Source organism: Planococcus sp. MSAK28401 (assembly GCF_018283455.1).
Taxonomy (GTDB): Bacteria; Bacillota; Bacilli; order Bacillales_A; family Planococcaceae; genus Planococcus; species Planococcus alpniumensis.
In genome coordinates, this window is sequence record NZ_JAAMTH010000001.1 from 845,858 (window position 1) to 959,501 (window position 113,644).

Below are 113,644 nucleotides of genomic sequence, written 5' to 3' on the forward strand. Positions count from 1 at the left end.
CTGATGTGGCTCGATTTGCCGAACGAACCGGCGTATTTCGAAGAACGCATGAGCGGCGGGAAAAGCTTGTACAATCAGTCGGAACTTGCGGAAATCAGCCGTCTGCTGGTGGAACTTAACGACGCGACGGCCGAAGCGAAAGCGGCCGGGCGGATTCCAGCGGACGAGCTGAAAACCGTCGGCGTCATTTCGTTCTACGGCGAACAAGTAAAGCGGCTACAGCGCATGATCGACCAGGAAATGCGCTTGCCGCATTTATTGCTCCGCACCGGCACGGTCGACCGATTCCAGGGCAGTGAAATGGAGATTATCCTCCTGAGCATGGTGCGCAATAACCACAATGACCGCGGCGATATCGGCTTCGCGAAAGATTACCGCCGATTGAACGTCGCGTTGTCGCGCGCCAAGCAATTACTCGTGATGGTCGGCAGTTCCGCGATGTTCACAAAACGTGCGAAAAAAGAACAGACAAAACAGATGTATCAGCATGTGCTCGACGTGGCCGAACAAAAACACGGCGTAAAAGTGCTGCAGAAGGGGTGAGCAAATGGACAAATTGAACAATAAGCTGCGCGCAGAAGTGGCGTCGAACAAGGACGTGACGATCGTAAAAGAACTTTCGTGGCATGTGCCGCTGGTTTCCTATGAAGTGTCGTTTGCCCGCGTCAAGCGGCTCAAAATGGACATTTTGATGAAGATGCTGCTGCTGGCATTTCAAGAAGCAGACATCCGCCGCCCTGCAGCGCTCGCTGAGATGCTATTTGTCGAAGAGCTGTTCATCCGCGATTTAATCGATAAAATGCACAGCACGCAGTTGATCCGCCTGGATGCAAAAGGCTACCGGCTGACCGATAAAGGTTACGGCCATTTGGAAAAAGGCATTTTCGAAGAAGCGATGGAAGACGATGAGGCCATCGTGTCTTTCAGTGCCGTGCACGATAGTTATGGGCTGTCAGAAGATGTGCTTGAAGAAGGTAGGCAAAACTTATCCTCCTATCGCTATGCAATTAGCCAGAATACTGATACCGAGCGCATCCATGAGCTGTTAACGGCAGAAAAAAACAGTGCAGAAGATGGCTATCAAGTGATCGTCGCGGACATTTCATCGTGCGAAGAACTTGGCACTGAATACATTCCGTGCATCGAGTTTCAATTATATGACCAAAAACAGGACCTCTTCTACGCGCGTGTCTGGAACACCCGGCTCGGCGCGTGGGATGAGGTGCTCGAAAAGCAAATTGAAGAAAAGGAACTTGTCGAATGGCGCGAAGCGATGAAAAATGCGGAACCGTCTTAACTAGCCGCTTTAAACTTTGAATTTCCGGAAAATGGGAGTACAATAGAGTTTGTTTCTTTAAAGCAGGCACACAAGCTTGCCTTCAGATAATCGATGATGAAAAGGTGTAATGCAAAATGAAAAATAAAATGATAATGAATAACTACATGCCCTTATTTCTCTTGGCAGTTGTCATGTTGTGGGCGAAGACCTATATCTCGCAAAAAACCCAATTTACGCTGGAAGTGGAAGGGGCGCTGCAGGAATTCCTGTTGGCAATCAACCCTTTAGGTTCAGCACTGCTATTGTTGAGTTTCTCGCTATTCTTCAAAGGAACGCGGAAATACTGGGCGCTGCTTTCGATTTACCTCGGCATGTCGATCTTGCTGTATGCAAATGTCGTCTATTACCGCTTCTTCAGTGATTTCATCACGTTGCCGACTTTGTTCCAAACACAGAACTTCGGCGATTTGGGCGGCAGCGTCCTGACTCTGATCCAACCGATGGATTTCCTGTACTTCGTGGATGTATTGCTTCTCGGTGCATGGGTAATCTCTAAGCGGACAGAAAAAGATATGCGCATCATCAAAAAGAGAATGGCCTTGCCGTTAATTGCGGCGGCTTTGTTGATTTCCCTCTTTAATTTGTCGCTCGCAGAATCAGACCGTCCCGACCTGTTGACACGCGGCTTTGACCGTGCGTATATCGTCAAGTATTTGGGAATGTATAATTACGCCCTATACGACACGGCGGAGACCTTGAAAGCTTCTTCCCAGCGGGTCATGGCGGACAGCGACGACAATACGGAAGTATTGAACTACACGAAATCCAATTACGCGAGTCCGAATGAAGAATATTTCGGTGCAGCGGAAGGCATGAACGTTGTCTATTTGCATCTCGAATCGTTCCAGACTTTCCTGATGGATTATGAACTGAATGGCGAAGAAGTCACGCCGTTCTTGAATTCGATGATGGATGACCCGAATACGATGTACTTCGATAATTTCTTCCATCAGACAGCGCAAGGCAAAACTTCAGATGCGGAATTCATGCTGGAAAACTCCTTATTCGGCTTGCCGAAAGGATCTGCATTCATTACAAAAGGCCAGAACACGTATCAATCGGCTCCAGCCATCTTGAAAGATGAAGGCTATACGTCGGCTGTATTCCATGGCAATAATGGGACGTTCTGGAACCGCTCTGAAATCTACAAGTCTTTCGGCTACGATTATTTCTTCGATATCGAATCGTATCCGAATACGACATCCGCTGATATGGCAGAATACGGCTTGATGGATAAACCATTCTTCGAGCAGTCGGCACCGCTTTTGGAATCGCTGCCGGAGCCGTTCTATTCGAAATTTATCACCGTTTCGCATCATTTCCCTTATAAAATGGACCAGCAACTGGCGACCATCGAAAAAGGAACGACAGGCGATGCGAGCGTCGATAATTATTTCCAGACGGCTCGTTATGCAGACGAAGCAATCAAGCAATTTTTCGAACAGCTTGAAGCGTCGGGACTTGCGGACAATACGATGATCGTCATGTACGGCGACCATTACGGCATTTCCGACAACCACAACGAGGCGATGTCTGAGGTATTGTCAAAAGACATCACGCCGGTAGAGAACGCCAAGCTTCAGCGCGTGCCGTTGTTCATCCACGTACCGGGCATGGAAGGCGGCATCAACGACACATACGGCGGCCAGATTGACCTATTGCCGACCGTGATGCATCTGCTCGGTGTGGAAACGCAGAATTACGTGCATTTCGGAACCGATCTATTGTCGGAAGAACATGAAGAACTCGTCATGTTCCGCAACGGCGATTACGTCAGCCCTGAAGTCTATTCCATCGGCGAAGCGTTCTACGATTCGGAAACCGGCTTGCCACTCGAAGATGAACAACAGCTCGAGCAAGCCGAGACCCTTAAGCAGCACGGAAGATATGAATTGCAGCTATCGGATGAAGTCGTCAACGGCGACTTGTTGAGATTTTACACGCCGAACGGCTTTACGCCGGTCGACCCGGCGGATTATTATTACCAGCAATCCACAGATTCAACTGAATGATTCAAAGAGATGCCCCGAACCATTTTCTGGTTCGGGGCATTTATTTGAATTTAAATGGAATTTTTCCGAGTGATTGGCCAACTTCATTGGCAAAAGCTTTCAAAAGAGAGATAATGGCGATAATCAAACATCATCGTCGTCGAACAGGAGATAACTGCTGCAAAACCTGAAAAGGAGCTGATCGGCATGGCACAGAAACTGACGATTTTCGGAGCAATCGCTGTGTTTTTCTACGTTTTCCACGTCGTGCTGGGAGGATGGCTGTGGGAAGGCTATCGCCATTTGCATCAGCCAATCAGCGATTTGACGGCTCAAGGCGCGCCGGACCGCAGGGTATTGACCGTTATTACGCTGTTGTACGGCATCTGTTCGATTGTATTTGCGGCGAGTGCTTATATCGCATTCAAACGCTTTGCGCCGAAAATTTCACGCATAGGCATGCTGGTTTTTCTGGTAATGCATCTCGTGTCGATTACCTACGGCTTGTTTCCGCAAGACGCCCCGGGAGCCCCGTTGAGCTTTACCGGCATGATGCATTTGACGGTCACGGTCTTGATCGTTCCGCTGACGATCCTGGCGCCGTTTTTGGTCGGGATCGGGGTGAGAAAAGATCGCGATTTCAAAGTATACGGACAGTATTCCATCGCAACAGGCGTGTTCATCTTGATTGCCGGCGGAACGACCGCGATCTTTTTCGCGCAGGGCTGGCCGTATTTCGGTCTTGTCGAACGGCTCAATATCGGTGCGCTGCAACTATGGATGCTCATTAGTTCACTTATGCTTTTTACTATGAAACAATAAATGAACCTTGAATCTAAGATTAAAGGAGCGACAGGATATGTTCTCGTTTTTTAAGAAGAAATGCGCGGTGTGCAAACAAAAAGCACGGCAGCCGCGGAAATATTATAACGACCGCGATGAAGCGGTCGTCGTCTGTGCGCAATGCGCCATATACGCCGAAAGACGCGCGTTCCGGAAACGCAGTGCATAAAACAGAAGGGGCTGTCCCAAAAGGTCATGAAAAGTGACTTTTAGGGGCAGTCCATTTTCGTCTTCTAAAGAAAAGGCTGATGTCCATTTCGACGGACGCTTTCCGCGGGCACGGCCTTAGCCTCTTCCCTCGCTTCGCTCAGTCCAGGGTCTTCGGCTCGCGCTGTTCCCGCTGGAGTCGCCGTCTCCATTCCCATCAGCCGGTTTAAAAAGAAAAAAGGATACAAAAAAATCGTCCATTTCTGTAAAATGGGAGTTACCACACCACCATTAGAGAAAGGACGATTTTTATGTGCAATCCGAAGATTACTTCCTCAAATTATAACACTGAACAAGCCGCATTTCCACTCGCTCTGGGAGAAGGAACTGGCGTTCCGCTATCCAAAAAAGCGAGTCCTACGTTCATTCCCTATAACAACCAACAAGGCTTTGCCATCTTTGATATACAAGATCTTGTGCCAGCCAACCATGTCGCCCGGGTCATCGACGAAATGGTGGAATTGATTGATGATGAGCTGTTTTTCGCGCACTATAAAGGCGGCGGAAGAAGCTCTTTCCATCCAAAGATGATGACCAAAGTTATCCTTTACGCTTATTCGAAGAAAATCTATTCTTCTCGAGGTATTGAAGAAACACTTACTGAACACATTCCGTCCATGTGGCTCGCAGCTGGCCAACAACCAGATCACCGAACGATTAACCGGTTCCGTTCGGACCACTTAAAAGCGATGATGGACTCCCTTTTTGAACAGATGATTCACCAGCTGATCGAACAGAACTACATCACTATGGAGCATTATTTTTTGGATGGCACCAAAATTGAAGCTGATGCCAATAAGTATTCATTCGTCTGGAAAAAAGCGACACAGAATTTCGAAGGCAAGTTGAAGGTAAAGATTGCCGAAACGATTCAGCATATCCATGAACTGGCCGCAGCTGAAGCGATTCCACTCAACGAACAGGTAGAAGAAGCAACGCCTGAACAGCTGGAAGAAATGGCGGAAGCCATGGAAGAACAGATTGACGCATTCACGGAAGCCCTTGATCTGGAAGACGATACCGAAAAACGAAAGCAACTCCGGTCCAAGCGCAGTGAGTGGAAAAAGCCGGTCAAAGCGATTCGCGAAGATTTCCTTCCGCGTCTGGAGAAATATAGTCAGTACCACGAGATCTTCGGTGATCGAAACAGCTTTTCGAAAACAGACCCGGATGCGACCTTTATGCGAATGAAAGATGATCACATGAAAAATGGTCAATTGAAAGCAGCTTATAATGTACAAATGGCCACAGAAAATCAGTTCATTCTTTATTATTCGATACATCAGCGACCAACGGACACGCGCTGTTTTCTTCCGCATCTGGAGAAACTAGCGGCTTCCAGCCTGCCCATGCCGAAGACGGTCATTGCCGATGCAGGCTATGGCAGTGAAGAGAATTACCTGTATGCGTTGGGCGATGAAAAAGAGCCGCATTTCGACTTTCTCATTCCATATGGAATGTATCTGAAGGAAAAATCAGCGAGTTACAAGAAGAATATCAAACACGCGAAAAATTGGACATACCTAGAGGAGGAAGATTGTTTCATCTGTCCGAATGGTCGGCGTGTCGCATTTAAAAAATACCTGAATAAAAAGAATGCCTCCGGTTACGAACAAAACTTAAAAATCTATGAATGCGAAGACTGTTCGGATTGTCCGTTAAAAGCCCTCTGCACGAAAGCAAAAGGCAACCGACAAGTCCAATGGAATCCCATTTATGAAGAAATGAAAGCGAAGGCCAAAGCAGCTCTTGAAGATGAAACGAAGACACAAATCTACGCCCAACGCAAAATTGACGTAGAAAGTGTGTTCGGTCATATCAAGGGCAATCGGTCGTTCCGCCGATTTCTCCTCCGGGGCTTAGAGAAAGTGCATACAGAGTTCGGGATTGTGGCATTGGCCCACAACCTCCTGAAAGTAGCCGGCATGCGCCGGCTACTTTCAGTGACCTCACCAATAAATGAAAAACAGACGGAGAAAAAGAAATTCTTTTTCTCCGTCTGCTTTATTTTAGGGGCTTATGGGACAGCCCCTTTTCATGTTAAAGGAAGTTTCGTTTTCCGCTATAATTAAAGAAACCATAGTTATGGAAGGGGAAGCGCATGAATCACCACATCGAACTCAAGTCCGAAAATCTCCATTCTTCATTTAATAAAGAATACAGACCCATTTTAACAGTCCAATCGGGTGATACGATCGAAACGAGGACACCGGATATCCAATGGGGCTACTCAGCGCATAAGGGTGAAGAACAGGTCATCTACAACTCGCGCGAAAACGAAGAACGACTTGGCCATCCGCTCATCGGGCCGATTGCCATTGAAGGCGCAAAGCCTGGAATGGTGCTCGAAGTGCGTATTAACCAAAACGTCCCTGGCTGGTACGGGCGCAATTGGGCGGGCGGCACGCCGGCTTGGCAAAATGAGAAACTCGGCATCGCGGACAGCGAACGCCTTCAAGTGGACTGGACGTTGAACCGTGAGCAGATGACCGGCAAATGCACCTTGTCCGGCAAGGAATTCAGCGTCGCTTTATCGCCGTTTCTCGGGCTCATCGGCCTGGCGCTTGGGGAAGCTGGAACGCACCCCACTTCGCCGCCGTACCGGACGGGCGGCAATATCGATTGCAAGGAACTGGTCGAAGGCAGTTCGCTGTTTTTGCCGATCGAAGTGGAAGGTGCGCTGTTGTCGTTCGGTGATGGCCACGCCGTACAAGGCGATGGCGAGAATTCTGGAACAGCGATTGAATGCCCGATGGATCTCGTCAATTTGACGGTTGTGCTTCATGAAGAGATGGAACTCCATATGCCAAAAGCCAAAACGCCAGCCGGCTGGGTAACATTCGGCTTCGATGAAGATTTGAACGAAGCCGCAGCGGCGGCGCTCGATGAAATGGTCGGCTTGCTCCAGCAGTTTCATTCATTATCAAAAACGGAAGCGACCGCGCTCGCAAGCGTCGCTGTCGACTTGCACGTCACACAGATCGTCAATGGGGTTAAAGGGGTACACGCCATTTTGCCGCACGGGGCGATTCGTTAATAAGCCATAGCAAAAAGCTGTTCCACAGATGCTAATTATCTGCGGAACAGCTTTTTTTAATGAGCCTTCCTTTTACATCTTGATAGGGACACGCTTCGTCAAAATCTTCATGGCCAGGAATAGCACGAGAATCATGGCGGCCGAGCCGAGTGCTGTCAGCCAGAAATCCGCTTCGAGCGGCTCATACGGCAACCAGTCCAGTGTGTAATTTCTAGGTTTCCACAAATAATCGTTGAGGCCAAAGACGATGAACGTTAAGGCAATAAAGCCGAATCCGGCAATCCAGCGGAAGCGGTAATAGCCAATGCTGATGAGCCAGCCGGCTAAATAATAAGTTAGCACATTCAGGAACAGCGCAATAGCGGCAGCGGCCATGCCAGCTGTCGTCTCGAAAGCGATAGCGGTATCCAGTGCAACTGGTAATGAAATGACTTCTGCCAGCAAATGTTGAATGCCGTTGATGACAAGCGGCACCACTGTCAGGAACAAGGAGAGTCCAATCGCGGCAAGGGAGATACCGAAAAAGGAATCCCGGCGGCTGATCCCCTGCTGGATATGCCGGCCCATAAACGTATAGGCCGACATGATGCCAAGCACCAACATAAAGATATTCGTCGAGTACTGGGAGAAGGTGAAGAACCCTTCAATTGGGCTTGGTCCTCCATTTAGCCAAAAAATTCGGATTAAATGAATCACCAACAGAATGGAGAAAAACCATAGACTCCATCGGATCATTTCGGAAAAAACAGCAGTTGCTACTTTCAGATAGCGGCGTGATGTCATATTAGTTCGCCTCCTCGGTTAAGTAGATAAACAGATCTTGCAGCGAGACGGGACCTATTTCCAGCCCTAAAGCTTGAGCTTCCCGGCGTTTCGATTCGTCCAGCTCTCCGTAGACCATGACAGATTTCGTGCCGCCGAGCTGCTGTTCGTTCAAGTGCTTCATATCTACCGTGAACGCCTCGACATCAGAGGCTGCGCCGGTCACTGATGCGCCCCGTGCTTCGAGTGTTTCATATGGTTCATTCAATACAAGCTGGCCTTGGTCGATGATGACGACATGGTCGAACAAATAATCCATCTCCGACACTAAATGGGTCGATAGGATAAACGTTCGCGGATGTTCTTCCTGGTCTTTCAAGATTTCTTTATAGAAGATCTCGCGTGCCGGCGCATCCATACCAAGATAGGCTTCGTCGAAAATCGTCAACGGTGCGCGGCTGGCGAGCCCCATTACGACATTCATCGCAGATTGCATGCCTTTCGATAATTTATTGACGGGTTTGTTGACCGGCAGTTTGAAACGCTTAATCAATTGTTCTGCATAGTCCATGTCAAAATGAGGACGGTAATGGGAGGCAAGTGCGATTAACTTCTTCGCTTTCTCGGTTTCTTCCTTATAGTCCTTATCGTAGACGAACGCCACTTGCTCCATGTTCTCCGGATTCTCGAACACCGGAGAGCCGTCGACAAAGATGCCGCCGGATGTCGGTTCACGGAAAGCGGCAATCAGCGATAACAAAGAGGTCTTGCCGGCTCCGTTTCGGCCGATAAGGCCATGGATTTTGCCCGCTTCCAATGTCAGCGATACATCTTTCAAGGCTTCAAACTTTTTGAATTTCAATGTTACGTCATTGAGTTGGACTGAAGCTGCCATCATGCATCACGCCCTTTCGTGGATTTGATTAATTCGATGATTTCTTGTTCGGTGATACCTAGTTTTTCTGCTTCCTGTACTAGCCCAGTGACGTAATTATCGACAAATGCCTTTTTCCGCTGCTGGACCAAAGTTTTTTTTGCGCCTTCTGCTACAAACATGCCAATCCCTCGCTTCTTAAAAAGTATGCCTTCGTCGACAAGCTGGGTGATGCCTTTAGAGACGGTTGCGTGATTGATTTTGTAGAAATTGACCAATTGATTTGTTGATGGGGCTTGGTCGCCTTCTTTTAATTGATCATTGACGATCTGGTCTTCGATCAATTCGCGGATCTGCAAAAACAGGGGCTTCGTTGAATCGGATGGGTTGACCATAAAAACACCTCCTTGGGTGAACTGGTAATATGGTTATATACTTATGTGTATAACCATATATCTTTAATGTTTATTTGTCAACAAAGTTGTCAGAAAAATTTCAGGCATAAAAAAAGAGCCGCACAAGTGGCGGCTTTTATGAATGGGGAACGAATTCAGACAGTGACTGTTCGACTAGCTGGATAAACTGGTCAATCTCGTCGTTGCTGGTTTCTTTACGGAATGAAATCCGGACAAATTTTTTCGCGGCATCGCTTTCCGTTCCCATCGCAAGCATTGCAGACATCGCTTCACCATAGCCGATCTTGCAGGCGGTGCCGGTGGAGATGGCGATCTGCGCGCGGTTGCAGGCGAGCATCATCCATTGCCCTTCAACATGCGGCAAAACAAGTCCATGAATGAACGGAGATTTCGACTGTATGTCACCGGTCGCGATGACGCCTTCCGGCAAGTGTTCAATCAAATAGTCCTGGAGCTTGCGAGCGTGCTCATAGCTCTCAGGCTGTTCCATGATAGCGTGTTTCGCGGCGATCGTCGCAGAGACGATTCCCGGAACATCGATTGTTCCGGCGCGGAAACCACCTTGATGCGTCGTTCCCTCATAGACAGATTCCCAGTGGATGGACGGGTCAAGATAGGCAATGCCGACACCTTTAGGGCCGCCGATTTTATGCGCTGAACAAACAGCAGAAGCGACGCCCCACAAGCTGATGTCGACCGGCAGTTTCCCGAAGCCCTGGACGATATCCGAGTGAAGCGGCACGCCGAAGTGGTTGGCGATCTTCGCACATTGTTCGAGCGGCTGGATAGCTCCCATTTCCGAATTGACGAGCTGCATGACGACGAGCGCCGTTTGCTCGTTGATGGATTGTTCGTAAGCATCCAAATCGATGTGCCCGAACCCATCGACCGGAACATAGGTGATGTCATAGCCTTCTTGCTCGAGTTCATGAAGCACCGATAGCACGGAAGCATGTTCGAGTTGTGTCGACACGATTGAGCGGCAATTCCCGGGGCGTCCTTTTAATACCGAGCGAATGGCGAGCTGGTTCGCCTCTGAAGCGTTGCCAGTGAAATAAATGCCGTCTTGCCGCACGTTGAGGAACTGTCCCCAAAGTCTCTTGCACGATGCGAGATAGTCTGCTGCAAGAGATCCTGCATCATGCAAACTTTGCGTATTGCCGAATGCGTTTTTAGCCGTTTCCACGTAGGCGTCAATCGCTTCTTTTCTCATCGGGGCGGTCGCCGCCGAATCCAAGTAAATCATCATTTCCCATCAACTTCTTTCCTTAGCCGAGTTTCTTCTTGTAATCACTGTATCTTTATGTCATTAATAGTGTCAAGACACTTGTAAAGAAGGTGTAAAGTTTGTTCGATGTTTGCATCATCGGGGGAGGCGTCGCCGGGCTCATGCTTGCGCGTTCGCTCCCTGATCATTATTCCATCGCAGTCGTCACGAAAGAACATGACGGGACGGGAAATACAAGCCTTGCGCAAGGTGGAATTGCCGCAAGCCTGAGTTTTGATGATCGTCCCGAATCTCATGCCACGGATACTTTGCTCGCCTCGGCAGATCACGCCGATGCTGGGCGCGTAGAAATTTTGGTCAATGAAGGATCGGAGCTCATGAAGAATTTGCTGAAGCACGGACTGCCATTCGATGGCGACGAACTCGGGAGGCCAGCGCTCGGCATGGAAGGCGCACACAGCCAGCGCCGAATCGTCCATGCAGGAGGCGACCAGACCGGCAAGATGCTCATGCACTATCTAATGGAAGAAACGTCCGGAAAAATCACGCGTTTTGCTTTTCATCAAGCTTTGGAATTAAGGATGGAGAGCGGACGCTGCACCGGCGTGCTCGTTTCGGATCGGTCCGGAAAACGTTCGGTCGTTCAAGCACGCCACGTTGTCCTGGCGACAGGCGGCATCGGGCAATTGTACAGCGAAACATCCAATTCATCCGTTTCGACAGGCGACGGATTATCATTGGCGTATCACGCAGGCGCTGTACTGGAAGATCTCGAATTTGTGCAATTCCATCCGACCGTCCTGACACTTGAATGCAAGTCGTGCGGGCTTATCTCGGAAGCAGTGCGCGGTGAAGGCGCTGTATTGGTTGCCGAAGATGGCAAGCGTGTCATGGACGGCATCCATCCGCTCAAGGAGCTCGCGCCGCGCGATGTTGTTGCCAGGGCAATCGAACGGCATTGGCAAACAGAAGGGCCGGTCTTTCTCGACGCCAGGGAGTTGGCTGATTTCCAACAGCGCTTTCCTTCGATTTACGACAATTGCCGGAATCATGGAATCGATCCAACGAAAGAGTTACTGCCGGTCCGTCCGGGCGCCCATTTTCATATGGGGGGCGTGAAGACGGATAGTTACGGCCAGACGTCCATCCCAGGGCTTTATGCCGTCGGAGAAGTCGCGTCGACCGGCGTTCACGGCGCCAACCGCCTGGCGAGCAATTCATTGCTGGAAGGCTTGGTATTCGCTAGGCGACTTGCCGAGCGGATCAAGGAAGAGCCGCAATCATCCGAAAAGATAAGTTCAGCGCAAGCAGATCATGTGCCATGTACATATTTTCAAGGCATTGATGAAAGCCAGCTTAAACGCAACATGACGGAAATGGCGGGAATCTTGAGAGAACCGTATGCGCTGCAGAACTTTTTACAAGGCCACCCTTTAAAAGCGTATGCGCTCGAGGATTATAAGGATGAAGCCATCGCGCAGATCCACCGCCAAACCTCTTGCAGCCTTATTGCGACTGCTGCTTTATTGCGGGAAGAAAGCAGGGGTGGCCATTACCGGATCGATATGCCTGAACCGAAAACCGAATGGGCCGGAAAAGTCATCGGCATTTCAAAAAGCGGCGTCCATTTAACGACACGACAAACGAAGATCAAGGAGACCATATAATGAATCGCTTAAAAGCAGAACAAGCATTAACACAATTTCTACTTGAAGATATCGGAGACCGCGATGTCTCCTCTGTATTGTTCGATCGTACGGATACAGGCGAAGCACTTGTGCGCATGAAACAAAGCGGCGTCGTGGCAGGTCTCGATTGCTATGAATGGGGCTATCACCTGCTCGATCAGTCAGTCGAAGTGGAATTATTGAAACAAGACGGCGACCGTGTAGAAACGGGAGAGGCGATCGTGAAAATTACTGGGCCTATCGCTTCGCTTCTAGCGGGGGAACGGACCTTATTGAATCTGATCCAGCGCATGAGCGGGGTTGCGACATTGACGGCGAAATGCGTAGAGGCATTGAACTCGGACCACACGCGCATCGTCGATACCCGCAAAACAACACCGGGACTGCGGATGTTCGAAAAATACGCGGTCCGCGCAGGCGGTGGTTTCAACCACCGAAACGGCTTGTACGATGCGGTCATGCTCAAAGACAATCACATCGCAGCGGCCGGATCGATTACCGAAGCGGTAAAAAAAGTGCGCGACTCGCTGGGCCATATGACGATGATCGAAGTGGAAGTCGAAACGCAGCAGCAATTGATGGAAGCGATCGACGCGCGTCCTGACACGATCATGTTTGACAACCAGAAACCGGAAACGATCAGGCGCTGGGTGCAGCTTGTTCCGGAGACGATCCGTACGGAAGCGTCCGGCGGCATCGATCTCGAAAAGCTTTCCGAATACCGTAATACCGGCGTCGACGTCATTTCTATCGGCGCTTTGACGCATAGCGTATCGAATCTCGACATCAGCATGAATCTTTCCATATCCCCGAAGGAGGCAGTAATTTCATGACTTCATTGCTTGAAGAACTTCAAATGGCAGATGCCATGCCAAAAAGCTATTTAACAGCATCCGCGGAGGAATTGCATGAACGCGCGAAACGTGCACGTGCAGCTCTCGGAGAACGCTTGTACATCCTCGGTCATCATTACCAGAAAGACGAAGTGATCCACTATGCCGATGTAACCGGCGACTCGCTGCAATTGTCGCAAATCGCAGGGAGACAGACAGCGGATTATATCCTGTTTTGCGGCGTCCATTTTATGGCGGAGACCGCAGATATCCTGACCGAACCGCATCAAGCGGTCATTTTGCCGGATACGCGGGCAGGCTGTTCGATGGCGGATATGGCCAATATCGACCAAACCGAGCGTGCTTGGCAAGAGCTTCAGAAATTGTACGGCGACACGATCGTCCCGCTTACTTACGTCAATTCGACAGCGGCTATCAAAGCGTTTGTCGGCCGCAACGGAGGCGCGACGGTGACTTCCTCGAATGCTGAAGAAATGGTCGAGTGGGCTTTGTCCCAAAAGCAGCGCATGCTGTTCTTGCCCGATCAGCATTTAGGACGCAATACTGCCGTGAAGCTTGGCATTCCGCTCGAGCACATGGCGGTGTGGGACCCGATCAAGCAAAAACTCGAACTCGACTGTGCGGTAGAAGACGTGCAAGTGATTCTCTGGAAAGGGCATTGCTCGGTACATATGAACTTCTTGCCGAAACACGTCGACAACCTGCGCGTCAAAGAACCGGACCGCAACATCCTCGTGCATCCGGAATGCACGTACGAAGTCGTCAGCGCATCCGATTTTGCCGGTTCGACCAAATACATCATCGACATGATCGAAGCGTCCGAACCCGGATCGAAATGGGCAATCGGCACGGAGATGAACCTCGTCAACCGGCTCATCAAAGATTACCCAGACCGCGACATCGTGTCCTTGAATCCGTTTATGTGCCCGTGTTTGACAATGAACCGTATCGACTTGCCGCATTTCACATGGATCTTGGAAGAATTAGTAGATGGCCGCGTCCTCAACCGCATCCAAGTGGACGGGAAAACGGCGAGTGAAGCGAAACTGGCTTTAGCGAAAATGTTATAGGAAGAAACCCGCTGTCCTGGAGAGGGGCAGTGGGTTTTGTGTTTCTTCAATAAATTGAATTTTACGAAATTTAAATTTACAATTAAGGGGCGAGAAGATAAACGATGGAAGATTTCTATTTGGTGGGCTTGAGTCTATAATTTTTATATTGAGCAAGGCAGAAGTGGAGTGGATGATTTGTCGAGTAAACTTACATTCATGCCAATCAGCTATACCGGCTGGGGCGCATTGGAGCAATTAACGAGCGAAGCGGAACGCTTGAACGCCAGCAATATTCTCATTGTCACCGACCCGTTTCTTGAAGAATTGGGGATGACGAAAAAAATCGTCGAACCGCTCGAAGCAAAAGGATGGAAAACGAGCATCTATACAGAAGTCGTGCCGGAACCGCCGCTCGAAGTCGGGGAAAAACTGGTCGCTTATACGAAGGAAAACAAATTTGATTTAGTCATCGGCCTTGGCGGCGGCAGTGCCTTAGACCTTGCGAAATTAGCAGGCGTCCTGGCGACGCATGAAGGAAAAGTGGCCGACTACTTGAATTTGACGGGTGAACGAGCGCTAGTCGATAAAGGCATCCCAAAAATATTGATCCCGACTACGTCCGGAACCGGTTCCGAAGTGACGAATATTGCCGTGTTGTCATTGGAATCCTCGAAAGACGTGGTCACTCATGATTATTTGTTGCCGGACGTGGCGATTGTCGACCCGGAATTGACTATTTCCTTGCCGCCGAAAGTGACAGCTGCAACAGGCATCGACGCGTTGACACATGCAGTGGAGGCGTATGTTTCGAAAAATGCCAACCCGGTAACAGACGGCCTGGCTTTGCAGGCGATCCGCTTGATCAGTGGGTCGATCCGCACGGCAGTAGAAGACGGGGAAAACAAAGAAGCGCGCACGAATATGAGCTACGGCAGTTATTTAGCAGGATTGGCCTTTTTCAATGCCGGCGTTGCCGGTGTGCACGCCTTGGCGTATCCGCTTGGCGGCCAGTTCCATATCTCGCACGGTGAATCCAATGCGGTCTTGCTTCCGTATGTCATGGGCTACATCCGCCCAAGCTGTGAGAAGAGAATGAAGGACATCGTGGAGGCGATGGGCGTCAACGTCACGCAATTGGCTGAACAAGAAGCTTCCTATACATGCGTCGAGGAGTTGAAAAAACTCGTCGCCGACGTGAATATTCCCGTGTCGCTGAAAGGCTTCGATATCGGGGAAGACGCCTTGGACAGCTTGGCGGACGACGGCATCAAGCAAACAAGAATCTTGGCGAGAAGTCCGATGCCGCTTGAAAGAGAAGATATTTACGCAATCTACCATGCCGCCTATTCAGGGGAAGTCGCTGAGAAGAAAACGGTGTGATATGAAAAAAAGCTGAAGTAGGAACCCATTCAGGTTCCCGCTTCAGCTTTTGTGTTTCTATAGAAGAAAGTGAGATTTACAGTTTAGCAAACTCAGGGTCAGCGACTTTCACCAATTGCTTGCCTAGGTTGCTGCCTTCGAATAGGCCAAGGAAAGCTTCCGGTGTTTTCTCAAAGCCTTCTACGATTGTTTCTTCGTATTTCAGTTTGCCTTCTTGCAGCCATTTGCCGAGATCTTGTGCACCGGTTTTGAAATCATGTGCGTAATCGCCGAGCGTGAAGCCTTTCATCATCGAGCTTGTCGTGATGAATTTCCACTGGATGCGCGGGCCGATATCTCCTTCTGGGTTGTTGTAAGCAGAGATGGCGCCACACAACACGACGCGTGCGTTGCGGTTGATTTCAAAAATGACCGCGTCCGATACTTCGCCGCCGACATTGTCGAAATAGACGTCAACGCCGTTCGGGATGGCTTTTTTGAATGCTTCTTTGAAATTATCGTCTTTATAGTTCACGGCTTCGTCGAATCCAAGTTCGTTGATCAGGTAGTCGATCTTTTCCTGTGAACCGGCGATGCCGACGACGTGTGCGCCTTTCAGTTTGGCGATCTGCCCGACGACTGAACCGACAGCTCCTGCTGCGCCTGAGACGACGACCGTTTCGCCTTGTTGCGGCTTGCCGATATCGAGCAGGCCGAAGTAGGCTGTTAGGCCAGTCAAGCCGAGTATGCCGAGACGAGTCGTGATCGGTGCAATAGATGGATCGACTTTTTGCACTGATTTCGCATCCGCCACATTATACTGCGCCCAGTCCAATGTGCCAGTGACGATATCGCCTTGTTTGAAATCATCGGAATTCGACTCGATGACTTCAGCGAGCACTCCGCCTGAAATCGCTTTGTTCAATTCGAACGGTGCCACATAGGATTTCTGGTCTTTCATGCGGCCGCGCATATACGGATCGACGGAAAGATATAAAGTTTTCAGCAATAATTCATTCGCGCCGATTGTCGGGATGTCTTTTTCGACAAAATTAAAGTCGCTGTCAGTCGGCGTGCCTTCTGGGCGGTTCGCCAATTGGATTTCTTTGTATGTGTTTGGGGTCATGTAGATTCCTCCTTGGAATAAGTTTGCATAGAAGAGCGTACCACTCCCAAAGAAAGGAAGTAAAATTTCCAGCTTGCCAAGCTCGTATTGTTGTAGTTGTCCTAAGGCTATGATATTTTAATATAACTAACTTTAATTCAAAGGAAGAGGTAATTAAATGAACCCGCAATACAAACCATTATTCGAAGAAATCACCTTGCCGAACGGCGTCGTCCTGTCTGACCGTTTAGGCGTCGCACCGATGACTACCTATTCAGGAAATCCGGACGGCACTGTCTCAGATGCCGAACTTTCGTATTACCAGCGCCGCTCAGGACTCGGCAGCCTGTTCGTCTCTGCCTGCATCGCGGTTTCGGAAAACGGCATCGCTTTCCCGAACCAATTCGTCGCATTCAAAGATGACGTTATGCCGCGCTTGAAGCAACTCGCGACTGAAATGAAATCACAAGGCAGCAAAGCCATCCTGCAAATGCAGCACGGCGGTCGCCAAGGCCAGCCAGATTTGATCGAAGCGGGCGAAACGGTCGCACCGAGCGCCATCGCAGAATCTGCGGACAAGCCAACACCGCGCGCTTTGACAGGAGAAGAAATCACCGACATCATCCGCGATTTCGGTGAAACGACTCGCCGCGCGATCGAAGCCGGATTTGACGGTGTGGAAATCCACGGTGCCAATACGTACTTGATCCAGCAATTCGTCTCAGCTACTTACAACCAGCGTGAAGACGAGTGGGGCGGCAACTTAGAGAACCGTTTGAAATTCGGTTTGGCAGTCTTGGATGAAGTGAAACAAGTAGCTGCAAAACATGCAGACGATAGCTTCATCATCGGCTACCGTTTGTCACCGGAAGAAAACAATGCAGAATCTGTCGGTTACACGATCAAAGAAACGCAACAATTGGTTGAGCGTTTGATCGAAGGCGGCATCCATTATATCCACGTGTCGCTGATGGAATTCAAAAAAGCGCCGCGCGGCATGGAAGATGGGGACAGCATCGTCCAAATCCTGTCGAAACAAATCAACGGCCGTGTGCCGTTTGTCGTAGTCGGCGGCGTGACGCAGCCTGAACACGCGGTAGCTGCGCTTGAAGAAGGCGCGGACATCATCGTCATGGGCCGTCAAGCACTGGTCGATCCGGAATGGACCGAGAAAGTGAAGCAAGGAAACGAAGCAGACATCAACGAAACGATCCCGCAAGAACTGGTCGGCAAACTCGATATCCCGGAAACGATGTGGAACGCTGTGACTTCTTACGGCATGGTCAAAGTTGACGCGAAAGTATAAAGAACAGCAAGCTCCCAGGCCGTATATGGCTTGGGAGCTTTTTTGTACAACAAAAGTCTATTTGATAGACTTGTATTAATAATATGCGTAGGGAGTGATTGGGTGTCGCTGATTCCAGCTGAACACTTGAAGCAAAGCTTTTCAGTCGAGGCAAAGTTCTATGATGTCGAAATAGAGAACGAAAAGATTCTCATGCGCCGTGAAGCACGCATCAGGCGAAATGGCGTTTTTACCACTCGAGCAGATGCGGTGATCGTCATGATCAACCCGTCCAATTGTGCACAAGCTGGCGAAACCACAAAGAGCCCCGGGGACGCGGAGTGGATTCCAACCAAACCGAATCCGACGCAATACCAGTTGATGAACTTGATGGAGCGGCAAGAATGGAATTTGATCACGCTCATCAATTTATCGGATATTTGCGAAGGGAATATCGGGAACTTCAAAATCATTGAAAACAAGTTCAATAGAACGGGTATCTCCCACTCGCTATTCCAAGAAGACAATGTGCAAGACCGTGAAGCTTTGCTGGCGTCCGCAGATCACCTCATTTTTGCCTGGGGTTCATCGACTGTCGCCAAAAGGCTCGCTGCACAGTTCGGCTTGTTCCAAGAGGGCAACCCGGAAAAGTCTTATGAACACGCGAAAGCATGGATGGCAGCTGAAAATGGTTTCCCGCGCCATCCGAAACCCGCAACGGTTGCGGACCGGATCGTCTGGTTAGATAAGATGGAAGATTTGCTTTAGCAGGCACTAAGTAAGAATAGGAAGATAAAATCAAAAGGCGTCTTCATTCGAAGGCGCCTTTTTACTGTCCATTATTTTTCTTTCAGCACTCCAGCCGACACCAAATTGTTCAATGCGCCTTGGTTTTTAAAGCGGAAATAGCCGCTCATGCGGTTCAAGTCTTTGTGTGTCAGCTGAGAAAAATCAACAGCCAGTTCATAACGGTCTTCAAGCTTGGTGAGCAGGGTTTTAGCAAATTCGGCTTGTTTTGGAGTTAATGGCTTTTCATCTTTATTGATAGCTGCTGAAGAAGAAATCACGTTGGCTTGAGTGGTTGAAATGGTCTGTTGAATCGCTGCAGGATAGTCGCCAGCTTTGAGCCATGCCACATCTTCCTGGTTCAAGGAAAACCATTCACCCTCAAGCCGCTTATCGCTGAAATGCTTATGGAAGGCGGCTTTTGTTTGATGATGGTTTCCGGAATTGATCAAATGGATCAATTTGTTTTCAAAAGGCAGTTTCACAACGAACAGGTTCATATAGCGTTCCACATGCTTGGTTTTGCCGATTTTGAAAGAGCCATTCATATGCTCTTGAACAAAATAAACATAGCCTGGCGCTTCTCCAGGAATTTCAGAGGATTCCATCACTTGCTTTAGGGCGGCTTGATTTGGTTCATATAAATATACTTTCGAGGCCGGAGCCGGAGGAACATTGATCGTTGCTTCTTCGACAGGTGTGGATAACCATTTGTTCAACAAATTTTTCAGCATAAGTCTACTTCCAATCTATAATTATTTCCAATTTTATATGATATTGTGATTATAACTTAATTACCATTGTGATACTATTTAATTATAAAATACAATTGTTATTTGTTGGGGATTTACTCTTGTGAAGAAAGTTATGACTTCAATGCTCCAGGGGTTAAAGCACTTAAAACGATGTTGAGAGGGAGCAAACCTATGCCAAAACTAGCTGAAAACTTGAAGGCGCTCAGAGTACAAAATAAGTTATCGATGCAAGTAGTTGCGGATCATCTGAAAATAGCACGGGCAACTTATAGTAACTTCGAAACGGGGAAGGGTGAACCAAACCTCAAGTTGCTGGTGAAAATGGCGGACTTGTACAATGTTTCACTCGATGAACTCGCAGGCCGGCAATTTACGCCGAACGGAGTAGTCATCGATCAAGTAAGAATGAAGACAGAGATGAATAGGGAAATCAATGCAATGGTGAAGCAGATTGCCAATGAATTTATCCAGAGCAAAGAAGCGGATATCGTGAAACGAATCAAAAAGAAGTTCAGTTTGGCATAGTATACTTATAGAGTAAACAATGAAAAAAGACTGAGCAATCCAGTCTTTTTAATTGTCCATGGAGGATTGCAAGCTAAAAAGGGGGCGGCAGAATGGACTACCGGATCAAAGAGCAAACAGGATTCTCGCCGAAAGTCGGTGAGCTTGTGTCGATGCTCGAGTATACACGTGCGGTTACATTGGCGGATGTAGAAGGCTTATCGACCGAAGAGCTTGATTATTTGGCTGACGGGCAAGCGAATTCGATCGGGGCGCTATTGATGCACATGGCGGCGATTGAATTTGTCCACCAGGTCATCGCATTCGAAAACCGCGATTTAACGGAGCGAGAGCTGGAGCAATGGCTAGTGCCGCTTGAGCTTGGGGACAAAGCAAGAAATGAAATCTGCGACCAGCCGCTTGATTATTACTTGGCTGAATTAAAAAAGGTCCGGGACCGCACACTGTCGCTTATGGAAAATGTCGACGATAGCTGGTTGTACGAAGAAGGACAGTACTTTAACGGAGTTGTCTACAATAAGTATTATCTCTGGTTTCATGTCGTGGAAGATGAAACAAGCCACCGGGGGCAGATCCGGCTCCTCAAACGGATGCTGGAGAAGCAAAAATAACGAAAATGATATTTTAATGTCCAATCGCAACTAGCCGCTTGACTTCTCCCGGGGAGATGCTAATATTTATAGCAATTGCAAAAAGCAACGACTAATATTGAATGATGAATGAGTAGGCTCATTGCGCGCAGCAGAAAGAGACTGGACGGAGGGTGGAAGTCCAGGCAGCAATCGGGGTGAATTACGCCATCTGTAGTTTCAACGGTCAATTGAGTGGATGTTCCAAAACGGAAGATCAACTAGGGTGGTAACGCGGAGAAAACCTTCGTCCCTTTTTTTTAGGGATGATAGGTTTTCTTTTTTTATTTTCACAATACAGGAGGAACTGGACATGTTTCATATTAAAGCGATTTTATCACCGGGCACGAAAGAAGCGGCAGCGCTGGTCGCACTGGTCGTCGTAATCATTAGCGCCAGCATCATCCGATTCGAAGCGGCGCCGCATGTGCCGATCTTACTGGCGATCTTGTTGCTGATGTGCTACGGATTGGCTAAAAAATTATCGTATCGCGAACTGGAGCGGGGACTGATCGAAGGCGCGGGCGCAGGAATGGGCGCCGTGTTCTTGTTCTTCTTCATCGGCATCCTCATCAGCAGCTGGATGATGAGCGGAACGATCCCGACTTTGATCTATGCCGGGTTCAGCCTGGTGACGCCATTATTTTTCTTTGCGGTGGTCTTTGTCGTCACGGCGATCATCGGGCTGTCTGTTGGCAGCTCGTTGACGACAGTGGCGACGGTCGGCGTGGCTTTGATCGGCATCGCCGGAGCGCTGGATTTGTCGCTGGCCATCACGGCAGGCGCGATCGTCTCGGGTGCCTTTTTCGGGGACAAGATGTCGCCGTTATCGGATACGACCAACTTGGCCGCTTCCATTGTCGGCGTCGATCTCTTCGAACACATCCGCAATATGGGATGGACGACGATTCCTGCTTTTATTCTGACGCTGATTTTCTTCGGTGTGTTATCGCCGTCGGTTACTTTGGACCATACCGAGGACATTGCCCTTTTCAAGGAAGGTTTGCTTGAGACGGGGTTGATCCATTGGTACGCCATGGCGCCTCTCGTCGTCTTGATCGCCTTGACGGTATTGAAAGTGCCTGCGGTTTTGACTTTAGCTGCTAGTTCAGCGGTAGCGCTTGTCGTTTCTTTGTTCCACCAGAGCTTGCAAGCCTCGTCGATGCTCGGCATCCTATTCGGCGGCTATGAATCAAAGACTGGGATTGACGAAATCGATGCGCTGCTTTCACGAGGCGGCATGGAAAGCATGTTCTTCACCATCGCTTTGGTGTTGCTCGCACTCAGCATGGGCGGATTATTATTCAAACTCGGCATTATTCAAAGTTTGTTGGCGAAAATCGAAAGCCTGCTGAAGAAAGTGTCTTCTGTCATCGTCGCGTCCGCCTTGACGGCGATCGGCACGAATATCCTCGTCGGGGAACAGTATTTATCGATCCTGCTGACGGGACAAGCGTTCAGTGAATCGTACGGAAAAGTCGGACTGGCCGGAAAGAACTTGAGCCGCGTCATGGAAGATGCGGGGACGGTCGTCAATCCGCTCGTTCCGTGGAGCGTCTGCGGGATTTTCATCGCCTCGGTGTTGGATGTTTCGACATTGGAGTATTTGCCGTTTGCGTTCTTCTGCTTGCTGTCGCCTCTTTTGACGGTGTTGCTCGGAGTGAGCGGGAAAACTTTGACGTATATTGAAAAATCTCCTGTAAAGTGAATGCTAAAGAAGCCAAAAAAGGGCTGTCGCCAAGGTCATGAAGATGACTTGGAGACAGCCCTTTTTTGATAGTTCTATTGATTAAGAAGTTCCTTGCGATTTTGGGAACCGGTCTTGTGCTTTTTTAAAACACCGTACAAGCCGAGTGCCATTTGAATGAAACTGAGGAAGAAAAAGAACACGAGCGGCAAATACCAGTCGCCGAGTAATACAATCGGCAATGCCGCACTTAAAAATAACAGGATCCCTAAACTAAGATTAGCGACAAAAAATATCCTCGTTTTCTTCATAAACCCATAAACCGCTGTCACAGCGTTTCCGATTCCGAAGATAATCATTCCATACATAGCTAAAGCGGACCAACTAGTAAAAGGCATGACGCCGACCCACTCGGGTGGAAATTCTACGAAAACCCCCATGACCGGCAGCATGGAAATGCCCATAAAAAACGCGCCTAACGACATGGCTAGATTAAATGCAGCGACCAGTTTTGTCAGCAAGATCTTTTCCTCCTTTGTGTTCGAAGAATGAGCGAGATGCTCTGAAATTTCCTGTTTCCAAAAAGCGAAGGAAGTTTAGTCTACTCTTCCTCCCGGTATTCCAATACGTCTCCAGGCTGGCAGTCGAGCACTTTACAGATGGCTTCGAGCGTGGAGAAGCGGATCGCTTTCGCTTTGCCATTCTTCAGGATGGACAAATTGGGCATGGTAACGCCGACTTTTTCGGATAGCTCGGTCATGCTCATTTTGCGCTTGGCGAGCATGACATCGAGATTTATGATTATTGGCATGGTATCACCTCAGACCGTAAGATCGTTTTCTGATTTGATGTCGATGGCGTGCGTCAGCAGCTTCTGCAAAACCGCTGCGAAAACGGCGATGACAAGTGCGCCGAAGCCGATTGCTGCGCCCATGAGGATCAGTCCCGGGGCATCATCAATTTCTGCGATGATGTAAAACAACGGCATCGCGAGAACGTAAATGCCGGTAATCACCAGCGCACACCGTTTGATGTTTTTGATCGCCGTCACTGAGCGCACAGAGAAGGCGATATTGTCATCGATAAAGCTCAATAATTTATAAGTCTGGTACAGCGCGACGAAATACGCAACCGCCGTTGCATAAAGCAAGGCGACAAACACATATTGCAAAAACGCCAGCTGATCCGGCCCGTCCTGGATAATGCTCGAAAGCGGTGGCACCACGAAGATGCAAAGCGCGATGACCGGCAGCGCCATGAGGAATAGCACCACTTTCAAAAACAAAGTCTCCCGTTTCATAAAACACACCTCTTTACTTGTTAATAACCAAAGTATAGCGATTTATTTATCGTTTATCAATAAATAATTGTTGTTTAGCGATATTACAATTTTGAAAGGGAAGGATGAACAGATGCATTTCTAATCAGTTTCTAACAAGTTACGCCTATTAATTAAAGAAAATCATCATAATTGTAAATTCCCTAGTCTTTTATTATCAGAATATTGAAAAATTTAATAGAAAAGAGTACACTGAGAGTGTTTAGGCCTATGGAAAATGTCGCACGCCATCCGAATTTATGGAGTAAAAAAGGAGGAGTAGCAGTGACTAAGTTCGAAGAAAAACAGCCTTCTGTATCCGTCGACAAGCTGATGTGGATGTACGAGCAGATGGTCAAAATCCGCTATTACGAAGACCAGATGGTGGAGGCGTATACGGAAGGCAAGTCGCCGGTGTTCAATATCGGTGAAGGCCCCGTGCCAGGTGAGATGCATCTCGCGACCGGACAGGAACCAGCCGCCGCAGGCATGATGGTGCATTTGACGAAGGACGATACGGTAACGGCGCCTCACCGTCCGCACCATCACGCGATTGCCAAAGGCGTCGATCTGAAGAAAATGACGGCGGAGATTTTCGGCAAGGAGTCGGGGCTCGGAAAAGGCAAAGGCGGCCATATGCATTTGTTCGATCCGGAAGTGAAGTTCTCGTGCGGCGGCATTGTCGCAGCCGGGATCCCGCATGCGGTCGGTGCAGCAATGGCGAATAAGATGAAAGGAAAAGACTGGGTCGCCGTCGCATTCATCGGCGAAGGGGCAGCGAATGCCGGTGCGTTCCATGAATCGCTCAATTTGGCAGCGCTGTGGAATTTGCCGCTCATCGTAGTCGTCGAAGACAATTCGTACGGTATTTCAGTGCAGAAATCGGCATCGACTTCTGTCGAATCGAATGACCTACGCGCTTCGGCGTATGGCGTTGCGGGGGCTTATGTAAAAGATAATGATCCGATCGCGATGTATAAAGCCGCAGAAGAAGCGGTCAACCGGGCGCGCAACGGCCAAGGCCCGACAATCATCGAAATCGAGACTTTCCGTTTCCTCGGCCATTTCCAAGGCGACCCGGAACTGTACCGCGACAAACAAGAAGTGCCTGGACTTCGCGCACGCGATCCAATCATGAAACTGCGACAGCAGCTATTGGATGCAGAACAAGTGAATGAATCTGAACTGGAAGCTATCGAAACTCGAGCCAAAAAAGAAGTTGATGAAGCGTATCAGTTCGCACACGACAGCGATTATCCGAAACCTGAAGCCGCATTGGATGACGTCTTTACATCTTAAATCCGGAAAGGAGCCTATCCGAAATGGAGACAGCGAAAAAAAGAATGCTGACGGGCAATAAAGCGATGGCGGAAGCAATTGCCCAGGAGATGGAGAACGACAAAAACGTATTCGTGCTCGGTGAAGATATCGGAAAATACGGCGGCATTTTCGGTTCAACGCAAGGCTTGATGGAAAAATTCGGGCCGGAGCGCGTGCTCGATACCCCGATTTCCGAAACAGCGTTTATCGGTGCGGCGATTGGAGCAGCGGCAGAAGGCATGCGGCCGATTGCGGAATTGATGTTCGTTGATTTCTTCGGTGTTTGCATGGACCAGATTTACAACCATATGGCGAAGATTCCTTATATGTCCGGCGGCAATGTACGCTTGCCGATGGTGCTCATGACCGCGGTCGGTGGAGGCTATAGCGACGCCGCGCAGCATTCCCAAACTTTGTATGCGACATTCGCCCATATGCCGGGAATGAAAGTGGTGGCACCAAGTACGCCATATGATTTGAAAGGCATGATGACCTCTGCAATTCGCGATGACAATCCGGTCGTTTTCATGTTCCACAAATCATTGCAGGGCCTCGGCTGGATGGACCAGCTCGATTATGCGGTCGGCCATGTGCCGGAAGAATCGTATACCGTCCCACTCGACAAGGCGAACATCATGCGTGAAGGGAAAGACGTGACGATCGTCGGCATTCAGATGATGACGCATTTCGCGATGGAAGCGGCTGAACGTCTCGCAAAAGACGGTATCGAAGCGGAAGTTATCGACCTGCGCTCCTTGGCCCCAATCGATAAAGATACCATCATCAATTCAGTGAAGAAAACGCATCGGCTGGTCGTCGTCGATGAAGATTACCGCTCGTACGGCATGACCGCAGAAATTGCGGCCATCGTCTCGGAAGAAGCGCTCTATGAACTCGAATCGCCAATCAAACGCTTGGCAATTCCAGATGTGCCAATTCCGTATAGCCATGTACTCGAAGATTTTGTCTTGCCAGGCCCGACTAAAATTGTCGAGACAGTCAAACAGATGATGGATGAAGCGTAAAAGGAGGCTAGGGAATGCATGATGTAACGTTGCCGAAGCTGTCTGAAGATACAGATGAGAGCTTGATTGTGCTATGGTTTGTGGACGAAGGCGATTACGTCGAAGAAGGCACCGTGCTTTGTGAAGTGCAGACGGAAAAAGCGGTGTCGGAAATTCGTGCCGAAACGAGCGGGACGGTGAAGAAAATTCACGTAAAGCGTGGAGATTCCGCCAAAGCTGACACATTGCTTGCAGTCATCGACCCAAAAGGACAAGCTGCCGAGAACACGGGGGCTTCCGAAAAAGTCCATCTCGAACAGGCAGAGGAAAACGAAGCGTCACAAGAGACCGCGAGCTTTACCCGCGTGTCGCCGAGACTTCGTCATCTCGCGAAAGAACTGGGCGTTGAACTTGAAGACGTCAATGGCACTGGAAAGGGCGGGGCGATTACCGAGCAGGACATCCGCGATGAAGCGGGATTATGAATAGAAAAAAGGCGCAACCGACTTGATCGGTTGCGCCTTTTTTTATTGATGAATAGATTATTCATTCCCTCTGAACCAGAGTGAGAACAGCACTTACGCCGTTATTACGCGCGACTTTATAAGCAGTGAAATAGCTTGAAAAATGTCTGTGCTTATTGAGTGAAGCGTGAATGAATAGTCTTATTCCATTATTTCCGGATACACCGTTTCCGCAACTAACTGCACGGCTTCGCCAATGCGCGGCCCAGGGCGGGAAGTGATGTCGGAATCGATGAAATGCACTTCGCCGTTCTCGATCGCTTCAACAGCCGACCAGCTGTCGCGTGCTTCGATATCACCAACGGCATCTTCCACATAAGACACGGTTGTTAAAATGACTTCCGGATCGCGGGTGATGACTTCTTCTTCAGAGATATTCGGCCAGCCTTCCAGATCATCAAAAACGTTGGTCACTTGGGCGTGGTTCAGAATCTCTTGCTGGAACGTCGATTTTCCGGTTGTGTAAATTTCAGGGGACGGGCTGATTTCCACGTAGACTTCTTTTTGCTCTTCGACCGCTGCGAGGCGTTCCTGGACATCTTCGATTTGCGTTTGGATGCCTTCAATCACTTCAGCACCTTTTTCTTCCTTGGCAAGAACAGAGGCGATTTGTTCGATATCGCCGTATACTTCGTCGAATGAAGTAGCCGATTCAATAACGAATACCGGAATATCGGCATCTTCAAGCTGGGAAAGGGCAGGTGGCGCTTCGCCGGTTGAATAAGCCAGGACGACATCCGGGTCGAGCTGGATGATTTTCTCGGCATTGAATTCAACGGAATCACTGACGCGTTCGATGTCCTGTGCCGCTTCCGGGTAGTTGTCATAGTCAGTTACGCCGACCAATTGATCTCCGGCATCGAGTGCAAAGACGATCTCGGTGTTGCTCGGGATAAGTGACACGATGGTTTCAGGCGCTTGCTCGAATTCGAGTTCTTCGCCGCGGTCATCGGTGACGGTGTACGGTGCGTCGCTTGCAGTTTCAGTTGACGATTCTTCTGTTGTTTCTTCTGTAGCTGGTGCTTCGGCAGTATCATCTTGGCAAGCACCGAGTGTTAAAGCGAGTGGAATGCTGAGTAAGAGAAATGATTTGATTTTCACGAGTGAGTCTCCTTTTTCTTCATGCGTTTTGTTGGATAGGATTTGCTGACAAACCGGATTTCATCGACGCTGTGCCGTTTATTGGCGTAGACAGCCATCACGAAAAAGACATTTGCGAGCAGGTTGGCATAGTCCATCAAATGCTCCGGTACTTCGCGCTCAAGCGTTACGTGGTGAAGGGCACGGACGGACTTTTTCGCTTCACTGCGGCATACGTGAAGAATGCATGCACCGTGCGTTCCTTGCGGCAGGACGAACTGGTCGATTTCTTCTTTCACTTCCGCCACGTAACGGTCGTACAAGTCACTGAGATCGGCGAGGTCTTGTTCGGTAATGGCGAGTTTCCCGCGCACCGAGCCGTTCAAGTGATAAACCATCGGCTGCAGGTAACGCAAATCATCGATGATTTGCAGGTTGTCATTGACTGATATGGCTTCGCCGATGCTCGTCGTCAAGGAATCGGTGCGGATCTCGAAATCGACCGTTGAAGCACTTTCCCTCATGAACGGGTAGCACAAATAGCGCATGTCTTTTTTCATCTGTTCACCTCCAAAATAGTGTCCGTAAATATCAGCAGACGTATCGCTTTCAAAAAAGAGACAAAAAAAGCCACTCTCAACGAAGAGAGTGGCACGATTGCGAATATCCAGCACAAAGCTGTCCATAGGAAAAAGTTGCCGTAGATCCTCTTATCTTCCGAAGAGCAAAAATACGTTCAGAAAAAGGTAGGTCTCCTGGCTTGTGCATCGCTTTACTCTAAGGCCTTCCCGGGTCTCCCCAGTGGCATCTCTTATTTCATACGCACTTACAGTTGCGGAAACAGCTCCGGATTTTCACCGGATTCCCTGTTACGCTGACGAATCAGCACCTTTTTCCTGCATGATTATTTACTTAGTTTCAGTGTAGCACTTTTGATTTGAGTTTAGGAGGGCTGGACGAAAATGTTTGGAGCATAAGTCGACAGAATAGGGGGAGGGGGATGAAAGTTTTATCAGCTGGGCATAGGGTCTATTTTTTGAGGGTAATTGAACAATAGTAGGAAAGTGAGTGGTATTGCAAAACTTCAAGGAGGGGAACTATGGAAAATCACAATGGCCTGACATGTCCATTTTGCCAATCGGAAATGAAAAAAGGATTTATACAGAGTGGCACAAGACTCGCGTGGGTGCCGAAAGTATCCAAACTGAGTGCTGAACCGAGCCTGACTAAAGGTTCTGTATTGTTATCGGAACAAAGCCGTTTTTCCATTAATCATGTCGATGCTTTTCTGTGTGAATCATGCAAGAAGGTCATCATTGATTATGAAAGCAATGAACAAGAACAATAACATGTATTCACTTGAGAAAAATAGCAGATCAGTTTTTCCATCAAAATAAGAAAAAGAGTAGCGACGTCGCTGCTCTTTTTTGCTTTGAATAAATGAAGTGTTCAAGTCATTAATTGCAGATTTGATCAGTAGCGGCTGTACAGCCAACACTTCCTACAAGCGCACATATCGCAGCAAGTCCGAGACCGCCAAGGCCTGTTGTGATTCCTAAAGCGCCAGCAAGAGCGTAACACGCCACACCGCCGCCCGTTCCGCAAAGAGCGCCTACTGCATATTCACAAAAAGAAGCATACGCAGTGAATTCGTTGCCATTTTCACTGGCATTTTGACTAGCGCCTTTGATATTCTTTTCTGCATTGGCCACAAAATCTTCATGGCTTACTTCTAAGCCATCTTGATCCAACAGGCCTCCTTCATTATCGACCGTTACGTTGTAAACTTCAGTTTGTTTTCCGTCTAGGTTGAAGACTGCCTGGATGTTGATGTTGTCGTCATCCATTTGTTTAGCAAAGAGGGCTTGGTCTGTGATGACATCACGGTTTGCCACATCATATGTGAATTGTACGTAAGCCAAGTTTTCGCTTTGTTTAGCAAGTTCATCGAAGATAAATTCGACATATGCGATATCGCCTTTAGGACCTGGGACTGTGTTGATGATGATGTTATCAGTGGAGATGGCATTGATTTTACTGATCTTTTTATAAACTTGGTATTCATCCGTTTTTTTCAAGGTATTTCTGATTTGATTAAATTCCTTTTGACTAACATTTGAGGTCCCTTTTTCAAACATTGGTCCTTCAGCTTGAGCAGCGCCTACAGAACTGAATGCTGATGAAACCAAAAGAATGGCCACTGCTACTAACATGAAGACTTTCTCAAACGATTTAATCGACATAGTTAACCTGCCTCCTAATTTTTTCTCTTTTGTGATATAAGCATGAAAGAAACAACCAAGGCGAAAATAAACAGAAACAACACAATGCCTAATTCCAAATTCGTGTCAAACATGTGCCTCCCCTCCTTCTCAAATGTGTCTTTACTATAATTTCCAATTATTTAACTTTTAAACTTATTTTTTGAAAATTAAAAATAATTATAAAAAAATAAATAGCCATAAAGCATTCCGAATGAGAACGTGCTTCCCTTTTTCTTGCCCACATTATTGATAAGGGGCAGCAGAAGCGGTCTGTCATTTATTAGTTGATCAACATACGTGTTATAATACCGCTAACTAGAGTAGAGGAGGAGTTCAACATGCTACCAACAAATTTGACAGAAGCGTTAAACGCTCAATTCAATAACGAACTTCAGGCAGCACATGCGTACATAGCGATGGCCTCGTACTTTTCAGGAAAAGGGTATCACGGATTTGCCAACTTCTATTTGATCCAATCACGAGAAGAACATGTACACGCGATGAAATTCTATCATTATTTGGTAACGATGGATGAACAGCCCGTACTCCAGGCGTTAACAGAGCCAAGAAACGAATATGAAAATGCTTTGGATGTTGTGGAAGCGTCACTTGCACAGGAAAAGTCAGTGACGGCAAACATCTATAAATTGGTAAGCTTGGCGGACGAACTGCAGGAACATGCTACGCTTTCATTTTTGGATTGGTTCATCGAAGAGCAAATGGAAGAAGAAAAAATGTTCCGCGACATGATCATTCGCATAAAAGGCATCGAAGAAGGCGGCGAGTATTTCCTGAAAATGGACGACGAGTTTGCCGCAAGAAAACTGGAAGAATAATTGGGTAGAAAACAAACAGCACACGGCTTAGCGTGTGCTGTTTGCTTTCATGGAAAGAAGTGGTGGGCTATTGAAGAAAATCGGATTCTACCGATGCAACTTGACCGCCATTTGAGTAATCAAATAGTAATCGGTCTTGCTCTTTAAGTTGAGGATCTTCTGAAATCAATAACACAGCATGTTGTTCTCCATCAGTGATAGTAGCGGGGAGCTTGCTGATTTTGTTTTTCTCCCACTCTTTGGGAGAGTTCACATTAGAAACATTGAGCAAATAAGCTTCTTTTATTGAAATGCCGCCAACTTTAACGGCTGCTAACTTTGTGCCGTTAGGGATATCTTCAGGGGTAAAAACAATTTTCATGTAATAGTCGGAGGCTTGCTGGTATTCTGAGATCTCAGTGACCAAGAAATCTGCTTCATTAGAACAACCTGACATCAAAAATAGTACTCCGAATACCCCGATGATAGACTTTTTCATATAGTTCCTCCAAAAGAATTTTGGTGTGTCTCCGTTTACCAAGGTTGTTTAAATGAACCTTCGGGTTAGTGTAGCTGCGGATGAGACAGCAAGCACAGCAAGATGACTAACATAAGACGCTAAGAAAATTTTTTTACACATTCGCTCCCATATTTACAGCGACTGCTCTCAAAGAAAGCTATTAAGAACTTGAAAAGTAAGAAGTGAGGTCGTGTATTTCAAACAGAGAGCGATCATCATTTAGCAAAACTTCATAAGTGTATTCTTTTCCCTGCTCATTTTTCACGATAACTACATACCTTCCTTGACCATAATTATAGTTAGTACCACCGTGAAATAAAGGCTCATTTTCATCATAAGAGTTTGCTACTTCTACAGCTGCATAATGAAAGACAGCCATTTCATTTTCTTTATGCTCACTATACAGATATGTCGACCCAAGGATGATTCCGATAAGCAATACAGAGATGAAAAATATGGCGAAGATTCTTTTCATGAACTGTGCTCCTAGGTTTTATTTTACGGCTGCTTTTAATTATTTACGAATACTGATAATGGCCGATTGTCGATACTGTCCTCATTTTCTATTACAATAAGTACTTCAAAAAAATTGGCTGGCACGGACCCAGTGAAATACCGAGCTCATGACAGCCAATTCGCTTCATAGCCTTAAACTCTAGCTTTAAGGGCTCGCTAGCTACCCAATCACTTTTTTTACGTTAGTTTAGTTAACCATTAGTCCCCATCCCTCTGTGTATCCATCATAGGGCTTACATAATTCGTCCAATCGTTTTTGTATCGCAATTATCTCTTCGTACTTTAAAAGCATGGTGATAAAACAATAACAAGTCCATTCTTCCATTTCCTCATCTTGTTCTAATTCACAAGTAAATCCATCACTTCTTAATGTTTCTAAAACAACTTCACCACTCTTTTGATCCGGAACTGCTATCACAAAATCAAGGTTTTGTGGTTCTTTAAAATCGACACCTTGTTTATATAACATTTTCAATACTTGTCCATCTTCATCGTTAGGAAATACTGTCATGTTTTCGTCTCCTTCAGTTCTTGAGTAGTGAATTATTTCTCATTAATTTTTACCGCTTTTTACAATTAAACTACTTCATCAGGAAGGTAATCAAGAAAAAACGTCGATCATTTTAATTAATAGTCAAATTCATAAATTTTCATGATACACCTTGACTTAAGGAATGATCATTTTCTAACCAATCAATAATTAAATCGACAATGATTTCTTGTTGTTCACTAACGGTGATCTGAGCCTCATTGTCGCCAGACTGACTACCATACACGCCAAAATAAGCGTGGTTTCCGCCTGGAATTTCAATGAAATCTGTTGTTTCCGGTAAGTTCGAGCTGTTTTCCTTAATTTTTTCAGGAGTACTTAATCCGTCTTCTGAACCGCTTATGGATAAAACGGGTAAGTTGGATTCACTTAAATAGTCATTGCTTGCTGCGTATGCCCCAAGCAATATGAGTCCGTTGACACGATCTAAATGTTGATCGGCATACATAGCGGCTGCTGCGCCTCCCATGGAATGGCCCGAAACATACCATTCGATGCTGTCGTCACTTTCGATCATTTCATCAGCTTTTGACACATCTAGAATTGATAAATTTAACCTGACTGAAGGTATGGCGACTGTGATATTTTGCTTTGATAATTCTTGTGCCAAATAGCCGTATGCTTCAGGTTCGACTTTTGCACCAGGATAGAGAATCAAACCTTTTTCTGCATTTTCTGCTCTATAGATATACCATCCGTCCTCGGGTTCTATAACTCCCTCCATTTCGATTTGATCATCATCTACCGCTTCAAATGTATTTTGAGACCATATAAAAAAGATGGTGAAGCTCAGAATTACGAGTAAAGCCAATGTGAAAAGCGAGATGAATAGGGTTTTTTTGTTTAGAATTTTTTTCATCCTTATTACCGAATTATTCCTAATCCAATCAAGTAGAAAGATATAGACAATCCACTAATTAGGACTATAAATAATTTTCCTTTCTGGGTTTTTTGAAAGTATTAATTTAATTCGTATTAAATTAAAGCTTCGTCCAACTTAAGTATGGATATTAAAGGGATGCAATTACTAATATGCAACTGTTAATCTTTCACTTTTCCTTTGAAATATAGGTGCAAGCGCAAAAAAAGCAGCCGAAGTTACTCTTGCCTAGAAGGTTTGCTAAACAATTTGCTCTTGAAGCCAAGAAATTTTGAGAGCAATTCGAAAGGTGCTTTATTTCTCTTTTTGCTCCGAATCTTTTCTATAGTTAGCTTTTAAGGTTGTATTAATATTAATTAAAGCCATTAATATGAGAGCGTAAAATATCTTGTGTAAATGAATAAATAGAAAAAGGAAGACCTTTTCTTGTAGAATTAAGTCACCACAACCAATTCACAGAAAAGAGGCCTTCCCTATGACTCAGTTTACAACAGATATTATGCAAGCTCTAGTAAAAAAAGAAGACATCTCCGAAGTTTTTCGCAAACATTTGGAGACGGCGGTGAATACACTTCTTCAAACGGAACTAACAGCGTTCCTGGATTACGAAAAATACGACCGCATCGGGTTTAATTCCGGCAACTCACGCAATGGTGTCTACACGCGGACACTCCATACGGAGTATGGGGATTTAGAGCTTTCGATGCCACGGGACCGGAACGGCGAATTCAACCAACAGACGGTCGCTCCGTACAAGCGCTCAAACGATACGCTGGAAGCCTTCGTTATTCACATGTTTCAAAAAGGCGTGACCATGTCCGAGATTTCGGACCTGATCGAGAAAATGTACGGCCATCATTACACGCCACAAACCATTTCCAATATGACGAAAGTCATGAGCGAACAGGTCGAGGCGTTTAAATCTCGTCCGTTAGAACAGCGTTACGCGTGTGTCTATCTGGATGCAACTTACATTGCCCTCAAGCGCGACACGGTCTCGAAGGAAGCCGTCTATATTACGATTGGCATCCGAGAGGACGGCTCAAAAGAAGTCTTGGCCTATACAGTGGCACCTACGGAATCCGCATTTGTTTGGGAAGAAGTCCTGTTGGACTTGAAAGAGCGCGGTGTCGAAGAGGTGCTTTTGTTTATCTCCGACGGCTTAAAAGGCATCACTGATCGCATCTTCGCGGTCTTTCCCGATGCTCAATATCAGGCGTGCTGCGTCCACTTGTCGCGTGGGATCCGCCACAAAGTTCGCGTTACCGATCGCAAGGAGATTCTGGATGATTTCAAATCGGTCTACCGGGCAGAGAACCAAGAACTGGGTGAAAAAGCGTTGAAAGCCTTTGTCGACAAATGGAAAACGGCCTATCCCAAAGTGGCGAAATCGTTGGAAGCGAATCCCTATATTTTCACTTTCTACAGCTTCCCAAAATCCATTTGGCGAAGCATCTATTCAACGAACCTGATCGAATCGTTCAACAAGAACGTAAAGAAATACAGCAAGCGCAAGGAGCAATTTCCGAACGAAGATTCCTTGGATCGCTTCCTGGTTTCCCAGTTCGAAATCTATAACCAGAACTTCTCCACCCGTTGCCATATCGGATTCGATCAAGCTCGTGCAGAGCTGACTGAGATGTTCAAGCAAACCTAATCGATATACATACAAGAAAAGGATTTACTTATTTACACATAATTATTGACGGTCTCATTAATATAAAACCAAGCATTATGAAAGTTACAATTTCACCTGTGAAAAAAGATACAATTCCTAATATCATGGCGTATACCCCGTACCACCTATTGTTCATATGTAAGATCTCTCCTTCGCTTATTATAGTTTTAGTAAACACAATATTTACTTAAGGATACCAGAATAGCCAATTATCGTATCAGCTCAAAGATAAAACGAAAGGACAGACAAAAAAAGAGTGGCTGTGGCCACTCTTTTCTAAAGCGTTTACCCAACAATCGAGTTGGTTTGCTGAAATATTTTTTAAGTACTAGTGAAAAGGCTTTATACCTACAATACAAATATAGAAACGCCAAAAATAAATATCGTAGTGATCAACAGTAACTTAAAGTGTTCGGTTTTCTTATTAATTAACATTTCAACTAGTTGTACAACATTTGATAATCCTATGGAAAGGAGCATACTGAAAAGTAAAATATTCATGTTGTCTGGTGAAGGCCTCTCAGTCGTTAGCGCTGCCACAGAAACGAATATAACTCGAACGGCAAAGTAAGTTGCAACTACATTTGTAAAAAACTTTAAGAAAAAAAACACCTTACTTTTTCTATATTCTGTTTGAATTTTATCTAATATCTTCACTTTCGCCACTTCACTCCTTCATTAATAATCTGATCGGTTTGTTTAAACTAACATGCCAGTAAATATTACATCAGAACACCGTTTACTGCTTTATTTAATTTTTCAATAAGGGCATTAAATCCTTATGAATCAATTAGTTATTGGGATTTTATCTTTGTTAAGTGGAACATATGATTGCTAGCAATGTCTACACAAGAATATTGTTCGGTTATAAAAATAGAGATCGGAGTCAATCAATAAAAATTAGAACTAGTGTAAGGCGCGCTGAAGAAAATAAAGAATAGTTAATATTAAGTTATAGAGTAAGAAAAAGTAGTAAACATCCTATCAGAGAAGAAGGTTTCAATTTTTTCTCTAGCTCTTTTTAGGTGTCTCATAATTCTTTTCAAAATCAATTTATTGTTAGCGTTGGCTAATAATGATTTTGAAAGGAATCGGATAAATTTTTAATTTGAATACATGAAAAATATTCCATTTTATATGATATATTTATGGTGTTATTCAGCACTTAAAGTAGGCAAAGGGGCGTTTATATTGCAATTAACTATTAGCACGACAGGAGACAATGTCAAAGCGGTCTCATACTTACTAGCAAAAAATCCAAATAATTTATATGAAAGAAACCAAAAAGGGCACATGGTACGCATGTTTTACAGCAGGTTTACCGATAAAGAGCTCGAGATGACTATTTTTGTTACGCCAGATCCGATTGAAATGAGCCAGAATGGATCGAATTCCTACGACATTACCCATTATATTAACGATCGAGAATTTGCCGTCAGCAGTATTTTTCTATCAATGATTCGTTCGGCTCTCGGAACAGCGTTGAACGGCCAGCCAAAAGAAGAGTATACGGAATGGGTCACCTATTCATTTCCATTCACTTTTGAACTTGGACCGGTCAATTCATCTTTGTCAGACCAGCAATTGATAGCTTTGTTTGAACCGATGGACTATCAAGTGCAGATAACCCGACCCGACATTCAATATTCTTTTCAATTAAAAGAAAAAAGTACAGTGCGGATGATCTCGTTAACTGGGGAGCAAACATTACAGAATGCACTGCGTCATCTATTTGTGTTGATTCCAGTGATTGACGACTACAAGCATTACTACATTGATGAAAAAGAGATTGAGAAAATCAGCAGATACGGAGAAGGCTGGCTCGAGCAACACCCGATGCGGGAAACCATCTACCGGCGTGCACTTCGTTTCAAAGAAGTCTATAGCCTGGTCGAGAATGGCAACGGAGAAGCAGCTGTGGAAAAAACGCAAGCAACTGAACGCATAAGAGGCACTTCTTTGAATGAACTGCGCTATGCAAAAATCTCTGAAACAGCGGCAGCCTTAAAACCGAAAAGCATCGTCGATTTTGGCTCGGGAGAAGGAAAGTTGGCTGTCAAACTGGGTTTTATTGACGGAGTGGAAGAAGTATTGGCCGTGGAGCCGTCTCAAGTGGAGACGATGAAGGCGGTTCGGCGCTTTGACAAAGTGGAAGATAAAGAGAATTTCGTGGAACCGGAAACCTTATGGGGGTCGCTGTATTATTTTGATGAACGCTTGAAAGAGAAAGATCTGATGATTTTGTGTGAGGTCATCGAGCATATCGACGAGCCACGGTTGCCGAAAGTGTTCGATTTAATCTTGCATCACTATGCGCCGAAATCACTCATCGTGACGACCCCAAACCGCGAGTACAATGAAGTTTACGATATGGCCGATCATTTTCGACATGCCGACCACCGATTCGAATGGACACGGCAGGAATTCCAGAATTGGTGCAAGAAAATTAACTACGCGGGATTGTATGATATCGAATTTGCAGGAATTGGTGAAGAGCATCCGGAACAGGGATGTCCGACGCAAATGTGTGTGTTCAAAAGGAAGGTGACTATTTGATGAGAATTGGCTTGCCGTACGGAGGAATCGTTTTATTAATTGGTCCCTCCAATAGTGGGAAATCCACTTTATTGAAAAGGCTCGTGGAAGAAGAGAAGATTTTACCGTCTGAAGTGGTAAGTTCCGATGAATTCAGGGTTTTGGTGAGTGACAAAGAATTTATAGATTGGCGCAACCGGCCGCAAGATGAAGCAGCCGGGTTATTGATTGAATACCAGGAGATTTCAGCAGAAGCTTTTGCCATGATGGACACGGTCATTGAAGCCAGATGCCGGTTGAACAAATTGGTGATGGTTGATGCCACACATCTCCGTTCAGAAGACCGTAAAAGATACATAGCGCTTGCTAAAAAGAACCATGTAGCGATTCAGGCGATTGTTTTTGATGTGCCAGAGCGAATTTTGACTGACAGGGATGAAGACCGTGATAACCCACGGGGAAAACGCCGCATCAAGCAACAATATCAGATTTTCCGCAATGAAAAACGCTTTATTAAAAAAGAGGGCTTTGCTTCTGTTTATACAATAAAAGATATATTGGATGTGGAAGTATTCAGGCATCCCAATCCAGTTGAAGTGGAGATAGAAAATGGCATCGACATTATCGGCGATGTCCATGGATGCTACGATGAGCTGATTGAACTGCTGGAAAAAATCGGTTATGCGGAAAACGAAGAAGGCTTCTATGAGCATCCGGAAGGTCGCAAATTCGTTTCGATCGGTGACGTCATGAGCAGAGGACCGGCTTCGCTTGAGACGATGTGCTTCTTCCTCAAGCATGTCAAGAGCGGCCGGGCACTGATGGTCGACAGCAACCACGGCTGGAAAATCGCCAGGTGGCTGGACGGGCGGCAAGTGGTCTTGAGCCATGGGGATGAACGAGTGGAAGAAGAGTTGTCGGTTTACGAAGAACGCGAAGGAATAGAAAAGGCTCAAAAGCTGAAGCTGCAATTAAAAGAGTTTCTGCTAGAGGCGCCTTCTCATTATGTGTTCACGAAAAATGGCGTCCGGACACTGGTCTGTGCGCATGCAGGAATCAAGGATTCGTTTATCGGCAAGCAATCCGAGGCCATCAGTGATTTTTGCCGATACGGGGATACGGGCGGGTTTGACGACAACGGCAAACCCCTCCGGAAAGACTGGACGGTGGGGCACGAAAATCGTTTGTTAATCGTATGGGGCCATGACCCGAAACCGAAGACCTTATTGATCAACAATACGATCAATATTGATCAAGGAGTTGTTTTCGGCGGCGAATTGACAGCTTACCGCTATCCGGAAAGGACTTTTGTGTCTGTTAAGGCAAAGAAAGATTATTCCGGAGCCATTGATAATCCACTAGCTGAGTGGGAAAAAAACCGGTTAAATGCACCGAATATCGCGAAGTTTATAAACGGTTATTCTGTATTGACTGAGCAGTTGAGTGAAGTGAAGATACCACAGGAATTGGTGAAATCGGCAATCGATGCGGTGTCGCATTACACAGTTCCCATCGAGCAATTGGTGTATATTCCGCCGACAATGAGCCCAACACCGAAACCATCCGCTTTGCCGCAATATTTGGAGCATCCTAAAGAAGCAATAGAGTATTTCAGAAGTAACGGAATTCACGCAATGATTGCGGAGAAAAAGCATATGGGCAGCAGAGGGATCTTGTTTTTATTTAAAGACAAAGAGACTTCATCAAAACATACCGGCATCGAATCGCTGGGCTGCATCTATACCCGGACCGGCAAACGCTTTTTCGACAACGAAACTGAAGCGCAAATGCTTCTGCAATTGAATGAAGAACTGACTCGAATAAATTATTTCGGGGAACACGGAACGGATTATGTGCTGCTGGATGCGGAAATCATGCCGTGGAACTTAAAAGCCAAGGAATTAATCAGCAGCCAATACGCGCATGTGGCGGAAAATGCCATACTCGACCGGTCGCTGCTGACAGAAAAATTGTCGGCTGCACTACCATCGAATAGCGAATTGCAAATATGGCTGGATGAATATGAAGAAAAGCTTGAAAATGCGCTGGACTTTCAAAAAGTCTTTCAGAAGTATTGCTGGGACATCGACTCAGACAAGCCTATCCAGATTGCACCTTTCCATGTATTGGCCCACAGCAACGGAACCTTTTTCGACAAACCGCATACATGGCACATGGAAATGAACCGGCAACTTGCCAGCCAATCCGAACTGTTTGTGGAAACGGAATTTAAAGTCATCACTGACCAAGCCAGTGAGGATGAAGTGATTCGTTGGTGGCAGGAGATAACGGAAGACGGGCATGAAGGTATTGTAATCAAACCTGAATTTTATATTGCCCGAAGCAAAGGCAAGTTGTTGCAGCCGGCCATTAAGGTAAGGGGCCGGAAATACTTGCGTATCATTTACGGCATGGACTATTTGGAGCAGAAAAACCTGGAAAGATTAAAAAATAGGAATACTGGTAAAAAGCAGAAGATGGCCTTGAAAGAATTCGCACTTGGACTCGAGGGCCTTACGCGATATGTAAATGGAGAAACGATTGAGCGGGTTCACGAATGCACTTTAGCCGCATTGGCCATGGAGTCTGACCCGGTCGACCCACGATTATAAACAGTAGAGTATGAACCGAAAGGCACTTCTTGCCTTTCGGTTTTTTGGATATAGAAAAGCAATAAGTAGAAAGGCATTCGAATGTGATAAATAAGAAGTTTTTAAGTTAGTAGAAGTTGCAAAACACTCTCGATAACTTATGTTAAAAAGCTATGGCATTGCTGGTATAAAAAAAGTTGCTTAAAAAGAAGTATCGGAAGGTATGCAGACAATATCGTTATATTCGGATTGAGTTTCTTCTGTTTTATATCTGAAAGTCGGTCGTAAAGTTGTATGTAAATTTGCAAACCTTCGTAAAGTAATTTGATATGTTTGCGAACGTTTTAAAATTAAGCCAGGCTATAAAAAACGCTAAAAGCGTTACTATAAAAGTTACTGCTTACGCGGTAAAACAATGAGTAGATTATTTGTCTCTTCCATAATTTAATTTCTGAGATTGAAGCATAATCACTTATACTGTTATACATAGTTTTTCATTTAATTAATTTTCTTTTGTTTAATGATTCCTATCACAATCGGAGTAAGTCCGATTAAAACCACTAATGGCAAAAACCAAGCGCCAAATCCATTGCTCCAGGCTTTAGCAACAAAAATGGATTCCACCAGAATCGAAGCGAGGATTATCAGTGAGATGTTTTTAAATTGATTCATCAGCTTTCTACTGTGTAGATAGAATTCTTTTGCATTAGTTTTGTTTAGTCGCTCGGGATAATTGTGAGATTGGGGAAATTTTTCGAGAAGCTGCAGGAAGATGATAATAAATGCACCGACTGCTGGCAAGACAAAAAGCTCACCTTTTGTTCCCCATCGGTCTACTTCTCCAAAAGCGTTATAGTGAACAGGAACTTCCTCTGGAAGTAGATTGTAAATGACCATGAGAAAGATTAAAGAACCAAAGTAAAATGTAAAGCCAATGACATCCCATATCCATTCGCTTTTTGTTCTGGGAATTTTAATTTTGGGGCGCTCCCACATGTTTAACATCCCTTTACACTCCTTTGTTTTGAACAATAAAACTTGGAATTTCTAAATGTGTTTTCATTACATATTTTTAATCAATGAAAAAGAGAATTTTTTTCTTTCTTTATTACTTACGATTTGAGATTAAATCAGTTTCGCTTAATTCACTGCTATCGTTCTAATCTATTAATGCGATTCTAAATTTTATATATCTGCATTATCGGAAGAGCGGCTCAAACAAGAGTCTCTTTTTCTTTGTGAAAGTTTACTTTTACGTACGCTTATTTATGATATTGTTAGCTCACGACTCAAAGACCCCAGTGTAATAAAAGCTTTTAAAAAGCTTCATAACACTGGGGTCTTTACACATAGAAGTTCTTGCAGTTGTTCATTTATAACTCCGCCTCTACTCAGCCAAGAACATTTCTTCAAGAGAAGGTTCGTTGACTTCCACACGAAAGATGTTCACGTGGCAGTTCGTGAAAGCGCGGATGATTTCGGCGATTTTTTGTTCGCTGCCGACGGTGATCGTGGTGAAGGCTGCGTCTCTTTGCAATTCGGTGCCGATCGTTTCGAGCCATGAGTATAGCTTTTGCGCTTCACCAGTGGGGGGACATGTTTTAATTCCTTCATTCCTATCGCTGGCCAGTTTCTTTTTTTACTTTTAATGAATCTTACAGCGATTACCGGTATTCATATGGATTAGCCCGCCTATTACGATGGCGATCATTAAGATAATACCTGCGATTAACAACCAATCTTGCTGAAAAAATTCCCCAACAAAGAGTAAAGCCATTGAAAACGTAATACCTAACATCAGTTTGCCAGTTGCTTTACATAAAGCCGCTTCGTCATATTTTGCTTTCTCTTCGGCTGATAGCGTGTTATAACCCGCAATTAAAATCGCGCCTTTCCCTTGTAAGAGGACCAGGCCCATAGTCAAAAATAATAGCATTCCACTAAGCGGAACAAGCATTTCCATCGTCGTGATAATGAACACCTCCCAATAAAAGAGTATCTGTATTAACTATACCGTTCTATTTCTTGGAAGGTTTCAGTTTTTCAATGAAGAAAGGTTCAATAAAACTAGGAAAAAGAGGACTTCTTTATCGACCTTTATTTGAAGCTGATGCATTGTTAAACTTCACTTTCTTCTGAACGCACTCGTTTACTAGGATTTTTTATTCTCCACAGGAAAAACGCAGTCAGCAATATATAAAATACTGTAGCGAAAATAATGAAGGTTCTGTCTTGAGGATAAGTAAAGGTATCATTCATAAATACGAGAAGGTAAACGATCCAGATACCGATAATTTTGAGAATTTGGTTTGTACGATTGGATTTAAACATGTCATCATCCTTTCGATTAGAGTCATTTAACTACTTTAATTGCTAATACAAAGCGAAGTTTTCACCCGTTTCAACTTTTGAGATATTATATTAACTTATTAAAAAGTCAGTTTTCCAAAGTGAAAACAGTATAGATACTTCCCAATAACTTCTGGTTGTCTTCGCTATACCATTCGGCTCCGATTACATATATTTTCGGCATATCTCCAACGACTTCAATTACACCTTCTTCAATGTTTTGAGTTGATATACTTGTACTGCCAGATTCTCCATCACGTTCATATGTAGTATAAGAAAAACGCGTAGGGTCGATTTCAGTCCCTAGCTCGACAGTTAAAGTTTGCTGGTCATCCACTTGAAAAATGGGAGCTTCTTTTGCAAGATTGTCCAGATCACTGAACTGATTATTAAGGAGGGCTTCGCTACTTTTACATTCTTCCCAACAAAGTGTTTGGGTGGACGTCTCTAATTGGTCAGCTGTGCTTATGGAAAATTGAGGGCGCTCGCTTGGAAGAGCCGCTTGTTCCGTCACAGGGGCCTCGACAGGTTGGCAAGCCACTAAGAAAAGGCTAGTGAACATTGTTATGGAAAGGGCTAAAGATTTCATTCAACTGAGTTCCTTTCTTCTGTTAAATAGCTAATCATGATTTTTATCAAAATACTTCACTGAAATAAAATGCAAAACAAAAGCAGAGGCTGAGGCAATCATTATGAAAGGGGTATAAGGGGTGGAATCTTCAATAAAAAATAAAACATATAATAAAAACACTAAAATGCCAGCAGATATAATTCTGACGATGGTTTCCATAAAAAACCTCCTTGCCTAAAATTAAAGTGACCCAATAAAAGTTGTTTCCAAATATTGTACATATACCCTACAATAGGAATGTGCAGCGAGTAAAGAAAAAACTGCAAATACTTATTGAAAACTTTCAATGCGTTTAGATATTGGAAAACAAATGTCTTAGAAGAGGTGGAATCTATTGAAGAAAAGTCTAGCCCTCATTGTGGTGTGTTCAGCGTTATTCTCCTCAGCGTGTTCAGCGGAGCTCGTGGAAACCGGTGATTTGACCGATACAGCAGTAAAAAGTAAAGCGGTACAAGAAGTAGAGAACGAACAATTACCTTCGATTGAACCGGCCGTAGTGGAGGTAGAAAACCAAAAGTTCGACTTGTTTTCGTATTATTCATCATTTGACCATTACATAAAATTAGCCAAGAAAAATCCGGATTCACTTGAGGAGTCTTATGCTCAAACCGTTACAGAGCCGTTCCAAATGAACGCTTTTGGGGAAGTGAAGGGCAAAAAGTATGCAGATTACTGGTTTTTTACGCCACCTAAAGACATCATCCCGTTGCAGAGCGAACTTCAGGCCTTATCGGATTGGGAAGAGCCTCTAAATACAGCAATCGAGGAGGCCTTAAAGAAATCGGCGGAAATGTTGCCCGGCAGTGACAAGACCGTACATGTTTTTCCGGCTAATCCGGCATATACACATGGGAAGACCCAAGAACTAAATCCTCCAGGAGTCGCATTGGAGCAGGACGTCATTGCCCTATTTGTCACTTCAATTATTCTTGAAGAAGACTTGCAACACACCATTGCCCATGAATACTTTCACATGATCGATATGGAAAGAGGAACAGCGAAGAATTCAATTTCCTCAACCTTGCTGGAGGTTGCAGTGATGGAAGGAAAAGCTGAAGCGTTTGCGAAAATAATCTACCCTGAATTCAAACTGGATTGGATGGCCAATGCAGATGGAAAAATTACAGAACAAACTAAAACGCTGTTCTTAAAAGAAAAAGATTCTGCTGAAGTCGAAGTTTGGAATGATTTTTATTACGGAAATGCCACTACCAAAGTGCCGTCTTTTTCTACTCATATCATTGGGTATGACATTATGCAGAAATTTTTAAAGCAGCACCCTGATGTGCCGGTTGAGGAATGGCTTAAATTGACTGCTGAGGAGATTTTGGCAGGGAGTGGGTATGCGAAACCAGCATCGAACTAATCTAAATTCAAAATGAAAATAAATTCGGAAGAGAAGAAGCTCTAAATTGAGCTTCTTTTTTTCGAGAAAATAAATCATCACTGAAGATTGCTTTCTGAATTTTCCTTTCGGCTATTGCGTATTTTTGAAATGAAACTTATAGTAAAATTGGTATAGGTAATTTTTTGAAATATATAACAATTATAAAGGCTTAATTCCACGTAGGATAAAAGGTTTCAAGCAGCGATAAAAGAGCTAGCCGTTCAATGGTCAAGATACAAATGCAGTCCAAGAAGTTATGTAAAGATTTTTTGATATAAGAACGAAGTGAAGCTTAGGCTATTACTATTTGGGGAGAGTGGCGTGTTATGAAAGCGGTTCGTACTGTTTTGGAATATTTAGAGGAAAATGGCGTTAAGTATATCTTTGGAATACCAGCGGGCTCAGTCAATGCGTTTTATGACCAATTGTTAGATTTTCCTAACATCACGCCAATTGTCACAAAACACGAAGGGGCTGCCTCCTACATGGCGGCTTCCTACGCAAAATATTCCCAGCAACTGGGCGTATGCATCGGCAGCAGCGGACCTGGAGGCACCAACTTATTAACAGGCGCTGCCAATGCGATGCGCGAGCATTTGCCAATCCTGTTTCTCACTGGGGCCGTGCCAGTCAGTACGATGGGGCTCAATGCTTCCCAGGAACTTGATGCGCAGTCGCTTTTTCAGTCTGTCACGAAGTATAGTGTGACGGTTTTGGAATCGGAGAATTTATTAGGGGAAATTGCCAAAGCGACACAAATTGCCCTTTCCGGTGTCCCCGGTCCTGTCCATGTGGCGATGCCGATCGATGTGCAAATGGGACAGGTAAACCAATTGCCGATTCCGAAGCTGGAAATCGAAGGACACTCACCTACTGATCCAGAGCTAGTAAAGCAAGTAGCTGATCAATTGATGCAGAAGAAAAAGGGCTTCATCTTTGCGGGGCAAGGCGTGCGCAATTCGGTAGCCCAAGTAATAGAACTGGCTGAATTGCTCGATTGGCCAATCGTTGCGACACCTGTAGCGAAGGGGCTGTTCCGCGAAGACCATCCGCTTTTTTCAGGGGTCTTCGGTTTTGCTGGGAATGAGCATACGTCGTTGTTGGTGAACGAAGGAGATGCAGAGACGCTGCTTGTCTTGGGATCCAGTTTAGGGGAGACAGCGACCAGCAATTACAACCCGAATCTAGCAAAAAATCGCTTTGTGATTCAGGTCGATATAGATCCTACCGTTTTCAACCGAAAGTATCCCGTGGATATACCAGTCCATGGCGATATGTCAGACAGTTTAACCAAATTAATTGAAGAACTGAGCACGAGAGGCCTGACAAAACCGGGAAATGGGAAGAACGTTAAGCCGGATCCGGAAATCGATGCAGACGAGGAATTCAATACAAAAAACGTTTTGCTGAAGTTGCAAGAATTATTGCCGCCTTCCACACGCTATACGATTGATATCGGTGAATTCATGGCCTATGTAATTCACCACATGGAAGTGTTGGAGGAAGATACCTTTGACATCAACGTCCATTTTGGGGCGATGGGAAGCGGGTTAAGCGCGGCGATTGGCTCGAAACTGGCTGAACCTGATCGGCCGGTCGTTGCGCTTACGGGAGATGGTTGTTTCTTTATGCATGGCATGGAAATCTTAACGGCTAAAGAATACAATTTGCCTATTTTATTCGTGGTGATGAATAATGCGCGCCTAGGCATGGTCTACCAAGGACATACCTTGCAGTACAAACGCTCGCATCCTTCTTTCGAACAAGAGCCGGTCAATATTGCGGCAATGGCTGAAGCATTGAATATCCCGAATTTCCGCGTAGATGCTTTAGAAGACCTGTCTCAAAATGTAATGAACGCATTAACAGGCTTGAACGGCCCTGCCATTTTAGAAGTGGCTTTAGTCGATAACAACATTCCGCCGATGGGGGACAGAGTGAAGTTTCTTTCATCCTTTGGAAAATAGTTTCTTGGGTGCAGCTCGTTTTTCCCCATCATTGCAAATCAATAACAGCTATTTAGAGAAGGTACTGATTCTGAGTACCTTCTTTTTTATTGCTTACAGATGCCGCTGAATAGTTCAAAAAACAAAAGTGGCGAACTTTTCCCTATGGTTCCAGAAAAATGTAAGGTACAATTCAATTAACAAATTTTTCTATATTTTAACTGGATTGAATAATCGTTTTTTTAAATTTATGCAAAAAGTGAGGAGAATCACAGTGATCTTACATACAGAAGAAGTGGGAGCAGGAGAGCCTATTGTGTTCTTGCACACAGGTCTGCAGACAGGTTTGACTGACTTTGTATACCAAAGAGAATTCTTCAAAGAATATTTTCGGGTGATTCTGCCAGATTTGCGGGGGCATGGCAAATCCATCAATAATGATTTGGCCAATTTTTTTGAGGACGCTGCAAGGGATCTGTTTGATACATTAGAGAAAAAAGAAATGGACTCTGTACATATTGTTGGTGCTTCATTGGGAGCGTTGGTGGGTTTATTTTTTGCCAAGAGATTTCCCGGAAAAGTCAAAAGCTTAACACTATCCGGTATAACTCCAGGAAAGCCAGAGAATTGGAGCCAGATGCACAAGGAAGATGTAGAAGTTCAAACTCAACTCCTTCAAAATGACGAAGCCGTTAGTTACTTCGATCAATTGCACGCAGCCGCCTGGAAGCAGTTTCTTTATATGGCACGGAACGACGAGTGGTATCCATTCGAAGAAACAAAAGATTTAGCTGGAATCCATTCACCTATCTTGCTTATTGCAGGCGAAGGGAATCCGAATGAGACAACAGGGGCGCTGTCCTACCGTTCCATGCATCATAATGTTCATGTTGCTATTATTCCTTTTGCCTCTCACTTGGTTCATATTGAACAACCTAAACTATATAGCGAAGTATTGAACTTGTTTCTTAAGGACATTTCGTAAAGTCAGACGGAATGGATGACTTGCACGGGAGGGGAGATAGGAGTTATGACAAAAATCGTGAGCAAGGATAATCAAGAAAACGTCTATTTATTTATCTTGCTTTTTGTTCTATCAGTTATTACGCTTCGAAAAATCAAAACAATCGAGCACAAAAGAAAAGAAGTGACATCAGCTCTGATGGAGCCCTATGATCCCAATATTTTATGAGAATGAAAATCGTTTGGCGTTGAATAATCTGTCTAGGGGAATCACACCGGATTAAAAATTACCCGTACGAGAACTTGAATATTAGTGCTGAGGGTGAAGATATAATGAATAGGTGGAAAGCGGAAGAAGTGGTTTTTGAGACGATGCATGAAGCAGATGTATGGGCTAATTCCATAGCTAATGAAATGTACGGTAGACTTTATGACGGCTACAGTACTCCCGACTATAAAATAGCTTGTGCGTTGGCTTTTAGATTAGCGGCTATTGAGAACTGCAGGGTTTATACCGAGGACGAAGGAGATAGCTATAAGGTATATGCGATATTTGATTCTCCAGATTCATAAATCTACTAAATAGATCTCTCAATAGGGATGGAAGACTAAAAAATCGAGAGGGTAAGGGAGGGGTTCTTTGAAAAGCTTCAAAACGATAATTCTTGGCATTTGTGTCGTGTTCATCTTGGCTGCTTGCGATCAGGCCGTTTGGTACGATACGCGGGAAGAGGCAATTGAAAAGGGTCTGCGAGAGGAAGGCATCAGTGCATCGTCCCCTATGTCCGTTGAAGAATACGATGACGAAACAATCGTGTCGTATGTACAGGACAATTCTCTAGGTGTAGCAAGTATCACAGAAAGTGAAAAGGGTTATAGTTGGTACCGAAGCGCTCCCTACCACGGATTTGAAGTCACGGGCGACTTGCCATATACGACAGGGAGTTTCACGTTTGAAACAGAAGCTGGAGTAGAAGTTTCTGTGATATACGGAGAAATTTTTGATCCCACAATGCAAGTTAATGAGGTAGCAAGCCGTGAAGGATTGGATGAAGTGACACTGCTTGGTGAGTCCAATCTCTTTTACACTTTTCTCGAATAAGCTTTGCAGACAAATATTTTAGGGGGAAGTTGATGATACCTGTTTTGAAAGTAGTAAGTATTATTCTCTTGTTTTCACCCGCCGTTTTGATCTACACAGAAACGACGAGTATACTAGTTGCCGTAATTCCATTCGTTATAGGCGCCTTGCTTTACACTTATGTTCAAAGCAAAAAACGTACCCAGCATCGTCCAAGTTAATTAGCAGGAATCATTAAACCAACTTATCTTAAGTTGGTTTTTTATTTGTGAAGAGAATTTTCTAAGTAACTAGCAGGATTTAGAGCGATGGCGTGGCAAAGATCCAATCGCGGGAGAGCTTTTATGTTTTATTAACTTTATGTAACTTTTGCTAAATAACGTTGACGCTAAAGACTACCTTCTGTAAGGTTGGATAAGGAAGAAGAAAAAACTGTAAATTATAATAATTGAGTCTCAATAATTTACAGAAGAAGACCAAAAAAGTCAGTAGTTCAGAAGGCAAGGTTTTTAAAAAAAGGGAGGACAACAATACAATGCACAATAGCTTATGGAACAAATCAGCTAAGGCGCTGCTATCAGTCGGGTTGGTGGCGAGTCTTTGGGTACCGGCTTCGCAAACAACGGCACAAGCCGCTGCCCCGGCAAGCGATCTATTTATTTCGGAATACATTGAAGGCAGCAGCTTGAATAAGGCGATCGAAATTTATAATGGGACAGGTGCTTCAATCGACTTGAGTCCTTATTCAGTGGCCTTGTATGCAAACGGCAGCACATCCATACAAAGTGAAATGGCGCTGTCCGGTAATGTAGCAAGCGGGGATACAATCGTTCTTTATAATAGTGGGGCAGATGCTGCGATTCTGGAACAAGGAGATTTGCAAAATAATGGTGTCATCAACTTTAATGGCGACGACGCATTGGTATTGGAAAAAGATGGCCTCCCAATCGATTCAATCGGCCAAGTGGGCACGCGCATTGAAAACACAAAAGACGTTACGCTGGTCCGCAATCCAGAGATCCAATCTGGCGACAGCGTAGTAGATGACGCATTCGACCCTTCGGCTGAATGGACGGCATACCCTGCTGATACATTTGAGCATTTAGGGAGCCACACGATGAATGGAGCTGGTGAAACGCCAGTTCCTGAGCCTGAATTGCAGCCGATGGAGCCCAAAAAGAATTTGCGCTACGAAAACTTGAAAAAGAAAAAATTGACGGTTGGCCAACATAGTGTATCCTTGACCTTGGATGGCAAGACATCCATCACGGATGGGGTCTATATGAAAGGGAAATACGGAGAATTCCATGGTACAGGCTTTGAGGATGTGAAGGTAGTGCTAAGCCCTGCCCGCACAGAATCGGTCTTTGATTTTAACGGAATTGAGGTAAAGCACGTGTTAGTGGATGGCGAGAAGGTTTCTGAGATCAGGGGAGCTGAAAATATCCAAAAAATCGAGTTTATCGATGGAGCGGATTATGAAGCGATTCGCTTCTACAATTCGGGCGGCGAGCCGATCTCTTCTCCTCATTTGCCGAAAGAAAACAAGGCACCCATAGCAACGAAAGTATTTGCGGGGGAACAAGTATGGGCAGGAGACCGCTTACAATATGACTTGACTGAATACTTCTCGGATCCTGAAGGACAGAGCTTGTCATTTTCATCTACGAAAGGAACTATTACCGGCTCGGACTTGACGCTCGACTTGCCGGAAGGCTCACACATAGTCGGTGTGACAGCAAGCGATGGCAATCAAAGCGTCACCCAGTCATTTTCAGTGACGGTGTCTGCAGAAGCGCCAGCACCAGACGAATACTATGACACAGCCGATGGTTTGCAAGGTGACGCATTGAAAGCAGAGCTTCATGAAATCATCGATGACCACACACAGCTCAGTTATTCACAAGTATGGGATGCATTGAAAATTACGGATGAAGACCCGAACAATTCAAACAATGTGCTGTTATTGTATACGGGCGAGTCGCGTTCGAAATCCTTGAATGGCGGCAATGTCGGTGACTGGAACCGCGAGCATACGTGGGCGAAGTCTCATGGCGGTTTCGGTACAGCAAGAGGCGCGGGGACGGATATCCACCATTTGCGTCCAACCGATGTGCAAGTGAATGGGCTGCGCGGCAATTTGGACTTTAACTACGGCGGCAGTACGGTAAGCGGCTGTGACGGCTGCTTGCGCACATCCACTTCGTGGGAGCCGCCGAATGAAGTCAAAGGCGACGTCGCCCGCATGCTATTCTATATGGCGGTCCGTTATGAATCAGGTGACGGCGTGGACTTGGAATTGAATGACCTGGTGAATAATGGTTCAATGCCTTACCACGGTAAGATTTCCGTGTTGCTCGAATGGCATGAGCAAGATCCTGTCAGCGCTTGGGAAGAGCAGCGCAACGAGAAAATTGAAGATATTCAAGGGAACCGCAACCCGTTTGTCGACCATCCAGAATGGGCGGAATCGATCTGGTAGGTAGTTGTTGACTGGGTATTTGATAAGCAAAACGTGAAAATGGCGTATGGATATGACTAACTATGCTAGCCAGGATATTTGTAGATAGTTCAATATTTACTTCCAAAGGGGAAAAGCGGTGCTAAGCCACGCTTTTCTCCTTTTGCCTATCTACGTGTCCAATAGATGGAATCATTTTAGTTATACTAAGTTGAGGGAGAAGGGGTGGTGAACATGTTTACTACACGGGGAGCTAAAATTTTAGATGGGACCCCCAATTACTTGGTGATGGAAGAGATAGGGGAAATCGAGTCTGCAAAACACTTTGAAGAAGTTTTAAATGAATTGAAGAAATACGTTATAGAAAAGGATATTCAATCAGTTTCGATCATACTTAACGAACAGCAAGCCGCAGATGCTTCGTATATAGAGTTGCTTGAAAAATTCAGTTTTCAAATACAAGATACTCAATTTTTCTATAGGCGACAACTGTCTGCTTTAGAAGATATGGAGATAAAAGCGCCGCTTTCGGTTAAATCATTGGAAGAAATCACGGATGCTGTATTCTTGAAAACATGGATGGACGCCAGCGCTGGTTCGCTCAATGCTTCCGCTCCTTTCACCTCGCTGTCTGCGCAAAAAGAGTTTGAAGGGATGCAATCGGAACTTGGCGCGGGTTATCAAAAAAGCTGCCTCGTCATTTTTTATGGAGACCAAGCGATAGGCGTGACTATGCCCCAAATCGAACAGGGAATTGTCGATGAAGGGAGATTGTTTTATTTCGGGCTCATACCCGCTTTTCGAGGCCTGGGATGGGGCGCATACCTTCATAAATTATCCCTGCAGCTCCTTAAACAAATGGGTGCCGAGTATTACATTGGCGCAACCGGCCAACACAATATCCCGATGCAGCGAATATTTGAAGCGAATGCTTGTGAACTGATCGAAAGAAAGTTTATTTATCGATTGAAGGATGGCGTTAAGTGAATAAGGTCATCGGTCATGAGCCTTAAGTGATGGGAGGTCAATATGCTAGTGAATACGGAACGATTAGTGATTAGGCCATTTCAAGGGGAGAACATACAGGACGTTTTTGCAATTTACAGTGACAAAGAGGTTTGTCAGTATTTATTGCATGAGGAATGGCATGTCGGGAATATGGAAGAAAAATTCAATAAAAAGCTAGTAAACCGTTCACTTACACCAAACACCATGATCAGTTTAGCGGTTGTTCTGGATGAACAGGTCATTGGCGATCTGTCGGCTTGGTATACGGATATGAAAGACACTGTAGAAATTGGATATAGTTTTTCTTCTGCGTCTGGCGGAAAGGGCTATGCGACAGAAGCGGTGGGAAGCTTGGTGGCCCACTTATTTAATGACTATCATGTGCACCGAATCCAAGCGACGCTTGATGCCAGAAATACTGCTTCCCAAAAGTTATGCGAACGCATAGGGATGAGAAAAGAAGCGCATTTTATACAAGATTATTGGAATAAAAATGAATGGACGGACAGCATCGTTTACGGAATGTTGGATCACGAATTGAACAAAATATAAGGCTGGCCATATGAAAGACTATCGAAACGATTTACACAAAAATCCTCGCAATTCCTTTTACAAGGACGCGGGGATTTTTGATCTTTGCAGAAAACCAGTTATTCTTTTGCGCTTTTATATTCCAGAAGTACGGGGATGATGTTCAATAAAATCGAGATGACCGTCAATACCCACAGCGCAGATGACATAATCGGCACCACGTCCGATAATGCAGACCAATCTTCTGCACGAACCCAATCAGCGACCATGCTGTAATCAGCCGCAAGGGTCAGAGCGGTAAACGACAGTCCCATCGCCATCGCTAATTTATAATTCTTGCCTATTGCATACAGATAAAGATTTACGCAGGTGGCTGCGATTGCGATCAGCCCGAATAAGAACCACATAGTTTTGCCTCCAATTTTACTGGGAATTAGTATTAATAGAGACAAGGTAAGGTTCCCATTAGTTTCCTAAAGACTCTTGGATATTTACGGGAAACTTCAAAAGATTCGCTTAGCAGATTATTAATTTACTGAAAATGCCGATTTTTGAAACTTTATGTAGCTGTAAACGTACTATAAGGCAAAGGAAATGAGTAATAGCCGAAATGAAAGGGGATGGTTTTATGCATTGGATGATGTGGATCTTCTGGGGGTTTTTTGGAGCGTTATTTATTGGCAGTTATGTGGTGGACAAGTTGACCAAAAGGAAATACAGCTTAGATAAAAAAGCAAATACTGCAAACCAGGATTCTGCTGCTGCGGATGCGAGCCGGCAAGCTGGGCGCAACAACCATGAAAGCGGCATGTTTTAACAGAATGGCTGGCCTTGTTTCTTTAGTCAAGCAGGTGTAATTTCCGGATGAACGGGTACAGTATAGAAAATGTACGACAAGGAGGAATTGCTGTATGGCTAGAAAAGGAACGGCAGGCCGCACACCTGAAAAGCAAGTCGGGGCTCATGAGTCTGCAATCGATAAAGCGATCAATAAAACAAAAGAAGCTTTGGACGGAGATAATGAAGCAACGAATTACAGCGAAGAAAAAGGCAGAGACGAGCAGGAAGATGCGAAAGAGTATTCGAAACACGTCTCAAAAGAAGATGAACGCGATTTACCGGAACAACAGAAATAAAAAAATGGAGCTTGAGGAGATTCCCTCAAGCTCCATTTTTGTTTAGGACGGGTTGGTCGACCATAATCCAGCGCTTTTAACAAAGACGCGCGGATGAAGTTTCAAGCTGGCGACGATCAAGTCGGCCAGGTCTTCCGGGTGCATAACTTTTTCAGCATCGCCGGTGATCAGGTTGGATTCGTGGGCAAGGTCCGTGACAACTGTGCTCGGCGTCATCGCCGTGACACGGATGTTGTGTTTGCGTACTTCAAGCGCGAGCGATTCGGTCAAGCCCATGACAGCGAATTTTGAAGAGCTATACGCGCTTGTGACCGGTGCGCCTTTTTGTCCGGCAGTGGATGAGATATTGATGATATCGCCTGAACTCTGCTCGATCATGCCTGGAAGTACGGCACGTGTTGCGTTATAGACGCCCATCAAATTGACGTCGACGATATTTTTCCATTCTTCCGGTGACAATTCCAAAAAGCCGCCGAATTTCCCGGTGCCTGCGTTGTTGATCAGGATATCGATATCGCCAAGTTCGTTTTTTAGTTTCTCGATCGCTTGTTCAATCGCAGCGAGATCCGTCACGTCGGCAGAAGCAGTTGCCACTTTGACATTCGCATCTTGCAGTTCGACGGATACTTTGTCGAGGTTTTCCTGTTTCAAGCCGATTAAGCCGACATTGACGCCTTCATTGGCAAGGGCGATCGCTGTCGCACGGCCAATGCCGCGTCCTCCGCCCGTGATGATGGCTGTTTTCCCTTTAATTGATTGCATCGTAACACTCCTTAAATTCAGGTACGCTAAAGCCGTCCCGTAATTAAATACTTTCCTATTATCTTTGATTTGGGAGGGAAATGCATGTGAGGCGTCTTGAGTAGATGATTTTCCAGTTACTGCGAAAAATCGTATTTGCTGTGTATTGATATCAGCGAGATATTGAAGTGTTTGGAGAAGCGTCCGCTCGTAACCTCTTCTGCTCAATAATGCTGCGCATTACTTTCGCAAAGATAATATCTCCCGCAGGTCGACCTTATCTTTCCAGTGGTAAAGCGAGACGACCGAGACCCCGCAGTGAATGAATGGGCGAAGCAACGCTGAGCACATTCATTTGCGACGCTTGAGCGTAGCGAAAGTAGAGCAAACCGAGGAGGCTTGGGTGCGAGCCCACGGAAAGCGAGCGGTAAGCTTCGGAAAATACGTTTAAGTATTGAGTAAAAATAAAAACAGCCCGGAAAATCCCGGGCTGTTCGTGTGTTCAATATTTATAGGATTGGCCGCCGTCGATTGGGATGACGGAAGCGTTGATGAATTTCGCTGCATCGGATAATAAGAAAGCGACGAGATTGCCGACTTCTTCCGGCTTGCCGAAACGCTTCATCGGATTGACGCTGACAAATTCCTTGCCGGCAGCTTCCCAGTCATCGCCAGCCATTTGCTTCAAGGAGCCTTCGACCATTGGGGTCATGATGGCGCCGGGTGCGATGGCGTTGATGCTGATGCCATATTCTCCGTATTCGATGCCGGAGTTGCGCGTCAAGCCGACAACGCCGTGCTTGCTTGCCGCATAGCCGGATTGGTTGCCGACGCCGCGGATGCCGCCGACCGATGCCGTGTTGACGATCGAGCCGTAGCCTTGTTCTTTCATCACTTTCAAGACATGCTTCATGCCGAAGAACACGCCGTTCAGGTTAACGCTGACGACTTTTTCGAATTCATCGGAGCCGTATTCTTCCGTCAAGTTCTGCTTGCCTTCGATGCCGGCGTTATTGAAGAAACCATCAATTTTGCCGAAAGTGTCGAGTGTAAATTGGACGTAATTTTTCACTTGTTCTTCATCGGTGACGTTGGCTTCAACGGTTTCGATGGAAGCGCCTTGGAAATCTGCCAGAATTTCATTTTTGCTCGCTTCTAGGGATTCTTTGTTCATGTCGACAAGGACGAGCTTGCCGCCTTGAGCTGCGATTGAATTTGCAGCGGCGCGGCCAAGGCCGGATCCCCCGCCAGTAATGATAATGACTTTGTTTTGGTAATTAATCATGGAAATATCTCTCCTTTTCATGGGTATGCTAAACTGAAAATACGCTACTCTTTTACTGTAAGCCTTTGCAAAACAGCTCTCAATCAGTAAAATTTCCAGATGTGTTGAGTAATTCGACACATCCTTGATAAATGTCGAGTTTAAGGGGGATGGGCGATGAAAAACAAGAAAGAGAAATTGTCTCCGCAGGCAGAACGGACCAAACATCACCTGGCGGAAGCGTATATTGAATTGATCAATGAAAAAGGATACAGCCATGTATCAGTGACAGATATTGTCCAACGAGCACAGTATAACCGGGCGACTTTCTATTTGTATTATCTCGACAAGCCCGATCTCACTGAAGAGTTACTCGAAGAAATGTTCCAGCAGATCAAACGGACCAGCACTGAACGCTACGAGAAGGGAGCGGATATTCTCACTTCGGCCATGAATGCGGACTCTTTCGAGCTGATCAGTTTCGTGTATGATAATCGCTCTTTTTTTAATTTGTATTTAGTGGAAGATACCATTCCCGGCCTTCACGGAGAATTGCCGCAAGCGATTTTTGAGATGCTCAATGAAGGATTTACATTCGAAGGGATCGCAAGCGGCGATATTAATTCCAAGCCATTCAAACTGTATATGGCGCACGGCACTGCAGGCCTCATTTTGGAATGGGCCAAGACAGGCTATGAGAAATCCCCGAAAGAAATGACCGATACCTTGATCAGTATTGTGCGGTCTTTTGCCTCAGCATTCCGCGTGAATTAAAAAATCCAGCCTTCCCAAATGTGGGGGCTGGATTTTACTTTGGCGTGAATGTAGATTAGACGCCTGAACTCTTCAGGAAGCTTAGGAGTTCATTATTGAAACGCTCTGGCTCATCGGCATTGATGCCGTGTCCGCTGTCTTTAAACGGCACGAGTACAGAGTTCGGGATTTCCTTGTCCAGGATTTCGCCAAGTTCATAAGGGCAGATCTGGTCTTTTTTGCCGTGGAAAATGGCTGTCGGAACTGTAATGGATGACAGCTCGCCACGCAAGTCTTCGTCGCGCAGGGCAACGGCTGAGTTCAACGTGGAATGCGCGCCGGCCTCAAGTGCCAGCGACTGGAACCAATCCAGGAATTGCGGTGAATGTTTTTGTTCGAAAAACAGGTCCGCAAATTCCGCAAGAAACGCCGGGCGGTCTTTTTCGATTTGCGCGATGATATCGTCCACTTCTTCAGGCTTCATGCCAACGTTGAAATCGTCACGCTGCGTGAAGATCGGAGCTGCAGCACCCATCAAAAGGAGTTTGGCGACTTTGTCCTGGCCGAATTTCGTCAAATAGCGAATCGCAATCGGGCCGCCCATCGAAAAGCCGCCGAGCACGAATTGATCAAGGCGAAGCTCATTGACTACTGCCTCGAGGTCTTTTGCCATTGTGTCGTAATCATATCCTGACCATGGCTTATCAGATTTTCCATAGCCGCGCATATCGACGCCGATATAACGGAAGCCGTTTTTCGCAAGCAAGCTCGTCTGGTATTCAAACGCTTTGTTGTTCAATGGCCAGCCGTGAAGAAATACCACCGGCTGTCCTGAACCGATATCTTCGACGTGAATTTTTACGTTTTCTTCAACTTGAATATAATGTCCCACTAAAGTTCCTCCTAAAATTTTGATTAACTACTCCCTTCTATTTCCTTTTTAAAAGTTTCTGTAAACTTAAATAAAGAAAAAATCCTTAATTAAAATATCTTTAGTTCAAAAGAGGCGTGGTTTTAACCATCTATCTGCCAGACTTCTTCATCAAGTGAAGCAGTCGGGCAGGGGAAGCGCACGGGGCATCGGCTTTGCCTGCGCGAAAGCACTCGCAAAACGCGGGGCTTCGATTGTCCTAACGGATATTCTGGATTGCGGAGAAGCGAAGCAAGAACTCGAAACAGAGTTTCCTGGCATTCGCGTGTTGGCGCTGCAAGTGGACGTCCGCGACAGGGCGCAAGTCGCACGGGCGATTCACGAAACGGTAGAGGAATTTGGCGGCATCGATATTGTCGTCAATAACGCTGGTACCGTTTCGCGCTTGAGCTTGAAAGATATGACGGACGATGATTGGGTCCGCGATATTGACACGAACTTGCGCGGCACGTTCTTGTTCACGCAAGCAGCCATCTATCCGCATATGGTCAACCAAGAGAGAGGGCGCATCATCAACATCAGCTCGATTTCCGGCATGATAGGCGGCGCCATTTCCTACGGGGAAGACGGCGAACGGCAAGGGCGTTCAGGGCCTGCCTATGCTGCGTCAAAAGGCTGCATCATCGCCTTCACGAAATGGGTCGCAAAAGAAGTCGGCGAGTTCGGCATCACGGTCAATAGCGTCGCGCCAGGGCCGGTTGAGACCGCCATCACCAAAGGCGTCAATTATCCGCTCGAGCTTCAATCGATCAAGCGTCCTGGGCAGCCTGAAGATATTGGCGAAGCGGTCGCCTATTGGGCATCACCGGCTGCAAGCTATGTCACGGGCGAAGTGTTGAAAGTATGCAGCGGGGCAGGAATCGGCGCATAAGAAAAAGGTTCCAAGGGAGTTGTCCCTTGGAACCTTTTTGTATCATTTCGTGCTGGTAAATCCGCCGTCGATGCGGATGACGTCGCCGTTGATGTATTGCGCTTTTGATGTCAGCAAGAACGCCACGAGTTCTGCGACTTCGTCTGCAGTGCCGAGGCGTTTTTGCGGAATGCCTTCTTCTGCGCTTTGTTTCATTTTCGGGTTGGCATCGAAATAGGCTTTGACCATCGGTGTTTCGGTCGGGCCTGGTGCAACGGCATTGACGCGCAAGCCGTCTTTGGCATATTCAGCGACCAGCGATTTGGTCATGCCGACGATGCCGTGCTTGGTGGCAGAATAGGTAACGACCGTATCCTGCCCAATGACACCAGCGCTCGATGCGGTATTGACGATCGACCCGCCGCCGTTTTTGACCATCACTTCCGCGACGTAGCGGAGGCCATAGAGTGCCCCGAGCATATTGATGCCGACAATCTGCTCGATTTCTTCTATATCCGTTTCGAGGAACTGTTTGCCGCTTCCGGAAATTCCGGCGTTATTGAAGAAATAATCGATTGAACCGAAATGCTCGACCGTTTTGTCGACGTAGTTTTTCACTTCTTGTGCTTTTGATACATCTGCACGGATAAAGATAGCGTCCGGACCGAGTGCTTTCACTTTCTCGACCGTCTCATTGCCACCTTTTTCACTGATGTCGACGACCGCGATATTGATGCCTTCCTGTGCCAAGCGCAGTGCAGAGGATTGCCCGAGCCCGCTGCCGCCTCCTGTAATGATTGCCGTTTTTGCCATGTAGAATCTCCTCCTTAAGCTAATTGCTTCTGTCATTTGTTTACCCGCAACAAGGGCTAAATAATCAATTCGGGGGACAGGGAGTTACCAGGAAGAGTCATTGGCTCTTAGAGATTAAATGATGCAAGCCTTCATATATTTCCACAATTTCGGCCTGTTTCATGCGCACCAGTCCGCTTGAGGAAGGGGCGACGTATTCGATGACTCCCGGAATGACCGGATCCGGCTGTTTGCCCCAGTGCGTTGATTTCTTGCCGCTGAACTGAAGGTAGACACCTTTGCCGACAAAACAAACCGCTTTTGGCCGGTAGCGTTCAATTTTTCGTTTCAATTGTTCGGCGCCTTCTTTGTATTCTTCCTTTGTGATATCGGCCGCCGCTTTGGTCGGGCGGGCGACGATATTGGTCAAACCATAGCCGAGTTCCAGCAAATCGTGGTTTTCCTCGGGAGCATATTTTCTGGGCGTCAGCCCGGATTCAAAAAGGATTTTCCAAAAGCGGTTGTTTGGGTTGGCGTAATGATAGCCGGTTTCACTTGAGCGGATGCTTGGATTGAATCCGACGAACAGGATGTCGAGATGGTCTTTCAAATGATCGGGTATGGGTGTAAGTTCCAAGAGAAAGCTCCTTTCACATAAATACAGTTGCAGAGTATTAGCGTATCAAAAAAATGTAATATATTCTGCGCTGAACCATCGTATAATAGAAGAAAATGGCAATGATTAATTGATCTTGCTAAAAGGAGCTGCGCGATGCAGGAATTTTCGTACGAGTTGACAGAACAGCAATTTGTTGATTTTAACCTTTATCATGCTAAACATTCCGAAGCGGTTAAGCGTTCATTGACGATCCAGCGCTTTGTCATTCCAGTTATTTATTTGATGATGCCGTTTGTGATGGGGCCGATTTTTGATTGGTCGGTGTGGGGGCTGATGGTTCCCTTTATCCTATTCGCGGCTTTGTGGATCGTCTTCTTTCCGCCCTATTTCTACTGGAATATTAAACGCATGAGCCGGAAAATGGTCAATGAAGGGAAAAACGAAGGCTTGCTTGGTGTCCATGAACTGTTCATTGATTCACAGGGAATCCGGGAAGTAACGAAAAATGGAGAGACACATGTGCGCTGGTCAGGAATCGAAAAGTATGGGGAGGATGCGGACAATGTGTATGTATATAATAGCGCCATGTCTGCATTGATCATACCGAAAAAGGCAGTGCCTGAGCTGGAGTCATTGCTCAAGTTATTGGCTGAAAAAGTTCCGGCAAGCGCTTGAAATTGAATGGATCAAAAAACCGAACCGCGCTTGGCGGTTCGGTTTTTCTATTCGATCGTATGCTCAATTTCCGCTGGATAATTCGTGCCTTCTGTCGGCGTCATCCACACTTCAAGCGTGTAGGTGCCAGGTTCAAGATTGGCTTCGGGAACTTGGATCTCGTATTGGAGCTCCTCGCCTTGGCGCAGGATTTCCTCGCCGAGCGCCTGGGTATACATGCTGACAGACGACATGCGGAACACTTCGTTGCCTTGTTCATCGGTCAATGTGAAATCATAGCGCTGCCCGCTCGTGAAGTTGAAAGTCACTGCTTCCTGCGTGTCGTTTTTGACGGTATAGCGGTAAGTCCCGTTGTCTGTCTCTTCAATAGTCGATGTTACTTCACCTTCGATGATCTCACCCCCTGACTCCGGATCTTCCGGCATAGTATCGCTTTCGGTGCCGCATGCTGCGAGTATGAAAGCGGCCATAAATATTATTAGCCAACCGATTGCGTTTTTTTGCCTCATCGGGTTCGCCCCCTTTTTTGTCTATAGAGTAGACCGCAAGAGGACCTAAAAAGTTACAAAAACGAGTACTTTGTCCTGTTCATGTGCCCGCTTGCTGCCCTATACTAGCACTATACCCTGAAGGAGGGCGTTGTAATGCCCGGATTATTCAATGATTTCCGTGAAGCACTGGCCGCAAAGATGAAATGCCTCGGCATGAGTACATTCACAGTCGCTAAATACATGGCAATGGGATTGGTTCCGTTGTATATTCTTTATTTGATTATGAATTAACCAGTGTATCGGAGGCTCTGAAAAGAGTTTTTTTTAATTCCCAATTATTGGTATATTGACTATATTTTCAGAATATTATAATATTGAAGAACTACCGATCAGGCAGAAGGGGAGATTCATGAGCAAACAAAGGAGGAATGGGAATGAACATTACCACATCATTGACGATGAATGCGACGCGCCAGCCCAATTTACCCGCATTGAATTTTGAAGGGAAGTCCTATACGTATCAGGAATTGAACGCGGAAGTGAATCGCTTGGCGAATGGCTTGGTGCGGGAAGGGATCTCCAAAGGCGATAAAGTGGCCTTGTTCATGAAGAATTCGGATGCTTATGTGATTGCATTTTTTGCTGCATTGAAAGCAGGCGGCGTCGTGGTTCCGGTCAATTACCGGCTCAACGCCGAAGAAGCTGGCTATCTAGTCGGCCAGTCGAATGCGGTCTATGTGTTTTGCGATAACGAATTTGAAAGCTTAGTGGCGGAAGCGAAGGAATTGGATGATCTGCTGCATCAGGTGATCGTCTATCCCGAAGCAAAAGAACAAGCGCATCTCAGTTGGGACGAAGCACTGGACGATGACCGCTCGGAGCCGAAAGTCGAGATCTTGCCGGAAGACGATGCAGAAATCCTTTATACTTCGGGGACGACCGGCCCGCCTAAGGGAGCGCTTTTTGACCATCAGCGCATCGTCAATGTCAGCACTTCGTTCATTCTCGGAACGGGAGTCAACCATGATGACCGCTTACTTCATGCGGCGCCGTTTTTCCATCCTTCCCAACTTAATCTATTTCTCGTGACCGGGGTCATGCTCGGCATCCCGCAAACCATTCTCCGTGAATTCGCTACCAGAGATGTAGTGGACGCAATCCACCAGGACGGCTGCACGGTGTTTTTCGGTTTGCCGGATATGTATCATGCGTTAATGGAGGCGCCTGAGAGCGAAAATTATAATCTGGGCACCATCCGGAAATGCATGTACGGGACCGACCCGATGCCGAATGGCCTTGTCGCGCGGGCCATGGAATTCTTCGGCCACGAACAATTTTACAATTTATGCTTCCTCACTGAAGGGGGGCCGGGAGGTGTCTATTTGCTGCCAAGCGAGCATGCCCATAAAGAGGGAGCCGGCGGCAAGTCGATGTATATGACCCATGTCCGTGTGGTCGATGAGGAAATGAACGACGTTAAGCCGGGCCAAGTCGGCGAATTCATCATGCGCGGCGAGACGATCATGAAGTCGTATTACAATATGCCAGAAGAAACCGAAGAAGCGTTCAGGGAGGGCTGGCTGTTGACCGGGGATCTCGCGACAATCGATGAAGACGGCTACATTACGCTTGTCGACCGCAAATCCGACCGCATCATTTCTGCTGGGAATAATATTTATTCCATCGAGATCGAGCAAGTGTTGAATCGTCATCCGCAAGTCCAGGAAGCGGCGACCGTCGGCATTCCGGAAGAGGAATGGGGCGAAATCGTTGGTGTCGTTATCGTCCCGAAAGACGGGTCGCCGATCGACGAAGTAGCACTCTCCGAATACTTGCTCGAGCATTTGCCGCAGCATAAAGCGCCGAAAAAATTCCGGTTCGCGGACGAATTGCCACGCAATGCTTCAGGCAAGATTCTGAAATACCAATTGCGCGAACTGCATATCAGCGAATATACATGGTTCCGCCATACGTTTATCGAACGCTGAAAAATGGCGCCCTGATGCTCCGGGGCGCCATTTCTCTGTGTTATGATGGAACAGGATTTGAATAGAACATGGCAGGAGGATTTTTCATATGGACAATAACGATATTTTGATCCGGCTGCGCTATGCGCTGGATTTGAAAAATAGCGATGTAAAAGAAATTTTCGCACTCGGCGGCGAGAAAGTGGATGCCGTCGATGTGCCATCGATTTTAACGAAAACGCCGGAACCCGACGATGAAGGGGCAGAAGCCAATATCCCGTTGGCAAACGACCAATTGGAGCGCTTCTTGAACGGGCTGATCACCTTCAACCGCGGACCCAAACCCGGCGACTCCGGCCCGCCCGAAGTAAGCGGTGAGCACGTCAACAACCTGGTCTTGAAAAAGCTTCGCATCGCGCTGGAATTGACGAGTGAAGACTTGCTTGATTTATGGAAGCTGGCCGGGATCAACGTTTCCAAAGGGGAACTCGGTGCCTTTCTCCGGAAAGAAGGCCATAAAAATTATAAGGAACTGGGCGACCAGCTCATGCGCAATCTTCTCAAAGGCATCACGCTTAATTATCGCCCATAACGAAAAGCCGCAGCATCCCAAATCGGGTGGGTAGTGCACCCCAAAAGTTAGAGTTCAAATCTAACTTTTGGGGTGTTTTTATATGGCGAAATATAGCGAAGAATTTAAGTTGAAGCTAGTGAAGGAATACGCAGAAGGAAAGTTGGGGTATAGACGCTTAGCCCACAAATACGGCTTGCCAGATCCCTCTCCGATTATGCGCTGGGTTCGGGCGTATCAGGAGTTTGGCCTTAAAGCCTTGCGGAGAAAGCAGACAAAACAAGTGTATTCTGTTCAATTCAAAGTGGATGTATTACACTTTATGGAATACACAGGTGCTTCTTACCAAGACGCAGCGATCCATTTCAAGATGAACAATCCTTCACTCATTGTGAATTGGAACCGTCGAGTTCTGGAGAAAGGGGTAAAAGGCCTGGAAGCACGAGCGAAAGGACGGCCCTCCATGTCAAAAAGACCAAAACCGATCAAGAACGAAAAGCCCCTGTCTCGGGAAGCGCAATTGGAACGGGAGAATGAGCTCCTTCGTTTGGAAGTGGCGTATTTAAAAAAGTTAAAAGCTTTCCAGGAGAATCCGGATGCCTTCCTCGAAAAGCACAAGCAGCGCTGGCGTTCGAACTCCACGAAGAAGGATTCCGATTAACGGATGTGTTAAACATCGTCGATCTTCCAGATGCGACCTACCATTACCATCGCCAGCGATTCGATTGCGAAGACCCGGACCGGGAGTGGAAAACAGTGATCCGGATGCTCTTCGAGAAGCACCAAGGCCGTTACGGATACCGACGGATTCATCTGGAATTGCGAGCACAGGGATACGACATCAATCATAAGAAAGTCCAGCGTCTCATGCGAGACTTGGGATTGAACTGCGTGAAGTTCATCCGGAAATCCCGCTACAAGTCGTATAAGGGGAAAGTCGGAACCCTCGCTAAAAACCGGATGAACCGCAGGTTTTTCACACCGTATGCCCTGCAAAAACTGACAACAGATGTCACCGAGTTCAAATGTACGGGCGAACAAAAACTTTATTTAAGTCCAGTGATGGATCTCTATAACGGCGAAGTCATTGGGTTCAGTATGGCCAAACGACCGACGCTGGAATTCGTGATGGAATCACTTAACCAAGCCCTGCCAGTGATTCAGGAACAAGCGGTTTACCGGACCACCCTCCATTCCGATCAAGGGTGGCATTACCAGCACTTTGCCTGGGTGAAAGCGTTGAAAAAACAACGCATCTTCCAGAGCATGTCCCGAAAAGGGACCTGTGCCGACAATGCGGCCATGGAAAATTTCTTTGGTCTCCTAAAGCAAGAGATGTATTACGGAGAAACGTTGGTTTCGTATGAAGAGTTAAAACAGCGGATTGAACACTATATCGATTACTACAACAATGAACGCCTTAAACAAAAATTGGCCGGCATGAGCCCGGTGAAATACCGAGCTCATGCCAGCCAATTAGCTGCATGAACTAAACTTTAACTTTAAGGGGTCACTACCGTGCCGCGGCTTTTTTACTTGGCGCTTATTCGCCGCCACTCGTATAGCGGTTGTCGCCCATCGTGTAATTCGAGCTGTCGCCAGGCTTGGCATCGGGATGGGTCGGCTTGTCATAGTAGGCAGAAGCTCTGCGCCGGCGGTCGACGATAAAGCCAAGACCCGCCACAATAGCGATCGGAACCAGGAAATAGAACATGGAATTCCTCCTTTTTATTGGGGTGTTGGCAAATGAAACAAGTGAGTGAGATGGATCATTCGTTGATGATTTCATCACCAAGCAGCTGCCTCCCGCTTAGGGCTGGCCTTTAGCCATAAGCCAAGAAGGGCGCTTGTCTCATTGCTGCGGCTTGCCCGTATGCGCGGTTCGGCTTTTACATTCCACTGAATTGTGTGCGTGATGAAGTGTCTCTTTTTCACATGTTCATCCGCTGATGGAGGATGCTTATTTAGGATTGTGAGTGAGATAGATTGTTCATTGATGATTTCATCACCAAGCAGCCGCCTCCGGCTTTGGGCTGGCCTCTTGCAATGAGCCAAGAAGAACGCTTGTCTCATTGCGTCGGCTCGCCCTTGTGCGCGGTTCGGCTTTAAGATTTCATTGGATATTATATGCAAAGAAATGTCACTGTTAGTTGTCTTCATCCGCTGGTGGCGACGCTTAGCTGGATTTGATAATTGCAGAGAAGTTTCGTGTGCTGTTCAATTCGAATTTACGAAGATGATTAAAATAATTCAAGCTTACTTCAATGTGTGATGAATTTCATTTCCTCTCTAAAACTAGAGATGGAGCGGAAAGGGGCGAATGGATGGCGAGGGGGAGCCGAGTCCATTCATTTGCGACGCATCTGCGTAGCAGATGTGGGAGCAACGCTTTTTTTGATGCTCGAACACAGGGAGGAATCGGCACCGTAGACCGAGTGTCAGTGATCGAAGCGGTTGAAGTCGGCCCCGGGCAGCTGAAAGCGCGACGTCCTGTCGCATCAGCTGCATGACTCGCATCCTGCGAGCCTCAAGCGTCCCCTTGAAGCGCAATCTTCATCCTTTACATTTCCGCTACAATCTGTTGAAGTTTTGTTTTTTTAATTCAACCCATTAGAAAAAAAGCGCACCACAAAGGGAGCGCTTTTTTTATATCATGTAATGGATGCTTCGTAGATTTCTTTGATGGACTTTTCGAGTGTCGTGTTGAACTCTTCATCCGACTGGTCAGCGCTCAAACCTTCTGACAAGGCACGTGAGAAGCTGGCGATCAAGCCTTTGTTTTCAGCAAGCTTCTGATTCGCCTGTTCGCGCGGATATCCGCCTGACAATGCCACAACACGCACGACACGAGGGTGGTCGATCAATTCTTTATAGAAATTCGCCAGCGTCGGAATCGTCAATTTCAACATGACGTGCTCATCGTCGCTGAGCTTATCAAGGTGGCTGAGGATTTCGTCATTCAGCATAGCCTCGATGCGTTCTTTATCTGCGCTGTTGATATCGACTTCTGGCTCGATGATCGGCACAAGTCCTGCAGCGATGACTTCTTTCGCCACTTCGAACTGCTGGTCGACAACTTGTTTGATGCCATCTTCATTCGGTTCTTTGACGACTGAGCGCATTTTCGTGCCAAAGACATTGCGTTCGACCGCACGTTGCAGCAACTCGTTCAAGTTCGGGTTCGGCTTCATCAGTTGAACGCCGTTCTGTTCATCCGCCAAGCCTTTATCGATTTTAAGGAAGGGAACGACGCCTTTCGCGTCCCATAGATAATTACTTGTATATTTGCCGTATACTTCGCGGTCCATCGTCTGTTCAAACAGGATGGCGCCTAGCACATAATCCGACGAAAATGCCGGGGCCGTCATGACGCGCGTTCTCATTTCGTGGATCAGGTCGTACATTTCATCTTCGTTGGAGTAAGCATCTTCATTAACACCATAAAGTTTTAACGCTTTTGGCGTACTGCCACCGCTTTGGTCGAGTGCAGCGATAAAGCCTTTACCGTTCTTCATTACTTCAAATTGTTTTGTGTTCATCGTCTCAGCTCCTTAGATTAAGAAATTTTGACTCCATTTATTCTGTTCCCTGCTAAGTGTACCAATAATCGGGTTTTTCATCAAAAAAAGATTTCAGAATTATCGTGCATTTTAATTGTCAGTGGAAACGTCTGGTTTTTTTGCTGTTTCAAAGTCGAAGCGGACGCCTGTCATCTGTTCGGATACGTCCCATAGTTTTCGGGCAAGTGCTTCGTCGACGGCCGTCGGGTGGGGCGTATCCAGTGCGGGATAACCTTTTCTGCGCCCTTTGCCGGCAGGGCCGATGTATTCGCCTCCTGTAAGACCCGGTTCTGTTGCGGCGTGGACAGTGGCGAGCGCTCCCATGTCCGGGGGCTGCAGAAAGCGGTTGGCGAAATCCCTCAGCAACACCGGAGCGTCGTACTTACCGATCTTGAAGATATTGGTGGCGGAAACGCCTGGATGGCAAGCGACGCTGATTGTCTGGATGCGGTGCTTCTTCAGCCGCCGGTCGAGTTCCATCGCAAATAGCATATTGGCGAGCTTGCTTTGGTTGTAGAATTTTTTCGGGCGATAGCCTTTCGAGCCATCAAGATTATCGAAATCGATAGTGCCGCGGTTATGCGCCAGGCTGCCGAGTGTGATGACGCGCGAGCCCTGGGTTTTCGCGAGCAGCGGCAAAAGGTGGGCAGTCAACGCAAAATGGCCTAAGTAATTGCTGCCGAACTGCAATTCAAAGCCGTCTTTCGTTTTTCCGTAAGGCGGCATCATGATCCCCGCATTATTGACCAGTAAATCGAGTGAACGGAAATGCTTTTTGTAGCTATCTGCAAAATGGCGTACGCTTGCGAGATCCGCCAAGTCGAGCTTCAGGACGGCGACCGTTGATTCCGGATGGTAATCGAGGATCTCCCGTTTCGCGTTTTCGCCTTTGACCAGGTCGCGGACTGCCAGCAGAATGGAGAAGCCCCGGCCAGCGAGCATGTTGGCGGCTTCCCATCCGATGCCGCTGTTGCCCCCGGTGATAATGGCGACTTTGTGATGAATATCCTCCAAAAAATCATCTCCCCTTTTAAAAAATACATGCTTTCTAAAGCTTCTTTTTCTATCTAGTTTACCCCATTTAAAAGTTGAAACCGCATACATTCAAGAAAAGCTGAAAATCTTGTGAAAAGATCATCAAATTGTCTAAATTTTTACACAACAAAGCTTGCTGATGTGTTAGAGTAATTCAATAATCAAAATGAAGAGGGTGAATCAGATGGCAAAAAACATCACAGAGCTGGAAAGGGAAGCTGTTGCTAAAGAGGTGACCGTGGCCGATATTATGGTCGCCAATCAGGCGCTGAAGGATGTTATCATCCGGACGCCCTTGCAGCGCAACGAGATTCTTTCGGCACGCTATGGCTGCAATGTCTTTTTGAAGCGCGAAGACCAGCAGGTGGTCCGATCGTTCAAATTGCGCGGCGCCTATAATTTCATTCGCAGCATGACCGAATCTGAACGCTCCAAAGGCGTCGTCTGTGCGAGCGCCGGCAACCATGCGCAAGGTGTCGCTTATTCCTGCAAGGCGCTTGGCATCGAAGGAAAGATCTTCATGCCGCTTACGACACCGAGCCAAAAAGTCTCACAAGTGAAACGCTTCGGAGGCGAGTATGTAGAAGTCGTCTTGATCGGCGACAGCTTCGATGATGCCTTTGCGGCAGCGATGGAAGTCTGTTCGGAAGAAGGCAAGACCTTCGTCCATCCATTCAATACAGAAGCTGTGATTGCAGGGCAAGGGACAGTCGCAGTCGAAGTGCTCAATGACATGCAGGAACCGGTCGATTACATGTTTTGCGCAATTGGCGGCGGGGGACTGGCGTCTGGCGTCGGGACGTATTTAAAAGGCGTTTCTCCTGCAACAAAATTGATCGGCGTCGAACCGGAAGGCGCGGCGAGCATGAAAGCTTCTCTCAAGGAAGGCCAAGTGACGCGGCTTGATACAATCGATACGTTTGTCGACGGGGCAGCAGTCAAGCAAGTCGGGGATTTATCGATGGCGATCTGCCAAAAAGTGCTGGATGACATCGTTCCGGTTCCAGAAGGCAAAGTGTGTACGACAATCCTTGAACTGTATAACGAAAATGCCATTGTCGCAGAACCGGCCGGCGCCTTATCGGTAGCGGCACTCGATTTCTACCGGGAGGAAATCCGCGGAAAAAATGTCGTCTGCGTTGTCAGCGGCGGCAATAATGATATCGAACGCATGCAGGAAATCAAAGAAAAATCCTTGATCTATGAAGGCTTAAAGCATTATTTCATCGTGACTTTCCCGCAACGTGCGGGAGCGCTCCGGAAGTTTATGGGGGATGTGCTTGGTGAACAAGATGATATCACTCATTTCGAATACACAAAGCGAAATAACCGGGAACACGGACCCGTCTTGGTGGGGATCGAATTGAAAGACCCGGCAGATTACGGGCCACTCGTTGAGCGCATGGAACAAAATGGTTTCCCGTATAAAGACATCAATAACGATTCATTGCTTTTCAATTTGCTGATCTAATTTGATGACTGTGCTGCCTGCTGTGTTTTAAGCGGACAGTGCAGTTTTTCCATTCTAAGGAGAAATTATGGCTTTTTCACTTCACTTCGAATGGAAAAGCATTTTTTATCAATAATAAACAGAATAATAATAAAAAAATATTAATTTTAATATTCAGTAATTTAGGGTTTACAAGAAATGTGAAATATTGTAGGCTGATACTATCACATTATCTTATACAAATTATTGATTCCTATTTCGGTTAGCTCTATATATGCAAGTGGCGTCAAGTAAATTGAATGGCTACTGCCGGAGGAGGCAGAGAACAGGTAAAGCCGGTTCTGTGCAACTGGAAAATTAAAATTTGGTTGAATGTGGCAGACTATAGTGCTGTGCACAGCGCCGGAAATATTCTCCTTTGGATAGGGGAGTCTGTTCCGGTGCTTTTTTATTAGTAAGGAAAGAGGGAGAGAAGCTTATGGAAGAAAGGGGAGAGCTTGTTAAGCCAATTGGGGCCGCTGGGCAAGAACCGAACTCATCAGCGAACAGCCGTGCCCGAATCGGCATCGGAACTGCAGGAGGGACAATCCGGTTTCTCGGCTATGATAACGGGGGTACAGCTATCAATCAGGTGGATATCTGGATGACCCAGGAAGAATTGCCTGTCTTTATTCACGCACTCGTCATTCACCCAATGCCGCTGCCGACAGATTATTTGCAAACAGCTAAACCCGACGAAAATGGATTTTGGGTAAGGATTCGTTCCCATGAGTCACCGAAAGTCTTTGTTTCAAGGCTAAGTTCAGCAATTGGCTGCCTAGAGGAGCCAGCGTAATCAATCCAAATCAAGTGGAAGGCGGTAGTTTCAATGGATAATCGGAGTGACCTGATTAAACTGGGCGATGAAGACATTTACCTGATCCTATACTTGTGGAAAGTAAAAGGCTATAAAACAAAAGAGTTGGCCCAGCGCTTTCATATCAGTGCTGAGTCTTTGGAGGATTTGCTGTCTGGCCATGTGAGAAGAGATTGCTATATGGGATTCAACCGGATTGAAAAATATTTGGTGGAGACTTACTGAGCGGTAAACTTTTAATGAGGAGTGTTCAATATGGTAAATCACAACGAGATGAAAAAAATCAGCGCTGCTTTTACAGCCAGCTATGAGCGCTTTATTAAAGGTTATCAACAATACAAAACCGAGCGTACCTGGCAGCATCCTAATGGGGAGGTCGAGCGCTATGACAACAGCACACGAGTTAAATAAGCTCAGCGATGAGGCTGTTTACAGCATCTTGTATTTCTATCATATTGAAGAGTTCTCCGCTAAACACTTAGGTATGAAATATGGCGTCAGCAGTTTGACGATAGAAGGCATCGCTAAAGGCCGGTACCGCCCGAAATGCCATGAAAATTTCAGGATCGTCGAAGGCATTTTGGAACGCCGCTTGGTGAAGCGGGCCGAAAGCCAATAAACCACAATTTACTACCGAAAAAGCCGGAAGCCCATTCAAAAGGACTTCCGGCTTTTATCATGCTTATTCAGTTACTTTGTCTGTCAGGTATCCGTAGCCTTGCGCTTCCATCTCTTCAAGCGGTACGAATCTCAATGCGGCGCTGTTCATGCAATAGCGCAAACCGCCGGCATCTTCCGGCCCGTCTTCAAAGACATGGCCCAAATGGCTATCGCCTGTGCGGCTTCTGATTTCGGTTTGCATGCCGAATAGGGAAAGGTCGTCGTGTTCGGTCACGACTGCTGGATCAATCGGTTTGGTGAAGCTTGGCCAGCCGGTCTTGGAATCGTATTTATCTTTGGAAGAAAAGAGGGGTTCGCCAGTGACGATGTCGACATAAATGCCAGGCTCGTAAAAGCCATCGTATTCATTGTCGAATGCAGTCTCCGTCCCGTCTTCTTGGGTAACGCGGTATTGTTCATCGGTCAGCATTTCCCGGATTTCCTCTTCTTCTGGTTTCGGGTAATCGGCCGGATCGACCAATTGCGGGACTTCCTGGTCTTCTAAGCTTGTGAAGTCAACATGGCAATAGCCATCAGGATTTTTCTCCAAATAGTCTTGGTGGTAGTTTTCCGCGAGGTAATAATTCGTCAGCGGTTCGACTTCTGTAACAATTGGCTTGTCATATTTTTTTTGCTCGTCGGCAATGGTCTCGTCGATCGTACTTACAACTGACGGGTCATCGTAGAAGATGGCAGTCCGGTATTGGTTGCCGCGGTCATTACCTTGCTGGTCGACAAGTGTCGGGTCGATGATCAGGAAATAGCGGTCAAGCAATTCCTCGAGCGATACGCGCTCTGGATCATAGCGCAAATGGACGGTTTCGGCATAGCCGGTATCGCCTGTCAGCACTTCTTCGTATGTCGGGTCTTCAATCGTTCCTCCTGCATAGCCGGAAGTTACTTCATAGACGCCGTAGATGCGTGCCATATAGGCTTCAACGCCCCAGAAGCAACCGCCTGCAAACCAAATGTCTTCCAAGTTTTCCGTATCGAACTCCAGCTCTTCGTTTGGATTGTCAGGAAAGCGCGATTCCGAAGAAGAGGAAGAGGAGGAGGCAGTAGTAGAGTCAGTGACTGCTTCGCTTGAACAGCCTGCCAGCAGCAACAATAAAAGCAGGGGCAAAAAATAGTGTTTCATCAGTGGTTCCGCCTTTCTAGCGAATCGAATTCATCAATTCGAGTATTTCGTCATTGGTCACGTGGCCGGTGCGTTGTTCGGTAATTCTCCCAGCAGAGTTGATCCAGGCAGAGCTGGGATAGGCCTCCATTTCGAACTGCCCAAATACATCCCCTCCATCATCAAGCAAGACGATAAAGTCGCCGTCACGGTCGATGGTCGAGAACCAAGCCTTGAACTCATTTGCATTTCGTTCAGCGTATGTTCCGGGGGAGATGATGGTGAGGATCGTAAAGTCTTCATCGCTTTCGGCCAATTCTTCCAGTTCGTTCAATCCGGAAAGGCAAATCGAGCACCAGGATGCCCAAAAGAACAGATAGACTTTTTCGCCTTGGTAGTCGGCGAGCTGGTGGACACTGCCGTTAAGGTCAGGCAATGCAAAATCAGGTGCCGCGGGGCCGCGGTTTTCCGACAATGCTTCCGAGCAGGAAGTGAAAGTGAGCAGGAAGGCAGCTAGTATAAGCAGCCGGAGTGGTAATTTCATGGTGATCATCCTTCCAGGTGGGCGCAATTGGCAATAATTTGGCGTTTTCTTGCTGGAATTGCTATCTATTTGAGCTATTCCCCAAATAGAGGCCTTTGAACCACGGAACTGAAAGGATGGCGGCATACTTATCGGCAAAGTCGGGTAAACTGACGGTAAGTAAAAGTATAGGAGCGGTTGGATGGATAGAGAAACGAAATTATCAGGCTTTGCTTTCATTGTGCTTCTAGTGGGTCTTGGGCTTGCGGCATTGTTCATTACGCTGTTTGCGGAACTGGCCGATGAAATGCTTGAACAGGAATTGGCTGTGTTCGATGCAGTGGTCATTCAATTACTGGAAATAATCAGCAGCGACTGGATGGATACAGCGATGTTCGTCATCACCGAACTTGGGTCTGTGTGGTTTCTGGTGTTGATGTCGCTTGGTGTCTTATGGATTTTAGGTTACAAGATGCGCGACAAATGGGGCGCCCTGTTTTATTTGGTGGCAGTCGGCGGTGGATCGCTGTTGACAGTGCTATTGAAGCATTTCTTTAGCCGGGAGCGGCCGAGCATCAACGAAACGATCGATGCGGTCGGCTATAGTTTCCCCAGCGGCCATTCGATGGGCTCGCTAATTTTTTACGGCTTTCTTATTTATTTGGTCATCCGAACCAAGCAGAATCCGTGGCTGCAATGGGTATCGGTTTTCGGGCTCAGTGTATTGATCGTGCTGATCGGGACCAGCCGGATTTACCTCGGCGCACATTTTCCAAGCGATGTCATCGCAGGCTATATCGCCGGAACCATCTGGCTTGTATTGAGCTTGGTGGCACTCGAATGGATCCAATGGCATCAAAGAAGCCCTGTGCCGCCTGTTACCGCTTTACGGAAAGTATTGGCACCGGTCTACCGGGCCGTTATCAATAAATTGTAAACATATGGGCTGCCGGTTTGCCGGCGGCTTTTTTCAATCGGCTAGATTTGTTAAATAGAGCTAATGATCCATTTATAGCATAGTTTCCTATCCCGCACAGCAGAATAAGTGAATGGCAGATGAACTTTGGGGATCCCTTCAGCTTGAAAAGCTTGAGCTCTTGGATGGCGATCCTTATTGTCATCTTAGTTTTATTCAGTAAACGGTGCAACCGTTAATAACTGAAAAATCAAACAATTTTGTGGCGTTTTCTGTCATATGGGCGTATGATCAAAGAAAAGGAGGTGCCCTTGGGATGACCGACATTGTTGGGCTGCTGCCCATGCTCATTTTCGGCGGGATAGCTGTTGTCATCATCGGGATGGTATTCTCATTCAAAAATTGGACACATTGACGGAAAATGTGGAAGCGTTTGACAGAAAGTCCTGCACAGGGAAGACGGGTGCGGGATTTTCTCTTGTCTAAAAAGGAATGTCTCAGTCTTTATCGAATGAAAAACTAGAGAAGGAATTCAAGCAGCAAGGCGGGGGTTGGATGGATGAAATCAAATCGGGCGTAATAGTCATCGGTGGGGTGGCAGTCATAATGGCGCTCCTGGGGCTTTATATGCTGCAAGGGAAGGGCACATTTTTAATCGCCGGCTATAACACGATGCCGAAAGAAGAAAAAGCGAAATATGATGGGCCGGCGATGGCTCGTTTTATCGGGAAATTGTTATTTGCTTTGGCATTCAGCATGCTGTTTTGGCTTGCGGGCATGCTGCTCGAGAAAAGTTGGATGTTCTATATCGGCGTTGCCTTGTTTCTTGGATTTACCGGAGCGGCTTTGATTTATATGAATACAGGCGGGCGTTTTTTGAAACGTCCATCTGCCAGCGAACATGAAAAAAACAAGTGAAACGAGACAACTCCTCGTTTCACTTGTTTTTTTGGCTGATGGAACGCCCGCTACGGCCAAGCGCATAATAAATACCGTGCTGCAGACTCTGCAAGGCTTCGAATTTCGACAGATCCTGCATCGTCCGTGTAATGATCATGGCGAGCTCCGGCGAGACGCCGACTAAAATCGTCTCAGTACCGAGCAAGCGCGCGGCCGCTGCCAATTTATCGATCAATTGCGCAGTGTGCTCTGAGATATTTCGGTTCAATCCTGTCAGGTCGAGCAACAGAAATTCCGCTTTATGTCTCGGCAGTTCGGTTAATGTGTTGTTGATCAGGTCTTCTGTCCGGTCTTCGTCGTAGCTTCCAATCATCGGCACCACAATGATTCCTTCAAGCACCGGAATGACGGGTGAAGAAAGTTCGCGCACCAGTTTCTGGAGCCTCTGGGTCTTTTCATCGACCATCTCTTCGAGCAAACGAATCTGTTGATCTTCTTGCCGTCTCGCCAGTTCCCGGATATTTTGCTGAACGGTGACCTCTGATGGATAGTATTCCACAATGCTGTAAGCTTGTTCCTCATTTTGATAGCGGATGGTCCGGTACCAGAAATTCTGGCCGAATAATCCCGTCAAGACGCCGGCATAATGGGAGGGAACGAAAATGCCTTTAGTGCCTTTGCGATTCAATTGGTTCATTTTGAATTCCCAATCATCTTGTATATGCATCGTGAATGTATAGTTTTCAACGTCCATCTCAACGATCTCTACTTTCCCCCAACCGGCCGGGGCATAAGTATTGGAAATCCATTCGACAACATTGCTGGCATCGATATTCTTCAGTTCCCGGAAGCCTTCTCCGACAACAATACCTTGCCTGAATCCGGTTGTCTCAAGCACCAGGTCGGTCGCTTCGGTACCGGTAATTTCCCGGATCGTATCGAAAAACGTTTCCATGGCGGAAGTCCAGAAAAAGACGACATCGCCGCCGTCAAAGAGCACTTCTCCCGTTTCCAAATCCCATTTTAACTCGGCTGCGCCGACTGTGATTTCTTTTTTCATGACAGTATCCTCCGCTTCATTCTATCTCAACTTCGCCGTTTGCCGGCAGTTGTTTCAGTATTCCCTGACCACACAGGAAATATGCATCGAACCGGAGGAGCTTTGCGGTGAAAAATAAAAAAGCCTGGAATGTTTAATTCCGGGCTTTTTTATCGTCATAAAAAGATAATGCGGAAATGCTTTGGTCTTTCATCAAATAACCATGGCAATACATGAGTCGTTCACGCAAGCTATCCGAGACACGTCGCGCATTGTATGCGCAAACGGAAACGACTTTACGCCGTGGAACGGAGCGGTCGATTTCCGTTTCGTACTCGATAATTTTCTGTTCGATATCTTCTTGGCTGCCCCATTCGATATGGCCCCATGTCCGGCACTGCCGGCCATCCGCAGTGAAGGATCCGACTATGCTCTCGAAATATTCCAAAATGGCCTCGGGGTGGAAGTTCCCTTTGCGCCAATAGAAATCGAAGTTATTGACATAATGGATCAAATCCAGCTCTTCGGCAGTCAATAGCTCCTGAAGTTTTTTTTGAATCTGGGGATAAATCCGGGGGTTTTCGACGAACAAGACACGATCGCCATTCCGGACGCCGTCCAGGACGTAAGATACGGCATTTTCTATATAAATATCTGTTTGATCCGTCAGGTATAAAATATGGGCATAGTCTGTCTGGCGCAAGGTTTCGGTAAAATCACTCATTTTTTGGTTCATTTTTTTCCCTCCATATAACGCATAATCCAAATAGTGATGAAATTCGTCTTCAGCCTTAAAAATAGCTGGAAGTGAAAAAAATGACAGCACTTGTGCACTTCCCATTATTATATACTATTTGGTGCCTTTACGTCTCTTGTAAGCTGTCAGCTGCTTTACATGTTTAAATGCACTGGGCTTAAGGGAAACACTGCACACAAGGAGGCGTATATTTATGAGCATTTTTGATAAACAAGCATTAGCAGAAAAACATATACTGATCACTGGCGCGACTGGCGGCATCGGCTGGGAAACAGCCAAGGCAGTTGCACAGATGGGAGCGAAACTGACAATTACTGGGCGCGATGCGGATAAACTGAAGCAGTTGGAAAATGAATTGAAAACCATGATGGATGATAATCAACTGCATGCCCAAACGGCAGATTTGACGGATCCTCATGGCCGCGAACATCTGATCAGAACCGCTGAAGCGCAGCTCGGCTTTATCGGTGGTTTGGTCAATTCGGCCGGAGCAGCTGGCGGCAAGCAAGTGGAAGAACTGGACCAAGAATTTCTGGAGCACCTGATGAACATCAATTACACATCTACGTTTATGCTGACGCAATTGGTGTACCGGCGCATGATGGAAGAAGGGAGAGGTGATATTGTCAATCTTGCTTCTCTTTCTGGTCTTCGTGGAACTGCCGGAAACACGGCCTACGCAGCAAGCAAATTCGCGGTGGTCGGTTGGACGCAATCAATGGCCTTGGAAGCGATTGAACATGGCGTCCGCGTCAATGCGGTATGCCCGGGATATGTCGATACAGAAATGGCTAGGGCGAGCATTCAAAGAAAGGCGGAACGCAAAGGGATTTCTGTTGAGCAGGCGATGGAAGAAGCGCAGTCAGGGATTCCGTCAAACCGGTTGTCAACTCCTCAAGAAGTCGCCCAAACGATTGCATTTCTATTAACGGATGCCGCCCCGAATATCGTCGGTGAATCGGTGAAGATTTCCGGCGGCAGCGTCATGAGATAAAAAGCTTTGAAGAAAACTATGAACCGCTATGGATCAAAGTGGACTTACTTTTTAGACAAGATGAAAGCGTTGGACTCAGCCAAGAGTCCAACGCTTTTTTCATTGTTCGATATAGTCCAGTGCATTGTCTTCGATCACGGTATCTGAAATGCGCAATTGATCGAGCGCATCTTCGATATATGGTTCACAATCGGCACCGTTGATTTTTTCGCCGCTGTCGATTGAGTAGCATTCACCTGATCCGGATGTAGAGGTCAAATCCGGTTTGAAATACACATCGCCCTTTCGGAACGAGCCATCGCGGAAAACGACCAGTCTTTCGGTATCCGACAAAAGTGAAGTGCCGAGCATGAAGCCTTGGTCGATCCCTGCAAGTTCCAGGATCGTCGGTGCCAAGTCGATTTGGCCGCCGACGGTCTCGACCGTTTCGCCTTCCGTCAGATTTGGCGGCTTGATCCATAGAGGAACTTGGCGGAACAATTCAAACTGCTCTGTCACTCCATTGGCATCGAGATTGCTCGCCATCTCACGGCCTTGTTCGGTCAATCCGCTGTCATGGTCGCCGTAGAAAATGACCAGCGAATCATCCCACATGTCTTGCTGCTTCAATTCATCGACGAGCACTTCGACCGCACCATCGACATAATGGACAGTATGGTAATAATTCTGTACCAGCTCATCTTCATAACCTGGCATCGCCAACTCTTTTTTATCTTCAGGAATCGTAAAAGGGATATGGCTGCTCAAGGCGATCATGAACGCGTAATAGGGTTCTTCTAATTTTTGGATATGTTCGACCGACGTCCGGAAGAAATCTTCATCGTTGATCGCCATGCCGATTTTTTCCGTATCGGGGTAATCCTTTTCGCTGAAGAAGCGGGAAAAGCCGATATGTTCATAGACGGTATTGCGGTTCCAAAAACTTGCTTCATAAGCATGCATGGCCGCTGTATCGTAGCCGCCTTTTCGCAAAGCTTCCGGAAGCGGGGCGAAGGTGCTGTCTGGGAACCGCGTATAGACAGAACCTGTGCGCAATGGATGCAGCGAGGTGTTGATGACAAACTCTGCATCCGATGTACGCCCTTCATGGGTCTGATGGTGGAAAGAAGGGAAGTACAGCATTTCCTCCTCAAGTTGGTTCAAGTAAGGCGTCACTTCTTCGCCGCCGATTTCCTGGCCGATAACTGAGCTCTGCAGCGATTCCAACTGGACGAGGATAATATTCGGCTGCTCGCCGCTGTTTTTCGTGTTGAGTTCTGCGGCAGCTTCCAGGAGCAGGGCTTCGTCTTGTTCGGATGGTTCCGGCTCACGGAAAATGGAAACGACGCCTTTTCCGAAATCATAGCCATGGTAGCCCCAAAATCCAAGCTCATAGTATTCACGCATATTGCTGGTGGCATCTCCTGTCAGCCAGCGTTCGCCTTTTGCAATGCTTGTGAGGAGTGGTGCGGCAAATATTAGCACGCCGCTTGCAGCAATCGCCGCTGCCAGTTTGCCATTTGTCGTCTGTGTTGTCGTTGTGCGGCGCTTTCTTAAGACGAATATGAAGGCGAGAAATAGCAGGAAGTCGGCAAAGAAGAAAAAGTCCGTCCAGCGGATCAAGCTCAAGAATCCACCGCCTACGTCATTCATTTGCGTCATTGATGGAATTAATTGAACAGATAATAGATCGCCGAAATAGCGGTAATACCAGACGTCCGAAATCAGCAGGATGCTGTGCAGCGCCAAAAGCGATAGTAAAATCCAGCGCCGCTTGCGGGCATCGATCAATAAAGTCCAGCTCGAAAGAATCAATGCGCTCGAGAAGCTGATCAGAAAAAAGCCGAAGCTGAACGGGGTATCGGTGTACAAGCTGAAAAGAAATAATTTAAATGCGGAAAAGGCCAAATAGACCCAGTAATCAATTGTTTTCATCGTCGTTCTCCTTTTTTGGCAGTGAGGGCTTTCTCTATTCACTACCTGTAAACAGGGGTTCGGAAACATCAGCGGGAAAAAGAAAAAAAGAGCGGCCCCAAAAGCTCAGTTTCATGAGCTCTTGGAACTGCTTCTTTTCTTAAATCCAGCCGCGTGCTTCCATTGCTAGGGCGATGCGTTCGACAGCGACCAAATAGGCTGCTTCGCGCATGGTGCTGCCTTTTTGTTCTTTCATTTCATAGACATCATTAAAGGCCTCTGTCATTTCAGTGTGGAGCCGCTCATTCACTTCTTGTTCGGTCCAGCGCAGATGGGTTGTGTTCTGTACCCATTCGAAATAGGAAACCGTGACTCCGCCTGCATTGCACAAAATGTCGGGAATGACCGTGATCCCATTCTTTTCCATTGCAACGTTGCCTTCTGGCGTCGTCGGGCCGTTTGCCGCTTCCGCCACGATCTTGGCGCGGATGGTCGGGCCGGTAACTGAAGTGATCTGGTTTTCGAGCGCAGCGGGCACGAGGATATCCACATCGGCCGCAAACAATTCCTCGTTGCTGAGTGATCCATAGCCATTGTATCCCGCAACTGTGCCGGTTGTTTGGGCGTACCCGATCAACTCTTCGATCGGCAGGCCGTCTTTATGGTAAATGCCGCCGCCAGCGTCCACAATGCCGAGCACTTTCACGCCGCGTTCGTGTAATAGTTTGGCGGTGATCGATCCAACATTCCCAAAACCTTGGACGACTGCGGTCATGCCTTCGAGTTCAAGTCCTAGTTTCTTGGCGGCATCTTCGATGGTGAAGACGACACCGCGCCCGGTTGCTTCGACGCGGCCTTCCGATCCTCCAAGAATCAATGGCTTGCCGGTAATCGTACCGGGCACATTTTTTCCTTTCAGGCGGGAAAATTCATCGATCATCCACCCCATGATCTGAGGCGTCGTGTTGACGTCTGGCGCCGGGATATCTTTTTCAGGCCCCATGATCGGTTCGAGTTCGCGGATAAAGCCCCGTGACAATTCCTCGAGTTCCCGTTCGGACAGCTCTTTCGGATTCACGACGATTCCGCCTTTACCGCCGCCATAAGGGATTCCGAGAATGGCCGCTTTCATTGACATCCAAATCGATAAGGCGGCTACTTCATCTTCTGTCACTCCCGGATGGAACCGTACGCCGCCTTTCGTCGGGCCGAGCACGTCCAAATGCTGGGAGCGGTAACCTTCGAATTCACGGTACGTCCCGTCATCCATGCGCACTGGAATCGATACTTTCAAGATGCGCTTCGGTTTTTTGAGGATTTCGTACACCCCTTGCGGCAATTTGAGTTCCTGCGTCGCTACTTCAAGCATGCGTTGGACAATTTCAAGCGGGTTCGTAAGTTCGACGCCATTTTTCACTTCTTTTACCGGCATTTCCTGCTTCAAGTCTTCTGCTACTTCTTCTTGTCGATCTTCCTGCTGTGTCATTTTCTTCTCCTCCTTGGCTGATTTCCTTCTATACTTTATGTCTTCCTATTAAGAAGGGCACTTAAACATTAGAAGGGGAGAAGAACTACTTAATGGATATCCGTGCCGTATAAAAACCAAGGCGAGGGGAGATCAAACGGATGGCCTTCTGGCAGTTTGCCTGCCTGCTTGCGGGTCAAGTCCATCCAGACAAATGCGCCTTCCACGGAACCGAGACGGATCTTCTCGAGGGGTTCGTGTAAAGTTTCCCATAATCCCGGCTGTTCGAATAAATCTTCCCAAGGATAAAGCGTGTGCAAATAATCATATTTCTTCACATCGTGTTTGGTGATGACGATCCGGTCACGGGCCGGATTTTCATAGAAGTCCCATTGTTCAAGCGCTTGGCTAGAAAATAGGTCAGGGCTTGCGGGAAACGGGTAATAGCATTCGAAGGGAAAGACCCGCTCCGAACGGATGTAGACCGCCTCGAGCCAGCCCATCTTCTCATCGGCGCTTTCAATTTTTCGCCAAGGGGCGCCAGCGGTTTCGAAAGTTTCCACGTTCTCTGCAATTGCAGAAAATAGTTCAGCTTGGCGGGACAGCCCGATTTTTTCCAGAACGCGTTGTGCCGGGAGATTGAACTCCTGTGTATTGGCGCCGACAAAACGGATGCCCGGATGATCGAGTGCCGCATCACGGACATGGGCCATCAAACGGGAGGATAGGCTGAGGCCGCGGAAGCGCACATCGCTCCGCATGCGTCCGAGCATGGCATAACTGCCCGCGAAAATGGTATAGCCCCCGATACTCGCCAGGCGGCCGTCGTGGAACAAACCGAATAAACGGTTAGGCCCTGTGGAAATCCGGTCGAATACCCGGATAACATAATCATCATCGATGCCGGTATCCATGTCTTGCAAAGCCTGTAAATCATCGCCGGTCAACTGGCGGATCGTTTCGTTCATGTATCGTCACTCCTTAAGGGGTCATAGTTGCATAATAATTTTAGTGTATTGCGGGCATGACTACAAAGCGAAAACGGTCGTGAAACGAAAAAAAATTAAGCGGGAGGCATTCGGATTATGTGAAGCACATGTTCTGATTTGAAGAGGCGGCAGGGGAAAGATGGGATGGCGGCGAACTAATCGGAATAGCCATTGTTTCCCGGGAGGCTGGATAGCCGAAAAGTTACGGGAACGATAAGGAGGGAAGGCGTTGGAAAATTGGAAAGCAGTGGAATTGGTTAAAGATCTGTTGTTCGGCTTGGGGCTTTATGCATTGATTACTGTCGTGGGGTTGTTAGTGACGATGGCAACTTCTAGCGGTTCGGATACGCTGTTGTTGAACGATGAAGTAAGAGGCGACATGGCGACAAGCACCTTATTGTGGATGGTAGTTCCTGCTTTTCTGTTGTCATTGGGCTTGGCAGCGCTGAGAAGGATCCGGATGAAAAATGCGGCGCTTCGCATCAGCATCGTCTGGGCATTGCTCTTGTTGTTTTTGTATTTGGTGGCGGCTTTATGGAGCGGCATTTTCACGGTACTTATTGCTTCAGTATCGTTTTATCTATTTTTGGCGGCCGTCTTTTTGGGGCCGATTGTCTATTCGTTTTTAAAAAAATTGCCCGCTTGGAAATAAAAGCGGGCGTTTAGCGCTGGAAGTCGAAGGGAAAAGAGGGTGATAGAGAAAGTTCAAGAGGGGGCGAAGAAGTGGCGATTCATCCACAAGTCATTTTTAACGGAAACTGCAAAGAAGTGCTGTCTTATTATGAAGGCGTGTTTGGCGTATCCGATGTTTCCGTCATCCATTACGGAGACAATCCAGGATCAAAACTCGACGAGGATTTAAAGGAATTGATCCTGGAGGCCGCAATTCCACTCTACGGCAATTACTTATTGCTGTCGGACGCAATGCCCGGAAAACCTGCGACATTCGGCAGTAATTTTCACGTGTCCGTCCGTTCGGAACAATTGGGTGAAATGAAAGCCGATTTCAATAAGCTGGCAGAAAGCGGCAAAGTGATCTTTGAATTCGAGGAGAGCTATTGGAGCGAAGCATACGGCGTCGTAGAAGATAAATTCGGTGTGCAATGGCAGTTCGATTATCGTAAATCTGAAACGGGAGACAAGGAACAAAATCCCGTCGAATAAAGAAACCCCATCGCTTAGGCGATGGGGTTTCTTTAGCTGAAGAGGGTTATGTCTGGAACGGGGATGACAGCATTTCGTATAAGATGGCTGCTGTTGGGAATTCAATACCCGCTAGGACAACCCCTCCGACAAAACGGTAATAGAGTGTAATGACAAAATAGAATCCGATGAACAACAGCGCCGACACGATCAAGAGGATCACGAATGTTCTTGTCATCTGGAGTTCCTCCATTTCTAATATATGCAAAGCTTTCGCAGCGATGGGACAGCAAACATGGCGCAGCTAGAAAAAGAGCAAATTTAGCAAAATGGTCAATACAATCGACAAGATAATTGAAATAAGTATACTTCCCATACAGGAAATGCGCATGAAAAGACCGCCTTTCTTTCTACTCTCCGTGAAAAAGGGGATGGTTGTTGAATGGAAAAATAATTCGGGCAGCTGATGATACTTGCAAATTGTTTACCCGAAAAAAACGGATGCTAATCTTTCAAATAGAGTGTAGAAGGGGTATGCAATCTGCTTCAGCAGTGATGAAAATCTTCATTGCTTTGTCGAATTTTGTCATAATTTCTGCATTTCTTTAAAAAAACGGATGCTATTTTTAATGTTTTTTGTTACAATCGTGTTACGAATAGATGTCCGGAGGGTAACATGGCTAATTACAATGAGTTTTCAGATAGTAATCCGCATAATGAATCCAATCGAATCGAAGCGGAAAAAAACGCCGAAACCGGTGCTGAACCGCCAAATTTTCGATCCAATAAAAAAGATCCAAGGCGCCGCAAACTTTGGCTGAAGGCCGGTGGCGGTATTTTACTGTTGTTTATCTTATGGAATGTGTATTCCTTCGCGAGTTATGTCGCTCCGTGGAATGATGAACGCTCAAAGGCGGATGCTGAACAAGATGAAATCCAGCAATACATTTTCCAGAGCGAGAAGAGCGAGGAAACACTCAAAGAAGTGAGCAATTCGCTCATCCGCTTGTATGACCATAATTCGCTTACAGAACTCCATATCAAAGAGATGGAGGAAAAGTTGGAGCAATTGTCCAAAGAACTCGACACGGACGACCCGCGTCTCGCGCAATTGGAATCCTATCATTTTGCGCAAATTGAGTTAACGCGTGAAATGACGAAGACTTTGCAAAAAAACCACGTTGAAGAAGTTCACGAAAGACTGGATGAGATCCTGGACCGCCAAAAAGAGAAAGCGGACGATAAAGCCGAGATTTTGATTTCGTTGATGGAACAGGAAGACATTAGGTATGAGCAGCAGGCAGACGGTTCGATTGCCTACGAATAATTCAATTCATAAGCGAAAAAGCTCCTTTGGTATCCTTATGGGTATCGAAGGAGCTTTTTCGTACAGTGCGAGGACGGAAAGTTAATAGCTAACGGTGTGTAAAGTAGAAAAAAAGCAGATTGAGGAAAAAGCCCTGTAATTCCAAATGCTGAAACAGGGTATAGGGATGGAAAACATCTATTTTGAAGGAGAGATTTCTTGGATACTCAACAATACAAAGTGAAGGATGGGCGCCACGTAGACTTGGCAGATTGGGCGACACATGAAAATAAAGGATCGGAATCCGATCACATCGAACAGCAATTGAAGGGAACGATCGAAGAACTGAAAAAATGGCATGCCCGACTTCATGCAGAAGAAGAAAAAGGCATTGTGGTGGCCCTTCAGGCGATGGACGCGGCTGGAAAAGACGAAGCCATCACTTATCTGTTCTCGAATTTGACCGCCCAAGGGCTGAAAGTGACGACGCTCGGAAAGCCGACGGAAGAGGAATTGAAGCATGATTATTTATGGCGCTTGCACAAGGCCTTGCCGGAGCGCGGGCAAATCGGCATTTTAAACCGTTCCCATTACGAAGAAGTCATTGCGACGCGTGTCCATAATCTGCTCGAAGAAGAGCCCTTGCCGAATCAATTGATCGATGGTGAAGTATGGAACCGTCGCTACCGGCAAATCAACGAATTTGAGCGGTACATGTTCGAAAACGGTTTTCCGTTTGTGAAATTCTTCTTTAATATTTCCAAAGAAGAACAAACCACGCGCCTGCTCGAACGGATGAAAAACCCAGAGAAGAATTGGGAGTTTTCCTTCAGCGATGTCGAAGAACGCGAGCATTGGGAGGATTACCAGGACATATTTGGGGATATGCTGACACACACCTCTACAGATCATGCCCCTTGGTACATATTGCCGGCAGATGATGAAATGTATTCCCGTTTGATTATCGCCCGAGTGATGGTGGAGATGTTGGAAGAAATTAACCCGGAATTACCGGAAATCAGCGGCAAGCAAAAAGACAAGCTCAAGCATTACATCGATAAGCTGGAAAAGGAAACAGAATGATATAACCCGAAGCGGCCAAGGCTGCTTCGGGTTTTGTTTTTGACTATGATTTATTGGAACAATAGATAACCATTCTCGGAAATGAATTCGTAGCTTAGATCGACGAACAGGAAGCATGCATCCGACAGCGGATAGCTGAAAGTGCGGATCATTTCCCCTGTTTCGATATCAGCGTAAATATCCGATAGGCGTCCTTTATGGCTCACTTTCATGAGCATCATATTCTCCAAGAAATAAGGGCGAAAAGCCCAATGTGAACCAATTTGCTGCGGTTCGCTTTGCCAGCTTCCGGCTGTTTTCCGGAAGTTGGAGGAGACTTGTTCCCCGTCGCTGTTGCAGATGTAGATACGGAAACTTTCCGCCTCGAAAAGCGGCAGCACTTCCTTGATGAACAGGTCGGCATAGTCTGGGCTTTGCCATTTGCCCGTCAATCGTTTGAGTTTATCTTCGGAACGGGCGGTATAGGCCAAGCGTTCGCTGACCATCGCTTTTTCGCGGTGGACAAATTCCTTTACGTGATGACCCACGTGGATGGACAAGGAATCCGTCGTCAGCAGGGCAGGGTTCGGATGAGCCAGATAATAGCCTTGGTAGTAATGGCCGCCGTGTTTCCAGGCGAAATACAATTGATGGTTATCTTCTATATATTCATACAACAGCCGTGCGCCGATACGGTGGGCAAGCATCGATAACGAATGGATGATGTCCTGGAAAGCGTCGGGCTGGTGGTGCCGGCTGATGCTCATATCGATTTTCAGGATATGCGGCCGCAACTGCCGGATGCGGTCGATATTCGAACTTTTCGCGCCGGCATGATCGACAGCAATCTGGATGCCGAAAGTCTTGAAATACAAGAGCAAGTGGTTGAGTGTATCGAAATCATCATTGAAATCATGCTCGGTAATTTCAAGGACAATGCGTTCGAGCGGGAATCCGCGTTTGCGGTATTTGAGCAAGGTTTTCAGGAAATCTTCGCCGTCTCCTGCCATCAGCTGGCGGGCGTTGCGATTGATGAACAACAGGCAGTCATTGTTTTGCAGCAGCAATTGATCGAGTGCCATTTCGAGCAGCCTTTGGTCCACTTCTGTTTTGTACTCGTCCGGAACTTCCGGGTCGTTGAAGAAATCGCCGAGTGATTTGATTCCGTCCGGTTCTATGTAGCGGCCGAGCAGTTCGTAACCGATGACGTCGTGTTTGACGGCACTGACGATCGGCTGGAACACCGGCATAATTTTGTCCATATTGTCGATGATGTCTAACGGATCCATAATATCTCTCCTTGCCGTGCACTGTCTTGTTCTATTTTAATCTTAATTTTTCCAGCATTCAATTGAAGCTTTTGAAACACCGTTCAAATGACGAATATTCCGTGAATGAAAAGAAACTGTAAATCCAGCCAGAAGTGCTTGCTTTTCTATGATGCCACCCCCTATAATGTGAGTCGCTGCCTTGCCTCATCGCCTTCAACGGAATGCGGGCATCGCTCATTATCACTAGATGAACGGAGAATATGAAATGGACAAATTTTACCGCCTCGGGGCAATTTTTATTGCTTCCATTGTTATGGCGATCGCTTTCAACATGTTTTTGCTGCCACATGAAATTTTATCAGGAGGGGTTACCGGAATCGCCATGATCTTCGGCTTGATGACACCGATCAACTCAGGGATCTGGCTGATTTTGCTGAACTTGCCGATTTTGGTCATCGGTTGGATGAAGCTCGGCAAGACTTTTATCGGCAACAGCATTTTTTCAGTAGCTGTGACGTCGATTGCCATGCTTTACATCCCGATTGTCCAAGTAACAGAAGATGCACTATTGTCATCGGTCTTCGGCGGCGTCATTTCAGGCGCTGCAGTAGGGATCATCATCCGCTTTTACGGGTCGACCGGCGGCTTTGATGTCATCGGTCTGTTGCTGACAATGAAGCGCGACATCCCGCTTGGCTTCATGGTTTTTACTTTGAACAGCGGCGTCGTGTTCATCTCGGGCTTTATCTTCAACTGGGAGCTCGCGATGTATACGATGGCATCGATCTATATCACAGGAATCGTTGTTGACCGTATCCACACGCGCCATATCAAGCTCAGCTTGATGGTGGTGACGGCCAAAGGCGACGAAGTGAAGAAGAAGCTATTGACGAACCTCTACCGTGGCATCACGGTAACGGACGGGGAAGGCGCTTATACTGGCGCCAAGGTGAAAGTGCTGCATAGTGTCATCACCCGTTACGAACTGGCATTTGTCCGCCCCTTGATCCGAGAAATCGACCCGAATGCTTTCGTCAGCATCACCGAGACGATGGAAGTGGTCGGAAATTTCCGGCGAGATGAAAATTACAAGAAAAATTCGATGTAATGGGAAAAAGCCGTCCAGAAAAAGTGCGCAGACACTTTTAGGGACGGCTTTTCCTTTATTTACTGAACATTGTGCAGGATAAGGGGTTACTGTGCTTCCTCGACAAAAACGCGGTACACCACTTCATCGAACAAAGCGCGCTCATGTCCTGGATAAATCTCGCGGTGGTGGGAATTGCGCCGCTTCAAAGCATTCTTCAGCAGGAAACGATGGATTTTGCTGAACGCTTCCACGGCCGGTTCAAGATTTTTGGCGCTGCGCAATTGGACCGATAGGCCATCTTCAAATTCTTCGAATGCGACTTCCGGAAGCAGCGGGAACTTTCGCTCTTTGTGAATCAAGTTGAACGCGCGGTCGATTGTTCCATTGTCGATGAAATCCGGCTGGCGGATCATCAGCGAGAAAGTTGCCGGCAACCCATCTGGACTTTCAGCGTGGTGGAGTGTTTCGAGCGGATAAAGGGAATATTCCGCAAACCCTGGCGGACGATGGCCGAATTGTGGAATCGTCCGCACGGCTTCCGAAAGGGCAGTCAATACACGAAGGCGCTCATGGAAATCCTCAGACCCGAGGCTTTCGCGCCCGTCGATGATAAAATAGAATTGTTTCGGGATGTGGACGGCATGCGCTTCGGTGGCGGGAATGTATATTTTTTGTTCCTCTACTTTCCAATCCTGCATCAGCAAATCACTCCTCTATTCGCGGAATTTGAGTTCAGGCATCCAAGTGGCAAGATGAGCTTTTGTGTTGGCGTTCCATTCAGTATTGATATCTTTTAACAACAAAACCTCAAAATCTGTAAACCCGTCGTGTTGCACGAAAGTTGGGGTGAAGGCTGGGTTTGTGAGGACAATACTTGAACCTTGTGCCGTTTCGAGCTTTTCGATTTCTAAATGGGCAATGCCGCCGATTCGTCTCTCTACGCCTTTTTGTCCGGACAAGAAGTTGCCAAGCGAGTAAAAGACAAGGCTGCGGCGACCGTCTGCAGTATTAATCCAGGCGGGCGGCTGCAAGACATGCGGGTGATGCCCGAGAATGATATCTGCGCCGTTTTCAGCGGCAAAAAGGGCGAGTTCTGCTTGCTCTTGTGTCGGCATCGCTTCGTATTCATTGCCGAAATGCAGGCTTAACACCGTCACATCTGAATGCTTGCGCGCATACGCTAAATCCTGTTGGATCAATTCCCGGTCAATGCGATTGACTAAATACGGCCGGCCGGCGGGTGTCGGGACTCCATTGGTTCCGTACGTATAGGATAAAAACGATAAAGTGATGCCGTTGCGCTCGAGAACTGGAATATCAGCACGCTGTTGTGCGGAAAGATGAGAACCGGTTGATACCATTCCGATAGCCCGCCAATGGGAGATGGCGTTCTCGATGGCTTGGACGCCGCGATCCAGGGTATGGTTGTTCGCCATAGAGACGACATCGACTCCGGCATTTTTCATGGCATCGCCTAGCTCGAATGGGCTGTTGAATGATGGATAGGTGGACACGCCAATTTCACTGCCGCCGATAATGCTTTCGGAATTGGCGACGGTAATATCGGAAGATTCGAGAAAGGGCTGGATTGGTGCAAACATGGAATCAAAATCATACGTGCTGCCTGTCTTGGCATCTTCGTAAAGAGGCTCATGGATGAGCACATCACCGATTGCCGACAAGCTCACGCGATGGTTCCTCGCCAATCGCTCAGGTATCACCGCAAGCGGGGCAGGACGCAAAGTAAATTCATGCGAGCCAGGTTCAGCCGCAGACGGCTGTTCACCGCTGATAGCCAAAGTTCCGATAGCAGCCAGGCATACGATAAACCATTTTGTGATAGTTGCCATGAGTCACTTCCTTTCCAGGGGCCTGCCTAAAATAGCCGGGCGGGCGCATGTAGTATCCGTCAGATTGATTGATTTCAGAATACTATAACCATGAGGAAGTGACTAGGCTTTTTCTGGTTTCACCATGATAAATAGCCTGTTTTTACAGAGGCCTTGAGAAGACAACCACTTACAGGCGCAAATGATTCACATAATGATAAAGAAATAGATGATGACCATGATAATCATGATCGACAGCATCGTGGAAATCATGCTGATGCGCAGATTCGACGAATAAAAGGTTTCCTGGATGATTTGCTGGCGTTTTTCTCGGTAGGTGCGTGTAGCTGTGAAAATGATGACCAGGCCGAATACACAAGCAAAAATGCCAAGGATGATGGTAAATAAATCGACAAAGGGATTTCGCACGACGCCCATTGTGAAATGGAGGCTCGTCGCCAGGAAGCCGACGCCGACGATGGAGATTGCCGTGCGGATCCAAGCAAGATAAGTGCGCTCGTTTGCGAGATGCTGTTGGGTATAGGTCAGCTGGTTTTTTTCTTTTCGATAGGATTGCCGTGACAAGTGGTGGACCTCCTTCGATTGAATGGCGTCTGCTTTCTCATAGTTTACCCAGAAAGCGATTGTTCTAATTAGAAAGTCATCAAGAAATGGATAACCGAAAACATAATCGGGGTATACATGTATCATCACAAGTAAATGGGGAATATTGATGGAATTATTGTTGACTATCCTGGTCCTGCTGATCGCGCTCCTCGTCTCCAATGTAGTGAGCCACTACATGCCGCAAGTGCCGGCAGCACTTATCCAAGTGGCGCTCGGGACGATCATCGTGCTGGTCTTCGAGGATTTTACATTTGAATTGGAAGCTGAATGGTTTCTATTGCTGTTTATTGCACCGCTCTTGTTCAACGATGGGCGGCATTTTCCGCGTGAAGAATTATGGCGTATGCGTGGGCCGATTTTCGGCAACGCGGTCATCCTGGTGCTGTTGACGACAATGATCGGCGGTTATTTTATCCACTGGCTCATTGAAGACATCCCGCTCGCCGCAGCGTTTGCACTGGCTGCGATCCTGTCGCCGACGGACCCTGTCGCAGTCAACGGCATCTCCCAGCGCGTCCGCATCCCAAGCAATGTGTTGAGCTTGGTACGCGGCGAGTCGCTGATTAATGACGCTTCGGGGCTCGTCGCATTCAATTATGCAGTCGCTGCAGTCGTCACCGGAACCTTCTCGCTATACTCCGCTATTTTCAATTTTTCCTATAAATTTTTGGCGGGTGCACTTCTAGGAGCCGTGATCGCTTTGCTGTTTGTTGGCATCCGCTTATTGTTCCGCAAACAGGGGATTAATGACGTCACGTTCCATTCGCTATTGCAGATCATGACGCCGTTTATCATCTTTGTCGTAGCGGAGGAATTATTAGGGGCATCCGGCGTTATCGCCGTGGTCGTCGGGGGAATTGTTCATTCGCTCGTGCAGGAAGACACCGAAGCGCTGGTTGCAGAAGAGCAGATGCTGACGGAAAATATTTGGACGATCATCACCTTTGTGTTGAACGGCATCATTTTCTTGCTGCTCGGGCTCAACATCCCGGGGGCGATGAGCGGCGCATTAGAAAACCCGAGTATGGATGCAAGTGTCCTGCTGTCGTATGTTCTGGCGATTACCGCCATGCTGCTCGGCATCCGCTTTATTTGGGCTTATTTATTTTCCCACTACGAGTACCGCTTCGGCAAAATGGAAGATGCTGCAAAGCCGAGCCTCAAGCTGACTTTATTCGTCAGCCTGACAGGCGTGAGAGGGACGGTGACCATGGTCGGGATTTTGTCCTTGCCGATGATCATTGAAGGCGGCTATATTTTCCCGCAGCGTTCACTGCTGCTGTTTCTCGCAGTCGGCACAATCCTCTTGACGCTGCTGCTTGCGACCGCCTGCTTGCCGCTGCTCAGCAAGGGCAAATTGGCCGGTAGCGATGACGGCGATACAATCGACTTGGAAGAAGCAAGACGGCGTATTTTGCTGGCATCGATCGCCCGCATCAAATCGGAAATGACCGAAGCGAATGAAACGGCAGCTTATGAATTAATGGATGAATACCGTTTGCGTTTCCAGCAAGTCCAGCCTGAAGGCGAAGAAGCGAAAGAGGCGAACAAGAAATACCAGCGCCGCATGAAGGAAGTGCGGCTGCGGGCTTTGAAATCCGAGCGCCGCTTTATCGAAAGGCTGAAGAAGACAGAAGGGATGGAACGGGAGGTCTATGAGGCATTCGAGCATTCGCTGAATCGCCGCGAGGAAGCGATTGCCCACAACGCCCGTTCGACATTATTGTATTTGCAGGGCAAGTTGATCCGAGCATGGCGAAGGTTCCGCGGGGAAAATTGGCAAGACGAGGAAATTCGCCTGGTCGAATACCAGGTTGGCCGTGAAGTGCAATTGAAGGCACTTGAAGCCGCCTTGAAGAATTTGGAAGCCTACCATCAAAAAGCTTCACATAAAGACATCGTCGAAGCAGTTTTGACCGAGTACCGGAAAATGATCAGCCGTTTGAGAAAGCCCGAAACCTTGTATGATGAACGTTACGAGATGCAAAAAGAAGAGCTGCGCATCAATGTCATGGACATGGGGCGAGCCAAAATCTACGATATGTACGATGCTGCGGAAATCACACGGCAGCAAGCGAAAGAATTAAGGAAATACATCAATTACATCGAAAGCGTCACTTTGTACGATCCGACGGAGTAAAAGCAGAAGCCTGGGCTTCTGCTTTTTCATTTAGATTGAAAAATCTGTCACTTCTGTAAATGACATGCTTTCACCTGAATAAAAAGCGAATGAATTATAAATAATGTATTGAATCGTACGTTAAATAGCGTAGACTGGGTTTATGGAAAGCGATTTATTTTCGAAATTGCTGTTATTTCCGAAGAAAGGGTGGAGAAGAGATGGAGAAAGTAGAGTTGGGAACTGTCATCAAAGACTGGCGTTTACATGCCATTGCCTTCATTTTGGTAGCCATTACCGAAGCGATTGGCCAGTTCAGCATTGCTGTAGGGCCAGGAGTCATTCTATTATTACCGATGTTATATGCATTCTTTTTGGGGCTTGGCTTGTATTTCACGCCGCTCATTTCCGAGAAAAACGCCAAAAATGCAGAACCACTCATCATTTTAGGCGTGACTTTGCTGATTGCCAAAATCGGTGTCACGATCGGGCCGCAGATTGAAGCAATCATCGCAGCGGGTCCAGCACTTTTACTGCAGGAACTCGGTAATTTGGGGACGATTTTCCTTGCTCTGCCGCTTGCTGTGCTGCTTGGGTTCCGCCGTGAAAGCATCGGTATGACCCATTCGATTGCGCGTGAGCCGAATGTCGGGCTGATCGTCAATAAGTTTGGATTCTCTTCACCTGAAGGCCGCGGAGTCATGGCGGTCTATATTTTCGGAACGGTATTCGGAGCCGTTTTTCTTGGCTTGATTTCAGGATTGCTTGCAACGGCAACGCCGCTCCATCCTCTGTCGTTTGCCATGGCATCCGGCGTCGGGAGCGGATCGATGATGGCTGCGGCCAGTGGTTCGCTGATCGGGGCATATCCCGAATTGGAAGAACAAATCGTTGCCTTTGCGGGAGCGAGTAATTTACTATCGCTGTCCACTGGCTTGTATTTCAGTATTTTTATCGGCTTGCCGCTAACGGAGAAGTTGTACAGCATTATGATGCGCAGATCGGAACGAAAAGCTGCGAAGGGAGGCGGGCCAAATGCTTAAAAGTGTCATCGAATGGACATGGGTATTGGCTATTTTCGGCGTTGCCGCTTTGATTGGCAACTGGTTCGGCATGGATGTTTTGCCATGGGAAGCGATTCCGGGAATGCTGGTCTTGATCGCCGTGAGCCTCGTCGGTTTAATGTTGGAGAAGGCATTGCCCTTTAGCATGCCGGCAGTCGGCTATATCGGCATACTGGCCATCATCATTTCCTTGCCGTGGTTTCCAGGTTCGGATTATGTCGTTGCCTGGACCAGCCAGATCGGTATTTTGGCGCTTGCCACGCCGATCCTCGCCTACGCCGGCATCTCGGTCGGATCGAACTGGGCGGATTTCCGCAAGCTGGGCTTCCGGAGCTTTTTGGTGGCGATCGCGGTCTTTCTCGGGACCTTCATCGGCTCCGCCCTTATCGCTGAAGTGATCTTGCGCTGGCAAGGCATTATATAAGAAAAAATCCCCCCAGCAAATATTGCCAGGGGGATTTTTGATTGAACGCAAAAGAAATGGCCCGGTGCAGTCACCTGCATCGGGCCTTCAAAAAATTTGGGGGTGAAGGGGAAGCTCACTAAACGCTTCTGCTTATTAGTTACCACATGCCGATGGTGCTCAAACATCTTGCCGCAACTTTTTGAAACTTGTACATTCTATATAGATAGATTTTTTTAGAACGACCGCATTTATAGATAGGGGGAGTTTGATGAAAATTATTGTGGCGCCGGATTCTTTTAAAGGCAGCATCTCAGCAGAGCAAGCGGCACGCGCAATGGCCGAAGGGATACTGGACACAGCCCCGGATTGCGAGGTCATCGAATTGCCGTCCGCGGACGGCGGTGAAGGCACCATGGCGAATCTGGTCGCAGCGACAAACGGCCGTATCGCAACCCAACAAGTTTCAGGGCCGCTCGGCAAGCCGGTCGCTGCCAGCTATGGCATGCTTGGAAACGGCAAGACTTGCGTCATTGAAATTGCAGAGGCATCCGGCCTGACCTTGCTTTCACAAACAGAACGCAGTCCGGAGCGTACATCGACAAACGGCACCGGCGAATTGATCCTTCATGCCCTCGACGCCGGATTTCGGGATTTCATCATCGGGCTCGGGGGCAGCGCAACGAATGATGGAGGGACAGGAATCCTGCGCGCGCTCGGCATGCGATTTCTCGATGCTTCAGGTAAGGAACTGCCGCCAGGAGCTGGGGCACTGGGTGAACTTTATGCAATAGATGCAGGCTCTTTCGATACGCGCCTTCAGGATTGCCGCTTTGTCATCGCGAGTGATGTCGACAATCCACTGGTCGGCCCGAACGGCGCTTCACATATATTCGGCCCGCAAAAAGGCGCGACCGCTAAAATGGCGGAAGCGCTGGATCGGAAGTTAAGCCATTACGCCGATATCGTGGAGAAAGAGACTGGAGTGTCTTTGCATGATTACCCGGGGGCAGGGGCTGCGGGCGGTGCAGGCGGCGCGTTTTTGGCATTCTTTCCGGCAGTCATGCGGCGCGGCATCGATGTCGTTCTTGAAGCTTCAGGATTTTCAGAAAGCGTGGCGTCGAGTGATTTGATTTTCACGGGTGAAGGAAAATCGGACCACCAAACCTTATCCGGAAAAACAGCTTTTGGCATTGCTCAAATGGCTGCTGTCCACAGCAAGCCGGTCATCTTATTGTCAGGCGCGATCGATCCGGAGAGCCGCAAGGACTTGATGCACTTTTTCGAAGAAGTGCATTCAGTATCAGGTGGAGCTGTGACCGAAAAACAATCGATGGACGACGCCTATGTGCATGTGCGCAAACGGGCAGCGGAAATTCTCAACGCTTATTTGGGCAATCATCCACAATCCGATTAAGCATCCGCACAATTTTTATTTCGGAACAGGTGTAACAAAATGCGAAACGGGGTAGAAATCATTAACTGCCCTATGCATGGTTACATGCGGACGAAATGAAAATAAGGAGGGATCTCCCGTGATGACGCCAATGACCAGAAGCAAGCTTCGCAAAGAAACCAGCAATTTATATATAGACATGATGGCTTTTTATAAACGCTTTTCCAAGTCCCATGAACCAGGGAACATGGATTTGCAGCGAATGAAATTGAACCTGGACAGATTAAATCCAACTTCAACCGTAGAACAGATCGAAGCGATCCGCTTTCTGGAATTCTTTCTGGCGATCCATCTCGGGCAAATCGATTCCGCACATGAAGCAGAGCGCATCCATTTGCTTGGCCGTGCCAAAGAGTACACGACCCGGGACTCAAGGCAACGGCGTGCGCTGAGAAAATGGCGACGCGAAGTGGAAGAAAGCAGCGAACAGGCTGTTTGAAACAAGAGAGCCGCGACTGGCTCTTTTTTTATTGCCTGAAATTCCAAGCTCCCACCTACAAGGAAACGCGCTATAATGAAGCTATTGTTTAACTTGGAATGGAGGCCGAACGATGGCTATTGGAAGAACGCAAGCAGGCAAGCGAATGCTCGAAAGCTATAGCGAGTCGCCGGAAAAATTGCGGGGCTTGTACAAGCGAACCTTGTGGATTGTCATGCTCTCGCAAATTTTCGGTGGAGCTGGCTTGGCTGCCGGGATTACGGTTGGCGCTTTGCTCGCGCGGGATATGCTCGGCACAGAAAGTTATGCGGGGCTTCCGGTCTTTCTCTTTACGCTCGGATCGGCAGGGGCCGCGCTCGTCGTCGGGCGCTTGTCTCAGCGTTTCGGGCGCAGGACGGGCTTGGCTGCCGGGTTTCTTACGGGCGGCATTGGCTCGATCGGCGTCGTATTTTCCGCGATATGGGGCAATGTTTTTCTGTTGTTTCTGGCGCTTGTCATCTACGGTGCGGGATCGGCGACGAATCTTCAAGCACGTTATGCAGGAACCGACCTGGCAAGCACGAAACAGCGCGGCACAGCCATCAGCGTCGCCATGGTGGCGACCACATTTGGGGCATTTGCCGGGCCGAATCTAGTTGGCGTCATGGGAAGTTTCGCTGAATCGATCGGAGTGCCGGCCCTTGCCGGCCCGTTCATTTTAGCGGGAGTCGCATACATACTGGCAGGCATCGTGTTATTTGCGCTATTGCGCCCAGATCCGCTCATGGTGTCGCGTTTTATCAGCGACCAGCAAAAACGGGATCAGGCCGCGTCAGGAGAAGAACAAGTGGCAGGTACTGCGGTCAATAGCCGCGGCGTTTTCCTCGGTGCAACGGTCATGGTCATCACGCAAATCGTTATGGTTGCGATCATGACGATGACGCCGGTGCATATGGGTCACCACGGCCATAGCCTCAATGCGATCGGCATGGTCATCGGCATCCATGTAGCGGCGATGTATTTGCCATCGCTCGTGACAGGAGTGTTGGTCGATAAGGCTGGGCGCGTTGCAATGGTCGTCGCAGCGGGGGTGACCTTGCTCGCAGCTGGGCTTGTGGCGGCCTTCGCTCCTGGAGATTCGCTGTTTGTCCTGATTCTCGCCTTGGCGCTGCTCGGGCTTGGCTGGAACTTCGGTTTGATCAGCGGCACGGCGTTGATCGTCGATTCGACAAAACCGAAAGCGCGAGCGAAAACACAAGGGATGGTTGATGTCCTGATTGCCTTGGCCGGTGCGACTGGCGGCGGCATCTCGGGAATGGTCGTAGCCGGTACCAGCTTTGCGGTGCTATCGCTTGCCGGCGGAATCCTGTCGTTGTTATTGGTGCCTGTCGTCATTTGGTTTTGGCGCAATCAAGAAACCAGTGTTTCATAAGGTGCGGAGGCTTGGATGCCTCCGCTTTTTTTATTCTCATGGAATTTTAATGTTCTCCTCAGCAGTCACTCACCCTGCGCGGATATGCTAGAACTATCATAAAGCGAGAAAGGGTGTTTGAAGATGAAGAAAATGACGGCAGGAATGGCCGCGGTGATTTTATTGGCAGGGTGCGGCACAGGACAAGATACCAGCGAGACGACAACAGCGGATACCGAAAATGCGACACAGCAACAAACGGATGCAACGAACGGAGATAGCAGCACAGCGCAGGGCGACTCGGCTGAACAAGCGGACAGTACGGAGCAAGCCGCGCAAGATGGACAGGCAGCATCTCCAGCAGCAAGCGGTGAGATCCGCGAATTCGATTTGGATTTGAAGTTCACGGATGATCGTGAATGGGAATTTGATTACGACCGCAATGAAGCGTCGATTGAGCGCGATTCGGGAGACCGGGTCTCTGGCCAGGAAGCCCAAGATGAATTTGCGCAACTTTTCCAGGCCATCCAGTTTTCAACGGCACGCCCACTTGAAGACGTCAAGCGCGAAGTATTGGAAGCGGTCAATGCCCAGCAAGCGGATGTCCGGGAATTTGAGATGGATGTGAAATTTGATTCTGGGGAAGAAATGGAAATCGACCACGATGTCAGAAACGGCGCAAGATCTGAAGAACTCGATGAATTCTCGCTCGAATTGACATTTGCGGCAGGCAGCGAATCGAGTTATGATTTCGAAAGCGATGAGCGGGAAGCGGAAATCGAGCGCCGTGATGGATCGGAAAGCGAAGGGGCAGGAGCACTCGATGAGATGGAAAAGTTGCTCGGCCAAGTCAACATCACAACGGCTCGTTCCATCGATGACATGAAAGCTGAAGTTCTGCAAGCATTGTCGATCGATGCGGCTAAAGTAGAAGATTTCGATCTTGAAGTCGATTACCAGGGCGGCGAAGAAATTAAGTTTTCTCATGACACGAAGGAATAGCGTGTAGAGGAACAAAAATCAGTTTTCAGTTCTGGTAACAGCTGTGGCTTAAGCCTAGTTTGACCGGCTACTCTATAAAGTTCCACTTTTAAAAGCACAGCGGACATACTGAAACCCCTCACCGATTCAGGTGAGGGGTTTCAGTTGTTATTTATTTAGTTTAAAAACTGCGTATCGGTCAATTCGCTGAAGTCGGGTTTTTCTTTCAGGAATTTCAAGTCGAAGGATGAATCGCCGAAGGCTTGGATTTCTTCGCCGTCGATGTCCGTACTGAAGAACATATTATCCCAAGCGCCGTCGATAACGGATTTGTCGAGTTCCTGGCCGGTAATGTCATCGATTGTGGAGATGACGATTTCCTTGGATTCTTCAGGGTTTTCTTCGATATATGCTGTAGCTTCTTCATGCGCATCGACAATGGCCTGCACGGTTTCAGGATCTGACTCGATCAATTCACTGGAAGTGACAAGGACAGATGCCGGAAGGGAAGTGCCGAAGGAAATTTCATCCGGTTCGATGATCACTTTGGCGCCGGTATTTTGTGCAAGGACGGATGCCCATGGTTCCGGGGCAACCGCGACATCGATTTTACCCGTTTCAAACATGGCTTCATATTGAGCCGGCTTGCCGGTCTGGTGGACCATTTCGCCGCCGATGCGGTTTGAGGTGATGTCGTTCTCTTTCATATAGGTTTCGAATTGTACGTCATGTGTGCAGCCGACGCGCGGCGTGATGAATGTGCTGCCCGGGATGTCTTCGATGGATTCGATGCCGCTGCCGTCACGCGCCATAACGACGGTTCCGCCGCTCGCGCCGCCAGCGATCATGCGCACATCCGCGCCGTTCGTGTAGTTGTTCATGGCAGGCCCGGGACCGACCAGCCCGCCGTCGATGTCGCCAGTTTTCAGCGCTGTCATAAAGTCGGAGCCGTCAGCGAATGTCACGTATTCAACATTCGTGCCTTCCGGCAAATTGCTTTCATAAAACTGCTGGTCTTTTGCAACCATTGCTGTGGCGTGGTCAAGATTCGGGAAATAGCCGAGTACGATGGTATCTTCGGAATCGCCCGTTGCGGCACCTGAAGCTCCGCAAGCTGACAGGATGCCCGCAGCCGCGAGTGAAGTTAAAATAAGTCCGGATCTTTTCATAAAATGATTCCTCCTCAAATGGTTTCGGATTTTAAGATTCAAGTCCCCAGCGTTTCAGGACATTTTTTTCGATGCGTTGGAAAATCAATTGGTCGACGACTGCGCCGACGACACCGATGATGATCATGACGCCGATAACGAGCGCCATATTGCCGAAGTCAGAAGCGTAGCGCAATGTGTAGCCGAGCCCTGGCCCGGCACTGAGCAGTTCACCGGCCATAAGCGCGCGCCAGGCGAATGCCCAGGCGAGACGTGCGCCGGTCACAAGATAGGGGATGGAAGCCGGGATGATGACTTTCCAGAACAAGTCGATGCCGTTCGACCCCATCGTGCGTGCTGCTTTTATGTATAGTGGATTGACATTTTTGATGCCCGTCCGTACGTTCAGTGTCATGACAAAAGTACCGCCTAAGATGACGACGAAGATGATGGCGCCTTCGCCTAAGCCGAACCACATCATGGCAAGCGGCAGCCAGATGATGCTCGGTACGCTTTGCAAGGCGAGCACCATTGAGCCGATTGTGTCATCGGCCGTTTTCGAGCGTGCCAGCAAAATGCCGAGTGCCGTGCCGATCAATAGGGAAACGGCGAGGCCGATCAACAGGCGTCGGAAACTCGCGACCAAGTCGTAGACTAAAGTCAGATCACTAAATCCAGCAACCAGTGCATCCCATACGCTAAACGGGGAAGGAAGGATTGTTTCATGCCATAATTCGAAATAGGAGCCGAGTCCCCAAAATAGGATAAGTCCGGTGAAAAATAAGAGGCGCTTAACTGCGGGCTTCATAGGCAAGCTCCTCGTTTATGACTTTGTCGATTTCACCTTTCAATAGCCCCATGATGCGTTCTTCAAGTGAAGCGACTTGTTGTTTATGTTCGTCGCGAGGGCGCGGAATATCGACTTCGATGTCGGCGATAACAGTGCCTGGCCGCGTACCCATGACCACGATTCGATCCGATAATTTGATCGATTCCTGTATGCTATGGGTTACGAACACAATGGTTTTCTGTGTATCGATCCAAATCTTCTCTAGCTGTCCGTGAAGCCGGCTGCGCGTCTGTTCGTCAAGCGCACCGAACGGTTCATCCATCAGGAGAACAGCCGGGTCCATTGCGAGGGAACGCGCGATCGAAACACGCTGCTGCATGCCGCCTGACAGTTCATGCGGATAATGACTTGCGTAATTGCTGAGCTGGACCATCTGAAGGAAATGGCGAGCGCGTTCGATCGCCTGTTTTTTGTTCATTTCCTTGCGCAGCGGAAACACGACATTCTCCGTAACGGTCATCCAGGGGAACAAGGCCGCTTCTTGAAACACCATGCCGCGGTCTTTCCCTGGCTTCTGGACATTTTTGCCGTCGACGACAATGACGCCCGACGAAGCGGAAGTCAGGCCGGCGATCATCGACAATAAAGTCGACTTGCCGCAGCCGGAAGGGCCGAGAATCGAGACGAATTGGCCTTTCGGGATTTCCAGGTTTATATCTTCTAATACCGTGTTGGCATTATTGTCTTTATCGGTATATATTTTGTTGATATGTTGGATTTCAATAAACAATAAAATTCACCGGCTATAAAACCTACCTTTCTAATCGGGTATTGCTTAATAAAGTATAGTATTTTTATAGGAATTGTCAATAATTCCTGACAGTTTTTTTCGGTTTTAAAAGACATTGGAATAAAGTAATCTTTTTAACATAAATGCCTGCTTGGCTGGCTAAGTATCGAGAGCTTGTACAGATGGCTATTCGGAGGAATTGCAAAAGGAGATTTGGGCAAACAAAAATCCCCGCTCTTGTTAGAGGGGGATAAGTATTAATGCATTACAGTTTTTTCAGTTCTGCCAACACTTCTGACGGTTCGACACGATCCTTGTAATCTGCTTTTGTATATTCATAAGCGATTGTACCGTCGCTTGAAATGATATACGTAGCGGATACAGGCAAGGTCCATTCTTCATCGCCATTGTATTTGTCAACATCGAGTTTATTGTCTTTATAAACTTCAACTAAGTATTCCGGCAGCTGGTAGATCAAATTGAAGTTGCTCGCGGCTTTATTGCCGACATCGCTTAATACTTTATATTCCAGGTCATGCTTTTCCTGTGCGGACATGGAATGGTCAGGAGTCTGTGGGCTGATGGCCAATAGTTCGGCTCCTGCCCCATGAATTTCCTCGATGATCTGTTGATAAGCCCGGAGTTCCATGTTGCAGTAAGGACACCAATTGCCGCGGTAAAAGGTCAGGATGACAGGGCCTTGCTTCAATTGATCGTAAAGCTCCACTGTGTTGCCGGAAGCATCCGGTAAGCTGAAGTTCGGGGCTTTGTCGCCTTTTTTCATGCCTTTGCCTTCATCGGAAGCTTCGAGCTCGCTAATGGCGTCCTGCATTTTTTGCTGTATTTCTTCTGGTTTTGAAGCTTTGAATTTTTTGATGTATTCGTCGAATTCATTTCTCATTTCGGTTGTCATGCCCATCATCTCCAGTCTATAGACTAATAAAGGTTTATTGACTGCCTCACTTTAGAAAGCAGGGACTGGTCTCTTTGATACGTTTATTCGAATAGATTCATGCTTAAATAGCGTTCACCGGTATCCGGCGCGATGCACAATACTTTTTTGCCGGGACCGAGCCGTTTAGCGATTTCGATGGCCGCATAGATGGTCGCGCCGGCAGAAGGGCCGACAAAGACGCCTTCTTCGCGGGCGGAGCGGCGGAACATCTCGATGGCATCTTCATCTTCGATTGCCATGATTTCATCGTAAATCGAGGTATTCAATGTATCCGGCACAAAGCCTGGGCTGGTTCCGACCAATTTGTGCTTGCCGGGCTTGCCACCTGATAGCACAGGTGAGCCTTTCGGTTCGACAACTGTTATATAGAGGTTTGGCAAATGTTCTTTCAAGGTTTCACCGGTTCCAGTGATGGTGCCGCCTGTTCCGGCCGAAGCAACGAAGGCGTCGAGCTGCCCGTCCATTTGCTCGAGGATTTCAAGTGCCGTCGTGCCGCGGTGGGCATCGGGGTTGGCCGGATTTTCAAATTGCTGCGGGATGAAGCTGCCGGGAATCGTTTCACGCAATTCAAGCGCTTTGTGGATCGCGCCCGGCATTTTGTCGTCACTTGGGGTCAACACGACTTCCGAACCGAAAGCTTTCAGCAAATTGATGCGCTCTTGAGTAGCGTTATCCGGCAGCACGAGGATGGAGCGGTAACCTTTCGCTGCAGCGACCATCGCCAGGCCGATGCCGGTATTGCCGCTCGTCGGTTCGATGATTGTTGACCCCGCCTTCAATGCGCCAGATTCTTCAGCTTGCTTGATCATATTATAAGCCGCCCGGTCCTTGACACTTTTGGTCGGGTTGAACATTTCCAATTTTACATAGACATCCGCTGCGCCTTCAGGGACGATGCGGTTCAATTTCACAACAGGCGTATTGCCAATCAGGTCAGTAATGGAATCAAATGGTTTCATCAACTAAACAACCTTTCTTTATCGGATATAAAGGATATTACCTTCCATTGTAGTACAAAGCGAAAGGCTGTGCCATTCGCTTGTTTTATGAGTTGGAGGATGGCTCCATATAATATAGAAGAAATTTTGTCGGCCCTTGCCAGGCTAAATATGCAAAACGGGAGTGAAATCTTCGACAAAATGCCAAAAAGTAGCGTACTATTTTGGTAACGGGAAATCGTTCGAATCATGCAATGGAAAGTAGGGACAGACGTGAAAAAACAAATAGTGGTAATCGGGCTTGGGCGCTTCGGAAGCAGTGTCTGCAAGGAACTTTACGGGATGGGGCACGATATCATGGCGATCGATTCCAATCCGGAAACGGTCAGCACGATGTCCGATTATGCGAGCCATACGGCAACAGCCGATGCGACGGATGAAGGCAGTTTGAAGTCTCTAGGCGTCCGCAATTTCGAGTTTGCCATTGTCGCAATCGGCGATGACTTGCAGGCGAGCGTTTTGTGTACGCTCATGCTGAAAGAACTCGGCGTCCCAAAAGTTTGGGTTAAAGCACGTGACCAGCAGCACCAAAAGATCTTGGAACGCATCGGTGCAGACCGTGTTATCCAGCCGGAATATGAAATGGGCGTCCGGACAGCCCATCATATCGATTCCGAAAAAGTAGTCGATTACATCAATCTATCGGATAACTATAGCATCATCGAATTGGCAGCCTCAAAAAAAGTCATCGGCAAAACCCTTGGGGAACTGAATATCCGCAAAGATTACGGCTGCATGATTTTGGCGATTAAGCATGGCGAAGATGTCAATATTGCGCCGCTGCTCGAAGACCGGGTTGAAGCGGGCGATATTTTGATTGCGATGGGGCATAAAGACGACCTTAAACGCTTTGAAGACAAAGGGCTGTAATGAAAACGACAGCCTAATCGATGGATAAAGGCGGTGGCTGGATGAAAGTTCGGATCGATTGGACGTATAAATCACCGAAAAATAAAGTCGTGCAATTTCTCTCTGAGGAGCTTGAAGCGAGCGAAGCGCTGATTATAGCGCAGGACCTAGAACGCACAGGGCGCACAAAGCGCCTTCAATTTGCCGATCGGCATAACAGTAATTGGAGCATTAAGGAATTGAAAAACTACGTCAAGGAAGTGGAAACAGAGCCGCATGATGTCATCGTTTATTACGATGGCGGCTTTGACCGCCATTCTAAACGGGCAGGGCTTGGATGCGCTGTTTACTTCAAGCAAAACGGCAAGGATTACCGTTTAAGAAAAAATGTGGTCGTCGATGAGATTGACTCCAATAACGAGGCGGAATATGCAGCATTGTCGATGGCGGTCCAGGAAATCGAATTGCTCGGCGTCCATCATCTCCCGGTCCGCTTTATCGGCGATTCGAGGACCGTAGTCAATCAGATGAGCGGCGAATGGGCAGTGCTGGAACATAGCTTGGCGAAGTGGGCTGACCGCATCGACCAACGATTGGAGAACATCGGCATCCGTCCTGAATATGAATTCGTCCCAAGAAAAGAAAACGCCGAAGCGGATCGTTTGGCCACGCAAGCGCTAGGCGAGACGATGATCGAAAGCTTGATCGATCTAAACGCAGACAATTAAAGAAAATAATGAGGAGAAAAGTTGCCAGGAAGAAGCATTCTTGGCAACTTTTTCCTTTTAATGTAAGTTTGTATCATTTTCCAGGTCAATTAACTCAAATTTATCAGAATAGTGTGATATCTATTGAAATTCTATTGCATAGGGTGTATAAATGAGGTGTACAAAAGTTATACAAATACTATATGGAAAGAGGTTGGACACATGAAGAAGTTATCTGTCTCTCTCGTCGCAATGCTGGTGTTGTTTTCGCTTCTCGCATCTCTGGTCATGGCTGACAACCATGGTGACATGGCAAAAGTACGGGTGTTGCACGCTTCGCCTGATGCCCCTGCAGTAGATGTTTACGTCAACGGTGATTTAACGCTCGAAGAAGTACCATTCAAAACGGATTCCGGATATTTGGAAGTCCCGGCTGGTACGCATGATGTAGAAGTATTCGCTGCAGGTACTGAATATGCAGCAGGAGAAGGCGTTTTGCAAGCTGACCTGGAAGTGGAAGCTGGAAAAGCTTACACAGTAGCTGCCGCAAACCTCTTAGAATCCATCGAATTTGTAGTAGCTGAAGATTCCATGGAAGTCACGGAAGGCCAAGCGAAAATCCGCGTCGGCCATTTGTCCCCGGATGCTCCGGCAGTTGATGTTGGAATCATCGGTGGAGATGCTTTGTTCAGTGGAGCTGAGTTCCCATCCATCACCGATTATGCCGAAGTAGACCCTGGCACATATGACTTGGAAATCCGCTTGCCGGATGGCACACAAGTATTGCCGCTTGAAGGAACTGAACTTGCTGCAGATACAGTCTACTCAGTGTTTGCAGTGAACACAGTCGATTCGCTTGAAGTGATCGCGCTTGTCGATTACGAAGCGGCTGCTTCACCAGATGAAATGCCGACAACTGGTCTTGGTACACCAGAACAATCCCAGTCCATGTGGTTGTTGATCGGTGGCGCGTTGTTCTTAGTAGCAGCTAGTGGGCTTGTGTGGAGAAAACGATTTCAATAAATTGGCATTGCTCCTCACAGCAGTATTTCTTGCAGGGTGTACCGCTGCTCCGCAAGATGAAGTGAGTGTCCGCAGTGCGGAAGTCGGCTTTGCTGTCAAGGCAGAACCGGCTTGGACAGAACAACCAAAAGAGCTAGAAAAGGCGAAAGCCGTAGAAAAAGAAAAACCTGCGGCCCAGTCGAAGCAGGCGGCCAACCCGATCAATGAACTGAACCAGCCAGGCATCGCACCAGAGAAGCTGGAAATTCCATCCATTGGAGTGGAAGCGGAAGTCACGCATCTCGCTGTAACCGATACGGGGGAAATGGCGGTGCCGGACAATGGCGAGGAACTGAGTTGGTTTTCGCCGGGCTACCAACCCGGCCAAAGAGGGCGTGCGGTCATAGCGGGACATGTCGATGATTTGGACGGCCCGGCTGTATTTTGGAATTTGACGGAGCTCAAGCCGGGTGATGAAATTGTCGTGTCCGGCGACGATCGCGAGTTACGGTTCGAGGTCCATACGATGGAGTCGGTGCCGCTCGATTTGGCGGATGTCGATTCGGTCTTCGGTTATCATTCATCTCCTGAACTTGTCTTGATTACTTGTTCTGGAACTTATGATTATGACCGGGGGACGAGAGAAGAACGCTTGATCGTCTATGCCTCGCTTGTGCAAGAATAGGAAAGCGTCTCCTTGGAGGCGCTTTTTTGTGTATAGATTTTGTCTTCGGTCAAATTACGTTTGCCCGAGGAGCTGAGATACCGTCACATTTTCGCAACAATAACCGATGGAGCATCCGCTTGAAAAGCAACTTCCGTATGAGCGCATGATATAATTGAGCCGAGCTTTTTTTACGCAGTGAGCGTATCGGTTACATAAGAACATGTAAGGAGTCGTCTATAGCCCTATGAAGGAATCATTAAAACGGATCGTGGAAAGTGCGCGGTTCAATACATTCATCACTGTTTTAATTTTAATCAATGCCTTGCTGGTCGGCTTGGAGACTTACCCGTCGATTGCGGAAAACTACGGGTCATGGCTGTTAATGCTGGATATCATCATCCTGGCATTTTTCACTTTAGAGATACTCGCCAAGCTATTCGTTTACCGGGCGAAATTCTTCGGCAATGCATGGAATAATTTCGATTTCATCATTGTTGTCGGTAGCCTTATCCTCTATAACTCGCCATTTATCAGCGTGTTGCGGATTTTCCGTGTATTGCGAGTGTTGCGGACAGTGTCCACTATTCCATCGCTGCGCCGCGTCGTGACGGCCTTGTTCATGGCCATTCCAACCATCACGAGTGTCATCTTTCTTATGTCAATTATTTTCTACGTCTATGCAGTCATCGGGACGTTCTTTTATGCAGACATTGAACCGGAATATTTTGGCGATCTCGGCCTTTCACTCATCTCCTTGTTCCAGATTTTCACTTTGGAATCTTGGGCGAGCGGGATTTTCCGCCCAGTCTTTGCGGCGGAACCATGGTCTTGGCTGTATTTTATTTCTTTCATCGTTGTTTCGACTTTCCTGATGATTAACTTGATCGTCGGTGAGATCGTCAATAACGCTCAGAAGATTTCAGATGAAATCGACAAGGAAACAGCTGAACTTGAAGGCATTAAAGAAGACACATCGGAAATTGAAGATTTGAGAAAAGAAGTCGGCGAATTGAAGAGCATGATCCAAACACTCGTCGACCGGAAATAACAGTAAGCAAAAGAAGCTGCCTAAAAAGGCAGCTTCTTTTCAGGTTGTGGAGAAAGGTAAGAAGTCGTATTTTCCGAAGCTTATCGCTCGCTTTCCGTGGGGCGGGAATCGAGCCTCCTCAGCCGCTATCGCGACTAGCGGGGTCTCTCAAACCCGTCGCTTCGCTGCTCCCACAGGAAAGATAAGGTCGAACTACGTGAGAACTTATCTTTGCGAAGTAATGCGAAGCATTATTGAGCAGAAGGACTTACGAGCAAACGCTTCTCCAAATACTAAGTTAGATTACTGATTTTTAATGTCAAAACGCAACACTTTTTTTAAAGTTCAGTAGATTTTAGACTTATTCAACACTCTGAAAAGGCAGCTTCTTTTTTAGTGAATCAAACTTTCGGCAGCTGGTTGACGAGTGTGATGAATTCACGGGATACATAGGGAACGTAACGGTTTTTGGCCATGATGATGCCAAGCCGCCACGGAAAGGTCTGGGTCAGCGAGACGGTTTTAAACGGGCCATCCTGGACGCGGTCGCAAATCAGTTTCGGCATCAAGGTGACACCAAGGTTTTTTTCGACCATGCCGACGATAAAATCCCATTGCGAGCTTTCGTAAGCGATTTTCGGCTCGAATCCTTCACTCCGGCAAAACTCGACGGTCCGCCCGTTAAGCGTGAATTCCTTGCTGAGCAGCAGGAATGGATCGTTTCTGAAATCAATCAAATCGCGTGTTGCCCGATCAGCGAGTGGATGGTCTTCGTGGACGAGCAGTTTGATTTCCTGGTCGACAAAGGGAACGACATCAAAGCGCTCGCTATCGACCGGAAGCATGACGAACCCAAGATCCACTTCGCCATCGGCTACTTTTTCCTCCACTTTCTTTGCGCCGTCTTCAACGAGGATGACGGTCACGTCAGGATAGCGGGATTGGAACGCTGCGATGATGGTCGGGAAAAACAAGGTACTGATGACTGGCGGCAAACCGATTTTGATCTTGCCTTTATTCAAGTTCATAACGTCATACAGCGAAGAAGATAAGTCATCGAGGCTATTGACGATTTTCTGCGCTTGGACGAAGACGACTTCTCCGGCGTCGGTCAAACGTACTTTTCTGGACGAGCGGTCGAATAACGATACGTCCATTTCTTGTTCCAGGTTTTTGACCATCTTGCTGAGTGTCGGCTGTGTGACATGTAGGGCTTGCGCAGCTTTTGTAAAACTTTGATGCTTGGCCACTTCAATGAAGTAGCTGAGCTGTCGGATATCCATGTGAATGCTCCTTATCTATAACTAATGTCTATGGAAGCTATTATTATTATTCATTTTACCTATCGATTTCTTCGTTGTATAGTATTAAAAGGTTTCAGGACTAAATATTTAGATAATTCATCCATGCTTTTCGGGGAGAAAAGTAAGCGTTTCCAATTTGTTCGAAAAACCGTAACACATTCAAAAGGGGGATTTATCATGTTAAGTATGATCGGAATGGTTGGAGGACTTATTCTATTGATCGTGTTGACAATGAGGGGCGTCAACTTGTTAATCGCTGGTCCATTGTCGGCATTATTCGTCGCGGTTCTCAGCGGCCTGCCGCTGTTTCCGCAATTAGTGGGGGAAGGGGAAGCTAATTTATTGTCGAACTATATGGGCGGCTTCTCCGGATTCATCACCTCATGGTTCCCGATGTTCTTGCTCGGGGCCATCTTCGGTAAAGTCATGGAAGATACAGGAGCGGCGGATAGCGTCTCCAAATGGCTGGTTGGAAAATTCGGTTTGTCAAAAGCGGTGTTGGCGATTGTTATCGCCTGTGCTGTGCTGACATACGGCGGCGTCAGCTTGTTCGTCGTTGCGTTCTCGGTGTATCCGATGGCACTCAGCTTGTTCAAGCAAGCGGATTTGCCGCGCCGCTTTATCCCGGCAGCGCTTGCGCTTGGGTCTGTGACATTCACGATGACCTCTGCAGGGTCACCGGAGATTCAAAACTGGATCCCGATCGAGTATTTGAACACCAGCCCATATGCCGGCTGGGAAGTCAGCATTATCGTTGCGGTCTTTATGGCAGTGTTCGGCTATTGGTGGCTGAAGCGCATGATCAATAAAGCCGTGAACAAAGGCGAGCGTTTCGAGGCAAGGGAATCGGATCCGCAATTGGCAGACAGAGCGTTGCCTCATCCGATCACGGGCTTGGTTCCGTTGCTGGTCGTATTGGCCGTGTCGTTCATTTTCCACGACTCACTCGGAACTTCTGCCCTGATCTTGGCATTGCTTGGCGGTGTCATCACAACATATCTATTGAATATGAAATACTTCACGAACCTCGGCAAAGCGTTGACGGATGGAACGATCGGCGCCTTAATCGCCATCGGCAACACGGCAGCGGTCGTTGGCTTCGGCGGGGTTGCAAAAGCAGTGCCGGCTTTCCAAGTGGCAGTCGATGCCATGACGAGCATTCCGGGAAGCCCGCTTATCGGCGGCGCCGTAGCGGTCAGTGTCATCGCCGGACTTACAGGCTCCGCATCCGGTGGGCAAGTCATTGCATTGCCATTGATTGCTCCTCATTACATCGATATGGGCGTCAATACAGAAGCGCTCCACCGGACCATTGCGATTTCTTCCGGTGCACTCGATTCATTGCCGCATAACGGCTACGTCGTTACGACGATCCAGGGAATTTGCGGCGAGACCCATAAAGCCGCTTACGGCGCTATGGGGGCTGTAACGGTTATCGTGCCGCTGATCGGATTGACGATTGCGATTGTGCTGTTCACCTTAGGACTAGGCATTTAATTTTTCACTTGGAGGGACTCCATCATGGTAGATAACAAAGTGGTATTAATCACCGGCGCCGCAAGCGGCATCGGCTATGAAATCAGCGTGGACTTTGCTAAAGAAGGCGCAAAGATCGTGTTGACTGATATCAACGAAGAAGCAGTGCAACGAGCTGCGGATGAGTTGAAGGGGCAGGGCTTTGATTGCATCGGCATCAAATGTGATGTTACCAGTGAAGCAGAAATCAAAGCAGCTATAGACAAAACGGTGGAAACATTCGGTTCCTTGGATGTATTGATCAATAATGCGGGGATGCAGCACGTCTCGCCGATCGAAGAATTTCCGACCGAGAAATACGAATTGCTGATCAAGATCATGCTAGTCGCACCGTTTATCGCGACTAAGCATGCCTTCCCGATCATGAAGAAACAAGGCTTCGGGCGCATCATTAATATGGCGTCGATCAACGGCCTTGTCGGATTTGCCGGGAAAGCGGCTTATAATAGCGCTAAGCACGGTGTCATCGGCTTGACGAAAGTTGCGGCGCTAGAAGGTGCAGAGCATGGCATCACGGTCAATGCGATGTGCCCGGGTTACGTCGACACGCCACTCGTACGCAATCAGCTGGGCGATTTGGCGAAGACGCGCAATGTCTCGCTGGAGAAGGTTCTAGAAGAAGTCATTTACCCATTGGTTCCGCAGAAACGCTTGTTGTCTGTGCAGGAAATCTCCGACTACACGATGTTTCTCGCTAGCGATAAAGCCCGCGGCATCACCGGGCAAGCAGCGGTTCTTGACGGCGGCTATACAGCACAATAAAAGCACGGCGCATTTTTGCGCCGTGCTTTCCTGATTTTAATATAGTCTATTAAATGAAGCTCAATCGTCGAGAAAGTTTTCGGCGATGCCGAGAAACAGGCGGGGCTGTTCGACGTTCGGCGCATGGCCCGAACGCTTGAATTCCATAAAGCTGGCATGCTGGATGAGCCTTGCCGTCTCATGTCCTTTGTCAGGCGGGTTCAATTCATCGTAACGACCGCTGATGACCAGGGTTTCTGCTGAAATCTCCGGAAGTTCCGGCCGTAAGTCAAAGCGCTCCAAGGCGTTTGACGCGATGCCTTGCTGCTCCAAGGTCAGTTGGGGGCTATTTTGGGCCGTTTTCTCCTGCGATTTCTTAACGGCCGTCAAGCGATGAAACATATAGGCTTGTGCTTTATCCAGTTTGTCCTGAATGGATAAGCCGTTGAACTCGTCTTCGTGGCGTTCGAATAATTCAGCCATGGATGATTGCTCACCGTAGGATTTCGTGGCGACCAGTAATAATTTGCGTACTCGTTCAGGACGTCTCGCTGCTAACCCTTGCGCGATATAACTGCCCATGGATACTCCAAGGACATCAACTGATTCCAGGCCTAGATGGTCCAGTAATGCAGCGGCGTCTTCGATATGGTTGTCGAGTGTATAGGAATCGGGCTTTGCCGAGTGACCGTGGCCTCTCGAGTCCAACGCAATGATACGGCGCTTCGTCCGGAAAAAGTTGATTTCGCGGTAAAACATGGCGGAGCTGCTGGTCAATCCATGAAACAGGAGGAGCGGCTGGCCGCTTCCAATATCTTCGTAATACAGGCTAATGTCGTTTCGGGTAAATATAGGCATTGTTTTCTTCCTCTCATCTCTATCTACTATTTTACTATACCTCAATAACATAAGCGCAAACGGAAGCCCGTCTGCGCTTGTCAGGTTTTATCCAATTTATGCTTGCGGCTTTGCCATTTATCGATAAAGCTGAAAATCGCAGCGAGCAATAGGAACATGCTGAGTGTCGTGTACCAAGGAAATTGTGAAATGGCTCTGCCAAAAGCGGTATACAGAACAGCTGGGGCAATCAAGCCGAGCGCGGAGTAATACATATATTCCCTGCGTGTATTAGTCATTTCCATTAAGTAAAACGACAGCAAGTGAAAATGCACAAAGGGCATAACCCGCAAAATCATCACTTGAGAAACGGTCAGTGTGCGGTCGGGAAACCATTTATCTTTCAAGGCAGCGAGTTTGGCACGAAAGCGGGGGAATTTATTGATCATCATATAAGAAATAAAACTCATCAGCGTCAATCCGATAAAAGACAGGATAGCTCCTTGGAAAAAACCGAAAAGAAACCCGCCTGCAATGCATACGGCGATCACCGGCAAAAACAGCAGCGGTCGGATTAAATGGAGCAAAATGAATAAAAGTGGCGCCCAAAGTCCTGCATGGCCGATGAAGTTTTCTATTGTTTGCTCGAACTCAGCCAAATCCACTGTTCTCCCCGCCTTTCAGCTTCTATTACTAATAAGGAAGAATAAGCGAAACGGTCCGGAAAAGCAAGGATTTGTTTGATACCCCCCAAATTAGGGGTATGAGAAATTATCTACATAAAAACATTTTTGTCGAACATCGAGATCAACCACCACCAAGAAAAGGAGAGGGTTTTATGAAAAGGAGCTTGAAAATAGCCAGTGCCTTCATCGGAATTGTTGTTGGCGCTGGCTTTGCGTCTGGACAGGAGATTTTGCAATATTTTACCAGTTTTGGCTATTGGGGAGCAGGCGGCGTCTTGGTTGCCACTGCCCTATTCGGTTATATTGGGATGATTTTGACGCGTCTCGGAAGCCGCATGCAAACTACTTCACATGAAGACGTGGTCTACCGCATTAGCGGGAAATGGCTCGGAAAAGTAATCGACTATACATTGATTCTGACCTTATTCGGTATTTTAGTTGTTATGATTGCGGGAGCCGGATCTATATTTTCCCAACAATTCGATTTGGCACCTGCATTTGGGCGCAGCATCATGATTGTATTGGTCATCGTGACCATCATGATGAACGTCAAAAAAGTCATCACTGTCATTTCCAGTATTACGCCGTTTTTAATTTTAATGGTGGTGGGGATCGCCATCTACAGTGTCATTACAATGGACAGTAGTTTTAGCGCACTCGATCCGGTAGCTAAAGATCAGCTATCGGCTACGCCAAACTGGCTATTGTCGGCAGTTAACTATGTGTCGCTCGCCATCGCTCTAGGAGCCTCGATGTCGCTCGTCATGGGCGGCGCCGAAGCAGATGAGAAAGTGGCAGCCCGCGGCGGGTTGATCGGCGGACTCGGTTTTGGGGTCTTGATCTTGCTTAGCTATGTGGCGATATTTGCGAAAGTGGATGTCGTCGGCGGAGCGGATTTGCCGATGCTTGCCATTGGGGATGACATTTCACCGATTCTCGGCATCATCATGGCAGTCGTCATCTTCGCGATGATTTATAATACGGCCGTCAGCATGCTGCTGTCGTTCTCTGCCCGGTTCACAGAAATCGGTACGAAGAAATTCCGGATTTTTGTTATCATTGCCGGATTGATCGCTTTTGCGCTCAGCTTCGTAGGGTTTACGGCTTTGGTCAATTATCTGTACCCGGCAGTCGGCTATCTCGGCTTGCTGTTGATCGGGGCCTTGATCTTGGCGGATATCCGCAAAGTCGGCAAAAACGACAAAGCCAACCGCAACAAAGAAGCAACAAACTAAGAAAAGGCCTTCTGCCATGCAGAAGGTCTTTTCAGTGTGTTGAAGAAGTTTATAATCCGCTATGAATGAAAAAGGAAATCACCATTTCCACATTCAAAAATCAATGTTCTATCTGAGTATTTGGAGAAGCGTTTGCTCGACTCCTGTGGATCAGCGAGACGACCGAGACCCCGCAAGCAGCGTAGCAGCTGAGGAGGCTTGGGCGCGAGCCCACGGAAAGCGAGCAATAAGCTTCGGAAAATACGATTAATATAAGTTTCTCGTAAAGCTAAGAAAAGGCCTTCTGCCATGCAGAAGGCCTTTTTGGTATAGTGAAGAAAGAAAGCAGACATGCATAGAGGAGGAATGGGATGAAGATTTTGATTGCTGGAGCAGGCGCGATGGCGTGTCTTACTGGCGGGAAATTGAAGGCAAGCGGGGAAGACGTCCGCCTGTACAATCGCTTGAATAGCCATGTGGAAACCATCAATAAGCAAGGTTTGCGCTTGGTCGAAAAAGACAATTCGGTTACGCAAATCGATCTGGAAATCGTACAGGATTTGCAAGCCGATGAGCCGGTGGATGTTCTTCTTGTGCTATTGAAAGCCCAGGCCAATGAAGCAGTGCTCAGCAAACTGCGAAACAAACTGGCTAAGGAAACGGTGATCGTCACGATGCAAAACGGCATAGGCAACGCCGACACCATCCAGCAACTGTTTCCGAACAATACCGTCGTGTCCGGAACGCTCGGTCACGGCGCGAGCGTTGAACACGATGGGACGATTCTGCACAGGGGCTGGGGCGTAAACTATTTGGGCAATGTCGAAGACGGTTTTGCCAATAAGATGCTCGAAGCTTTTGCAGAAAAACTCAGCAAAGCAGGCATGAAAACGGA

Annotated in this window: 125 protein-coding genes, 1 pseudogene and 1 riboswitch (2 of these 127 cut by a window edge); of the genes and pseudogenes, 73 read left to right on the plus strand and 53 right to left on the minus strand. The window is 47.3% G+C overall.

The window, feature by feature from the left end; genetic code table 11:
* From G3255_RS04275 to G3255_RS04300, 7 genes are all read left to right on the plus strand, one after another.
* Window positions 1–543, plus strand: partial view of an AAA domain-containing protein gene (locus G3255_RS04275; protein WP_211653442.1) — the final stretch only. It extends 3,222 nt beyond the left edge of the window; the window shows 543 of its 3,765 coding nt (coding positions 3,223–3,765); its start codon lies beyond the left edge, outside the window; its stop codon occupies window positions 541–543.
* Between the two features lie 4 nt (window positions 544–547).
* Window positions 548–1,297, plus strand: coding sequence for a hypothetical protein (locus G3255_RS04280; protein WP_211653443.1), 750 nt, complete (start codon window positions 548–550; stop codon window positions 1,295–1,297).
* A 116-nt stretch (window positions 1,298–1,413) separates the two neighbouring features.
* Entirely contained in the window at window positions 1,414–3,351 is a 1,938-nt protein-coding gene (ltaS, locus tag G3255_RS04285) for a lipoteichoic acid synthase (RefSeq protein ID WP_211653444.1), read from the plus strand.
* Window positions 3,352–3,537: 186 nt separating this feature from the next.
* A complete protein-coding gene (locus tag G3255_RS04290) occupies window positions 3,538–4,152 on the plus strand; it encodes a DUF998 domain-containing protein (RefSeq protein ID WP_211653445.1) in 615 nt (204 codons plus the stop codon).
* 67 nt (window positions 4,153–4,219) lie between these two features.
* Complete coding sequence (locus tag G3255_RS20215; protein WP_283092949.1) at window positions 4,220–4,342, plus strand: hypothetical protein; 123 nt, start codon at window positions 4,220–4,222, stop codon at window positions 4,340–4,342.
* 289 nt (window positions 4,343–4,631) lie between these two features.
* Entirely contained in the window at window positions 4,632–6,452 is a 1,821-nt protein-coding gene (locus G3255_RS04295; protein WP_249222063.1) for an IS1182 family transposase, read from the plus strand.
* Window positions 6,453–6,481: 29 nt separating this feature from the next.
* Window positions 6,482–7,417, plus strand: coding sequence for an acetamidase/formamidase family protein (locus tag G3255_RS04300; protein ID WP_211653446.1), 936 nt, complete (start codon window positions 6,482–6,484; stop codon window positions 7,415–7,417).
* A 72-nt stretch (window positions 7,418–7,489) separates the two neighbouring features.
* Here the strand turns inward: G3255_RS04300 and G3255_RS04305 are convergent, their stop codons facing one another.
* The 4 genes from G3255_RS04305 to G3255_RS04320 all read right to left on the minus strand — a co-directional run bounded on the left by G3255_RS04305 (window position 7,490) and on the right by G3255_RS04320 (window position 10,718).
* Window positions 7,490–8,200 carry a hypothetical protein gene (locus G3255_RS04305; RefSeq protein WP_211653447.1) on the minus strand — a complete coding sequence of 237 codons (711 nt, stop codon included), beginning with the start codon at window positions 8,198–8,200 and terminating at the stop codon, window positions 7,490–7,492.
* Between the two features lies 1 nt (window position 8,201).
* Entirely contained in the window at window positions 8,202–9,074 is an 873-nt protein-coding gene (locus tag G3255_RS04310; RefSeq protein WP_211655760.1) for an ATP-binding cassette domain-containing protein, read from the minus strand.
* A complete protein-coding gene (locus G3255_RS04315) occupies window positions 9,074–9,448 on the minus strand; it encodes a GntR family transcriptional regulator (RefSeq protein WP_211653448.1) in 375 nt (124 codons plus the stop codon). Before G3255_RS04315 ends, G3255_RS04310 begins: the two co-directional genes overlap by 1 nt.
* 136 nt (window positions 9,449–9,584) lie before the next feature.
* Complete coding sequence (locus tag G3255_RS04320) at window positions 9,585–10,718, minus strand: IscS subfamily cysteine desulfurase (RefSeq protein WP_349291419.1); 1,134 nt, start codon at window positions 10,716–10,718, stop codon at window positions 9,585–9,587.
* 98 nt (window positions 10,719–10,816) lie between these two features.
* Between G3255_RS04320 and nadB the strand changes: the two genes are divergently transcribed.
* From nadB to G3255_RS04340, 4 genes are all read left to right on the plus strand, one after another.
* Complete coding sequence (gene nadB / locus G3255_RS04325) at window positions 10,817–12,364, plus strand: L-aspartate oxidase (RefSeq protein ID WP_211653449.1); 1,548 nt, start codon at window positions 10,817–10,819, stop codon at window positions 12,362–12,364.
* Window positions 12,364–13,218: a carboxylating nicotinate-nucleotide diphosphorylase gene (gene nadC / locus G3255_RS04330; protein ID WP_211653450.1), complete on the plus strand. Its 855-nt coding sequence runs from the start codon at window positions 12,364–12,366 to the stop codon at window positions 13,216–13,218. Before nadB ends, nadC begins: the two co-directional genes overlap by 1 nt.
* Window positions 13,215–14,309 carry a quinolinate synthase NadA gene (gene nadA / locus G3255_RS04335; protein WP_211653451.1) on the plus strand — a complete coding sequence of 365 codons (1,095 nt, stop codon included), beginning with the start codon at window positions 13,215–13,217 and terminating at the stop codon, window positions 14,307–14,309. The genes nadC and nadA overlap by 4 nt, the downstream gene beginning before the upstream one ends.
* Before the next feature lie 198 nt (window positions 14,310–14,507).
* The gene (locus tag G3255_RS04340; RefSeq protein ID WP_442757085.1) at window positions 14,508–15,671 is read left to right on the plus strand and encodes an iron-containing alcohol dehydrogenase; all 1,164 of its coding nucleotides are present in this window, start codon (window positions 14,508–14,510) and stop codon (window positions 15,669–15,671) included.
* A gap of 76 nt (window positions 15,672–15,747) precedes the next feature.
* On the opposite strand, the gene G3255_RS04345 is transcribed toward G3255_RS04340, so the two are convergent.
* A complete protein-coding gene (locus tag G3255_RS04345; RefSeq protein WP_211653453.1) occupies window positions 15,748–16,776 on the minus strand; it encodes an NADP-dependent oxidoreductase in 1,029 nt (342 codons plus the stop codon).
* A 157-nt stretch (window positions 16,777–16,933) separates the two neighbouring features.
* Here G3255_RS04345 and G3255_RS04350 point away from each other — a divergent pair, with 157 nt between their 5' ends.
* Both G3255_RS04350 and G3255_RS04355 read left to right on the plus strand, forming a co-directional pair.
* Entirely contained in the window at window positions 16,934–18,061 is a 1,128-nt protein-coding gene (locus tag G3255_RS04350; RefSeq protein ID WP_211653454.1) for an NADH-dependent flavin oxidoreductase, read from the plus strand.
* 102 nt (window positions 18,062–18,163) lie between these two features.
* Window positions 18,164–18,808 (plus strand): DUF1643 domain-containing protein, encoded by a 645-nt coding sequence (locus G3255_RS04355; RefSeq protein ID WP_211653455.1) that lies wholly within the window; start codon window positions 18,164–18,166, stop codon window positions 18,806–18,808.
* A 71-nt stretch (window positions 18,809–18,879) separates the two neighbouring features.
* Here the strand turns inward: G3255_RS04355 and G3255_RS04360 are convergent, their stop codons facing one another.
* Entirely contained in the window at window positions 18,880–19,560 is a 681-nt protein-coding gene (locus tag G3255_RS04360) for a GIY-YIG nuclease family protein (protein WP_211653456.1), read from the minus strand.
* 192 nt (window positions 19,561–19,752) lie between these two features.
* Here G3255_RS04360 and G3255_RS04365 point away from each other — a divergent pair, with 192 nt between their 5' ends.
* The 3 genes from G3255_RS04365 to nhaC all read left to right on the plus strand — a co-directional run bounded on the left by G3255_RS04365 (window position 19,753) and on the right by nhaC (window position 22,443).
* The gene (locus G3255_RS04365) at window positions 19,753–20,106 is read left to right on the plus strand and encodes a helix-turn-helix domain-containing protein (RefSeq protein ID WP_211653457.1); all 354 of its coding nucleotides are present in this window, start codon (window positions 19,753–19,755) and stop codon (window positions 20,104–20,106) included.
* Window positions 20,107–20,198: 92 nt separating this feature from the next.
* Entirely contained in the window at window positions 20,199–20,717 is a 519-nt protein-coding gene (locus G3255_RS04370; protein WP_211653458.1) for a DinB family protein, read from the plus strand.
* Between the two features lie 331 nt (window positions 20,718–21,048).
* Window positions 21,049–22,443, plus strand: coding sequence for a Na+/H+ antiporter NhaC (gene nhaC, locus G3255_RS04375; RefSeq protein ID WP_211653459.1), 1,395 nt, complete (start codon window positions 21,049–21,051; stop codon window positions 22,441–22,443).
* 74 nt (window positions 22,444–22,517) lie between these two features.
* On the opposite strand, the gene G3255_RS04380 is transcribed toward nhaC, so the two are convergent.
* The 3 genes from G3255_RS04380 to G3255_RS04390 form a co-directional block, all read right to left on the minus strand.
* The gene (locus tag G3255_RS04380; RefSeq protein WP_211653460.1) at window positions 22,518–22,943 is read right to left on the minus strand and encodes a hypothetical protein; all 426 of its coding nucleotides are present in this window, start codon (window positions 22,941–22,943) and stop codon (window positions 22,518–22,520) included.
* 80 nt (window positions 22,944–23,023) lie between these two features.
* Complete coding sequence (locus G3255_RS04385; protein WP_058381523.1) at window positions 23,024–23,233, minus strand: helix-turn-helix domain-containing protein; 210 nt, start codon at window positions 23,231–23,233, stop codon at window positions 23,024–23,026.
* 9 nt (window positions 23,234–23,242) lie between these two features.
* Window positions 23,243–23,722: a DUF2975 domain-containing protein gene (locus G3255_RS04390; RefSeq protein ID WP_211653461.1), complete on the minus strand. Its 480-nt coding sequence runs from the start codon at window positions 23,720–23,722 to the stop codon at window positions 23,243–23,245.
* 351 nt (window positions 23,723–24,073) lie between these two features.
* Between G3255_RS04390 and G3255_RS04395 the strand changes: the two genes are divergently transcribed.
* The 3 genes from G3255_RS04395 to G3255_RS04405 are packed head-to-tail and all read left to right on the plus strand — an operon-like array spanning window position 24,074 to window position 26,549.
* A complete protein-coding gene (locus G3255_RS04395) occupies window positions 24,074–25,039 on the plus strand; it encodes a thiamine pyrophosphate-dependent dehydrogenase E1 component subunit alpha (RefSeq protein ID WP_249222224.1) in 966 nt (321 codons plus the stop codon).
* Window positions 25,040–25,062: 23 nt separating this feature from the next.
* Entirely contained in the window at window positions 25,063–26,085 is a 1,023-nt protein-coding gene (locus tag G3255_RS04400) for an alpha-ketoacid dehydrogenase subunit beta (protein WP_211653463.1), read from the plus strand.
* Between the two features lie 14 nt (window positions 26,086–26,099).
* A complete protein-coding gene (locus G3255_RS04405; protein ID WP_211655762.1) occupies window positions 26,100–26,549 on the plus strand; it encodes a biotin/lipoyl-containing protein in 450 nt (149 codons plus the stop codon).
* 180 nt (window positions 26,550–26,729) lie between these two features.
* Here the strand turns inward: G3255_RS04405 and G3255_RS04410 are convergent, their stop codons facing one another.
* Complete coding sequence (locus G3255_RS04410) at window positions 26,730–27,689, minus strand: ABC transporter substrate-binding protein (RefSeq protein ID WP_211653464.1); 960 nt, start codon at window positions 27,687–27,689, stop codon at window positions 26,730–26,732.
* Entirely contained in the window at window positions 27,686–28,228 is a 543-nt protein-coding gene (locus G3255_RS04415) for a cobalamin adenosyltransferase family protein (protein ID WP_211653465.1), read from the minus strand. Before G3255_RS04415 ends, G3255_RS04410 begins: the two co-directional genes overlap by 4 nt.
* Window positions 28,229–28,396: 168 nt before the next feature.
* Window positions 28,397–28,576, minus strand: a riboswitch (cobalamin riboswitch).
* A gap of 191 nt (window positions 28,577–28,767) precedes the next feature.
* Here G3255_RS04415 and G3255_RS04420 point away from each other — a divergent pair.
* Complete coding sequence (locus G3255_RS04420) at window positions 28,768–29,016, plus strand: PF20097 family protein (RefSeq protein WP_211653466.1); 249 nt, start codon at window positions 28,768–28,770, stop codon at window positions 29,014–29,016.
* A gap of 109 nt (window positions 29,017–29,125) precedes the next feature.
* Here the strand turns inward: G3255_RS04420 and G3255_RS04425 are convergent, their stop codons facing one another.
* Entirely contained in the window at window positions 29,126–29,911 is a 786-nt protein-coding gene (locus tag G3255_RS04425; protein ID WP_211653467.1) for a halocin C8 precursor-like protein, read from the minus strand.
* A 359-nt stretch (window positions 29,912–30,270) separates the two neighbouring features.
* On the opposite strand from G3255_RS04425, the gene G3255_RS04430 reads away from it, so the two are divergent.
* A complete protein-coding gene (locus G3255_RS04430; protein ID WP_211653468.1) occupies window positions 30,271–30,768 on the plus strand; it encodes a ferritin in 498 nt (165 codons plus the stop codon).
* 67 nt (window positions 30,769–30,835) lie between these two features.
* Here the strand turns inward: G3255_RS04430 and G3255_RS04435 are convergent, their stop codons facing one another.
* From G3255_RS04435 to G3255_RS04450, 4 genes are all read right to left on the minus strand, one after another.
* Window positions 30,836–31,246: a hypothetical protein gene (locus G3255_RS04435; protein WP_211653469.1), complete on the minus strand. Its 411-nt coding sequence runs from the start codon at window positions 31,244–31,246 to the stop codon at window positions 30,836–30,838.
* A gap of 181 nt (window positions 31,247–31,427) precedes the next feature.
* Window positions 31,428–31,742 (minus strand): hypothetical protein, encoded by a 315-nt coding sequence (locus G3255_RS04440; RefSeq protein WP_211653470.1) that lies wholly within the window; start codon window positions 31,740–31,742, stop codon window positions 31,428–31,430.
* Window positions 31,743–31,970: 228 nt separating this feature from the next.
* Window positions 31,971–32,294 (minus strand): ribonuclease E inhibitor RraB, encoded by a 324-nt coding sequence (locus G3255_RS04445; RefSeq protein ID WP_211653471.1) that lies wholly within the window; start codon window positions 32,292–32,294, stop codon window positions 31,971–31,973.
* 139 nt (window positions 32,295–32,433) lie between these two features.
* Window positions 32,434–33,192 (minus strand): alpha/beta fold hydrolase, encoded by a 759-nt coding sequence (locus tag G3255_RS04450; protein WP_211653472.1) that lies wholly within the window; start codon window positions 33,190–33,192, stop codon window positions 32,434–32,436.
* A gap of 496 nt (window positions 33,193–33,688) precedes the next feature.
* Between G3255_RS04450 and G3255_RS04455 the strand changes: the two genes are divergently transcribed.
* Entirely contained in the window at window positions 33,689–34,870 is a 1,182-nt protein-coding gene (locus tag G3255_RS04455; protein ID WP_211652904.1) for an IS256 family transposase, read from the plus strand.
* Window positions 34,871–35,239: 369 nt separating this feature from the next.
* Here G3255_RS04455 and G3255_RS04460 read toward each other — a convergent pair whose 3' ends face one another.
* Window positions 35,240–35,557, minus strand: coding sequence for a hypothetical protein (locus G3255_RS04460; protein ID WP_211653473.1), 318 nt, complete (start codon window positions 35,555–35,557; stop codon window positions 35,240–35,242).
* Between the two features lie 525 nt (window positions 35,558–36,082).
* Between G3255_RS04460 and G3255_RS04465 the strand changes: the two genes are divergently transcribed.
* Together G3255_RS04465 and G3255_RS04470 are read left to right on the plus strand one after the other, a co-directional pair.
* Window positions 36,083–37,447 carry a 3' terminal RNA ribose 2'-O-methyltransferase Hen1 gene (locus G3255_RS04465; protein WP_211653474.1) on the plus strand — a complete coding sequence of 455 codons (1,365 nt, stop codon included), beginning with the start codon at window positions 36,083–36,085 and terminating at the stop codon, window positions 37,445–37,447.
* Window positions 37,447–40,038, plus strand: coding sequence for a polynucleotide kinase-phosphatase (locus G3255_RS04470; RefSeq protein WP_211655763.1), 2,592 nt, complete (start codon window positions 37,447–37,449; stop codon window positions 40,036–40,038). The genes G3255_RS04465 and G3255_RS04470 overlap by 1 nt, the downstream gene beginning before the upstream one ends.
* Before the next feature lie 477 nt (window positions 40,039–40,515).
* On the opposite strand, the gene G3255_RS04475 is transcribed toward G3255_RS04470, so the two are convergent.
* The 5 genes from G3255_RS04475 to G3255_RS04495 all read right to left on the minus strand — a co-directional run bounded on the left by G3255_RS04475 (window position 40,516) and on the right by G3255_RS04495 (window position 43,156).
* On the minus strand, window positions 40,516–41,022 hold the full coding sequence (locus G3255_RS04475) for a DUF1648 domain-containing protein (protein ID WP_211653475.1): 507 nt from the start codon (window positions 41,020–41,022) through the stop codon (window positions 40,516–40,518).
* 382 nt (window positions 41,023–41,404) lie between these two features.
* Complete coding sequence (locus G3255_RS04480; protein ID WP_211653476.1) at window positions 41,405–41,554, minus strand: hypothetical protein; 150 nt, start codon at window positions 41,552–41,554, stop codon at window positions 41,405–41,407.
* A 108-nt stretch (window positions 41,555–41,662) separates the two neighbouring features.
* Complete coding sequence (locus tag G3255_RS04485; RefSeq protein WP_211653477.1) at window positions 41,663–41,980, minus strand: DUF3784 domain-containing protein; 318 nt, start codon at window positions 41,978–41,980, stop codon at window positions 41,663–41,665.
* Window positions 41,981–42,454: 474 nt separating this feature from the next.
* On the minus strand, window positions 42,455–42,955 hold the full coding sequence (locus tag G3255_RS04490; protein ID WP_211653478.1) for a hypothetical protein: 501 nt from the start codon (window positions 42,953–42,955) through the stop codon (window positions 42,455–42,457).
* 30 nt (window positions 42,956–42,985) lie between these two features.
* A complete protein-coding gene (locus tag G3255_RS04495; RefSeq protein ID WP_211653479.1) occupies window positions 42,986–43,156 on the minus strand; it encodes a hypothetical protein in 171 nt (56 codons plus the stop codon).
* A 259-nt stretch (window positions 43,157–43,415) separates the two neighbouring features.
* On the opposite strand from G3255_RS04495, the gene G3255_RS04500 reads away from it, so the two are divergent.
* From G3255_RS04500 to G3255_RS04545, 10 genes and pseudogenes are all read left to right on the plus strand, one after another.
* Window positions 43,416–44,363 (plus strand): DUF2268 domain-containing putative Zn-dependent protease, encoded by a 948-nt coding sequence (locus G3255_RS04500; protein ID WP_211653480.1) that lies wholly within the window; start codon window positions 43,416–43,418, stop codon window positions 44,361–44,363.
* A 347-nt stretch (window positions 44,364–44,710) separates the two neighbouring features.
* Window positions 44,711–46,351, plus strand: a complete 1,641-nt coding sequence (locus G3255_RS04505) for a thiamine pyrophosphate-binding protein (RefSeq protein WP_211653481.1) — start codon at window positions 44,711–44,713, stop codon at window positions 46,349–46,351.
* Window positions 46,352–46,604: 253 nt separating this feature from the next.
* The gene (locus G3255_RS04510) at window positions 46,605–47,315 is read left to right on the plus strand and encodes an alpha/beta fold hydrolase (protein WP_211653482.1); all 711 of its coding nucleotides are present in this window, start codon (window positions 46,605–46,607) and stop codon (window positions 47,313–47,315) included.
* Window positions 47,316–47,360: 45 nt separating this feature from the next.
* Window positions 47,361–47,522 carry a hypothetical protein gene (locus tag G3255_RS04515; RefSeq protein WP_211653483.1) on the plus strand — a complete coding sequence of 54 codons (162 nt, stop codon included), beginning with the start codon at window positions 47,361–47,363 and terminating at the stop codon, window positions 47,520–47,522.
* Window positions 47,523–47,626: 104 nt separating this feature from the next.
* Window positions 47,627–47,866: a hypothetical protein gene (locus G3255_RS04520; RefSeq protein ID WP_211653484.1), complete on the plus strand. Its 240-nt coding sequence runs from the start codon at window positions 47,627–47,629 to the stop codon at window positions 47,864–47,866.
* A 67-nt stretch (window positions 47,867–47,933) separates the two neighbouring features.
* Window positions 47,934–48,395, plus strand: coding sequence for a hypothetical protein (locus G3255_RS04525; RefSeq protein WP_211653485.1), 462 nt, complete (start codon window positions 47,934–47,936; stop codon window positions 48,393–48,395).
* A gap of 514 nt (window positions 48,396–48,909) precedes the next feature.
* Window positions 48,910–49,329: pseudogene (locus G3255_RS20045) on the plus strand (lamin tail domain-containing protein); the annotation flags it as partial.
* A 327-nt stretch (window positions 49,330–49,656) separates the two neighbouring features.
* Complete coding sequence (locus G3255_RS20290) at window positions 49,657–50,856, plus strand: endonuclease (protein WP_349291461.1); 1,200 nt, start codon at window positions 49,657–49,659, stop codon at window positions 50,854–50,856.
* A 213-nt stretch (window positions 50,857–51,069) separates the two neighbouring features.
* Entirely contained in the window at window positions 51,070–51,822 is a 753-nt protein-coding gene (locus G3255_RS04540) for a GNAT family N-acetyltransferase (RefSeq protein ID WP_211653486.1), read from the plus strand.
* Window positions 51,823–51,864: 42 nt separating this feature from the next.
* Window positions 51,865–52,395 (plus strand): GNAT family N-acetyltransferase, encoded by a 531-nt coding sequence (locus tag G3255_RS04545; RefSeq protein ID WP_211653487.1) that lies wholly within the window; start codon window positions 51,865–51,867, stop codon window positions 52,393–52,395.
* 98 nt (window positions 52,396–52,493) lie between these two features.
* Here the strand turns inward: G3255_RS04545 and G3255_RS04550 are convergent, their stop codons facing one another.
* Window positions 52,494–52,781 (minus strand): hypothetical protein, encoded by a 288-nt coding sequence (locus tag G3255_RS04550; RefSeq protein ID WP_211653488.1) that lies wholly within the window; start codon window positions 52,779–52,781, stop codon window positions 52,494–52,496.
* Between the two features lie 221 nt (window positions 52,782–53,002).
* Between G3255_RS04550 and G3255_RS04555 the strand changes: the two genes are divergently transcribed.
* Together G3255_RS04555 and G3255_RS04560 are read left to right on the plus strand one after the other, a co-directional pair.
* Window positions 53,003–53,191 (plus strand): hypothetical protein, encoded by a 189-nt coding sequence (locus G3255_RS04555; RefSeq protein ID WP_211653489.1) that lies wholly within the window; start codon window positions 53,003–53,005, stop codon window positions 53,189–53,191.
* Window positions 53,192–53,285: 94 nt separating this feature from the next.
* On the plus strand, window positions 53,286–53,510 hold the full coding sequence (locus G3255_RS04560) for a hypothetical protein (protein WP_211653490.1): 225 nt from the start codon (window positions 53,286–53,288) through the stop codon (window positions 53,508–53,510).
* 42 nt (window positions 53,511–53,552) lie between these two features.
* Here G3255_RS04560 and G3255_RS04565 read toward each other — a convergent pair whose 3' ends face one another.
* Together G3255_RS04565 and G3255_RS04570 are read right to left on the minus strand one after the other, a co-directional pair.
* Complete coding sequence (locus tag G3255_RS04565) at window positions 53,553–54,272, minus strand: 3-ketoacyl-ACP reductase (protein WP_211653491.1); 720 nt, start codon at window positions 54,270–54,272, stop codon at window positions 53,553–53,555.
* Window positions 54,273–54,753: 481 nt separating this feature from the next.
* Complete coding sequence (locus G3255_RS04570; protein WP_211653492.1) at window positions 54,754–55,536, minus strand: glucose 1-dehydrogenase; 783 nt, start codon at window positions 55,534–55,536, stop codon at window positions 54,754–54,756.
* Window positions 55,537–55,692: 156 nt separating this feature from the next.
* Here G3255_RS04570 and G3255_RS04575 point away from each other — a divergent pair, with 156 nt between their 5' ends.
* On the plus strand, window positions 55,693–56,289 hold the full coding sequence (locus G3255_RS04575; RefSeq protein WP_211653493.1) for a TetR/AcrR family transcriptional regulator: 597 nt from the start codon (window positions 55,693–55,695) through the stop codon (window positions 56,287–56,289).
* A 55-nt stretch (window positions 56,290–56,344) separates the two neighbouring features.
* Here the strand turns inward: G3255_RS04575 and G3255_RS04580 are convergent, their stop codons facing one another.
* Complete coding sequence (locus G3255_RS04580) at window positions 56,345–57,160, minus strand: alpha/beta fold hydrolase (RefSeq protein WP_211653494.1); 816 nt, start codon at window positions 57,158–57,160, stop codon at window positions 56,345–56,347.
* Window positions 57,161–57,314: 154 nt separating this feature from the next.
* On the opposite strand from G3255_RS04580, the gene G3255_RS04585 reads away from it, so the two are divergent.
* Window positions 57,315–58,070 (plus strand): SDR family NAD(P)-dependent oxidoreductase, encoded by a 756-nt coding sequence (locus G3255_RS04585; RefSeq protein WP_211653495.1) that lies wholly within the window; start codon window positions 57,315–57,317, stop codon window positions 58,068–58,070.
* A 42-nt stretch (window positions 58,071–58,112) separates the two neighbouring features.
* Here G3255_RS04585 and G3255_RS04590 read toward each other — a convergent pair whose 3' ends face one another.
* A complete protein-coding gene (locus tag G3255_RS04590) occupies window positions 58,113–58,862 on the minus strand; it encodes an SDR family NAD(P)-dependent oxidoreductase (RefSeq protein ID WP_211653496.1) in 750 nt (249 codons plus the stop codon).
* Between the two features lie 97 nt (window positions 58,863–58,959).
* On the minus strand, window positions 58,960–59,478 hold the full coding sequence (gene mug, locus G3255_RS04595; protein WP_211653497.1) for a G/U mismatch-specific DNA glycosylase: 519 nt from the start codon (window positions 59,476–59,478) through the stop codon (window positions 58,960–58,962).
* 135 nt (window positions 59,479–59,613) lie between these two features.
* Here mug and G3255_RS04600 point away from each other — a divergent pair, with 135 nt between their 5' ends.
* The gene (locus G3255_RS04600) at window positions 59,614–60,135 is read left to right on the plus strand and encodes a YcxB family protein (protein ID WP_211653498.1); all 522 of its coding nucleotides are present in this window, start codon (window positions 59,614–59,616) and stop codon (window positions 60,133–60,135) included.
* Window positions 60,136–60,182: 47 nt separating this feature from the next.
* Here the strand turns inward: G3255_RS04600 and G3255_RS04605 are convergent, their stop codons facing one another.
* A complete protein-coding gene (locus tag G3255_RS04605; RefSeq protein ID WP_211653499.1) occupies window positions 60,183–60,644 on the minus strand; it encodes a BsuPI-related putative proteinase inhibitor in 462 nt (153 codons plus the stop codon).
* A 135-nt stretch (window positions 60,645–60,779) separates the two neighbouring features.
* On the opposite strand from G3255_RS04605, the gene G3255_RS04610 reads away from it, so the two are divergent.
* The 5 genes from G3255_RS04610 (at window position 60,780) to G3255_RS04630 (ending at window position 64,652) form a co-directional block, all read left to right on the plus strand.
* Window positions 60,780–60,917, plus strand: coding sequence for a hypothetical protein (locus tag G3255_RS04610; RefSeq protein WP_211653500.1), 138 nt, complete (start codon window positions 60,780–60,782; stop codon window positions 60,915–60,917).
* Between the two features lie 143 nt (window positions 60,918–61,060).
* Window positions 61,061–62,614 carry a class I adenylate-forming enzyme family protein gene (locus G3255_RS04615; protein ID WP_211653501.1) on the plus strand — a complete coding sequence of 518 codons (1,554 nt, stop codon included), beginning with the start codon at window positions 61,061–61,063 and terminating at the stop codon, window positions 62,612–62,614.
* 88 nt (window positions 62,615–62,702) lie between these two features.
* A complete protein-coding gene (locus tag G3255_RS04620) occupies window positions 62,703–63,185 on the plus strand; it encodes a YehS family protein (RefSeq protein WP_211653502.1) in 483 nt (160 codons plus the stop codon).
* Between the two features lie 82 nt (window positions 63,186–63,267).
* Window positions 63,268–63,825 (plus strand): helix-turn-helix domain-containing protein, encoded by a 558-nt coding sequence (locus G3255_RS04625; RefSeq protein ID WP_211653503.1) that lies wholly within the window; start codon window positions 63,268–63,270, stop codon window positions 63,823–63,825.
* Window positions 63,789–64,652, plus strand: a complete 864-nt coding sequence (locus G3255_RS04630; protein ID WP_211655764.1) for an IS3 family transposase — start codon at window positions 63,789–63,791, stop codon at window positions 64,650–64,652. The genes G3255_RS04625 and G3255_RS04630 overlap by 37 nt, the downstream gene beginning before the upstream one ends.
* 55 nt (window positions 64,653–64,707) lie before the next feature.
* On the opposite strand, the gene G3255_RS04635 is transcribed toward G3255_RS04630, so the two are convergent.
* The 4 genes from G3255_RS04635 to G3255_RS04650 all read right to left on the minus strand — a co-directional run bounded on the left by G3255_RS04635 (window position 64,708) and on the right by G3255_RS04650 (window position 67,738).
* Window positions 64,708–64,878: a hypothetical protein gene (locus G3255_RS04635; protein WP_211653504.1), complete on the minus strand. Its 171-nt coding sequence runs from the start codon at window positions 64,876–64,878 to the stop codon at window positions 64,708–64,710.
* 74 nt (window positions 64,879–64,952) lie between these two features.
* Complete coding sequence (locus G3255_RS04640; RefSeq protein WP_211653505.1) at window positions 64,953–65,237, minus strand: hypothetical protein; 285 nt, start codon at window positions 65,235–65,237, stop codon at window positions 64,953–64,955.
* A gap of 578 nt (window positions 65,238–65,815) precedes the next feature.
* Entirely contained in the window at window positions 65,816–66,703 is an 888-nt protein-coding gene (locus G3255_RS04645) for a fructose bisphosphate aldolase (RefSeq protein WP_211653506.1), read from the minus strand.
* A 111-nt stretch (window positions 66,704–66,814) separates the two neighbouring features.
* Window positions 66,815–67,738, minus strand: coding sequence for an oxidoreductase (locus G3255_RS04650; RefSeq protein ID WP_249222064.1), 924 nt, complete (start codon window positions 67,736–67,738; stop codon window positions 66,815–66,817).
* 205 nt (window positions 67,739–67,943) lie between these two features.
* Between G3255_RS04650 and ilvA the strand changes: the two genes are divergently transcribed.
* The 5 genes from ilvA to G3255_RS04675 all read left to right on the plus strand — a co-directional run bounded on the left by ilvA (window position 67,944) and on the right by G3255_RS04675 (window position 70,684).
* Window positions 67,944–69,230, plus strand: a complete 1,287-nt coding sequence (gene ilvA, locus G3255_RS04655; RefSeq protein ID WP_211653508.1) for a threonine ammonia-lyase IlvA — start codon at window positions 67,944–67,946, stop codon at window positions 69,228–69,230.
* A gap of 457 nt (window positions 69,231–69,687) precedes the next feature.
* A complete protein-coding gene (locus G3255_RS04660; RefSeq protein ID WP_211653509.1) occupies window positions 69,688–70,044 on the plus strand; it encodes a hypothetical protein in 357 nt (118 codons plus the stop codon).
* A 33-nt stretch (window positions 70,045–70,077) separates the two neighbouring features.
* On the plus strand, window positions 70,078–70,290 hold the full coding sequence (locus tag G3255_RS04665; protein ID WP_211653510.1) for a hypothetical protein: 213 nt from the start codon (window positions 70,078–70,080) through the stop codon (window positions 70,288–70,290).
* 30 nt (window positions 70,291–70,320) lie between these two features.
* The gene (locus tag G3255_RS04670; RefSeq protein WP_211653511.1) at window positions 70,321–70,476 is read left to right on the plus strand and encodes a hypothetical protein; all 156 of its coding nucleotides are present in this window, start codon (window positions 70,321–70,323) and stop codon (window positions 70,474–70,476) included.
* A complete protein-coding gene (locus tag G3255_RS04675; RefSeq protein WP_211653512.1) occupies window positions 70,451–70,684 on the plus strand; it encodes a hypothetical protein in 234 nt (77 codons plus the stop codon). The genes G3255_RS04670 and G3255_RS04675 overlap by 26 nt, the downstream gene beginning before the upstream one ends.
* 63 nt (window positions 70,685–70,747) lie before the next feature.
* Here G3255_RS04675 and msrB read toward each other — a convergent pair whose 3' ends face one another.
* Both msrB and G3255_RS04685 read right to left on the minus strand, forming a co-directional pair.
* Window positions 70,748–71,863, minus strand: coding sequence for a peptide-methionine (R)-S-oxide reductase MsrB (gene msrB, locus G3255_RS04680; RefSeq protein WP_211653513.1), 1,116 nt, complete (start codon window positions 71,861–71,863; stop codon window positions 70,748–70,750).
* Between the two features lie 16 nt (window positions 71,864–71,879).
* Complete coding sequence (locus G3255_RS04685) at window positions 71,880–72,386, minus strand: TlpA family protein disulfide reductase (protein WP_211653514.1); 507 nt, start codon at window positions 72,384–72,386, stop codon at window positions 71,880–71,882.
* Between the two features lie 181 nt (window positions 72,387–72,567).
* Between G3255_RS04685 and G3255_RS04690 the strand changes: the two genes are divergently transcribed.
* Both G3255_RS04690 and G3255_RS04695 read left to right on the plus strand, forming a co-directional pair.
* On the plus strand, window positions 72,568–73,302 hold the full coding sequence (locus G3255_RS04690) for a phosphatase PAP2 family protein (protein WP_211653515.1): 735 nt from the start codon (window positions 72,568–72,570) through the stop codon (window positions 73,300–73,302).
* A 534-nt stretch (window positions 73,303–73,836) separates the two neighbouring features.
* Window positions 73,837–74,199, plus strand: a complete 363-nt coding sequence (locus G3255_RS04695) for a DUF3784 domain-containing protein (RefSeq protein ID WP_211653516.1) — start codon at window positions 73,837–73,839, stop codon at window positions 74,197–74,199.
* A gap of 19 nt (window positions 74,200–74,218) precedes the next feature.
* Here G3255_RS04695 and G3255_RS04700 read toward each other — a convergent pair whose 3' ends face one another.
* Entirely contained in the window at window positions 74,219–75,241 is a 1,023-nt protein-coding gene (locus tag G3255_RS04700; protein ID WP_211653517.1) for an STAS domain-containing protein, read from the minus strand.
* Between the two features lie 133 nt (window positions 75,242–75,374).
* A complete protein-coding gene (locus G3255_RS04705) occupies window positions 75,375–75,956 on the minus strand; it encodes an MEDS domain-containing protein (protein WP_211653518.1) in 582 nt (193 codons plus the stop codon).
* A 214-nt stretch (window positions 75,957–76,170) separates the two neighbouring features.
* Between G3255_RS04705 and G3255_RS04710 the strand changes: the two genes are divergently transcribed.
* Entirely contained in the window at window positions 76,171–76,971 is an 801-nt protein-coding gene (locus tag G3255_RS04710) for an SDR family NAD(P)-dependent oxidoreductase (protein WP_211653519.1), read from the plus strand.
* Window positions 76,972–77,070: 99 nt separating this feature from the next.
* Here the strand turns inward: G3255_RS04710 and G3255_RS04715 are convergent, their stop codons facing one another.
* The 3 genes from G3255_RS04715 to G3255_RS04725 all read right to left on the minus strand — a co-directional run bounded on the left by G3255_RS04715 (window position 77,071) and on the right by G3255_RS04725 (window position 81,297).
* A complete protein-coding gene (locus G3255_RS04715; RefSeq protein ID WP_211653520.1) occupies window positions 77,071–78,885 on the minus strand; it encodes an LTA synthase family protein in 1,815 nt (604 codons plus the stop codon).
* A 139-nt stretch (window positions 78,886–79,024) separates the two neighbouring features.
* Window positions 79,025–80,296, minus strand: coding sequence for a Glu/Leu/Phe/Val family dehydrogenase (locus tag G3255_RS04720; RefSeq protein WP_211655765.1), 1,272 nt, complete (start codon window positions 80,294–80,296; stop codon window positions 79,025–79,027).
* Window positions 80,297–80,439: 143 nt separating this feature from the next.
* Window positions 80,440–81,297: a GNAT family N-acetyltransferase gene (locus G3255_RS04725; RefSeq protein ID WP_211653521.1), complete on the minus strand. Its 858-nt coding sequence runs from the start codon at window positions 81,295–81,297 to the stop codon at window positions 80,440–80,442.
* A gap of 250 nt (window positions 81,298–81,547) precedes the next feature.
* On the opposite strand from G3255_RS04725, the gene G3255_RS04730 reads away from it, so the two are divergent.
* Together G3255_RS04730 and G3255_RS04735 are read left to right on the plus strand one after the other, a co-directional pair.
* Entirely contained in the window at window positions 81,548–81,970 is a 423-nt protein-coding gene (locus G3255_RS04730; RefSeq protein ID WP_211653522.1) for a hypothetical protein, read from the plus strand.
* A gap of 71 nt (window positions 81,971–82,041) precedes the next feature.
* On the plus strand, window positions 82,042–82,482 hold the full coding sequence (locus tag G3255_RS04735) for a VOC family protein (RefSeq protein WP_211653523.1): 441 nt from the start codon (window positions 82,042–82,044) through the stop codon (window positions 82,480–82,482).
* Window positions 82,483–82,528: 46 nt separating this feature from the next.
* Here the strand turns inward: G3255_RS04735 and G3255_RS04740 are convergent, their stop codons facing one another.
* On the minus strand, window positions 82,529–82,699 hold the full coding sequence (locus G3255_RS04740; RefSeq protein WP_211653524.1) for a hypothetical protein: 171 nt from the start codon (window positions 82,697–82,699) through the stop codon (window positions 82,529–82,531).
* 438 nt (window positions 82,700–83,137) lie between these two features.
* Here G3255_RS04740 and G3255_RS04745 point away from each other — a divergent pair, with 438 nt between their 5' ends.
* Window positions 83,138–83,788 carry a hypothetical protein gene (locus G3255_RS04745; RefSeq protein WP_211653525.1) on the plus strand — a complete coding sequence of 217 codons (651 nt, stop codon included), beginning with the start codon at window positions 83,138–83,140 and terminating at the stop codon, window positions 83,786–83,788.
* A 198-nt stretch (window positions 83,789–83,986) separates the two neighbouring features.
* Window positions 83,987–84,850 carry a PPK2 family polyphosphate kinase gene (locus G3255_RS04750; protein ID WP_211653526.1) on the plus strand — a complete coding sequence of 288 codons (864 nt, stop codon included), beginning with the start codon at window positions 83,987–83,989 and terminating at the stop codon, window positions 84,848–84,850.
* Between the two features lie 50 nt (window positions 84,851–84,900).
* Here G3255_RS04750 and G3255_RS04755 read toward each other — a convergent pair whose 3' ends face one another.
* Window positions 84,901–86,118 (minus strand): EAL domain-containing protein, encoded by a 1,218-nt coding sequence (locus G3255_RS04755; RefSeq protein ID WP_211653527.1) that lies wholly within the window; start codon window positions 86,116–86,118, stop codon window positions 84,901–84,903.
* Between the two features lie 247 nt (window positions 86,119–86,365).
* Between G3255_RS04755 and G3255_RS04760 the strand changes: the two genes are divergently transcribed.
* Window positions 86,366–87,208 carry a YitT family protein gene (locus G3255_RS04760; RefSeq protein WP_211653528.1) on the plus strand — a complete coding sequence of 281 codons (843 nt, stop codon included), beginning with the start codon at window positions 86,366–86,368 and terminating at the stop codon, window positions 87,206–87,208.
* 86 nt (window positions 87,209–87,294) lie between these two features.
* Here the strand turns inward: G3255_RS04760 and G3255_RS04765 are convergent, their stop codons facing one another.
* The 3 genes from G3255_RS04765 to G3255_RS04775 all read right to left on the minus strand — a co-directional run bounded on the left by G3255_RS04765 (window position 87,295) and on the right by G3255_RS04775 (window position 89,604).
* Complete coding sequence (locus tag G3255_RS04765; RefSeq protein ID WP_211653529.1) at window positions 87,295–87,888, minus strand: hypothetical protein; 594 nt, start codon at window positions 87,886–87,888, stop codon at window positions 87,295–87,297.
* 15 nt (window positions 87,889–87,903) lie between these two features.
* On the minus strand, window positions 87,904–89,040 hold the full coding sequence (locus tag G3255_RS04770) for a CapA family protein (protein ID WP_211653530.1): 1,137 nt from the start codon (window positions 89,038–89,040) through the stop codon (window positions 87,904–87,906).
* A gap of 186 nt (window positions 89,041–89,226) precedes the next feature.
* On the minus strand, window positions 89,227–89,604 hold the full coding sequence (locus G3255_RS04775; protein WP_068488018.1) for a YidH family protein: 378 nt from the start codon (window positions 89,602–89,604) through the stop codon (window positions 89,227–89,229).
* Window positions 89,605–89,752: 148 nt separating this feature from the next.
* Between G3255_RS04775 and G3255_RS04780 the strand changes: the two genes are divergently transcribed.
* The 7 genes from G3255_RS04780 (at window position 89,753) to G3255_RS04810 (ending at window position 97,519) form a co-directional block, all read left to right on the plus strand.
* On the plus strand, window positions 89,753–91,786 hold the full coding sequence (locus G3255_RS04780; protein WP_211653531.1) for a Na+/H+ antiporter: 2,034 nt from the start codon (window positions 89,753–89,755) through the stop codon (window positions 91,784–91,786).
* A 200-nt stretch (window positions 91,787–91,986) separates the two neighbouring features.
* Window positions 91,987–92,808: a DUF3100 domain-containing protein gene (locus tag G3255_RS04785; protein ID WP_211653532.1), complete on the plus strand. Its 822-nt coding sequence runs from the start codon at window positions 91,987–91,989 to the stop codon at window positions 92,806–92,808.
* On the plus strand, window positions 92,801–93,253 hold the full coding sequence (locus tag G3255_RS04790) for a hypothetical protein (RefSeq protein ID WP_101805356.1): 453 nt from the start codon (window positions 92,801–92,803) through the stop codon (window positions 93,251–93,253). The genes G3255_RS04785 and G3255_RS04790 overlap by 8 nt, the downstream gene beginning before the upstream one ends.
* A gap of 250 nt (window positions 93,254–93,503) precedes the next feature.
* Complete coding sequence (locus G3255_RS04795) at window positions 93,504–94,649, plus strand: glycerate kinase (protein WP_211653533.1); 1,146 nt, start codon at window positions 93,504–93,506, stop codon at window positions 94,647–94,649.
* A 118-nt stretch (window positions 94,650–94,767) separates the two neighbouring features.
* Window positions 94,768–95,127 carry a hypothetical protein gene (locus tag G3255_RS04800; RefSeq protein WP_211653534.1) on the plus strand — a complete coding sequence of 120 codons (360 nt, stop codon included), beginning with the start codon at window positions 94,768–94,770 and terminating at the stop codon, window positions 95,125–95,127.
* A 112-nt stretch (window positions 95,128–95,239) separates the two neighbouring features.
* Window positions 95,240–96,538: an MFS transporter gene (locus tag G3255_RS04805; RefSeq protein WP_211653535.1), complete on the plus strand. Its 1,299-nt coding sequence runs from the start codon at window positions 95,240–95,242 to the stop codon at window positions 96,536–96,538.
* Between the two features lie 123 nt (window positions 96,539–96,661).
* The gene (locus G3255_RS04810) at window positions 96,662–97,519 is read left to right on the plus strand and encodes a YusW family protein (protein ID WP_211653536.1); all 858 of its coding nucleotides are present in this window, start codon (window positions 96,662–96,664) and stop codon (window positions 97,517–97,519) included.
* Between the two features lie 155 nt (window positions 97,520–97,674).
* On the opposite strand, the gene G3255_RS04815 is transcribed toward G3255_RS04810, so the two are convergent.
* The 5 genes from G3255_RS04815 to cysK form a co-directional block, all read right to left on the minus strand.
* Entirely contained in the window at window positions 97,675–98,667 is a 993-nt protein-coding gene (locus G3255_RS04815; RefSeq protein WP_211653537.1) for an ABC transporter substrate-binding protein, read from the minus strand.
* Window positions 98,668–98,698: 31 nt separating this feature from the next.
* Window positions 98,699–99,454, minus strand: a complete 756-nt coding sequence (locus G3255_RS04820; protein WP_211653538.1) for an ABC transporter permease — start codon at window positions 99,452–99,454, stop codon at window positions 98,699–98,701.
* Entirely contained in the window at window positions 99,438–100,226 is a 789-nt protein-coding gene (locus tag G3255_RS04825; protein WP_211653539.1) for an ABC transporter ATP-binding protein, read from the minus strand. The genes G3255_RS04820 and G3255_RS04825 overlap by 17 nt, the downstream gene beginning before the upstream one ends.
* 265 nt (window positions 100,227–100,491) lie before the next feature.
* The gene (locus G3255_RS04830) at window positions 100,492–101,139 is read right to left on the minus strand and encodes a peroxiredoxin-like family protein (protein WP_211653540.1); all 648 of its coding nucleotides are present in this window, start codon (window positions 101,137–101,139) and stop codon (window positions 100,492–100,494) included.
* 83 nt (window positions 101,140–101,222) lie between these two features.
* Window positions 101,223–102,140 (minus strand): cysteine synthase A, encoded by a 918-nt coding sequence (gene cysK, locus G3255_RS04835; protein WP_211653541.1) that lies wholly within the window; start codon window positions 102,138–102,140, stop codon window positions 101,223–101,225.
* A gap of 228 nt (window positions 102,141–102,368) precedes the next feature.
* On the opposite strand from cysK, the gene G3255_RS04840 reads away from it, so the two are divergent.
* From G3255_RS04840 to G3255_RS04860, 5 genes are all read left to right on the plus strand, one after another.
* On the plus strand, window positions 102,369–103,049 hold the full coding sequence (locus G3255_RS04840) for a potassium channel family protein (RefSeq protein WP_211653542.1): 681 nt from the start codon (window positions 102,369–102,371) through the stop codon (window positions 103,047–103,049).
* A 41-nt stretch (window positions 103,050–103,090) separates the two neighbouring features.
* On the plus strand, window positions 103,091–103,756 hold the full coding sequence (locus G3255_RS04845; protein ID WP_211653543.1) for a reverse transcriptase-like protein: 666 nt from the start codon (window positions 103,091–103,093) through the stop codon (window positions 103,754–103,756).
* 201 nt (window positions 103,757–103,957) lie between these two features.
* Window positions 103,958–104,758 (plus strand): DUF4397 domain-containing protein, encoded by an 801-nt coding sequence (locus G3255_RS04850; protein WP_211653544.1) that lies wholly within the window; start codon window positions 103,958–103,960, stop codon window positions 104,756–104,758.
* Entirely contained in the window at window positions 104,727–105,422 is a 696-nt protein-coding gene (locus tag G3255_RS04855) for a class F sortase (RefSeq protein WP_349291420.1), read from the plus strand. Before G3255_RS04850 ends, G3255_RS04855 begins: the two co-directional genes overlap by 32 nt.
* Before the next feature lie 226 nt (window positions 105,423–105,648).
* Window positions 105,649–106,452: an ion transporter gene (locus G3255_RS04860; RefSeq protein WP_211653546.1), complete on the plus strand. Its 804-nt coding sequence runs from the start codon at window positions 105,649–105,651 to the stop codon at window positions 106,450–106,452.
* Window positions 106,453–106,832: 380 nt separating this feature from the next.
* Here the strand turns inward: G3255_RS04860 and G3255_RS04865 are convergent, their stop codons facing one another.
* Window positions 106,833–107,714, minus strand: coding sequence for a LysR family transcriptional regulator (locus G3255_RS04865; RefSeq protein ID WP_211653547.1), 882 nt, complete (start codon window positions 107,712–107,714; stop codon window positions 106,833–106,835).
* A gap of 198 nt (window positions 107,715–107,912) precedes the next feature.
* Between G3255_RS04865 and G3255_RS04870 the strand changes: the two genes are divergently transcribed.
* A complete protein-coding gene (locus G3255_RS04870) occupies window positions 107,913–109,232 on the plus strand; it encodes a GntP family permease (RefSeq protein ID WP_211653548.1) in 1,320 nt (439 codons plus the stop codon).
* Between the two features lie 24 nt (window positions 109,233–109,256).
* Window positions 109,257–110,033: a 3-hydroxybutyrate dehydrogenase gene (locus tag G3255_RS04875; protein WP_211653549.1), complete on the plus strand. Its 777-nt coding sequence runs from the start codon at window positions 109,257–109,259 to the stop codon at window positions 110,031–110,033.
* Between the two features lie 60 nt (window positions 110,034–110,093).
* Here G3255_RS04875 and G3255_RS04880 read toward each other — a convergent pair whose 3' ends face one another.
* A complete protein-coding gene (locus tag G3255_RS04880; RefSeq protein ID WP_211653550.1) occupies window positions 110,094–110,870 on the minus strand; it encodes an alpha/beta fold hydrolase in 777 nt (258 codons plus the stop codon).
* Window positions 110,871–110,950: 80 nt separating this feature from the next.
* A complete protein-coding gene (locus tag G3255_RS04885; protein ID WP_349291421.1) occupies window positions 110,951–111,514 on the minus strand; it encodes a TVP38/TMEM64 family protein in 564 nt (187 codons plus the stop codon).
* 173 nt (window positions 111,515–111,687) lie between these two features.
* On the opposite strand from G3255_RS04885, the gene G3255_RS04890 reads away from it, so the two are divergent.
* Both G3255_RS04890 and G3255_RS04895 read left to right on the plus strand, forming a co-directional pair.
* Window positions 111,688–112,770, plus strand: coding sequence for a YkvI family membrane protein (locus G3255_RS04890; RefSeq protein WP_211653551.1), 1,083 nt, complete (start codon window positions 111,688–111,690; stop codon window positions 112,768–112,770).
* 350 nt (window positions 112,771–113,120) lie between these two features.
* A protein-coding gene (locus G3255_RS04895; protein WP_211653552.1) for a ketopantoate reductase family protein crosses the window boundary here: on the plus strand, window positions 113,121–113,644 show its 5' portion. It continues 433 nt past the right edge of the window; only the first 524 of its 957 coding nucleotides appear in the window; it begins with the start codon at window positions 113,121–113,123; its stop codon lies off the right edge, out of view.

Coding starts and splice junctions, on each gene's coding strand:
- G3255_RS04515 (WP_211653483.1), top strand. CDS start 47,361: ATGACAAAAATCGTGAGCAAGGATAATCAAGAAAACGTCTATTTATTT.
- G3255_RS04425 (WP_211653467.1), bottom strand. CDS start 29,911: ATGTCGATTAAATCGTTTGAGAAAGTCTTCATGTTAGTAGCAGTGGCC.
- G3255_RS04725 (WP_211653521.1), bottom strand. CDS start 81,297: ATGAACGAAACGATCCGCCAGTTGACCGGCGATGATTTACAGGCTTTG.
- G3255_RS04695 (WP_211653516.1), top strand. CDS start 73,837: ATGGATGAAATCAAATCGGGCGTAATAGTCATCGGTGGGGTGGCAGTC.
- G3255_RS04820 (WP_211653538.1), bottom strand. CDS start 99,454: ATGAAGCCCGCAGTTAAGCGCCTCTTATTTTTCACCGGACTTATCCTA.
- G3255_RS04700 (WP_211653517.1), bottom strand. CDS start 75,241: ATGAAAAAAGAAATCACAGTCGGCGCAGCCGAGTTAAAATGGGATTTG.
- G3255_RS04745 (WP_211653525.1), top strand. CDS start 83,138: ATGGCTAATTACAATGAGTTTTCAGATAGTAATCCGCATAATGAATCC.
- G3255_RS04570 (WP_211653492.1), bottom strand. CDS start 55,536: ATGATTAATTACCAAAACAAAGTCATTATCATTACTGGCGGGGGATCC.
- G3255_RS04600 (WP_211653498.1), top strand. CDS start 59,614: ATGCAGGAATTTTCGTACGAGTTGACAGAACAGCAATTTGTTGATTTT.
- G3255_RS04495 (WP_211653479.1), bottom strand. CDS start 43,156: ATGGAAACCATCGTCAGAATTATATCTGCTGGCATTTTAGTGTTTTTA.
- G3255_RS04625 (WP_211653503.1), top strand. CDS start 63,268: ATGGCGAAATATAGCGAAGAATTTAAGTTGAAGCTAGTGAAGGAATAC.
- G3255_RS04280 (WP_211653443.1), top strand. CDS start 548: ATGGACAAATTGAACAATAAGCTGCGCGCAGAAGTGGCGTCGAACAAG.
- G3255_RS04740 (WP_211653524.1), bottom strand. CDS start 82,699: ATGACAAGAACATTCGTGATCCTCTTGATCGTGTCGGCGCTGTTGTTC.
- G3255_RS04840 (WP_211653542.1), top strand. CDS start 102,369: ATGCAATGGAAAGTAGGGACAGACGTGAAAAAACAAATAGTGGTAATC.
- G3255_RS04720 (WP_211655765.1), bottom strand. CDS start 80,296: ATGCCGGTAAAAGAAGTGAAAAATGGCGTCGAACTTACGAACCCGCTT.
- G3255_RS04305 (WP_211653447.1), bottom strand. CDS start 8,200: ATGACATCACGCCGCTATCTGAAAGTAGCAACTGCTGTTTTTTCCGAA.
- G3255_RS04340 (WP_442757085.1), top strand. CDS start 14,508: ATGCCAATCAGCTATACCGGCTGGGGCGCATTGGAGCAATTAACGAGC.
- G3255_RS04610 (WP_211653500.1), top strand. CDS start 60,780: ATGCCCGGATTATTCAATGATTTCCGTGAAGCACTGGCCGCAAAGATG.
- G3255_RS04660 (WP_211653509.1), top strand. CDS start 69,688: ATGGAAGAAAGGGGAGAGCTTGTTAAGCCAATTGGGGCCGCTGGGCAA.
- G3255_RS04430 (WP_211653468.1), top strand. CDS start 30,271: ATGCTACCAACAAATTTGACAGAAGCGTTAAACGCTCAATTCAATAAC.
- G3255_RS04575 (WP_211653493.1), top strand. CDS start 55,693: ATGAAAAACAAGAAAGAGAAATTGTCTCCGCAGGCAGAACGGACCAAA.
- G3255_RS04440 (WP_211653470.1), bottom strand. CDS start 31,742: ATGAAAAGAATCTTCGCCATATTTTTCATCTCTGTATTGCTTATCGGA.
- G3255_RS04880 (WP_211653550.1), bottom strand. CDS start 110,870: ATGCCTATATTTACCCGAAACGACATTAGCCTGTATTACGAAGATATT.
- G3255_RS04295 (WP_249222063.1), top strand. CDS start 4,632: ATGTGCAATCCGAAGATTACTTCCTCAAATTATAACACTGAACAAGCC.
- G3255_RS20290 (WP_349291461.1), top strand. CDS start 49,657: ATGAAAGGGAAATACGGAGAATTCCATGGTACAGGCTTTGAGGATGTG.
- G3255_RS04540 (WP_211653486.1), top strand. CDS start 51,070: ATGTTTACTACACGGGGAGCTAAAATTTTAGATGGGACCCCCAATTAC.
- G3255_RS04485 (WP_211653477.1), bottom strand. CDS start 41,980: ATGGAAATGCTTGTTCCGCTTAGTGGAATGCTATTATTTTTGACTATG.
- G3255_RS04420 (WP_211653466.1), top strand. CDS start 28,768: ATGGAAAATCACAATGGCCTGACATGTCCATTTTGCCAATCGGAAATG.
- G3255_RS04620 (WP_211653502.1), top strand. CDS start 62,703: ATGGACAATAACGATATTTTGATCCGGCTGCGCTATGCGCTGGATTTG.
- G3255_RS04395 (WP_249222224.1), top strand. CDS start 24,074: ATGTGGATGTACGAGCAGATGGTCAAAATCCGCTATTACGAAGACCAG.
- G3255_RS04790 (WP_101805356.1), top strand. CDS start 92,801: ATGCTTAAAAGTGTCATCGAATGGACATGGGTATTGGCTATTTTCGGC.
- G3255_RS04815 (WP_211653537.1), bottom strand. CDS start 98,667: ATGAAAAGATCCGGACTTATTTTAACTTCACTCGCGGCTGCGGGCATC.
- G3255_RS04320 (WP_349291419.1), bottom strand. CDS start 10,718: ATGATGATTTACTTGGATTCGGCGGCGACCGCCCCGATGAGAAAAGAA.
- G3255_RS04490 (WP_211653478.1), bottom strand. CDS start 42,955: ATGAAATCTTTAGCCCTTTCCATAACAATGTTCACTAGCCTTTTCTTA.
- G3255_RS04470 (WP_211655763.1), top strand. CDS start 37,447: ATGAGAATTGGCTTGCCGTACGGAGGAATCGTTTTATTAATTGGTCCC.
- G3255_RS04565 (WP_211653491.1), bottom strand. CDS start 54,272: ATGCAATCAATTAAAGGGAAAACAGCCATCATCACGGGCGGAGGACGC.
- G3255_RS04345 (WP_211653453.1), bottom strand. CDS start 16,776: ATGACCCCAAACACATACAAAGAAATCCAATTGGCGAACCGCCCAGAA.
- G3255_RS04795 (WP_211653533.1), top strand. CDS start 93,504: ATGAAAATTATTGTGGCGCCGGATTCTTTTAAAGGCAGCATCTCAGCA.
- G3255_RS04765 (WP_211653529.1), bottom strand. CDS start 87,888: ATGCAGGATTGGAAAGTAGAGGAACAAAAAATATACATTCCCGCCACC.
- G3255_RS04505 (WP_211653481.1), top strand. CDS start 44,711: ATGAAAGCGGTTCGTACTGTTTTGGAATATTTAGAGGAAAATGGCGTT.
- G3255_RS04615 (WP_211653501.1), top strand. CDS start 61,061: ATGAACATTACCACATCATTGACGATGAATGCGACGCGCCAGCCCAAT.
- G3255_RS04360 (WP_211653456.1), bottom strand. CDS start 19,560: ATGCTGAAAAATTTGTTGAACAAATGGTTATCCACACCTGTCGAAGAA.
- G3255_RS04865 (WP_211653547.1), bottom strand. CDS start 107,714: ATGGATATCCGACAGCTCAGCTACTTCATTGAAGTGGCCAAGCATCAA.
- msrB (WP_211653513.1), bottom strand. CDS start 71,863: ATGAAACACTATTTTTTGCCCCTGCTTTTATTGTTGCTGCTGGCAGGC.
- G3255_RS04590 (WP_211653496.1), bottom strand. CDS start 58,862: ATGGCAAAAACGGCAATCATTACAGGAGGCGGCAGCGGGCTCGGGCAA.
- ltaS (WP_211653444.1), top strand. CDS start 1,414: ATGAAAAATAAAATGATAATGAATAACTACATGCCCTTATTTCTCTTG.
- G3255_RS04560 (WP_211653490.1), top strand. CDS start 53,286: ATGGCTAGAAAAGGAACGGCAGGCCGCACACCTGAAAAGCAAGTCGGG.
- G3255_RS04605 (WP_211653499.1), bottom strand. CDS start 60,644: ATGAGGCAAAAAAACGCAATCGGTTGGCTAATAATATTTATGGCCGCT.
- G3255_RS04310 (WP_211655760.1), bottom strand. CDS start 9,074: ATGGCAGCTTCAGTCCAACTCAATGACGTAACATTGAAATTCAAAAAG.
- G3255_RS04860 (WP_211653546.1), top strand. CDS start 105,649: ATGAAGGAATCATTAAAACGGATCGTGGAAAGTGCGCGGTTCAATACA.
- G3255_RS04475 (WP_211653475.1), bottom strand. CDS start 41,022: ATGTTAAACATGTGGGAGCGCCCCAAAATTAAAATTCCCAGAACAAAA.
- nadC (WP_211653450.1), top strand. CDS start 12,364: ATGAATCGCTTAAAAGCAGAACAAGCATTAACACAATTTCTACTTGAA.
- cysK (WP_211653541.1), bottom strand. CDS start 102,140: ATGAAACCATTTGATTCCATTACTGACCTGATTGGCAATACGCCTGTT.
- G3255_RS04290 (WP_211653445.1), top strand. CDS start 3,538: ATGGCACAGAAACTGACGATTTTCGGAGCAATCGCTGTGTTTTTCTAC.
- G3255_RS04520 (WP_211653484.1), top strand. CDS start 47,627: ATGAATAGGTGGAAAGCGGAAGAAGTGGTTTTTGAGACGATGCATGAA.
- G3255_RS04350 (WP_211653454.1), top strand. CDS start 16,934: ATGAACCCGCAATACAAACCATTATTCGAAGAAATCACCTTGCCGAAC.
- G3255_RS04845 (WP_211653543.1), top strand. CDS start 103,091: ATGAAAGTTCGGATCGATTGGACGTATAAATCACCGAAAAATAAAGTC.
- G3255_RS04370 (WP_211653458.1), top strand. CDS start 20,199: ATGGACTACCGGATCAAAGAGCAAACAGGATTCTCGCCGAAAGTCGGT.
- G3255_RS04455 (WP_211652904.1), top strand. CDS start 33,689: ATGACTCAGTTTACAACAGATATTATGCAAGCTCTAGTAAAAAAAGAA.
- G3255_RS04315 (WP_211653448.1), bottom strand. CDS start 9,448: ATGGTCAACCCATCCGATTCAACGAAGCCCCTGTTTTTGCAGATCCGC.
- G3255_RS04400 (WP_211653463.1), top strand. CDS start 25,063: ATGGAGACAGCGAAAAAAAGAATGCTGACGGGCAATAAAGCGATGGCG.
- G3255_RS04875 (WP_211653549.1), top strand. CDS start 109,257: ATGGTAGATAACAAAGTGGTATTAATCACCGGCGCCGCAAGCGGCATC.
- G3255_RS04785 (WP_211653532.1), top strand. CDS start 91,987: ATGGAGAAAGTAGAGTTGGGAACTGTCATCAAAGACTGGCGTTTACAT.
- G3255_RS04770 (WP_211653530.1), bottom strand. CDS start 89,040: ATGGCAACTATCACAAAATGGTTTATCGTATGCCTGGCTGCTATCGGA.
- G3255_RS04690 (WP_211653515.1), top strand. CDS start 72,568: ATGGATAGAGAAACGAAATTATCAGGCTTTGCTTTCATTGTGCTTCTA.
- G3255_RS04645 (WP_211653506.1), bottom strand. CDS start 66,703: ATGAACACAAAACAATTTGAAGTAATGAAGAACGGTAAAGGCTTTATC.
- G3255_RS04300 (WP_211653446.1), top strand. CDS start 6,482: ATGAATCACCACATCGAACTCAAGTCCGAAAATCTCCATTCTTCATTT.
- G3255_RS04415 (WP_211653465.1), bottom strand. CDS start 28,228: ATGAAAAAAGACATGCGCTATTTGTGCTACCCGTTCATGAGGGAAAGT.
- G3255_RS04755 (WP_211653527.1), bottom strand. CDS start 86,118: ATGGATCCGTTAGACATCATCGACAATATGGACAAAATTATGCCGGTG.
- G3255_RS04705 (WP_211653518.1), bottom strand. CDS start 75,956: ATGAACCAAAAAATGAGTGATTTTACCGAAACCTTGCGCCAGACAGAC.
- G3255_RS04550 (WP_211653488.1), bottom strand. CDS start 52,781: ATGTGGTTCTTATTCGGGCTGATCGCAATCGCAGCCACCTGCGTAAAT.
- nhaC (WP_211653459.1), top strand. CDS start 21,049: ATGTTTCATATTAAAGCGATTTTATCACCGGGCACGAAAGAAGCGGCA.
- G3255_RS04555 (WP_211653489.1), top strand. CDS start 53,003: ATGCATTGGATGATGTGGATCTTCTGGGGGTTTTTTGGAGCGTTATTT.
- G3255_RS04435 (WP_211653469.1), bottom strand. CDS start 31,246: ATGAAAAAGTCTATCATCGGGGTATTCGGAGTACTATTTTTGATGTCA.
- G3255_RS04715 (WP_211653520.1), bottom strand. CDS start 78,885: ATGAAAACAATTGATTACTGGGTCTATTTGGCCTTTTCCGCATTTAAA.
- G3255_RS04810 (WP_211653536.1), top strand. CDS start 96,662: ATGAAGAAAATGACGGCAGGAATGGCCGCGGTGATTTTATTGGCAGGG.
- G3255_RS04870 (WP_211653548.1), top strand. CDS start 107,913: ATGTTAAGTATGATCGGAATGGTTGGAGGACTTATTCTATTGATCGTG.
- G3255_RS04450 (WP_211653472.1), bottom strand. CDS start 33,192: ATGAAAAAAATTCTAAACAAAAAAACCCTATTCATCTCGCTTTTCACA.
- G3255_RS04365 (WP_211653457.1), top strand. CDS start 19,753: ATGCCAAAACTAGCTGAAAACTTGAAGGCGCTCAGAGTACAAAATAAG.
- G3255_RS04675 (WP_211653512.1), top strand. CDS start 70,451: ATGACAACAGCACACGAGTTAAATAAGCTCAGCGATGAGGCTGTTTAC.
- G3255_RS04405 (WP_211655762.1), top strand. CDS start 26,100: ATGCATGATGTAACGTTGCCGAAGCTGTCTGAAGATACAGATGAGAGC.
- G3255_RS04545 (WP_211653487.1), top strand. CDS start 51,865: ATGCTAGTGAATACGGAACGATTAGTGATTAGGCCATTTCAAGGGGAG.
- G3255_RS04850 (WP_211653544.1), top strand. CDS start 103,958: ATGAAGAAGTTATCTGTCTCTCTCGTCGCAATGCTGGTGTTGTTTTCG.
- G3255_RS04830 (WP_211653540.1), bottom strand. CDS start 101,139: ATGACAACCGAAATGAGAAATGAATTCGACGAATACATCAAAAAATTC.
- G3255_RS04665 (WP_211653510.1), top strand. CDS start 70,078: ATGGATAATCGGAGTGACCTGATTAAACTGGGCGATGAAGACATTTAC.
- G3255_RS04445 (WP_211653471.1), bottom strand. CDS start 32,294: ATGACAGTATTTCCTAACGATGAAGATGGACAAGTATTGAAAATGTTA.
- ilvA (WP_211653508.1), top strand. CDS start 67,944: ATGGCAAAAAACATCACAGAGCTGGAAAGGGAAGCTGTTGCTAAAGAG.
- G3255_RS04385 (WP_058381523.1), bottom strand. CDS start 23,233: ATGCCAATAATCATAAATCTCGATGTCATGCTCGCCAAGCGCAAAATG.
- G3255_RS04780 (WP_211653531.1), top strand. CDS start 89,753: ATGGAATTATTGTTGACTATCCTGGTCCTGCTGATCGCGCTCCTCGTC.
- G3255_RS04760 (WP_211653528.1), top strand. CDS start 86,366: ATGGACAAATTTTACCGCCTCGGGGCAATTTTTATTGCTTCCATTGTT.
- G3255_RS04640 (WP_211653505.1), bottom strand. CDS start 65,237: ATGAGACAAGCGTTCTTCTTGGCTCATTGCAAGAGGCCAGCCCAAAGC.
- G3255_RS04670 (WP_211653511.1), top strand. CDS start 70,321: ATGGTAAATCACAACGAGATGAAAAAAATCAGCGCTGCTTTTACAGCC.
- G3255_RS04635 (WP_211653504.1), bottom strand. CDS start 64,878: ATGTTCTATTTCCTGGTTCCGATCGCTATTGTGGCGGGTCTTGGCTTT.
- G3255_RS04805 (WP_211653535.1), top strand. CDS start 95,240: ATGGCTATTGGAAGAACGCAAGCAGGCAAGCGAATGCTCGAAAGCTAT.
- G3255_RS04890 (WP_211653551.1), top strand. CDS start 111,688: ATGAAAAGGAGCTTGAAAATAGCCAGTGCCTTCATCGGAATTGTTGTT.
- G3255_RS04390 (WP_211653461.1), bottom strand. CDS start 23,722: ATGAAACGGGAGACTTTGTTTTTGAAAGTGGTGCTATTCCTCATGGCG.
- nadA (WP_211653451.1), top strand. CDS start 13,215: ATGACTTCATTGCTTGAAGAACTTCAAATGGCAGATGCCATGCCAAAA.
- G3255_RS04685 (WP_211653514.1), bottom strand. CDS start 72,386: ATGAAATTACCACTCCGGCTGCTTATACTAGCTGCCTTCCTGCTCACT.
- G3255_RS04710 (WP_211653519.1), top strand. CDS start 76,171: ATGAGCATTTTTGATAAACAAGCATTAGCAGAAAAACATATACTGATC.